This is a genomic window from Bordetella tumulicola, from assembly GCF_965138755.1.
Lineage (GTDB): Bacteria > Pseudomonadota > Gammaproteobacteria > Burkholderiales > Burkholderiaceae_B > Bordetella_A > Bordetella_A tumulicola.
Map to the genome: position 1 here is coordinate 19600 of NZ_CBCSFP010000007.1, position 99552 is coordinate 119151.

The following is a 99552-nucleotide window of genomic DNA, read 5'->3' on the forward strand; positions in this document are numbered from 1 at the left end:
GCCCCGCTGCGCGGGGCTGCCCGTNTCTCAAAAGGCCAGCGTAGCCACTGAGCCCACGGCACAAACGCCTCCGATGTGAACCTGAACTGACCCTGTGCGAGTTCGTCTTGAAATGGCCAGAACAATCCAAAGTGGCAGTCAGAGTCGAGTTTTGAATGGTCCTTTTTGGAACCACGTCACTCTGCACCGAGAACATTGAAATAGGTACCTCATTTTTGGTGTGTAGTGCAACCTGGATCGCGCACTTGTTAAACCGCCCTGTCGATATCATCCAAGGAAGTCATAATGGGACAAGCTCCTGAACGCAAAATACCCGCAGCCAAGGCCATGATTGTTGCGCCTCAACCGGAGGCAGTCTCCGCGGGGGCCGAGATTCTTCGGGCCGGCGGATCGGCGCTGGATGCTGTCATTGCGTGCGCCATGGTACAGGGGGTGGTCGACCCGTTGATGTGTGGCATTGGTGGGTTCGGTATGCTGCACATCTATGATCCCGCGACAGGGACTCGCAAAGTCTACGAGGGCTTTGGCGGCTGCCCGGTTGAGAGCCGTGCGGATATGTGGCAAGACATTGTCTTGGGCGAGACCACCGACGGGTTTGGATTCATCGTCAAAGATTTTTTGAATGAAGCGGGCGCACAGTCGGTCACCGCGCCGGGCATCCTCAAGGCGCTCTCGGCAGCTCACGCGCAATTTGGCAGCATGTCCTGGGGGGATCTGTTCAACTCGGCGATTCGCGTCGCCCGCGATGGCTGGATTGTGCGCCCGCACGTCTATACCGTCTTCACGCAAAACGAGCAGAAGTACGGACGCATGAACTACGGAGAGAAACTGGCTCTCACTCCGGACGGTCGCCGCATCTATCTAGAGCCCGACGGTTCATACAAGAAGCTCGGATCCACTATTTTCAATCCAGATCTGGCGACGACGCTGCAGACGCTGGCCCAAGAAGGCGCGAACAGTTTCTACACGGGCTCGCTTGCCGCCCACATCATCGACGACGTACGCGGTCAAGGCGGCCTGCTCTCGAGCGCTGATCTCGCGCAATTCCGTCTACGCACGGCCGACCCGTTGTCCGTCAACTATCGTGGCTGGCGCGTCGATATGCCGGCGCCGCCGGGAGGCGGCGTGCTGGTCGGACAAATCCTGAGGATTGCCGAACAGTTTGATTTACCCGCACTGGGCCACAACTCGCCCGATTACATCCGTGTACTCGCCGAGATCATGAAAATCGCCCTGCGTGATAAAGAGCAGTTCATCGGTGATCCCGACTACGCGGACAATCCGGTCGAACGCCTACTGTCCGATGCCTATTGCCAGGAACAAGCCGCGCGCATCCGGGCCGGTGAAAAGGCCAATGTCGAACGCCGCAGTCCGGGAGAGTCCAAGCACACCACGCACGTCAGTGCGATCGATGCCAACGGCATGATCGTGTCGTTGACGCATACCCTGGGCAACCCATCAGGCTTCATCGTAAAAGATGCGGGTTTTATGATGAACGGCGCCATGAGCACGTTCGACCCCACGCCGGGCACACCGAACTCTATCGAGCCCGGCAAACGCCGCTATTCTTCCATGGCCCCCAGCATCATCTACGACGGCGAGCAACCCGTATTCACGCTGGGCGCCCCCGGGGCCTCCTGGATCGGGCCCGCCGTCGCGCAGGTCATTCTCAACGTGCTGGAATGGGGCATGGGCATCCAGGAGGCCATCATCGCGCCGCGCGTGGTGGCCACCAGCAACGCCATCGATATTTCCAACCGCATTCCACAGCCCGTCCAACAGGCCGTGGAACAACTCGGCTACGAAGTCCGCCGCAGCTATCTAAGCTACGCCTTTGCGGGCGTACATGGCATCACCCGTTTTGACGGCAAACTGGAAGGCGGCGCCGACCCACAGCGTGATGGCTATGCGGAGGGGGTAGCCTAGCGTTGAATCCGGGAGGCCTAGAGTGTTCAGCGCTGTATGCATGCCGCGGCTGTGCGTTTCCGTCGTGGGCTCAGTGGCTGCACTGGCCTTTTGAGAGACGGGCAGCCCCGCGCAGCGGGGCCGAGGCCCCTGGTTGGGCCGAGCCGTTTCGATTAGGCCAGTGCAGCCACTGAGCCCACGGCAGAAACGCCTCCGACGAGACACCTTCACGCATTCGCTCGTAGTCTGCGCAATAGGCCGGGCAAAAACAGTACGGCAAACGCCAACACGATCAGCGTGGCCGACAACGGAGATGACACCAGGACGAGCGGATTGCCTTCGCCTATGGACAGCGCCCGGCGCAGTTGCGTCTCGGCCAGTGGCCCCAGGATCAGGCCAATCAATACCGGCGCGATGGGGAAGTCATAGACGCGCATCACATAGCCCACCAGACCGATCACGAACATCAGCAGTAGGTCCATCCAGGATGTGCCCACGCCCCAGATCCCCACCAACGCGAACACCAATATGCCGGCATATAAATAAGGGCGAGGGATCAGCAGCAACCGGACCCACAATCCCACCAAGGGTAGATTCAACACCAGCAACATCAGATTGCCGATATACAACGAGGCAATCAAGCCCCACACCAGATCGGCACTGTTCACGAATAAGAATGGCCCGGGCTGTAAGCCATAGCTCTGAAACGCCGCCAGCAACACGGCGGCCGTGGCCGATGTCGGGAGTCCCAGCGTCAACAAGGGCACCAGGATGCCCGCAGCCGCCGCATTGTTCGCCGCTTCGGGACCTGCTACACCCTCGATGGCGCCTTTGCCGAACTCCTCTTTGTGGCGGCTCAGCCGGCGCTCTATGGTGTACGAAAGAAATGTCGGAATCTCGGAGCCGCCTGCCGGCAACGCACCGATCGGGAAACCCAGGCACGTACCTCGCAGCCAAGGCTTCCAGGATCGACGCCAATCTTGCCGTGTCATCCAGCGCCCGCCCGCCAGGGGGTTGACGGCTGGCGGAGCGTGACGATAGCGACTCGCCACGTAAAGGATTTCTCCGATGGCAAACAGCGACACCAGTACAACCGTAATGTCGATGCCATCCAATAAGGCCGGCGAGCCAAATGCCAGACGCGCCTGTCCCGTGGGACCATCGATTCCCACCACACCCATGGCCAACCCCAGGAACAGCGCGATAAAGCCGCGCACCCGCGATGTCCCCATTACCACCGAGACCGACGTAAACGCCAACAACATCAAGGCAAAATAATCCGCCGGTCCAAACACGAATGCCAGTTCCGCAATCGCCGGCGCTAAAAACGTCAACGCCAATGTCGCGATCGTGCCGGCCACAAACGACCCGATCGCCGCCGTTGCCAAGGCAGCCGCGCCGCGCCCGGCCCGGGCCATCTTGTTGCCCTCCAGCGCGGTCATCATCGATCCGCTTTCGCCAGGCGTGTTCAACAAGATCGACGTCGTCGAGCCGCCATACATTGCGCCGTACAGCACACCGGCAAACATGATGAACGCGGCGGTCGGCGCCAGCTTGACCGTGACCGGCAGCAACAGCGCAATCGTCAGGGCCGGCCCGATACCGGGTAACACGCCGATAGCCGTTCCCAGCAACGATCCCACGAAGGCCCACATCAAGTGGGTCGGTTGCAAAGCGACCCCAAAGCCGACCATCAACGAATCAAAGGCATCCATCTCACCACCCCGCCAGCGGCAGTGCACCGCCCAACGTCACGCCCAGCCACGAAAACCCCATCCAGCAGATCACCCCCAGCACCAGGCCGATGACAGCGTCCAGCACCAGGCGACGCGACCCAAAGGCGTGAGTCACCAAGGTAAATGCCAGCATGGCGGTCAGAGGGAAACCCAGGGATTGCATCGTCAATAGGGGAACCCCTGCGCCCGCCGCCGCAAAGGCCAATGCCTGGCGAGAGGGCTTGGCCCCCGCCTCGGCGCTCTCTGCCTCTTGAGGTTCGAACGAATCACCGCGCGCGATCTGTGCCATCAACGCCAAGCCGAGCAGGATCAACACCAAGCCGACCAGCATGACAAATGCCCCAGGACCCACACCGCCATAACCCGACGCATCCGGTAGCGCGTATCCCTGTTGCAGCCAGATCGCCCCAATGACGATCACGGCCAGACCCAGCCACCATGGGCGGCGTTGCAGCGTTGCGGACATAGATGTCTCTCGTGTCGGAGGGAGGGATTACTTGGTCAGACCGAGATCCTTCAGCACCTGCGCCTGACGGACTTTTTCTTGCTCCAGAAACTTGGCGAAATCGTCACCCGCCAAATAGGCGTCGTCCCACCCCTGCTTCTTCAGGGTTTCCTCCCATTGGGGCGAAGCATGCATTTTCTGGAACCGGTCCAGCCACATCTGACGGCCCTGTTGACTCATGCCCGGCGCCCCCACAATACCGCGCCAGTTGCCAATTACCACGTCCACACCGGATTCTTTCAACGTCGGCGCATCCACCCCCGGCAGACGCTTTTCGGACGTCACCGCAATAATGCGCAATCGCTTTTGATCGGCATAGGGTTTGAACTCCGACAGTCCCGACAAGGCCAGCTTCAATTGTCCGCTCACCAGCAGCGGCACCAATTCGGCGCCGCTTGGATAGGGGATGTAATTCAGCTTGCGCGGATCCACCCCGGCGGACTTGGCGATCAGCCCGGCCGCCACTTGATCGACGCCGCCGACCGAGCCGCCGCCTATCGCCAATGCGCCGGGATTGGTTTTCATGGCCTTGATCACATCGGCCACCGTCTTGATGGGAGAATCCATCGGCACCGCAAGCACATCAGCATCATCGGTCAGACGCACCAAGGGGGTGACCTGGTCGAGCGAAACCGGCGACTTGTTCAGGATAATGCCGCCCACCAGAATCGCCCCCATCGACATGATGGCGTTGTCATCGTTCTTGCTTGTATTGATGAACTCGGCCAGACCGATCGTGCCGCCCGCCCCACCCTTGTTGGTGACCTGTGCACCGTCAGTGAAAATGCCGGCCTCCTGCATGACCCGCAGCGGCACGCGCGCCGCGGCATCATACCCGCCGCCTGGGCCACCCGGCGCCATCACCTTCGCCGGCTCGGCGCTCACCGCCCACGGCAACGCGACAACCACTAATGAAGCCAAAACCCGTTTGAAGCCCAGCATAAGATGTCTCCTTTCGGCTCGACACGCCATGCGTATCGGCCATTGCCTGTTTATTGATAGTCGGCTCAGCAGACTTTGATACTAGACAACTTTCCGGCGGAACGCCATGCCTCTATTTTCGATGGCATTCAGCCACATGACAGTTCAGAACTGGCGCGCATCGCGCAATGTCACCGGAAACGATCGCTCTGCCACGGCGCATTGACGATGTCGCGCGCGTGAAAAGGGTCCATTAATCACCCTGAGGATCAAAACCAAGCTGCTTCATTGCCTTGCCCACCGCCTGCGGCGCATAGGCGTCCCAGGGTTTGTTGCCCTGATCGAGACGCGTGTGGATATTGGTGACTTGCCAGTGGGCGCCGCTCTTGATCGAATTTATCTCATCCCAGTGCAGCGGCACCGAAACGCCCAAGCCGGGTCGGGCGCGGGCGGACCAGGCGGACACCGTCGTCGCCCCAAAGCCATTGCGCAAATAATCGACGAAAATTTTTCCCACACGATTGCGTGGCCCGCTCTTGGAGACGAATAGTTGTGGCAACGTCCGAGCCAGGTGCTGCACAATCGCCTGTGAGAAGCGCCTGATGGCTTCCCATCCATAGTGTTTTCTCAAAGGGACAACGATATGCAACCCCTTGCCGCCGCTGGTCTTGGCAAACGATGCCAGGCCCAGCTCTGACAGGAAAACGCGTACCAGCTCCGCCGCTTTTTGCATGCTCTTCCACGGCGTCCCCTCGCCGGGATCCAGATCGAACGTCATGCGATCCGGTTTATCAATCGCCGTTTTTACCGCGTTCCAAGTGTGAAACTCGATCACGTTCATCTGTGCGGCAGAAATCACCGCATCCCGTGTCGGAACCTCAATCAATGGCGGGTGATCCGGGTCGAGCTTTCGATCCAGAGTATTTACGCCCGGGATCTTGCCCTCCAGGTGCTTTTGGAAGAAAAGTTCGCCGTCAATGCCCGCGGGCGCGCGCACCAGCGATACTGGGCGCGCCTTCAAGTGTTCGACCAGCAATGGGGAAACCAGGTCGTAATAACGCACCATATCCAGCTTGGTCAGGCCAGTCGATGGGTCGATGATCCGCTCTGGATGCGTAACGCGAAGCGACTGCTTGACTTTCGATCGGGTAGACGGATTGGCGCTAATCCGAGCAGGCGCGTCCGACACGACCGCTTTGGCAGGTGTTGGCTTCTCCCGCGTAATCGCCTTGGGCGCCTTGTCGCGGCGCAACCCCCGGAAGACGGCGTTGCGAACACGCCCCGTGCTTGTCCATTCGGCAAACGAGACCTCGGCGACGAGACGCGATTGCACCCAATGCGCCACGCGATCCATGCCGGTCGACGTCGCGAAAGGCCGCTTCGATGTGGCGTGCGCGTCGAGCTTGTCTTTCAAATCTACCAGCGTTTTGTTGTCAAAGCCGGTGCCTACGTTACCCGCATAACGCAGCCTGCCCTGTTCGTCGTTCACCGCTAATAGCAGCGAACCAAAACCGTGTCGCGAGCCTTTTGGGTCGGTGTACCCGGCGATGATGAACTCTTGTCGCTTGGCGCACTTCAGTTTGATCCACGTGCCTGTGCGGCGCGTCACATAGGGCGAGCCGCGACGTTTGCCAATCACCCCTTCCAGCCCCATCTGGCAGGCAGAGGCGATCAGATTTCGGGGGGCAGCGTCAAAAACCTCGCTAAAGCGCAGACCCGACGGTGGGTGATCGCCAAGTAACTGACGCAGGCATTCGCGCCGAACTTCCAGCGGCTCACGCCGCAAGTCACGCCCGCCCAGATACGGCGCGTCGAACAAGTAGTAAACGATATCGGCCGTGCGGCTGGCATCAAAGGCGTTCTGCAACGCCTGAAAACTCGGCACGCCAGCGTCGCTCAATACGACAATCTCGCCGTCCAGCCAACCCGAAGAAAGCTTCAGTTTACGAATCGCCGTCGCCAGCTTCTCCAACTTATGCGTCCAATCGTGCCCATTACGTGTGAATAACCGTACTGAGTCAGCTTCTACGCGAGCCAGCACGCGGTAACCATCGAATTTGATCTCGAATAGCCAGTCCGCGGGATCGGAGGGAACGCCATCAACCAACGTCGCCAACTGTGGTGCAAGCGTTGCGGGCAGCTCCGCATTCTTTCCCGGCAAGCTCGCGTCGACCGGTCCTGCGCTGGTCGCCTTGGTTGTCTTAGTTGCCTTGGTCGCCTTGGTCGCCTTGGTCGCCTTCGTTGCTTTCGTTTCCTTCGTTGCTTTCGTTGCCTTGCTGACTCCGTTGACGGCGTTGCGCAGCGGCACAACACTATCCGGTGCCTCATCAACCACGTTGAACTCTGCGGCCGATCGCGCGAACTCGTCCTTCTCCTTGACGAGCAGCCACGGAGGCTGCTTCTCGCCCCGCCCTCTCATCCGGATCAGCGCCCACCGTCCTTTAAGCTTGACGCCATTGAGCTCAAACTTGAGCACACCGTCGCGATAGCCCTTGCGCGCACTCTGGGTCGGCGCCCAGTAACCTTCGTCCCAGATAATGACTTTGCCCGCGCCGTAGTGCCCGGCGGGAATCTCGCCCTCGAATTCGTTGTAAGCAATGGGATGGTCTTCGACCGGCACCGCCATGCGCTTGTCCTTGGGGTCGTAACTGGGCCCCTTGGGCACGGCCCAGCTTTTCATGACACCGTCGAGCTCAAGCCGCAGATCGTAGTGCAGGCGGCTCGCCCAATGCTTCTGAATAACAAATGCGGGAGCGGGCGCATTGGGCGTGCCGCCACCGGCGGGCTCGTTGGTCAGGGCAAAATTGCGCTTTTTCTTGTAGAGCGCCAGAGAGTCAGCCATGCTCGAACCTCCATAGACATTCAGGCCGAGCGACGTCCGGCCTTTTTCGCGGGGGTGGTCTTCGACGTCTTGCCAGTGGATGCTTTCTTGGCGGGTGCTTTTCTAGCCGGCGCGCTCTTCTTTGACGCGCGCTTGGCCGAACGTAAAGCCGTCACAGAGGCAGGAGATCTTTGGGTTGACGCTGACGAACCGGACTTTTTGCCACCGTCCAGGCTGCGTTTAAGCAGCGCGGTGAGATCCAACACGTCAGCTCCCTTCGGCGAATCAGTCTCTCGTTCAACTTTGACGACGTCGGCGACCTCACCCGCCCCGGTCTTGGTTTCGATTAACCTGTGGATCTCGTCGGCAAAGGAGTTGCGAAAAGCGTCCGCATCCCATTTGGACGTCATGTCCTCAATGAGCGCCATCGCCATTTTCATCTCCGATTCCTTGATGCCGGCGGCCTTGCCATCCAGCGGTGGGAGGTTGAGTTGCTCAAAGGAGCGGATCTCGCCCCCCCAGCGCAACAGGTTCAGAATCAACGCGCGGCCACACGGAATCAGGACGGCCAGATGCTGTTTGGTCTGAATCACGACTTTGGCCACACCCACCTTGTTGCTCTTGCGCAGCGCCTCGCGCAATAGCGCGTAGACTTTCTCTCCCCTGTTCAGCGGCGCCGTATAGTAGGGACGCTCCAGGTAGACGAAAGGAATCTCATCGGCATCGAGAAAAGCTTCGATCTCGATAGTCTGGGTGATCTTCGGGTAGGCGACGGCGATCTCTTCTGGCGAAAGAACGACGTAGCGGCCATCCTCGACCTCCACGCCCTTCACGATGTCCGAGGCAGCGATTTCCTTGCCCGTGACCTTGTTGATGCGCTTATAGCCGACGGGCTCCATCGAGCGCTTGTCGAGCCAATCGAAGTCAATGCCAGAGCTCACGGTCGCGGAGTACAGGCCCACAGGAATGTGGACCAGGCCAAAACTGATCGCCCCTTTCCACAAGGTCCGCGTAGAGGTGGGCACCTTGCTCTTGTCCTTTGCCATAGGCGGCTCCTGTCGCGATGAGATGCACTTTCTAACGTTGTAATCCCACCGGGACACACCAGGTGCACCAGTCCGTAACGATTCGTGGCCACTCTTTCCCCACGGTCTATATATCTTTTCGTTATATACAAAGCGCATATTGGTGTTTCACGCCACGTTAGTGAGTGCCTAGAATGGGTTCTGTAAGCTGACTTATAGATCTCTGTGAGCTGCTCACAGCCTCTTTTCTACGTGGCGGCCATGACGTTTTTCCCTGTTTTTTCCGCACCTGCACATGAAGCGAACGCCACCTTGAACTGTGGTGAGGACGCCTATGTACGCCTGCGGCGCGACATCCTCTCGTGCCGTTTGCCGCCTGGCGCGTTCGTCACAGAGCCTGAACTCATGGACAGGTACGCCATACGTAAAAACAGCATACGTATTGCATTGGTTCGATTGGCCCAAGAGGGATTTGTCAGATCACGGCCTCGCAAGGGCTATCAAATCGCCCCGATCACGCTGCGTGACGTCGAAGAAGTGTTCACGTTACGGATACAGCTCGAGCCCCTGGCCGCGCGCCTGGCAGTGGATCGCATTGATATCGCGCAATTGCGCGAACTCGAAGCGGCCTGTCGTGTACAGCATCCCGTCATGCAATTGAACGATCAAATCGACGCATTCATGGACGCAAACAAAGCCTTTCACCTGGCCATCTCGGCAGCCTGCGGCAACGAGCGCCTGCATCGCACGCTGGCGTCCCTGCTGGACGAAATGTCGCGCCTCGTGGCATTGGGATTTGGCGTTCAGAAAACCAAACCTGAAATCAAGCACGACCACAACGCCATGATCGCCGCCTTCGAAGAGAAAGACGCCAAGCGTGCCGAGCTCATCGCGCGCCGGCATATCGAAACCTTTCAGGCGATGACCATGGAGAAACTCTACGCCAGCCTGGCCGAAACCGGTGCAGCGATTCCTATTAGTGGACCAGGGAGCTGGCGATGAATGCACGGCCCGAGATCCTGATGACAAACGACGCCCCCCTCAGTGCGGCTCCCACCGTGCTGCAAGTGACCGACATGGTCAAGTTCTACGGCAAACTTCAGGCCCTGCGTGATGTCTCGTTCGACGTACGCCGCGGCGAAGTCGTCGCCCTGCTTGGCGCTTCGGGTTGTGGCAAAAGCACGTTGCTCAATATCGCGGCCGGCCTGGATTCATTCGATGGCGGCAGCCTCGAGATCGAGGGCCAGCCCGCTGCGCAATTCAAGCAGTGGCACAAACTGGCCTATATGTTCCAGGAGGACCGCCTACTGCCATGGCGCACCGTCCGTGAAAACGTCGAACTCGGTCTGGAAACACAGGCACTTTCCCGCCGTGCGCGCCATCAACGCGCCGAGCATGTTCTGCAAACCGTCGGACTGGGCGATTTCGCACAATCGTGGCCGCATCAGCTCTCCGGCGGCATGCGCAGCCGGGTCGCGCTGGCACGCAGCCTGGTAGTCGAGCCCTCGATTCTGCTCATGGATGAGCCGTTCTCCAAGCTCGACCCCTATACCCGCAGCCAAATGCATCAGGAGCTGCTGCGACTCCAGGTCGCTAGCGGCGCCACCATTCTGTTTGTGACGCACGACGTCGAAGAAGCCGTGGTGCTGGCAGACCGGATCGTACTGCTGGAGCCTCGCCCTGGCCGCGTCAAGCAGATTGTGGAGGTGCCGCTCGATCGTCCGCGTCTACCCACGGATCCGGATACCGCCGAACTCACTCGCCAACTCCGTTTGAAGGTGACGCCATGAGCCAAGCCACCACGCCCTCCGTCTGGACATTGCTGGCACAACGTCTCTTTCTGGCGGCGCTATTCATCGCTCTATGGGCGCTCGCGGCATCACGTATGCCGGCATTTGTGCTGCCTGGCCCCGCGAAGGTCGGGGACGCCATGCTCACTTTGTTCGGTACAGCGACCTTTTTACACGACGTCGGCATGACGATGTATCGCGTCGTCATGGGTTTTCTCCTGGCCACGCTGGTAGGCACGCCGCTGGGTCTCGCACTGGGCTCCAATCGCACGCTGGCGCAGTTCTTTGAACCACTGCTCTCCGTGACCAATACCGTCTCGTCGGCGATCTGGGCCGTGTTCGCCATCATCTGGTTTGGCATCTCCAACGCGACGACCATCTTTGTCGTGTTCATGACCGCGATGCCGCTGATCCTGACCAACGTATGGCAGGGCTCGAAGAACGTCGATAAACAGCATATTGATCTCGCCCGCAGTTTCCGCATGTCTCGCACGCAGATCCTGCGCAAGATCTATCTGCCCTCCATCTTGCCGTACTTTTTCTCCGGCGCCCGACTGGCCTTTGGATTTGGCTGGCGAGTATCGCTGGTCGCCGAGACGCTGGGCTCTTCGGACGGCATTGGATACCGACTGCGGCAGGCAGCCGATCTGGTGCAAACCGATCAGGTGTTCGCCTGGACACTGACGTTGGTCTTGCTAATGCTAGCCCTCGAAGGGGGGCTCTTGAAACCGATGGAACGTCGCCTGTTCCGCTGGAAACCGATTTAGAACTCAAAGGAGTTTTCGCATGGACTGGAAAAAACTATTCTCCGCGGCACTGGTAACAACAGCCGCCCTCGCATCAACCAACGCGCTGGCCGCCGACAAAATCCGCATCGGCTACTGGAGCAGCGGCGTCAGCCTGGGCTATGGCTCCGTGCTGGAAGGCACCGACTTCCTGAAGGACCAAAATCTCGACGTCGAATTCATTCGCTTTCCCGATGTGAATGCGCCACTGCGCGCGCTGGCATCGAACTCGATTGACCTGGCCTTCGGGGCGCCTGCCGCCGGCGTATTCAGCAGCGCGGTCGAAGGCGTGCCCATCAAAGTCTTTGCCGCGACCCAACCCGCCGATGTGCAGTTCGTCGTCCCAGAAGGCTCGCCCATCACCTCGATCGAACAGCTACGAGGCAAAAAAATCGGTATGTCCCCGGCCGGCAGCTCTGTCTCTGCCATCGCCTCCGCGGTGTTGGTTGGGAACTATGACATCAAGGCCACCGATTTCTCGCTGGTCGGGGGCAACGAATCGCGTTTGGCGCAATTCTTGGCGCAAAAGCAAGTCGACGGCGCTGCATTGCGCTCCGTCACGATCGCCCAGTTGTCTGACCTGAAAGTCACTTCGCTAGGCTCGTTTGCCGATGAGTGGAAAAAGCTGACGAAAAGCGATTCCGTGCCGTATATCGGCATCGGTGCCGCCCGTACCGAATTCATTGAAAAACACCCCGATGTCGTTGCCCGCGTATTGGCTGGCCTGCGCAATACCCTGGCCTGGGGCGAAGCAAACCCTGAAGAAGTCGCGAGCATCCTGCAAAAGTCCGCGAACCTGCCGCAAGACTACGCGCGTGTGTATGCGGCCCAATGGTCCAACATGAACCGCGTGGCATTCGAGCCCGCGGACATCGCCACGTTAAAGCGCGAGCACAAAGTCTTTACCGACAGCGGCGTGATCAAGGGCGAACTCAAAGACGACCTGTTCGTGACCGGTCCGTACGAACAATCCAAATCCATCAAGTAACCCAGCAAAGGAATATCGATGAGCAAAACCATGAAAGCACTACTGTTGAGCGAGCACGGCGACCTGGACCAACTGAAGGTCGTTACCGACAAACCCGCGCCGACTGCCACCCCCGGTCACGTGGTGATTCGCGTGGGCGCCTCCTCGTTTAACTACCACGACGTCTTCACGGTACGCGGCATGCCTGGCATCAAGGTTCCGCTGCCGGTCGTGATCGGCCTGGACATGGCAGGTCAAATCACCGAAGTCGGCGAAGGCGTGTCCGACTGGAAGGTGGGCGACCGCGTGTTGGTCAACCCCCTGAATCGCGGCAAAGGCCTGATGGGCGAAATGCTTGACGGCGGCATGGCCGAATACTGCCTGGTTTCCGAACCGCAATTGATCGCCCTGCCCGAGAAAGTCAGCTACGAAGATGCGGCCGCCCTGCCCGTCGCGTACGGCACGGCACACCGCATGCTGATCACGCATAACACCGTCAAGGCCGGTGATCGCGTCCTCATTCTGGGTGCCAGTGGTGGTGTGGGCACGGCTTGCGTCATTTTGGCCAAGCTGCTCGGCGCAGAAGTCATTGCTTGCGCCGGTAGCGACGCCAAGGGCGAACAACTGCGCAAAATCGGCGCCGATCACGTCATCAACTACCGCGAGACCGACTTCTCGAAGTGGGCGATCGCGCAATACGGCAAACCTCAACGCCGCAACAACGAAGGCGGTGTCGACGTCGTCATCAACTTCACCGGTGGCGATACCTGGGTGCCGTCGCTGAAGTGCCTCAAGCGCGGAGGCACGCTGTTGGTATGCGGCGCCACGGCAGGCCATGACCCCAAAGAAGACTTGCGTTATGTGTGGAGCTTCGAGCTGAACATCAAGGGCTCGAACAGCTTCTACGACGACAACCTGAAAGCCCTGCTGGACATGGTCGCCGACGGCAGCATCAAGCCCGTCATCGACCGCGTGGTACCGCTCGAGCAGGCCGCCGAAGGCCTGGCCCTGATCCGCGACCGCGAAGTCCTGGGCAAAGTCATCGTCACGCCCTGAGCCCCCACACCTTCTCCACTATTTTTCGAGTAAACACACATGAGCGAAACCACACTCCCCACCAAGGAAGATATCCAGGCCCGCCTGCGTCGCGGCCCGTACCATGAATGGCTGGGCATCGAAGTCCTGTCCGTGGCCGAAGGGGAAATCGAACTCTCGGCCAAATGGCGCGAAGAATGGGTGGTCAATGTCGAGGGTGGCTACACCCACGGCGGCATTCTGGCGGCACTGGTCGACCTGACGGCCGACTGGGCCCTGGTGTCACAAACCGGGCGCGGCGTACCGACCATCGACCTGCGTGTCGACTACCATCGCGCCGCCCTGCGCGGCGATCTGCGGGCCAAGGGCAAAGTCATCAAGTTCGGCTCCCAGGTCTCGATCGCGGAAGCCTACGTGTATGACGCCGACGGCAAGCTGCTGGCCAGCGGTCGCGGCGCCTATTCGACGCCCAAGCCCAAGGCTTGACGACTCGGCGCGCCCGACCCAACGGCCGGGCGCGCCTCATCACGCTGAATTTCAATCTTTCTTCCTGCTGTCACGCAGTCCATATCATGACTACTCTGAAGAACCTGGGCGATTTGATAGATCCGCACGCCAATCCACAGCAAATCGCACTGATTGGACTGGATAGCGACGCGGGTTCGTCCGGGACTGCGCAGCAATACACCTATGCCCAGGTCGATGACCTCGCACGCGGCGTCGCCCAGGCGCTACGAGCTCAGGGCTTTCAGCCAGGTGACCGCATTGCCATCCTGGCCGCAAATTCAGTGCCCTACATCGCCACGGTGCTGGGCATCATGCGCGCGGGTCTGGTCGCCGTGCCGGTCAACTTCAAGTTCCCGCCCGTGCTCATCGACTATGTGCTGAAAGATAGCGGCGCACGGCTCGTCCTGCATGATCAAGCGCGCACCGCGGCGATCCCCGACGACATCCCTCGCGTCGCGCTGGATACACCGGACTTTGACGCCTGGCGTCGCGCAGGCGAGGCCCCATCTTACGTGCCCGATGAAGACGATACCGCCATCATCCTCTATACGTCGGGCTCCACCGGCAAACCCAAGGGCGTCCTGCTGTCTCATGCCGGCCAATGGTGGACGGTACAGACTCGCCGGAAAGCCACATCACTGGCCGCCGACCGCGCCCTGATCGCTGCACCGCTTTATCACATGAATGCCCTGGCCCTGGCACTGCTCTCATTGGCCAGCCACGCCACAACAGTCTTGTTGCCGCAGTTCACCGCCACCGCCTACATCGACGCCATCAGCACCTACCGCTGCACCTGGTTGACGGCGGTCCCTCCCATGATTGCCATGATGCTGCGCGAGCGCGATCTGCTGGCGCGCACCGATCTCTCCTCGGTCAAGGTCATTCGCATGGGATCGGCGCCGGTCAGCGCAAGCCTGTTGACGCAGATTCACGCCATGTTCCCCGCCGCGCGCGTTATCAATGCCTATGGCACCACCGAGGGTGGCCCGGTCGCCTTTGGTCCACACCCGCAAGGCCTGCCCACACCGTCGATGTCGGTCGGCTACCCGCACCCCTTGGTATCCATACAACTGATGCCGGGACCGGACGACGGCCCGGATCAGGGCATTCTGACCTTGCGCAGCCCCGGCTTGATGCAGGGATACCACCAGCGTCCGGATTTGACGTTGCCCTTCACGGCAGACGGCCACTACATCACCGGCGACGTTTTTCGTCGTGACGCGGACGGCTTTTACTTCTTTGTCGGCCGGCGCGACGACATGTTCGTCAGCGGTGGCGAGAACATCTATCCCGGCGAGGTCGAAAAAATGCTCGAACAGCATCCCGCTGTTCAACAAGCAGCCGTGGTACCTGTCGATGATGACATCAAGGGAACCAAGCCGGTGGCGTTCGTTATACTTCGCGAAGGCCAAGAAGTGGACACCGAGCAGATCAAGCAATATGCGCTGGCAAATGCCCCCGCCTATCAGCACCCGCGCCAAGTCTGGTTCGTTGACGCCCTGCCCCTGGCATCCACCAATAAGATCGATCGCCATCAATTATTGGCCGAAGCCGCCAAACGCTTGAGCGAAGACACCCAACACGCAAACTGACCTCTCTCTGTATCGCCACCACGCCCCCACTGGGACGTCGACCCCACATTGACACAAAAGGACTCACTATGCGCTTTACGCTGCTCAGTCTCACGACCGCGGTATGCGCGATCGCCCCACTCGCGCCTGCCCATGCACTAGACGAAGTCACCGTCGCGCTCGCGGTGCCGCTCGCGGTCCATGACGGCGCGACCTACGCCGCCGCAGACGAACTGGGTTTCTTCAAAGACGAAAATCTCGACGTCAAAACCATCGTATTTCAAGGCGCGGGCGCGCTCCTGCCGCAAGTCGCCGCCAAACGGGTCACGTTCGGTTATCCGACCTCAGAGCCCGTCATCTCCAGCTATTTCAGCGGAAAAGACGTGCTGCCGCTACGCTATTTTTATAATGGCGTTCCCGTCAATACGATGGAGTTTGCCGTACTGGCTGACTCATCGATCAAGACGATCGAAGACCTGAAAGGCAAGCAAATCGGCGTGGGCGCACTGACCTGGGGCACGATCCCGGGCGGCCGCGCCGCCCTGCGTACGGCCGGCCTGACGCCGGGCAAGGACGTCGAGTATGTCGCGGTCGGCGCGCTGGCATCGGGCTTTCAGGCCCTGAAAACGAAACGTGTCGACGCGCTGAACTTCAACAGCAGTTGGAACGATATGCTCGAGATGTCGGGCACCAAGATCCACCGCGTCGCGTACCCCAAGGTCTTTGGTGAAACGGCCGGCAACGGCTTCATCACGCATACCGACAATTTCCGCGATCACCCCGACCTGCTGGTGCGCTTTGCGCGAGCCTACACCAAGGGCCAGATCGCCTGCCAGGCGAACCCCGAATACTGCGTCCACGCCTTCTGGCGCGCCAACCCGCAGGCCAAACCGTCGGGCAACGTTGACGAGGCCCGTGCACTGGCCGACGCCACCACGCTGCTGTCGCGCCGCCTGGATCGTGTGCTGAACCACGTCGATGGCCAGCCTCGCGTCCCCGGCCAATACGATCTCAAGGCCATTCAACAAGGCATTGAGACCATGGCAAAAGCCGGCGAGTATCCCTCCGCTGACGTACCCATCGAAAATATTTTCTCGAACGAACTGATCACGCAGATCAATGACTTCGACGCTGAAGCGGTGCGCCAGCAAGCCCGGAGCGCAAAATGAATCATCCCCACATTGTGGTCAGCCCCGCCGACGCGGCGGTGGATGTCCGCAGGCAAATTCAACTGACCGGCTTTGAGCCGGGTCCGGTGCGTGTCACCGCGACATTGACGCATCCCGATGGCAGTACCTGGCGCAGCACGGCCGACTTTGTGGCGGGTGCGGACGGTATCGTAGACCTCGATGCGCAAGTCCCCACGCAAGGCGACTGGGCCGTTGCTGACGCCATGGCGACCGTCTGGTCGCTCGTACGTCAGACCCTGCCCTCGAACCCCGCGCGCTCCGAAGAAACCGACACTCTGACGGTGCATCTGGCCGCCCAGAACGATCAGGGTCAACAGGCCCAGGCACAACTCATACAGCGTTTTATCGTCGAGGGTGTCACCCGTCGCGAAATCTCGGAATCGGGACTTGTCGGTACCGTGTTCGAACCTGCCCAACCCGGCCCCCATCCTGCCATCATTGTCATGAATGGCTCGGGCGGCGGCATCCCTCGGCAGCGGGCGGCACTGTACGCGGCCCGGGGTTACACCGCCTTCGCATTGGGATACTTCAAAGCGCCGGGCCTGCCCAATAGCATCGGAAACATGCCGCTGGAATATTTCCAGCAAGCCCTGAGCTGGGTACATCAGCACCTGCAACCTGCACATGGATTCGTCGCCATTACCGGTCAATCGCGCGGCGGCGAACTCTCACTGTTGCTGGCGTCGCGCTTGCCGGATCAGATCAGTGCCACCATCGCCTATGTCCCCAGCTTTGTGATCCACGGCACCTTGCGTGCCGGCGAGCCGGGCCAAGCACCGGACTCGCCAGTCTGGACATGGCAAGGCAAACCCCTGGCCAATGTCTGGCAGAACAACCCTCAAGCCGACTGGACAGCCTTTGACCAGCGTCCGGTAAACGACCAACCCGTCAGGCAGGAGCCCGCATTTCATACCCCGATGCGCAATCCTGACGCAGTGGCCGCGGCGCGTATTCCGATCGAACAGATTCAAGGGCCGGTCATGCTGGTATCGGGTACTGACGATGGTTTCTGGCCATCCTCCTGGTACAGCGAACAGATCGAAAAAATGTTGCGCGAACACGGACACGCCTGGCCGGTCGAACACGTGCGTGGCGAAGGCGCGGGCCACGCGATTGGCCTGCCCAACTTGCCGACGACCCTGATTGCCAAGCCGCATCCGGTCGCCCAAGTCGTATTGACCGGCGGTGGCACGCCCGAGGCCAATGCGCGCGCCAATACGACATCGTGGTCTCGCGTCCAAACGTTCCTGGCCGCCGCCGTGCGTGCACACGCGGAGTCACGTACTCAGGCCGACACGGGCACACCCGGCCAGGTGTCCTCATGAGCGCCAATCTGAGCCTCAATGGCGTGGGGCTTACTTATCCCACGCGCAACGGCGTCATCGAGGCTTTGCAAGGGATCGACCTGCAGATCGAAGCCGGTGAATTCGTCGCCGTACTGGGGCCGTCCGGCTGCGGCAAATCCACGCTTTTAAAGCTGGCCGCCGGCTTGCTGCCGGCCACCGAAGGCGAACTGCGCCTGGGCGACGAACGCATCCTGCGACCGAGTCGCCGCGCGGGCGTCGTTTTTCAAAAACCGAATCTGCTGCCCTGGAAAACCGTACTGGACAACGTGCTCTTGCCCGCCACGACGCTCCGACTCCCCATGGCCCCGGCGCGTCAGCGCGCACAAGCGCTACTGGAATTAGTGGGCCTCTCGGGCTTTGCCAAAAACTACCCCTACGAGCTATCCGGCGGTATGCAGCAGCGCGTCGGCATCGCCCGGATGCTGCTATCCGATCCCGACTTGCTGCTGATGGACGAGCCTTTTGCGGCCCTGGATGCCCTCAGCCGCGAAGCGCTGACGCTGGAACTGCAACGCATCTGGAGCACCCAGCAAAAATCCGTGCTGTTCATTACGCACAGCATTCCGGAGGCCGTTTTCCTGGCGGATCGCATCCTGGTGATGTCCCCTCGTCCGGGACGCATTATTGAAGACTATTGCCCAGACCTGCCGCGGCCACGCACACTGGAAACCCTGAACGACGCGGACTTCACCGCAGCCTGCCATCACTTGCGACGCCATTTCACTCATGCTCAAGCGACTTGATTTCACCGCGTTCCTGTACCCGCTCATCAGTCTGGCTGTCTTGGTGCTGGTGTGGCATCTGGCGATACAGATCTTCGTCATTCCGGATTATCTGCTACCACCGCCGTCGGCCGTATTCTCCGCGCTATACAATGGTCTGGTGTCGGGCGAGCTTTGGCCGCACATCGCCACCACCCTTGGGGAAACCCTCAGCGGCTACGTCATCGGCTGCGGCCTGGCCGTGCTGATGGGTGCCCTGCTGGCAGAATCACGCACCTTTGAGCGATTTCTGTATCCCCTGCTCATCGGCCTGCAAGCCATGCCCAAAGTCGCGCTGGGTCCAATTATTCTGGTGTGGTTCGGATTCGGCATGGCCTCCAAAGTGGTATTGGTCGCGCTGGTCTGCTTCTTCCCGTTATTTGTCAACACGGTCAACGGGATCAAGCGCACCGATCCCGAGTTGCTGGACGCCTGCCGCGCCTTTTCAGCATCGCGCCTGTACTTGTTGCTGCACGTCAAGCTGCCCGCCGCATCCGGAGAAATTTTCTCCGGCTTGCAGATCGGTGTGTCGCTGGCACTGATCGGCGCAGTGGTCGGAGAATTCCTCTCCGCGCAACAAGGCCTGGGATATCTGATCGCCTCGGCGTCAGTCAGCATGAGTCTATCGACCATGTTCTCGGGTGTGTTGTTGTTGGCCGTGATCGGTCTCACGGGTTCGCTGATCATGCGGGCAATACACCGCCGCGTCGTGTTCTGGGAAGCCCGATCCCACAACTCGGGTCGATAGTCGACATCGAGTGCGCCGGTGTCGGGGCCTGCCGGCTAACAAGCCGCTCGCCTGCCGACCCCATAAAACATTTAGTTGGAACCGATTCTGTGGCGTGAGTTACTCACGCCACAGAATCGTCGAGCATCCCCTGACAGCCTGAAAATCGCTCGGCGACAGCAACATGATCGCCACTCTTTCAAGGCTCGTTTCACATGCTCCCCTTTCCCTTTGCCGCGATCCTCCCCCACAGTGCGCACGTTAGCGCGGTTGCCGCGGCACCGGTCGTCGCGCCATCGTCCACCATCGGCGTCGGCGCAATCGTGCTCGACGCCGTCATCACCAACGATGTCGACGCGCTTCGGACACTCCTGCAGGCGTTTCCCGCTTATGCCAATGCCGTCGATGACGACGGGATCACCGTATTGATGGTCGCCGCGCAACGTGGCCGGGTGGAAATCATCGAAATCCTGTGCCGAGCCCACGCATCGGTGAACGCCCAAAGCCAAGACGGGATGTCGGCATTTCTATTCGCGGCCGCGCACGACCAAGTCGACGCCATGGAAACGTTGTTGGATTATGGTCCAGAGGTCGAGGCGACCACCGCGACCGGCAATAACGCGCTGACGATCGCCGCCGAACGCAACCAGATGTCAGCCGCCGTTTTTCTGCTCGAACTAGACATGCCGGTAAACGCCGCCAATCACGAGGGAGACACCGCGATGCATCTCGCCGCGCACAACGACCATCCGGACATGATGGACATACTGCTTCAGTTCGGTGCCGATATCAATCAGACCAATCATCAGGGGCGCACCTCGGCCATGCACGCGGCCGCAAACGATTGCGCCCGGGCGCTCTCCTGGCTGGCGGCCGAGCGGGCCGACCTCGACGTCCAGGACGTCGACGGGCTTACCGCATTGCGGCATGCCGTCAACAATGATCACGATCTGGTTGCCTATCTCTTGTTGATTGCCCACGTCGATCCCAATATCGCAGACCATCACGGACACACGCCCATCATGCAGGCGACGCGGCAAGGCAACCTGCATACACTAGAAAACCTGACGCAGTATCGCGCGAACGTCAACGCGTCAGACGCGGCGGGCAGGACTGCCCTGATAATCGCTGCGGAAAATGGCAATCTGCCTATCGTGCGACGTCTCGTTGCGGCGGGGGCGAACTTGAACGCCATCCTGGACCGTTCTCACCAATCCGCCATGGACTTGGCCCGCAGAAATGGTCATACGGCGGTCTCCCTATTCTTGAAACGCGTCGGCGCGACGGAGTCTCCCTCGAGAGACCCCGATCGTGATTGAGCTTGAAACCAATGTCATGGTAGGGTTTTGTTTCATTGCGCACCGAGACAGTAGAGATCAACGGGGAAAACAGACTACCCTGTCTTAAGCGTCATTCGATCTCAGTGCCTTTGACTCCACCCCCATAAGGAGCCGTTCATGGCTATCACCGTTGCCGATTATCTCGCCACCACTCTCGCGAACGCAGGCGTCCAGCGCATATGGGGGGTGACGGGAGACAGCCTGAATGGTCTCAATGACAGCTTGCGACGACTCAATCGAATTGAATGGATGCATGTCCGCCACGAGGAGACCGCCGCTTTTGCCGCGGGCGCGGAGGCTGCGATCACCGGTTCGCTAGCGGTATGCGCCGGCAGTTGCGGCCCCGGGAACTTGCACCTGATCAATGGCCTGTTTGACTGCAAGCGCAATCACGTCCCCGTATTGGCCATCGCTGCGCACATTCCGTCATCAGAAATCGGCCTGGGTTATTTTCAGGAAACCCATCCTCAAGAGCTATTTCGCGAATGCGCGGATTTTGTGGAGCTTGTCTCCAGTCCCGCGCAATTGCCCGGCGTGCTGAATCGTGCCCTGAATACCGCCATTGGCAAGCAGGGCGTCGCCGTTCTCGTGATCCCCGGAGACGTGGCACTGGCGGATTCACCCCTCGAGGCAGCATTGCAGCCAGCGCTGCCTGTGGCGCCGCATATCGTGCCACCCGCGGCCGACATTCAGCGCCTTGCCTCGCTATTGAATGGCGACAAAGCAATCACCATTCTCGCGGGCAGTGGTTGCGCGGGCCATCACGATGCCGTGGTGGCGTTAGCCGAACGACTCAAAGCGCCGGTGGTACATGCGCTGCGCGGCAAGGAACATGTGGAATGGGACAACCCCTATGACGTTGGCATGACCGGCCTGATCGGCTTTTCCTCTGGCTATCACGCCATGGAAAACGCGGACGTGCTGCTCATGCTGGGCACCGATTTCCCCTATAGAAATTTTTATCCTGAAAAAGCGCAAATCATTCAGATCGACCGCGATCCCGCGGCACTTGGCCGGCGGGCGATGTTGACAATGGGCCTTGTCGGGGATGTCGGAGATACGATCGCGGCGTTGATGTTTTTACTAGAGGAACGACAGGAACGTACGTTTCTGGATGCGGCCGTTGACCACTACAAAAAAGCCCGTAAAGCACTGGATGATCTGGCGAGCCCGTCACCCGTGGGGCGTCCGATCCATCCGCAATATCTCGCACGGCGCATCAGCGATTTAGCGGCGGAGGACGCGATATTCACGGCGGATGTCGGCACGCCGACGGTCTGGGCGGCACGTTACCTTGGCATGAATGGAAAGCGTCGCCTCCTGGGTTCGTTCAATCACGGGTCAATGGCTAACGCCATGCTGCAGGCGATTGGCGCGCAAGCCGCCGCCCCTGCGCGACAAGTTGTCTCGCTTTCCGGTGACGGCGGGTTCACCATGATGATGGGGGACTTCATTACCCTGTCTCAGTTGAACCTGCCCGTGAAGATTGTCGTGTTCAACAACGGTTCGCTCGGCTTCGTGGCGATGGAGATGAAAGCAGGAGGCTATCTCGACACGGGCACCGATCTCGAGAACCCGGATTTCGCGGCCATGGCGCAGGCAATGGGCATCAAGGGCATCCGAGTCGAAGCCTCGGCCGATCTGGATGGCGCACTTCGCGAGGCGTTCGCGCATCCGGGACCCGCCCTGGTCGACGTCGTGACCGCGAAACAGGAATTAGTAATGCCACCCAAAATCAAAGCCGATCAGGCCAAGGGCTTCAGCCTCTATATGCTGAAGGCCATTATCAGTGGCCGTGGTGACGAAGTGGTCGAATTGGCAAAGACCAACTTTCTTCGATCATGAGGCCGGCGTTGTGTAAGCACCTGGCATGCGCCGCGTCACCGATACGCCTGAACCTGGCTGGCCCGCCCCTTACCCCGCTTTGTCAGCCACGTCCTTGGGAACAGCCGCTTCATTCATGAAGCGGGCCATGCGCACGTCCAGGTCGGTCACGCCGCCAGCCGAATGCGTGGTCAACACCACATCAACGCGGTTGTATACGTTGAACCATTCCGGATGATGATCGAGCTTCTCGGCCTGCATGGCCACGCGCGTCATAAAGCCAAAAGCGGCGTTGAAGTCCTTGAACTGGAAGCTTCTCTGTATAGCATCTCGTTCGGCGTGCGCTTGCCAACCGGGCAGTCCAGGCAGCACAGCCTGTGCACCAAGGCGCGGCAAAGAGGGCTTGTTCATAATAAGTCTCCTAAAAAACACGACCACTGAGGCGCGCGAGAAAGACGGCAATGTGCGGACTGAAGTGATCCAGGACCTACCGTTTGCAGCCCTCAGTGGCGGGACGCTGGCGGTTTAGTCCGCCGACCGGCGCAGCAGGGCACGGCGCACGCATTCGATCGTCCAGATCCACATAGCCGTGCCAACGACCTCCGAAATGAGTCCCGCCGACCCCATATCCCACGGAAGCGGCGCGACGCCCAACAACGGAAGCACGATGCCATGCGCCCCCACCGTGGCGACCAGCCATCCGAATGGTACCCCCCACCAGACGCCAGCCTTTGGGCACCGTTCCACCAGCCAGACATACGCCAGCGCGATGACGATCGAGAACAGGATATGGAACCCGTTGCCGCCCCAATTCACCACAGTTTGATTAAAGACATAGTTCATTGTCGCCGCATCAAAGCCCATCATGTCGAGCAGACCAATCGGCGGCGGCACCGCGGTGGGCAACCGGGGAGGAAGCACGGTTTCCACCCCGGACTTGACCATTGCGGAAATAATACCGGCGACGATGCCCACGCCGACCAGTGTGCCTAGCGCGTTCTTGCGTGGGTGAAACATGTCAGATGCCTGCACGATAATTTCCTCTAAGAAAGAGCCCGGGCTATTGGCCCAACACAAAGACCTCCGTGTTTTCAGAGCATAACCTGCTCATGTAATCTGACAGAGACTTTGTCGTCGCCTCTTTGCCGTTTGGCGTACCGCAGCTTCCCACGTCATCCGGTTATTCAATTCGCACTTTTAAAGTGCTGGCAAAGCCAAGCCCCCGAAAACTGAAGCCGCCAGGGGCTGATCAGCCTGATGTGCGGCCGTCGTCAATACCAGTTGCATCCTGTCGATGGGGAAATAACAGACAGTGGTCCGGGCGGTAAGCGGGTATCAATGCCAGCGGCGCGAACTTCGGGTTAGCCTGTATTGACCCATGGCAATCCGGTCCCTAGAATTTAATTCATGACTTACCTGCGCGCAGCATCGCGCTCAGGCAGCGGCAATAATTGCCGCTTACACATTTAGGTTGGCTATAGAAGCCCTCGACTTTCACGCTTACGCGTGGTCGAGGGCTTTTTTGTTTTTGGAGATCGAATGGACACCTATCCCGCCGGGCACGATGCCGGCATGCCCGCGTATCCCGACACGCTCATTGCCTGCGTGCAGATGCACCCCACCATAGGCGACGTAGCCGCTAACCTGGCGCGTTCCACCACGCTCATCGAAGACGCCGCTGCCCGCGGCGCCAAGCTGGTCGTGCTGCCTGAACTGGCCAATACCGGCTACATGTTCGCCAGCCGCGACGAAGCCTATGCCCTGGCCGAGCCCGTGCCGTCGGGCCCGTCGTCGCAAGCCTGGATCGCACTGGCCAAACGCCTAGGCATCTTCCTGGTGGCGGGCATTACCGAACGCGACGATGACAAACTGTACAACTCAGCCATTGTCGCCGGTCCGCAAGGCTATCTTGGCACCTATCGCAAACTGCACCTGTGGGGCGATGAAAACCTGTTTTTCGAAGTAGGAAACCTGGGCCTGNCGGTGTTCGACACCGGCATCGGCAAGCTGGCCGTGGCTATTTGCTACGACGGCTGGTTCCCCGAAGTGTTCCGTCTGCAGGCCATGCAAGGCGCGGACATCGTGGCCGTGCCCACCAACTGGGTGCCCATGCCTGGGCAAACGCTGGAAGGTCCCGCCATGGCGCATTCGTTGACCATCGCGGCGGCGCACAGCAATGGCCTGACCATCGCCTGCGCGGATCGTGTCGGCGTGGAACGCGGACAACCATTTGTAGGCCGCAGTCTGATCGCGGGATCGCAAGGATGGGTCGTGGCTGGCCCCGCTAGCCACGATCAGGAAGAAATCCTGATCGCCGCCGTGAACCTACGGAAAATACGGTATAGCCGGCAATTAAACGCCTTCAACCACGTGCTGCGCGACCGCCGTGCCGACGTGTACGACCCCATGCTGGGCAGCGACTACACGCGTTCGGCACGCTAATCGCGATCGCGCCCACCGGCAACCAGCAACTGCAACATCGCATCGTAGTCTCCGTACCACCTTCAATGCAAAACCAAACGGCGCACCGCCCCCAAGGAGAAACCTCATGAAATCCGTATCACGTTTATTGCGTGCCGGCGCCACGGCCGCCGCCCTGGCCGCGGCGTATGCCGCCATGATCCCCGCCGCCCAGGCTGCCGACCCCATACGCATAGGCGTCCCGGTCGGACTGTCGGGCGCCAACAGCGTCGTGGCACCCGCGGTCGTGCAATCGTCGCAACTAGCCGTAGATGAAATCAACGCAGCCGGCGGCATATTGGGTCGCAAGGTCGAACTGGAAATCGCCGACGACGGTTCGGGCGCCATCGGTGCGCAAAAAGCGTACGACACGCTGGTGTTTCAGAAAAAAGTCGACGCCATCATCTCCATGGAAACGAGCGCGGCCCGTAACGCCGCGCTGCCCATCGTGAACCGCGGCAAGGTGCCGTATATCTACACGTCGTTCTACGAGGGCCGTTCGTGCAACCGGTGGATGCACGTCAATGGGTGGGTGCCGGAACAGCAGGTCGCACCCATCGTCGACCACTTCATGAAGGAACAAAAAGCCAAGACGTTCTTCCTGGTGGGAAGCGACTATGCATTTGGCCGCGGCATGCTGGGCTTCACGCGCCAATACATCGAAAAACAAGGCGGCAAGGTCGTAGGCGAAGAATACCTGCCTATGGACGGCAGCGACTGGACCACAGTAATTTCCAAAATACGGTCGGCCAAGCCCGACGCGCTGATCAGTTCCACCGCCGGCGGCGGCCCGAATGTCAGCCTGGCCAAACAGGTCAAGGGCGCAGGCCTGACCATGCCGTATGGCAACCTGGCCATCGACGAAGGCACGGCCAAGACCATGGGCGAAACGGCGAACGGCATGTACATGTCGGCATCGTACCTAACCAGCATCGACAGCGCCGCGAACAAGAAATACCTGGACGGCCTGAAAGCGAAGTTCGGCAGCGACACCAAGACCGCCAATGAATTGTCAGAACCGCAATACGAAGGTTTTTTCCTGTACAAGGCCGCCGTTGAAAAAGCCGGCAGCCTGGACGGGAAAAAAGTCGTCGATGCATTGAGCCAGGTGTCCTTCGACGGCCCGCGCGGTCCGGTACAAATGGACAAGCAACGCCACGCCGCGCTGTCGATGCGCCTGGGTCAGGTGCAGGCCGACGGATCGATCAAGATCCTGCAGACGTTCGACAAGGTCGACCCGGGCGCGCAGTGCCCGAATCTGAAGTAAGCACGGCTAGTCATAGCGCGGCTTGCGGCGGGGCCGGCCAGGCGCACCATGCGCCACCGGTTACCTGCCGTGCAATGGCACGCGCGGGAGAACACTATGGGTATGTTGCTGGATATTCTTAGCACCGCGGCGATGCTGTATATCGTCACCGCCGGGCTGATGATGATTTTCGGAGTCATGAAGATCGTCAATTTCGCCCACGGCGCCATCATCACGCTGGGCAGCTACGCCAGCTTCGTGGTGACGCGCTTGGGGCTAGATCCCTGGATCAGCTTGCCATTCGCGCTGGTCGTGGGCGTGGTCACAGGCATGCTAGTTGAATGGCTGATCGTGCGGCCGCTCTACAAGCGCCCGCTGGATGCCATCCTGGCCACGTGGGGTCTGGGTATCGTCATAGGCCAGGCCATCACCATCAGCTTTGGCCGTGAAGTCCAGTTCGTGGATTCGCCGGTCCAGGGGGCGCTGTCGGTGCTGGGCACCGAATATTCCGCGTACCGCTTGCTGCTGATCCCGATCGCAGTGGCGCTGTGCCTGCTGATGACGGCGTTGCTGAGCGGTACGCGCTTTGGCGTAAAGACCCGCGCCGTCATCATGAACGAAGACCTGGCCAAAGGGCTGGGCATCCATTCAGGACGCATCCGCTTCATGACCTTCAGTCTGGGCGCGGGCCTGGGCGCGCTGGCGGGCGCGTTGATCACCCCGCTGTCCAGTGTGGACCCAAACATGGGACTGCCTTGGTTGATCAGCGCATTCATGCTGGTCATGGTATCGGGCCATTCCATGGCCAGCCTGCTGTTGACCTGCGTGGTGTTTGGCGCCGTCCAGGTCGTAGTCAGCACCGTCGTCAGTCCCATCCTGGGCGGCGTCACGATTGCCGTGCTGGCCGCATTGACGCTGCGTATACGACCCCAAGGATTCGCCCATGACTGACCGCGCCTATTCCGATCCGGCTGCACGAAACCACGGCGCCGACTCAGCCGCGCATGCCGGCTTGCGTGCCACCTCCGGGGACGCCACCCCCGACACTGCGGCTCGTCGCACCCGTCGCGCCAGCGAATTGGGCTGGCTGGCCGCGATCTGCCTAATCCTGACCGTTGCCGGCCCGTGGCTGTTCGACACGTACTTGCTGAACATCTTGATCAAGGCCTTGTTCTTTGCAATCGCGGCCGTCACCGTTGATTTGCTGTGGGGCTATACCGGTTACCTGACCTTTGGTCAGTCCGCGTTTTTTGGCGTGGGCGCATATGCCGCGGGGTTGGTGTTTACGCATTTGGGATTCTCGCCCGGCATGGCCTGGCTGGCATTCGCGGCCGCGCTGGGTGCCGCGGCGATTGTCGCGGCCGTCACTGGATGGCTGTCGTTCTATCGCGGTGCATCGCCTTTTTTCGCCACGGTCATTTCGCTGGTGCTACCCATCGTGCTGACACAACTGGCGTTGTCGGGCGGCACGTTCACCGGATCGTCATCGGGCTTGACCGGCTACGAAACGTTCGACCTGTCGCTGGAAGCCTGGTATGTGATCGCCGCGCTGTCCTTGTCCGTCATTGCCTTGCTGGCCTGGGTCGCGGTGCGCAGCGACGGTGGCCGTTTGCTGGTGGCGTTGCGCGACAACGAATCGCGCTGCGCCTACCTGGGCATGAACACCGCGTCGATTCGCATTGCGCTGCTGGTCGTGTGCGGCACGGTGGCCAGCGCGGCGGGCTTTGGGTACGGCGCATTCAGCGGCGTGGTCGCGCCCGAACTGGCTGGTTTCGTATTTGGCACCGAACTGATCATCTGGGTAGCGCTAGGCGGGCGCGGCACGATCTGGGGGCCGGTCATCGGCACCATAGCCATCAACGTGGCCGCATCGTATTTAAGCGGCAGCATGCCATTTGTGTGGCAACTGATCCTGGGCGTGGCATTCATTGCCGTGATCCTGCTGTTGCCACGCGGGCTGCTGCCCTTGTTGCTGGCGCTACTGGGCCGCCGCACGGCCGCCGCGCCCGCCCCAGACCTGCGTTCGCGGGCAGTGACCGTCAGTGCTGGCATGCCAGGCGCATCGGCATTAACGGGGATGTCGGCATCCGCGGTGCAACCGGCCAGCCGCGTGGCCCTGTCGTCGACCAGCGCCACTGCCTCGGCCCTGACGATGCACGGCGTGGCCAAGCACTTTGGCAGCCTGAAGGTGCTGGAAGGCATAGACCTGCAGGCCGACGGCGGCGAGCTACTGGGTCTGATCGGTCCGAACGGCGCTGGCAAGACCACGTTGATGCGCTGCATCAGCGACGGCCAGGAACGTTCGGCAGGCACCATCCAATTGTGCGGCCACGACATTGCGCACCATGCCCCCGATCGATGCGTGCGATTCGGCCTGGGCCGCAAGTTCCAGAACGCCAATGTGTTCGATACATTGACGGTGGCGGAAAGCCTACGCATAGCGTCCACGCTGCGCGCAGCGCCATCGTGGCTAAAACGCGCGCCGCACCTGGCATTGCCGGACTACGCGCTGGAAGTCCTGCGCACCACCGGACTGGACCGCAAGCTGGACACCATCACGCACGACTTGTCCCACGGCGAGCAGCAGGCGCTGGAACTGGCCATGGTGCTGGCGCTGGAACCGCGCGTCATCCTGCTGGACGAGCCCACCGCGGGCCTGACCAAGACCGAACGCACGCAGATCGGGCAAGTACTGTCGTCGCTGGCCCATACCTATGGATTGTGCTGCCTGCTGGTAGAACACGACCTGGATTTCGTGCAGGAGGTCGCCACGCGTATCGTGGTGCTACACCAGGGCCGCATCGTCATGCAAGGCAGCTTCAAAGACGTGGTGGAATCGGAGCTTGTGCGCACCATCTACGCCGGCACGGCGCAAACCGCCATGGGCACGGACGCCGAAAACCTGCAACGCCAGGCGGGGCAACACAGTGCGCCGGATGCGAGCACCCCATCCGCGTCCGCGCTCATCCGCCCACAAGGAGCCTGACGCAATGATCACGTCCACCTACACCCTGAGCATCGACCGCGTCGCCAGCGGCTACAAGTCTTCTATCGTGCTACAGGACATTTCGCTATCCATCCAGGCTGGTGAATCCGTAGCCTTGCTGGGCAAAAACGGCATGGGCAAAAGCACCTTGCTGAAAACCATCATGGGCTACCTGCCCAAAAAACGCGGCAGCGTGCACCTGGCCGACCGCGACGCCACCCGCATGCCGCCTTACCAGATCGCGCGTTGCGGCGTGGCGTATGCCGCGCAGGAACAACCGCTGTTCCAGGACTTGAGCATTCGCGACAACCTGCGGTTAGGATTGGCCAACGACGGCCAGTTTGACGAACGCTTCGACAGCGTGACCGAAGTTTTTCCCGTATTTCGCTCGCGTTTGCGGCAACACGCAGGCACCTTGTCGGGCGGCGAACAGAAAATGCTGCTGGTGGCGCGCGCGCTGATGATGCGACCCACCTTGCTATTGCTGGACGAAATTACTGAAGGGCTGCAGCCTTCGGTCATAGACCGACTGGCGCAGGCCCTGTTGTGGGAACGCGAACGCCGTGGCACCACCATGCTGATCGTCGAACAGAACGTAGCGTTCGCGCTGAAAGTCGCTGACCGGTACTTGATGTTGAAGCAAGGCAGCATCGTCGACCAGGGCCATGTGCACGAGCCCGACGCGGCGACGCGCATCTTTGAGCATTTAAAGGTGTAACGCGCGCAGCGCATCTGGATGACCATGCATCTAGGTGTGGGCCTTGCTGTGAATCTGCCTATGCATCCGTCCGAGCGCGCTTTCACGCAGCAACGCGCGGGCGCGGTATGCTGCGGGAACATGCGCGTCGCCTTGTTTTTCCGTGGAACGAATAATCATGACGTCCTCTACCCCTACCGCCCCCGACAGCCCAGGCTGGCGCGTGGGCGTACTGTATTCGCGCACCGGCGTATCCGGTATTACCGAATCGCAGCATTTTTTCGGCACCGTGTTGGCCATCGAAGAAATCAATGCGCTGGGCGGCGTGTTGGGGCGCATGCTGGATCCGGTGGCGTACGACCCGCGCAGTGACGCCGACGAATACCGGCGCCTGGCCGGCCGCTTGTTGCTGGACGATGAAATCAACGTGATTTTCGGCGCCTGCACGTCGCATTGCCGCAAGGCCATGCTACCGGTGGTCGAGCGCACCAACGCGCTGCTGTGGTATGCGTCGGTGTACGAAGGTTTCGAGTATTCACCCAACGTCATTTACACCGGCGCATCACCTAATCAAAGCAGCATGCAACTGGCCGCGTACCTGATGCAGCATTGCGGCAAGCGCATATTCCTGGTGGGTGCGGACTACATTTATCCCCGCGAAACCAACCGCATTCTGCGCGAAGCCGTCGAAGACCATGGCGGCGAAATCCTGGATGAAATTTACCTGCCACTGGGCTGTGCGGATAGCGACATTCACGACGTGATCCGCGATATCCAGGCCATAGATCCCGATGTGGTGTTTTCCACGCAAATCGGCAGCGACGCGCTGCGCTTCTACCGCCGCTTCCACGAGGTGGGCCTGCACGCACGGAACATCCCGATCGCCAGCCTGACCATGACGGAATCGGAAGTCCGCGAAATCGGCGCCGATGTCTGCATCGGCCACATCACGGCTGCGCCCTACTTCAACACGCTGCAGAATCCGCGCAACGATCACTTCCTGCAGCGCTGGCACGCACGATTCGGCGACCGCCCGGCCAGCGTATATTCCGAGGCCTCGTACAATCAGGTTCATTTGTTCGCGCGAGCATTGCAGCGTGTAGGCAGCCTGGACACACGCAAACTGGTGCAGGCCACGCATGACGTATCGCTGGATTCGCCCGAAGGTCCACTGTCCATCCTGGCCGAAAACAATCATTGCGTGTTGACGCCGCGCATAGGCGTGTGCGGACCCAATGGCCGTTTCGATGTGGTGTGGCAAAGCGCCGAACCCGTCAAGCCGGATCCCTACCTGACCACGTTCGGTCTGGACGAATTCTGGCTGAGGTAAGCATGGACCCTAGTCTTCGCCGCCTATATGAAGATCTGCGCAGCGTGGCCGTCGCCGTGGTGTACCCGCCCGGCGAAGACCGCGACCTGCTGATCGATCAGCTTCAGCGTATCGGCTGCCGCATCCATTTGTACTGGCCGTTCCCGGAGCATCCGCCCGCTGGCGCCGACGTCGTGTTCTTCCAGGTGTCGCAGGTGCTGCAGAACAGTTCCGCCTGGTGCGCCAGCGAGGTTGACGCCACGCTGATCGCACTGTCCGAATACGAAACGCCCACGACATTGAAACTGTTGCTAAAGACCAATGCCCACGGCGTACTGACACGCCCGTTCCGGTCGGCTGGGATCCTGAGCACACTGGTACTGGCGCGATCGGCCAAACAGTTCCAGAACCGCCAGCAAAATAAGATCGACAAACTCGAAGGCACCATCAAGTCACGGCGCGTCATCGAAAAAGCCATTCGCGTGTTGATGGATCACCAGCATCTGGGCGAACGCGAATCTTACGAACACATGCGGACCCGCGCCACGAAACTGCGTGTCAGCGTAGCCGAGGTGGCCGCCATGATCCTGGAAGCCAGCGAAGCCATGGAGAAACTGGGCCTGGGCGGCGCGAAGCCCAAGCCCCCGCGGTGATGTGCAGAGGCATGCGTCAGCTTGGCTGATTCCCATTCGGCGTACAGATAGCCAAAAGTTGTGGGTAATTGCAAGGTTTGCCGGCTGCTTACTTTAATTCGACGACGTTCTAGTTCGTAAGGACTGCTGATCCATACCCAGCAAGCACTGAATGACAGCTGTCCTGAACTGACCGACCACCATTCCGTACCAATCATCCTCCTCGACAAAAAAGCATCGGCGGAGCTCCTCCCGGACTTCATTCCGGAGGGCAGAATCCTCCGGTTCCTGGTTCATGTAGCACCAATGATCTGCGCGAAGCGCCTCGAGCATTCGCATTAGCGGTACCGTGCCGAATTCGAGTGCGATAGTCGCGCCCTGAGCCTGGGAACATTCCTCGCTCAACGCCCGCAGCATAGGCCCATTGATTTCGAACATGACCGAATCTGTACGAACCGGCGATATGACGTCCGCCCCCCACCAAGCGCTGGCAACTTCAAATTCCTGTGCTTTACCAATGAACACCTTTTCGCAGTTTCCTCTTGGGCCGAGTCCTGTATGAAGGTCTATCCAAGCAATCTGCTGCGCGGCCTTGGCACGGGTCCGAAGGAAATGACGAATGACAGAATTTGACCAGCTTGGGGACGTGCCTCCAAAAAAGAGTCCGTTCGGCACATCGTATTGCCCTCGGAAGAGAGTTTGGCCGTAATTGTCCTCCCCGATTTCGGCAATCCGACGCGATAACTGCGCGGCGTTTTTCTCGTCGGCAGGCCACGTTGTCGGCAGCAGCATGCTGGCAAGCTCCTGATACGCGTCGTTTTCAGGTAGGGTGCCGTTGAACGATAGGAAGTTTCGATTAACGTCAATATTGTCTTCATTGACACGACGGCCATAAGAAAACCCGTGCGGATTCACTGCGTGGATGATCGCAATAGCGACGCCCAGATCCTTCGCACGATCCAGCAACGAGTCGTCTTTAAGCAATGCAATCTGACACCCGGATCCGCAAAATCCTTCTACCCCATGTATTCCGGAGCTGACGATCAGCAGTCTATCGGCGTCTTCAGGACCTATCCACACAATGTCGGTGGCCAGTGCCTCATCGTGTAGCCCTCGCCTTGCAGGCAACACATTCTCAGTATGGCTCAGCTGGCGGTCACGCGCCGCAAGCAGAAACTTGTCTCTCGCCTCTTGATAGGTTGCCGAAAAACAATCAGGAATATGGATATCCAGCATCAGGCCCTCCTGAGAATGCTATCGGTAGACAAGCCCGCATTTCCAAGCGACAACTCAGTCTCATCAAGATTTTCACCAGTGCGGTCCCTGATCCAGAACAGAACAGCTGACGAGATCATAGTGATCACTAGTAGGTACCAGGCTGGTGCAAGCTTGTTGCCGGTTTCATGCACAAGCCAGGTGAGAACAAATGGTGAAAATCCACTGAAAACAGCGACGACGGTGCTGTACACCACCGACAGTCCGGTCGCACGAACGTGGCGAGGAAAAATTTCAGTCAACATGACTAACAGTGCCGGAAACTGTGACGTCAGAAAGACGCTAAGAACACCCACCAGCAGGTACAACTTCGGTGGTGAAGGCTCGGCAAGCAACCATAGAAACGCCGGAAACAACAATCCCAAAAGACACACTCGTGACCAGAAGATCATCGGTTTTCTCCCCCATCGATCAGCGAGGCGACCTGAGAGCGGCGCGACAATGAAATTGACGACACCAAACACGACACCGGCCCATACGCCTACGTGAACAGGAAGTTTCAACTCCCTGGCTGCGAATGTGGGGAGATAAAAAGCAATGATGTAAATACCTACGGTGCAAGAGACAAACAGCAGGCTCGCCTGAATCAACTCGCGCCAATAATCTGCAAATAGAATCCGTACCTTGGCCCGACGCTCAGAGCTATCGGCTCTTGGCCCGTTGTCGACATGCGTCTCGTGTAGCTGCCGGCGGATATACATGCCGACTGGCGCGATCACCATGCCTAGCACAAATGGCGCCCGCCAACCCCAACTATCTAGCGCGTCTGGCGGTAAATAAGAAATAATTGAGCTAGCGACAAATGCCCCGAGCATTACGCCCAGGCCTTGGCTGGCGACCTGCCAGCTCGCCATGAATGCCCGATCATTTCGTCCCGAATACTCGACCAGCAACGTAGTAGATGCACCGACCTCTCCGCCGGCTGAAAACCCCTGGATCAGCCGAGCTGTGACAATGACGAGCGGCGCAAGAACGCCAATCTGCGCAGGCGTTGGCGCAAACGCAATCATTGCGCACCCCAGGGCCATCAGGCTAATCGTCAGTCCCATGGCTTTCTTACGGCCATGTTTGTCAGCGTAACTACCAATCACAATACCGCCAAGCGGCCTTGCCAAGAATCCCACGCCAAATCCGGCAATTGCCAGCAGAATTTGTGCATAGGGGCTCAGCGATGGAAAGAAGACGCGTCCAATAGCGCTCGTCATGAACCCGTAAACCGTGAAGTCGTAGAACTCTAGCGCGTTACCAACGGTGATAGCTGTTATTGCTCGCCGTTTGCTCAACGGCTTACCCACAGTACTGGCTGTCTCGCCCATTTTTTTCCCCGAGGAGTTAGTTGTGGGCCATCCTAAACCTCGATCACACAGACGAAAAGACAAGCAGCGGTTGGCAGCGATAAGCAGTGCTTCTCACTTCTGAAGGCGATTGGCGTAAAACCGTAGGCAATCTAGAAAGTTCTGAGCAGCCGGTGTAAGAAAAGCATGCTTCCTGGTTACCACGCAAACCTCCAGGGGTGCCAACGCTTGCGTGAGGGGTAACTCGACCAGACCATAATGGGGGAACTCGCTTGCCACCATCGTTTTGACGAAAACGCCAATGAGGTCGGAGCTTCCCACCAGTCGCAGGCCCATTGCGGTCGATGTACAAGTCACAATCTGACTGGGCAGCCTGAGGTAACCGCCAGAAAATAGTTGCTTGAAAAGTGCTGGGCCACTTTCGTTATCGTAGGGCAAGAGCCACTCGGCTGCGGGGACATCTTCGTCGCTAAATGCCTCAAGGATTGGGTGCCCGACACGGACTGCTGCAATCATCGAGGTTTCATAGAGAACACTGACATCCCAATCAGGCAAAGTGCCAGGAAGAACCTGCGAAATGATGAATTCGATTTCACCGCTCATCAGCTTGGGCAATGAGGATGGGATTGAAGCTTCATTCAACTTCAGTTCGACGTGCGGATAATTTTTCCTGAAATGCGCGAACGCCGGGGGCAGTACGTCCAAGGCGGCCGCTGTTGAAATCGCAATCGACACCACACCCTTCGAACCGTCGCGAATTTGCTCCAGCTCATTACCCGCACGCTCGATGTCCAGGCAAATAATCCTTGCACGCTTTTCGAGCGCTTCGCCGAATATCGTGGGTATCACACCGGAGGCGCCACGGTGAAAGAGCTGTACGCCCAGGAAGGCCTCGAGTTCTTTAATCGCTTGCGTAACGGCAGGTTGCGTCAAATTCAGCGCGCGAGCGGCTCCTCTGACGCTGCGGTGATCGAACACGGCCAGAAACGCACGTAGCTGATGGGTTTTCATCTGTCACCTCGACGTTGCATGCGGGGTACTTTCGCCTCGCCGCATGCATGATATATCGGCTTGCCCTGACTGCCCCTAGGAGTAATTCGATCGCCCTAAATATGGCCTTAATTGCATATTCCTTAGAAAGCATATAGCATGCAGGGCATATTGGCGCTTGCCTGGTATTTCCGGCAACTCTCCATGCCCGATCACCAAGCAAATCACGCATATGCCCAAAAAAACGAAAAAGGTCATTATCACGATGGCCGACAACAGACCCAAGCGCGGCAACGGCAGTAAATCCCCAACTGACATCCAGGCCGTCAAAGTCAGCACGCTCAAAGATCTGCGTAAAGCCACACAGCACACGCAGGACGACCTGGCCGCCGCAATGGGCGTGGGTCAAGGCACGATTTCCCGCATCGAAAAGCGCCACGACATGCTGGTCTCCACCCTGCAGCACTATGTGCAAAGCCTGGGCGGGACGCTGCAGATCCTGGCTACGTTCCCCAACCGTGCGCCGCTGCTCGTCGAGAGCCTCGGCAAGAAAATCTCCAAACCCTCTAAGGATACAAACAACAAACCGGCCGAGTCGAAGCACTCGCCGGGCACCTGATACGCAATGCACACATTACCCACGCCCTATTACTTGATCGACAAATCCGCGCTGCTGCGCAACATGGCAGTGATGGACACTGTGCGAGAACTCTCGGGCGCCAAGATTTTGCTGGCGCTCAAGTGTTTTGCGACATGGTCGGTGTTCGACCTGATACGCCCACACATGGACGGCACCACGTCGTCATCCCTATACGAAGCCAAGCTCGGTTCTCAGAAATTCGGCGGCGAGACCCATGCGTACAGCGTCGCGTTCGCCGATCACGAAATTGAAGAGGTCGTCGCCCATTGCGACAAGATCATCTTCAACTCCATCGCCCAGTTCGAACGGTACGCCTCACACGCTCAAGGCAAACCCGTGGGGTTGAGGCTGAATCCCGGCGTGAGCGTCGCGGGCTTCGATCTGGCCGATCCGGCCCGCCCCTTCAGCCGCCTGGGTGAGCGCGATCCCGATCGCATTCTGGCGATCATCGACCGGCTCGACGGCGTCATGATTCACAACAATTGCGAAAACGACGATCTCGAGCGTTTCGATGAGCTGCTCACCCAGGTCGAACAGCGTTACGGCCAGGTGCTACAGCGCCTGAAATGGGTCAGCCTGGGCGGCGGCATCAGCTTTACCGCGCCCGGCTATCCGGTTGCGCAGTTCAGCAAGCGCCTGCGCGACTTCGCACGCAAGCATGATGTGCAGGTTTATCTCGAACCCGGTGAGGCGGCAGTACGCCACAGCGCCACACTGGAAGTGAGCGTGTTGGACCTCGGCCACAACGGCAAGCACCTGGCTGTCGTCGACGCGTCCACCGAAGCCCATATGCTCGATCTCCTGATCTATCGTGAAACCGCGGCCTTGGGCTCCGATGAGGGTGACCATCAGTACATGATCTGCGGCAAGACCTGCCTTGCCGGCGATATATTCGGCGAAGGCCGTTTTGCCTCGCCGTTGCAGGTCGGTGATCGAATCTCGATCGGCGATGCCGCGGGTTACACCATGGTGAAGAAAAACTGGTTCAACGGCGTCAACATGCCATCGATTGTCCTGAAAGAAAGCGATGGCTCCATGCGCGTAATACGCGAATTTTCCTTTAGCGATTACGTCGACAGTCTGTCCTGACAGTCCATAATCAAGAAACGGGGGGATAGCCCAATGAAGCGCAATGTTCTTATTATCGGCGCCGGCGGCGTGGCTCACGTGGCAGCGCATAAATGCGCGCAGAACAATATTCTGCTCGGCGATATCCATATCGCGTCGCGCACACTGAGCAAATGCCACGCGATCATCGCATCTATCAAGGCAAAGGGCAGCCAGCGAGGCCCGGGGTTGCTAAAGGCGCATGAGCTCGATGCCATGGACGTGGCCGCCACCAAGGCGCTGATCCGTTCCACCGGCGCGCAAATCGTCATCAACGTAGGTTCGCCTTTCCTGAACATGTCGGTCATGACGGCATGCATCGAAACCGGCGCCGCTTATCTGGACACCGCCATCCATGAGGACCCATCACAGGTGTGCGAAGCGCCACCTTGGTACGGAAACTATGAATGGAAGCGCCGCGATGCTTGCCTCAAGGCCGGCGTGACCGCCATCTTGGGGGTAGGGTTCGACCCCGGCGTTGTCAATGCTTACGGTCGCTTTGCCATGGACGCCTATTTCGATAAGGTCGATTCGATCGACATCATCGATATCAACGCCGGCAACCATAACCGCTACTTCGCCACCAACTTTGATCCCGAAATCAACTTCCGCGAGTTCACTTCCACGGTCTGGTCCTGGGAAGACAGCCAATGGAAAGCCAACGCCATGTTCGAGCGCAAGCACGATTGGGATCTTCCGGTCGTCGGCAAGCGTACCGCCTACCTGACCGGACACGACGAACTCCATTCGATGTCCAAAAACCTGGGCGTGCCCAATATCCGCTTCTGGATGGGTTTCGGCGAGCACTATATCAACGTGTTCAACGTGCTCAACAACCTGGGCCTGTTGTCCGAGAAGCCCGTGCGCACTGCCGAAGGGCTGGAAGTCGTACCGCTCAAGGTAGTCAAGGCAGTATTGCCCGATCCCTCGTCGCTTGCGCCGACCTATACCGGTAAAACCTGCATCGGCGACCTGGTCAAGGGAACGAAGAACGGCCAACCTCGAGAAGTGTTCGTCTATAACGTGTGCGATCACAAGGAGAGCTACAAGGAAGTCGGTAGCCAGGCCATTTCCTACACCGCCGGCGTGCCGGTCGTCGCGGCGGCCATGCTGATCGCCGATGGCGTTTGGGATGTCGGCCAGATGGTCAACGTAGAAGAGCTCGATCCCAAACCGTTCATCGGACTCATGAACCGCATCGGACTGGTCAGCCGCGTACGCGACGCTGCAGGCGAGCGCGTCCTGGACCCCTATGCAGAAGCGCCGGCAAAGTCTCGCTCGTCCACGCCGGTTGCAGAAACAACGCGTTGAACGAGTTTCGGCGTCTTATCATTGTAAAAAAGGACTTAGCGATTGCTCGCTAAGTCCTTGATATTTCTAGTGAACAGCCGGTAACTCGAACACTCGACCTACGGCTCAAGCATCCGTCTTGCCGCAAAGCGTGCTGCCGGCCTCTAGGCGAGGATCATCAGCGGGACACGCCGAGAGCAGACCTCCGATCACCGCCCTCGCGCCGCACCGCGCCCGATGGTCTTGCGATCATGAGCGGATTTGGCGTTCTTGATTCCCCCGCTGTTGCCTTGCCCGGGCCAGCGGGCTTGTTGCTTCAGGGCAGGCGTCGCGCCTTCCGGCTTCGCTTTCTCGGGTGCCTTGTCTTTCTTATCCATTTCAATCTCACGGTAATACGGTCAGAGCGAAATCGCTCATATCAACCAGCATAGGCCATATTCGCGAACAATGCCCGTCTTGTCTTGCTGGACCAGAGCCACATCGCTGTTCCCACGCTGAGATTGCCATGTTTCTAGCAGCCACCCCAACTAGGCCACGAGAAGCATAGGAGAAAAAAACGGCGTTGATAGGAGCGCGCCGACAGCGGTATGGGTTATGTTTGTAGTGGCTGGTGCTAGTGTAAAACGCAATTTCAATCTAAGTGGATCTCATGAGTCGCCGAACAGATACTGATTTTTTTCAACTGCTCACGGACAGCTATCTGCGCATCGTTGGGAAGCCATTGGTCCCCCCCGATGTACCTGCATATGCCGCGATGGAATGGATCTATCATCATGCGCCCTTCGGTCTATTGGCGCACGATACCAGCGAGGATCCTCGCTTCGTCTATGGAAACCGGCAAGCGCAATTGATCTTTGGATATAACTGGGAGGAGCTTATAGCATTACCTTCCAGACTTTCGGCCGCTGCACCGGAACGCATCGAACGGGAGAAATTCCTTCGCCAGGTCGAGAAGGATGGTTATGTATCCGACTATCGCGGCGAACGGATTACCAAAGAGGGGCGAAGATTCTGGATATCTGATGTGACCGTGTGGCAACTCGTCGACGAGGATCATGTATTGCATGGACAGGCTGCACTCATTCCGTACATTGGCTCGGCACAGTTGCAACGTACCTAGGTGGTCGGATCAGTGAGCTTCCGAAGAGAGTGCGAATGATACCGGGTGTCAGGCTCGCACCACGGTGCCTGACCTATCTAAGAATGCTGCGCGAGCATGTCCTCAAGCAACCGGGCGCCTTCCGAGCCGCGCTTGCAGATACTCCACAATCGGTCGAACAATTGCACGTGCAGGTCCACGGCTTCGGGATTGGACGTGATACTTGCCACGCCTACATGCAGGTTCGGCAGCTCCGCAATGCGGAATGGGCTTGTACCCAGCAGCACCTCGTTGCCTTTATAAAAAAGCTGGAACGCCACATTGGGGACGATATCCTCGACCAGGCCGATCTGTACGCCCACCGGCTCGGCCTTCATCATGTTGGCCAGATGTTGCACCTCGCGTCTCGCTGCCATGCGGCGTTTGGCAACAACGTCTTCGGGCAAGCCCAGGCGCCCGACCAATCCCAGCGTGACCAGCCGACGCAGTTCTTCAAGCGAAGTCAGGCAGGTAATGGATGGCTTGCGTTCGCGCGCCTGTTTGCGCCGTTCGCTCAACGTACGCAGCAGGGCGCGTTGCTCGTTTTGCCGATCGGCGCGCTGCTCGGTATCAGACACCGATTCCTGCAGCATGATTGCAAGGTCGTGGTCGTAGGACTCGGTCGTCAATAGATACGACAATGGGCTGAACAGGGCCACGATGTGGCTCGCATTCTCTTCCAGTTGCTGCATGCGCGCCTGATAACTGGCTGCATTCGAATGGTATTCAGCCCCTACGCCTAATAGCGATGCCAGACTGGTTCCCAAGATGGCGGCAATGCTCTCGAGCACGTCGACCTTGATGATATCGCCCTGTTCGATGCGATATAGCGCCGCGCGCGATACGCCCAGCCTCGACGCCAACTGGTCGGCGTTGTATCCGGCGCCGAGCCTGTAGGCGCGCACCCGCGCACCTATCTCGGCAAGATTGAATCCCATACCCATGTGTTGTGTGTCCACCCGCTAAACCATTGCTCTTCGAGGAGTTCGGACCAGAGACAGTGTATCAAAAAAAAGACGGTGCACGATGCTTTTTTCGCCATCGGAGTCCTGCAGTCTCGTCATCTTTAATAGATGATTACAGGGATTCAGCCGGCATGATCGATCTTTCGACGCGGGTTTTCACCTATTATCGCAGTGTCAATGTTATTCAATAATTAGATCACGTATAAAAATTGAGACAACAGTCGTGCACATTAAAACGCCGCCAGGCATTGACCACTCGCCGCGCTGGAAGCAACGACCCTCGGGCTCTAACTGGGGGGATTTCGGCGCCGATGACCAAGCCGGGCGCATGAATCTGGTCACCAGCGAAAAAGTCCTGCAGGGCCTGGCGGAAGTTCGCGAGGGCAGGACTTTCTGCTTGAGCCTGCCGCTGGACTTTCCCGGCGGCAATGCACTGAACGAGAAACGCCATCCTCCCGTGCTGCGTCCTACGCTGCGCAATGGCCATCCCAACATGAATTACCGCATGCGGGACGAACACAGCCATCTTACGGATGTTCTGTGTGACGACCTGGCGATCCTGCATTTGCAATATTCAACGCAATGGGACTCGCTTGCCCATATCGGCCAGTTGTTCGACGCCAACGGTGACGGCATTCCTGAGCCCGTCTTCTACAACGGCTATCGCGCCGGCATCGACATCATCGGCCCGAACGCGGCAGCCGATGCCGGCCTGCCGCCGACCGCAACCGCGCCATCCACGTCGGCGGCCCGCGCGCTGGGTATCGAAAACATGGCTGAGCGCTGTGTGCAGGGACGCGCCGTCATGATCGATCTACGGGCGCACCTGGGCGAACAGCGCACAAGCGTGGGCTATGACGCGCTGATGCGCATCATCGATCACGACAGGCTCGAGATCGAAAGCGGCGACATGGTGTGCCTGCACACCGGCTTTGCCGATGCATTGCTGGCGCAGAACAGGCAACCCAGCGCCGCAGTGCTGAACGGCATCGGCGCAGAACTGGATGGCCGAGACGCCGGGTTGCTGAACTGGATCACCGACAGCGGGCTGGCCGCGCTGATTTCCGACAACGCCGCCGTCGAAGCGCTGCCCGCCGGCCATACCGACGGCTGCTGCGCTGCGCTGCCCTTGCATGAGCACTGCCTGTTCAAGTTGGGCATCCACCTGGGCGAACTGTGGCATCTGACCCCACTGGCAACCCACCTGCGCCGCCAGGGCCGCTACCGGTTCCTGCTGACCGCGCCGCCTCTGCGCCTGCCCGGTGCAGTAGGCTCACCGACGACACCCGTCGCAACGGTGTAACGCCATGGATTACAGCTTCGATTATTCCAGCGTACTGGAGTACTGGCCGCAATTTCTGCATGGCGCATGGCTGAGCATCCAGCTCTCTTTCGGGGCAACCATTCTCGGATTTGCCCTCGGGTCCGTGTGTGCGGCGGCAAGCAACAGCCAATCCCACTGGCTCAAACGCATCGTCAGCATCTACGTCGAGGTCATCCGCAACACGCCATTGCTAGTGCAGCTGTTTCTGACTTATTTCGGTTTGTCGAGTATCGGCCTGCCCCTGTCCGCCACGGTGGCGGCCATGGCCACCCTAGTCATCAACGTTGGCGCCTACACCACCGAAATCATGCGGGCAGGCATGGATTCCGTCAGCCCCGGTCAGATCGAGGCTGCGGAATGCCTGGGCATGTCGCGCCTGCAGACCTACTGGCATGTGATCCTGCGTCCCGCCATGGAGCGCGTTTATCCGGCCCTGACCAGCCAGTTCGTACTGATGATGCTGGCAACGTCGATCACGTCCCAGATTTCGGCCGAAGAACTCACGGCGGTTGCCAACCTGGTGCAGTCGATGACGTATAGGGCTTTCGAGACCTACATGGTGACCGCCGTCATATACCTGTGCCTGGCGCAATTGATGCGGGCCGGCTTCGCGCTGTTGGGGCTGATGCTGTTTCCGCGCCGGCGCAAGCTGGGCACGCCGATCTGAGGGCATGGATATGGGCAACACGAGCTTCAATCTGGCTTATCTAGGGTACATGCTGCAAGGCGCGGCATGGACGGTCGGGCTGTCCGCGATGGGATTCCTCGGCGGCGGGATCCTGGGGGGCATCATCGCGCTGGCGCGCATTTCGCGGCGTACACCGGTGCGCTGGGCGGCCAGCTTGTATATCCAGCTCATCCAGGGCATTCCGCTGCTGATCTTGATGTTCTTGTTCTATTTCGGCCTGGGACTGATGGGTTACAACGTACCACCGCTAGCCGCCGCCGGCGGTGCCATGTCAGTCTACGCCAGCGCCTATCTGGGTGATATCTGGCGCGGCTGCCTGCAAGCGGTGCCGCGCTCGCAATGGGAAGCCGCCGAATGCCTGGGACTGTCTCCAGCGCAGCGCATGGTGTGTGTCATCGTGCCCCAAGCGATGCGGCTGGCTACGCCCAGTACCGTAGGTTTTCTGGTGCAGATAGTGAAAAACACGTCACTGGCTTCAGTGGTGGGCTTCGTCGAGTTGGTACGAGCCGGCCAGATGGTCAACAACACCCTCTACGAGCCCTTCATGGTGTTCAGCCTGATGGCAGTTCTTTATTTTGCCCTGTGCTATCCGCTGTCGCGATGGAGCCATGCACTCGAACGGCGCCTGAAAACCGGCCGCCGCGCGCGTGCGACGGCCTGAGGAAACACGATATGACAACCATCGTCAAAGTAGAGAACATTCACAAATGCTTCGACCAGACTCCGGTACTGAAAGGGGTTTCATTCGAAGTCGCCAAGGGCCAGGTAGTGGCCATTATCGGCAAGAGCGGCTCGGGCAAAAGCACCGCGCTACGCTGCATCGACAGACTGGAATCGATCGACAGCGGTGCCATTACGGTATGCGGCCACCAGTTGCACGACAGCAAGCTCAATCTGAAAACGCTACGTCGCGATGTCGGCATCGTGTTCCAGAGCTACAACCTGTTCCCGCACCTGACGGTCGAACAGAATGTGTCGCTGGCGTTGAAACTCGTGCGCAAGCTTTCCCGCACCGACGCGGCAGTCATCGCCGCCCGCGTGTTGGCTCAAGTCGGCATGGCGGACAAAGCACACAGCTATCCGGAACAGCTTTCTGGCGGGCAGCAACAGCGGGCAGCCATCGCCCGATCGCTCGCCATGGAACCGCAATTGATGCTGTTCGACGAAGTCACTTCAGCACTTGATCCGGAACTGACGGGCGAAGTCCTGCAAGTGATGGAATCACTGGCGCGAGGGGGCATGACCATGATCCTGGTGACCCATGAAATGGGTTTCGCCGAAAAGGTTGCCGACCAGATCATCTATATGCACGAAGGCAAGGTCCACGAAACCGGCGACGCTTCTATTCTGCGTGCGCCGCAAACCCAGGAATTGCGTAAGTTCGTCGGCAGCGGGCTATAGGCGCCGCAGGCTGTCGGACGCGCACGGCTGCACCCGTTACACCCCATACCCATACCCATACATCAGGGAGACAAAACATGTATCAACGTATCGCCAAACGCGCTGTCCAATACGGACTGGCCCTGGGCCTGACGGCCCTGGCCGCGTCAGCGGCGCACGCCGACCTTCTGGCCGACATCCAGAAAGCCAAGAAGATCCGCGTTGCCATCGAGCTCTCGCTACCGCCCTACGGAATGATGGACAGCGAATTAAAGCCCACGGGTTCCGATGTCGAGACCGCGAAGCTGCTGGCCGCCGACCTGGGTGTGCAGCTCGAGATCGTGCCCGTCACCGGGCCGACCCGTATTCCATATCTGCAGACCAACAAAGCCGATGTCGCGATCGCTACCCTATCCATCAGTCCGGCACGCGCGAAAGTGATCGACTTTTCAGTGCCCTATTCTGCGGTACAGATCGTTGTCGCGGCCCCCAAGAGCATGCCGATCAAGGATTTTGCCGATCTCAAGGGCAAATCGATCGCCATCACACGAGGCAATGTCCAGGAGGCGGAACTGATGAAGCGCGCGGTGGGCGCCCAGATCGTTCGCTACGACGACGATGCGACGCTTGTCACCGCGGGCATCACCGGCCAAGCCACCATCGTCTCGACGGCCACGACGCTGCTGCGGGAGATTCAGGAGAAAAATCCCAGTGCCAACCTGGAGACCAAATTCGTGGTGAAGAACTTCGATTTGGGCATCGGCATGCGCAAAGGCGAGCCGGCGTTGCTGGACTGGGTGAACCGGTGGGTAACAGAGAATCGCGCCAATGGAAAGCTCAACGCGATTTTTAAAAAATACAATGACGTCGATCTGCCCGCTGCCAACCAGCCATGATCCACGAACTGCGCATCTATCACTGCGCCCAGGGCCGGCTGCCGGCCCTGCATGCGCGCTTCCAGGACGCCACGCTACCCCTGTGGCAAAAACACGGTGTTCAGGCAATAGGATTCTGGACAACCGTGGTCGGCCCCACCAACCAGGCCTTGACCTTCATGCTGCGCTGGGAAAGCCTTGCCGAGCGCGAGCGCATCTGGAACGCTTTCTCGACCGATCCGCAGTGGTTGCAGGCGCGCGAGCGCTACGAAGCCGAAGGGCCGATCGTGGCCCGCATTGAAAACCAATTGCTCGAACCCACCGTGTACTCGCCGCTGCGCTGACCCGCGGCAACTGACCTGTCCTTCCGGCACCCTTACATGCCCCGCCCTACACCCATCATTCTGCTCCATCCCGATGACGACGTCGCCATCGCCCGCCACCAATTGGTGGCGGGCATGGAATTACCCGCCGCGGATCTCCGGGTTGCCGGGCTGGTTCCGCCTGGCCACAAGATTGCCGTCCGGCCGCTGCCTCAGGGCAGTTCAGTCAAGCGATATAACCAAGTCATCGGCGTGGCTACGCGGAACATCGCCGCCGGCCAGCACGTGCACGTCCACAACTTGGCGATGACCGGACACGGACACGCCGCCATGCCGGCACACCCCCCTGCCCCGATCGTGCCCTATGCGCAGCCCGCGCAGTTCATGGGAATCGTGCGGTCTGACGGACGTGTCGCGACGCGCAACTACATCGGCGTGCTCACCTCGGTGAACTGCTCCGCTACGGTGGCCCGCGCGATCGCGGATCGTTTCCGGCGCGAAATCTATCCGGACGAACTAGCACCCTTCTCCAACGTAGATGGCGTGGTCGCGCTGACCCACGCACAAGGCTGCGCGGTGGATGCCGAGGGAGACGGACTTGCGGTACTGCGCCGCACGCTGGCAGGCTATGCCCGCCAGGCCAATTTCGCCGCGGTCCTTATCGTCGGACTGGGGTGTGAAACCAATCAAATCGCCGGCCTGATGGCAGACTACGACCTGGCCGAAGGACCGGCCCTGCATACGTACACGATCCAGCAAATGGGCGGTACGGCAAAGGCCGTCGACACCGGCATCGCCAGGGTTCGGCAACTGCTGCCCGGCGCCAACCAGGCCACGCGCGAACTCGTTTCCGCCAGTCATCTGGTGGTCGGCCTGCAATGCGGCGGTTCGGACGGCTATTCTGGCATTACCGCCAACCCGGCACTGGGCATGGCCGTGGACACGCTGGTGCGCCATGGCGGCGCGGCGATTCTGTCAGAAACGCCGGAAATCTATGGTGCGGAGCACTTGCTTACGCAGCGGGCCGCCAGCCCTGAAGTCGCAGGAAAACTGCTGGAACGCATTGCATGGTGGGAAGCACACTGTGCGCGATACGGCGCCAACCTGAACAACAACCCCTCGGCCGGCAACAAGGCCGGCGGGCTGACCACTATTCTCGAAAAATCGCTGGGCGCGGTGGCCAAGGGAGGCACCGTGCCGCTAATGCAGGTCTACCAATACGCCGAATCTGTCACGGCCAAGGGCCTGGTTTTCATGGACACCCCCGGATACGATCCCGTGTCGGCCACGGGCCAGGTGGCCGGCGGCGCCAACCTGATCTGTTTCACCACCGGCCGGGGCTCCGCCTACGGCTGCGCGCCTGTACCATCGCTGAAACTGTCGACCAATACCGATCTGTGGCGCCGGCAGCAGGACGACATCGACTTCAACTGCGGCGAAGTGTTGGACGGCACAATGACGCTGGCGCAAGCTGGCGCACACATTTTCCAGGCCATGCTGGACACGGCATCGGGCCGGAAGACCCGAAGCGAGCAACACGGCTACGGCCAGAACGAATTCGTACCCTGGCAGTTGGGAGTAACGACATAGTTATGTTTCGGCCGGCTTGAGTTTGCGCGCAAACGCCCCCGGCGCGAAATCATCTACCGCTATGGCGCTTCATCCGACATGGAAATTTCGGATGCATGTCGGACACGACGGGCGCGCGCATTGCTCTCACGGTCAAACTAGGGGGGCAGCCCCTGCGTCATCAGACTCCGCAGCTGTCAGACGCTGAATCGATGTCTGCATATGCTGCAGCGCCGCCCGGCGGGCGCCCTCCACATCCCGGCGCGCGATGGCGTCCGCAATCGCTGCGTGCTCGGCCTTGACCTGCTGAAAGAAGTCCTCGCGCCGCGCTTCGTGTGTACGTGTGATCGTGATCACGTCACGCAGCACATGCCCGATGAATTCCAATAGTGACGTCAACAACGGATTCTGTGCCGCGTCGGCGATCGCCGCGTGAAACGCCATATCCTCGGCCACACCATCGCAGCCATCGGCCACCGCATCGTCGATACGCCGCAGCGCCCGCTGTATACGTGCGACCTGAGCGTCGTTGCAGCGGGCGGCAGCCAGCGCCGCCATTTCACTCTCCAGACCGCAGCGTACTTCCTGCACGGCTCGCGCCTCGATCTGCCCGCCCAGCGCATCAATGCGAAAGGTATTACGCTTTGGGTTCAGCACAATCGTGCCGCTGCCCTGGCGCGTTTCGACCAGGCCTTCGGACTTCAGACGCGAGATGGCCTCCCGCACCACGGTCCGGCTGACGCCAAACTGCTCGGCGAACTGTGGCTCAGTCGGCAGTCGCGTATTGACGGGATAGGCGCCACCACGGACGAGTCGCATTAATTCCGCGGTCACCCGGTCGGCCAATGTGCCGCCCGCAGGTTTGTTGGCCTCTCCCACTGAGCGCTCACTCATACCCTGGCTCCTGACGATATCAGCCACTATATCAGCCACTAAACCAGCGGGCCGGACCGGTGACCAACACCGGGAAAAGCACTAGTAGGAGCAAGATGATCAGCTCGGCGATCAGGAACGGCCACACGCCCCGCATCACATGATCGACGCGCTGCCTGGTCACCCCTGCCACGACGCTGAGCACGGTGCCCACGGGCGGCGTGATGAGGCTGATGGACATATTAATAATGAACAGAACGCCAAAGTATACGGGATCGATACCCGCCTGTCGCACAATAGGCATCAGCACCGGTGTAAGGATCAGGATGGTCGGCGTCATGTCCATCGCCGTACCCACCACGATCACCAGCAACATGATAGCCAGTAAGAGAAGCGTCGGGTTATCGAGGAACGGTTCCATCAGGTCCGTGATGGCCCCTGGCAAATCCGCCACGGTCACCAACCAGCCGGCGATCGAGGCTGCTGCCACCAGCAGCATCACCACCGACGTCGTACGTGCGGCCGCCATGAACACGGCATATAGCTGTGCGAGCTTCAACTCGCGATAGATCACTGTGGAGACGAACAATGCGTAGACAGCTGCCACCACGGCGGCTTCGGTAGGCGTGAACACACCAAAACGCAAACCGACTATGATGATCACGGGCAGCATCAGGGCCCAGCTCGCCTGCACCGTTGCGCGCCAGAGATCGCGTGCGCTGGCGCGAGATCCGATGGACAGATTGTCCTTGCGCACGCACAGCCACCATGTCACCCACAGCGCCGCCGCGATATAGATACCTGGCATAATGCCCGCGAGAAACAACTTGGTGATCGAGACGTTTGCCGCGACCCCGAAAATAACAAAGCCGATGCTAGGCGGAATCACCGGCCCGATAATGCCCGAGGCCGCGACCAGACCCGCCGATCGCGCCTTGGAGTGACCAGCCTTGATCATCATTGGCACCAGCAGCGCAGACAACGCCGCTGCATCGGCTACCGCCGAGCCCGACAGCGCCGAGAGGATGCAAGCCGCCACGATTGCTACATAACCCAGTCCGCCCTTGACGTGCCCAACGAATACCATGGCCACATCGACGATGCGTCGCGACAGGCCACCTACGTTCATCACCTCGCCAGCCAGCATGAAAAAGGGAATTGCCAGCAGGGGAAAATTATCCGCACCCGCGATGAAATTCTGCGCAATGATCTGCGCATCAAAGATGTCTAGATGCCACATCAGCGCCACAGAGGACACCAGCAGCGCAAATGCGATCGGCATGCCCAGCGCCATCGCGCCCAGCAATGCCCCGACGAATATCAATACGGTCATAGCTGTTTCCTTTCAGCGCGCGCGAGCTCACGCTGCAGGTTATCCAGCTCGGCTTTTTCTTCGGACTCCGTCACCATGACCAGATCCTCGTCACGCATGCGCCCAGACAGCAACCGATACATATCCCACAGCACCAGCGCGCCTGCAGAGATGCTGAAAACAATCCCCACCATGTAGACGATGGCCATCGACCATCCCGTCGCAGGCGCCTCGACGTGCAGGTTGATCAAGGTCTGCTCCCAACTGCCGGACATAAACAACCAGAGCGTGACCAGCATGAGCAATTGACTCACAATCAGGCACAGTTTCTGCCCCACCACCGGCAGGCGGCGAACCAGAACCTCCACTCCTAAGTGTTGACGTTCGCGCAGGGCCACGATGGCGCCCAGGAACACTAACCAGACGAACAGCCAGCGTGACACTTCCTCCGAGCTAGTGATCCCCGAATTCAAGCCATACCGCAGCACGACATTGCCGAACACCAGAACCACCATCCCCACCAGGCATAACACCATCATCAAGCCCAGCATCCGAAAATAACCGTCTATCAGCCTTTTCATGCGTGCTCCTTCAAGCGGGCGTGTGCTGCGTCGCCGAGGGCGTATCACCCACGCGTGCCATATGGGCACGCACAACCGACACATAGTCCTCGTCCGCGACAAAGCCCAATGCACGCGCCCGAACCGCATCGAAATCGTTAGGCCATGACGCCACGATCCGTTCCACCGCGGGATCATGTTCGTAGCGGATCAACTTCGTGATTTCTTCGCCAGCCGCGATGCGCAGCGCATCGATCATGGCCCCTACCGACACCGACAAACCTGGCAGATTCACCGTCCGGTCATTACCCAGTAGCTCGCCATCGAGCGTGAGTGCATGCAAGAGGTTGTCGATCGCGCGATCGGGCGATTGCAACCACATCCGCATTTCGGGTGAAACGGGACATATGGCTTGTATGCCGGCCAGCGGCTCGCGAATGATCCCGCTCGCAAAACTGGAGGCCGCTTTATTCGGCGCGCCGGGCCGCACCGAAATCGTCGGTACCCGTAGCGTGATACCGTCGATGAAGCCTTTACGCGTGTAATCGCCAACCAGCAGCTCGCCAATGACCTTCTGCACGCCGTAGGAACTCTGGGGCAGCGCCCGAGTATCGTCCTGCACCCGCTCGGGCAACTTGCCGCCAAATGCGGCAACCGAACTTGTGAATACGAATCGGGGCTTTGTGCCCAGCGCGCGCACATGCTCAAGCAACGCGCGCGTTGCATCGATATTGACGCGCGTGCCGAGATCAAAATCCGCCTCGGCCTGACCGCTGACGACAGCGGCCAAATGAACAACAGCCTTGGTGTCCGCCGCGATGGCACGTGTGAGCGTCTCGCGGTCACCCACGTCGGCCACCATGCTTTGAACACGGGGGTCCACCACAGGACACGGCACCAGATCGATAGTGACGATACGGGTGACTGGTTGGCCGGCCAGGCCGTTATTCAGCAGGCGGCGTACCAGCATCGATGCCAGGAAACCACCTCCGCCGGTAATGGCGATCTGCATATTGTGACTCCGATGCTTAATTGGAAGTACCGCGAACTTCGTTGATCTCGGCCATCATTTCGGCACCGAGATCACCGCCCAAATCCTTAGAGAATTTGTCGATGACGGGCTGGAGCTTTTCGCGCATACGATTGGACTCTTGCTCCGACAACTGATTGACCTCCATACCGCGCTCCTTCAGCTCCGCCAAAAAGCGCGCTTCGCTTTCGCGCGACACCTTGCGCTGGTATTCGGAAGCTTCCATAGCGGTTTCTTTCAGCAGCGTCTGCTCGTCAGCCGTGAGTTTGTCCCACACACGCTTGCTGACCACCACCACATACGGGGTATAGGTGTGACGGGTAAGGCTCAAGTACTTCTGAACCTCGTTGAACTTAGACGTATTGGTCGTTCCCAGCGGGTTTTCCTGACCGTCCACCGCGCGCGACTCCAGCGCGGTGTACACCTCGGGGAACGGCATCGGCACCGCGTTTGCGCCCAGCGTGTTGAAGGTCTCGATATACACCGGGTTCTGCAACACGCGAATCTTCAGGCCTTGCATGTCTTCAAACTTGGTGATGGGGCTACGGCTGTTGGTGATGCTGCGGAAACCGTTTTCCATCCAGCCCACGACGACCATGCCGTTAGCATTCATCTTCTCGGCAATGGCGTCCCCTACTTTGCCGGCCAGCACAGCGTCGACCTCTTCGGCCGTATTGAACGTGAACGGCAGATCCAGCAGGCCGATCTCACGTACGACGCTCGCGATCGGCGACGAGGTGATGATACCGAGCTCCTGCACACCGCCCTGCACGGCCGAGGTCATCTGCGCATCGCCGCCGATGCTGCCGTTACCATGGATACGCACCTTGATCTTGCCGTCACTACGTTCGGCCAACAACTCCTGCCAGCGCTTGGCACCCAGTGCCGCCGGGTGATCGTCTGCGATCACGTGGCCCAATTTGAAGTTGCGCTGCTTATAGTCAGGCGAGTCGGCGGCGATCGCGCCCGCGGCAAAGCAAGCCGCAACCAGGCCCAGGCTGTAGCGGCTCAGCCGCTGGCGAGAAATGGTGAAATTCATTTGTGGTCTCCTAAGTGCTTATGTTTGGTGATGCCAAGGGTGCTACGTGGTGAAACAGGGTCTGTGGCCCGGCTCAGGCGGCGATGCCCAGTCGGCGCAAATCAGCAAGCCAGCCCAGGCTTTCTGCCGAGGTGCCTGTGGGCTTGTACTCGGCGCCGACATAACCTTGCCAACCCAGGTTGTTAAGCTCGCGCAGCACCTCGACGTAGTTCAACTCGCCCTTGTCCGGCTCACCGCGCACAGGGACCCCGGCGATCTGTACATGACCAATCTTGTCGAAGTGACGGCGCATTCGCGTGATCACATCGCCTTCCTCTACTTGAATGTGATAGCAATCGAACATGATCCGCAGATCACCCAAGCCCTGGCGTTCGATGATATCGGCGGCCTGATCCACGCTATGCAGGAAATACCCAGGCCGATCGCGTCCATTCAGTGGTTCGATCACTAGCATCGAACCACTGCCCTCTGCCCAACGCAACGCACGTTCAAGATTGCGGTGGTAACAGCGACGTGCATCGAGTGCTGGCACATCGCCGGCCAGGCCGGCCATCACGTGGATCGCGGGATTTCCAACGGCTTGAGCGAATGCCAACGTATCGCGCACGGATTTTTCAAACGCGGCCTCATAGCTGGGCAGCGCCGCCAGGCCCCACTGACCGGACCCGCCCCATGGTGTGTTGATGCCGATCATTTTCAGTTGATGTTCGTCGAGCAACGCACGGACCTCGGCCGCCGATGCGTCCTCGTAGGGAAACCAGCACTCCACTGCATCAAAGCCCGCATTCTTTGCTGCGGCAAATCGTTTCACGAAAGGCAGTTCAGTAAAGAGAATCGAAAGGTTGGCGGAAAATTTCAGCATGATGTCCTGACAAGGGAAGATTTGGATGGGATATAGCGCGTTTACCAGCGCACACCAAACGCGGTGCGCAGCTCGTCGATCTGTTGTTCCGTCAACGTGTCGGCACCCGTCATCAGCCACAGGCGCGCCGTTTCTTCCAGCTCTTCGAGCACAGCCATCGCGGCTGCGGGAGATTCGTGCCAGACGTTAGGACCTAACCGGTCCAACATGACGGCACGCAATGGCGCGCCGGCGCGCTGCCCTGCGGCGATGGCGTCGACCACCAGATCGCCGACCTGCGCGTCACCCGGGCGGCAATACGGAATCAGCGGCACATGACCGACCTTCATCACAAAGTACGGTGTGATCGGCGGCACGACATCCGAATCCTGCCACACGCCTTTCAATGTCAGCGCCACCAAATGCGTGCTGTGCGTATGGATCACGCAACGGGCAGCAGGCTCGGCAGCATAGATCCGACGATGCAACACAATAGTCTTGCTGGGACGCGCACCTGCCGGCACACTGCCGGCCGCATCGACACGCACGAGGTCCGCCGGCGTCAGACGACCCAAGCACGCATCTGTGGGCGTGATTAACACACTACCGTCCTCGAGCAGCGCACTAATGTTGCCTGCAGTCGCATGCACATAGCCGCGCTCGAATAACGATCGGCCTACGAAACATATCTCCTCGAGCAATGCAGCCTCGCTCATACGGACGCCTCGTCGTTCAACATCTCAAATGCCTTGATAAAGAAATCATCGCTGCCGAAATTGCCGGACTTCAGCGCCAGATGCATGCCGTCTTCGGATGCCGCCGGGCTGTGCGCATAGCACCACGGCACGCCTGGGTCGATCTGTGGACCGATCTGCATGCGATCGATACCGAGCGCCTGTACGCAAGCACCCGACGTCTCACCGCCCGCGACGATCAACTGCCGCACACCACATTGCACGAGACCTTGCGCCGCGGCGCCCAATGTCCGCTCGACCAGCTCGCCCGCTACCTGCGCCCCCAGCCGCGCCTGCACAGCCTTGACTGATTCGACGTCAGCCGTCGAATACACCATCACGCGCTCGCCTTTAGCCAATCGCAGTTGCGTCCACGCCAATACCTCTGCGACGGGGTCCTTTGCCTGCGCGAGTTGCACAGGGTCCAGTGCCAAAGCAGCACCACCCGCATCGATAAAAGCGCGTATCTGACGCTGCGTGGCAGCCGAACAGCTGCCAGCAAGAATCGCTTGTGCCCCACCGGGTATTGGCAATCGCTGAGCGCTGGCATTAGGTGCAAACCCCCACTGCGCGGGTAGCCCCATCGCCAATCCGGACCCGGCAGTCACCAACGCCATGTCGGCAGTCGCGGCGCCCAATGCCAATAAATCCTCATTGTCGATCGCATCAACAATGGCGATCGACACACCCTCTTGCTCGATCTGTCCGAACCGCTGCTTGATTGCATCAGGTCCTTGACGCACAACACGATGGTCCACCAATCCCACACGCCGCTCACATTGCGCCTGCAGCACCCGCACGAGGTTGGCATCCGTCATAGGCGTCAGTGGATGATGGCGCATGCTGGATTCGCTGAGCAGCACGTCACCCACAAACAGATGCCCCTTGAACACCGAGCGTCCGTTATTGGGAAATGCTGGCGTCGCGATCGTGAACGTGGTGCCCAACGCGTTCATCAACGCCTCCGTTACGGGCCCGATATTGCCCTTGGAAGTGCTGTCGAATGTGGAGCAGTACTTGAAGTAAATCTGTGCCGATGGATTCAGCCTGCGCAACCATTCGCTCGCCTGCACCGACTCTGCAACAGCCTGGGCGCCGGGGGTAGTACGGGACTTCAGCGCTACCACCACGGCGTCGGCATCGATATCTGCCGCGTCCTTCGGCACGCCGATTGTTTGCACGACACGCATACCCGCACGGACCAGATTGTTGGCCACGTCCGTCGCACCCGTGAAGTCGTCTGCGATACACCCAAGTCGCATTATGTCCCCTATTATTGGATATTTGCGATAGTGATATTACGTATTCGTATGATGTTTTAGAAACTAGGGCAAACCCTAGCCCTGCGGCCCTCGGCGAATGCCGCGGCGAACAGAACGCAGAAATGCAAAACGCCAACCCCGAAGGGTTGGCGTATGGGTCAGGTTGGTTCCTAAGTATTCACCACAATCTCGAGCAGAAACCAGATCAGCTGAATTCGCGCAAAGATCAAGACAACCCGCCCTGCCCCTCCATATCGGTATTCAGGTTATCGCCATCGCCTTTGTAGTCCTCGTGATTGTCCTCATCCAGACCGAAGGTTGAGGAGAACTGCCCGCGTTCCTCGGCTTTCTTGCCGCTCTCACTATCCCAATAACTCAGGAAGTGATCCACTTCCTCATCGCGGTAATCGAAGATGCTGATGCCGTCCGGTGCATCCCGCTGGCCATAGCTGGCCATATAGCTATCCAGGAAGCGGAATTTGTCCAACCCGTCCTCGGTTAAGAGACCCTGATCGTTCAACTGGGTCATGAACTCCTGCATGTCTGCACGGTAACTGTCGATCTGGTTGGTCTTCTTGATGTCGTTGATGATGTCGGGAATGACCGTCGCGATGGATAACACCGCGGAGACAAGGAAGGATGGCGCCGCAGCGACCTTGACGAACTGCAGGCTCTTGAGCAGACCCAGTGAAGACGCGACGCCGCCCGCCAGACCAAAGCCGCCAGCAGCGACCTGAAGCGCACCCTTGGCCGTCGTGGTATCGTCGCCGGACGCCAGCCCCTTCTTGATGGTCAGCGCCCCAATGGCGATGTCCGCCGCCCCCACAAACGTATCGGCGCCAGCACTGGCCACCAGGAGATATGCCGAGGCCCCCTTGTGCAATCCACTGGCCGGGCTACCGTCCGGCCCCTTGACGCCGGGCCGGGTCTGAATCCCCTCCTCAACCGCCTTGATGATTTTATTGCCTTCCTTCTCGTCGATCTCGAACTCACCCATCCGGTTTTCGTAGGTTTCTCGGTTCGTCGAACTCGACAACGCGTTATCCACCGCGTCGTAGAAACCAGCGTAGTTGTTGTGTGCTCCGGCGGGCGTGGTTGCAGAGGGGCTTCTCAGCAGATCGTCCAGCGTCTTGTCCAAACCCAGCAACGACCGCGCCGGCTGCTTTTTCATTGCGTCGATTTCGGCCTGAGTCTTTACTTCGCGCGTTTCGTCCTCAAGCGGGTTCGGCCCGTCTCCCTCTCTCGGCGCATCGCTGGCAACGTATTTCTTGTCGATCGACTCGTTAAACTCGATGACGCCTTTGTTGTGCTCACCGATGATATGGTTACCCAGATCGGCGAAGTGCTTGCCGGCACCGACGAAGCTGACAAAATCCTTGGCGATAGCCAGCCGTTCTTCAGGCGTGTCGGCCAGTGTTCCACCCTTTCCTGCCAGCTGATAAATTCCCGAGGCCAGTGAAACCATGCCGCCCAGTGAGCCGATGACGCCAGCCTTGGTCATGGTTTCGAAGAAGGCGCGCCCACCACCCTCCTCAAGGCCCTTGTATTTGCCGCTGCCGATGATTTTCTCGACATCCTTTGTCGTCACTTCGCCGGTATGCGAATATTTCGCGCCGAGCTCGGCCATTGCCTGCGCAAATTCTTTACTGGTCTTTTTGTCGCCCAGCATGCTTTCTAAGAATTTCTGTGCTTCGGCTGCGCGGCGCCCCAGATCAAGCCCTGCCTTCTTGATCAGCGTCAACAGCATCTTGCCCACATCAGAACCGGCAAGGGTCAGGTTTTCTTCGCTGATCTTGCTTGGATCAGCCATCAGCGCGTCTAGCTCCATCGTCATGCTGTCGATCTGCATGTTCTGGGCAAACTTGGCCGCGGCTTCTGGGTCGGCTGCCAAAAGTGACGTATACGTCGAGGAGATGTCATCCTCGGCCACTTGCTTCATCTTGGGATCCTTGCTGAGCTCCTGGATGTACTTCGCATACTCCGAGCTCTCTGCCATCTCCTTCAGTTCTTGGACAACCTTGTCGCCACCTTCGACCTTACCGAGCGCAGTCTTGCGGGCTGCAGTAATGTCCTTGGTCACCGCCTCGGACTTCATCAGTTCCGCGATCTGTTCATCGACCTTGGCACTGTCGATGATGCCTTCCATGTCGCTGCCCGTGACAGCGCGGGTCGTGACACCCTCGCTAATGTTCAGCGTATACATCTGCGCGCCATTATCAACAAACGCGCCAGCCTTCATCGCGTTGTAGAGCTTCGCACGGTCATCATCGGCCTTGATCGAGCCGTCCTCGATGCCGGTTTTCCAATCGGACATGACCTGCTGCCAGGCGGATTCGGTCACCGTCAGGTTCTTGCCGTCGGCGCCTTTGTCCGAGGTCATCAGCTGTGTGACGTCCTGCTTGTCCATCGGCGGCAGGCCGGCTTCCTCGCGTGCTTTATTGACGGCGTCGATGCGTTCCTTTTCGGCCGCGTCCTCATGCTTGGGAGTGATTTCGTCGGGCATCTCGCCCTTCAATGCGTCAAAACCGTATTTACCGAAATCCTGCAGCCGGGCAGCCTCGGTATTGGTCTTGGCTCGGCCTTCAGGATCAAAGCCGTTGATCTTGCCATCGCTGGTCCCGCCAGTCGAGTTCCCTGTGGCATCATAAGTCTCGATATGCTTCAGAACCTGCTCGGCGCGGAAGGCGGCATCGGCGTCATTCTCGAAATCGCCAACCTGTTCCTTCAGCATGTCCTTGACACCGGACTGGTTACCCAGATCCTTCAGCAACGGATTGTTTTCGATAATGTCCTTGGCGCTGCGCTTGTCCGTTTCGGGACGCTCCCAATGGATGCCGAGAGCTTCGGCCTTGGCGCGCGCGTCCTTGTCATCGGCAGCGTTTCCGCTGTCACGAATCTTGCCCTTCAGGCTTTCGAAACCATATTTGCCAAAGTCTTGCAGACGCCCAGCCTCGGTGCCATGATCCGCCTCGCCACTCTTACGGAATCCGTTGATTTCGCCGTTCCCAACGTCCCTGCTGGCAACGCGATTTCCATCCTCATCGTATTGCTCGATGTGTTCTAGCACCTGCGCAGCACGGTGCGCCGCATCAGGATCGTTTTCGAAATCTCCGACCCGCTCTTTCAGCATCTCCTTGACGTGACTTTGATTGCCAAGGTTCTTCAGCAACGGGTTCTTATCGATGATGTCCTTGGCGGTTCTATCGTCACCCTCTGGCAGTTCCCATTCGATACCCAGGGCCTCAGCCTGCTCTCGAGCCTTGGGATCCTCGGATGCGCTTTCGATATGTTGCAGCTCACCCTTGAGGTTGGCGAAACCGTATTTACCGAAATCCTGCAGCCGCCCGGCCTCGGTCCCGTTATAAGCCTCGTTGTCCTTGGAGAATCCGTTTATCTCGCCATTGCCGATGTCGTCGCCAACCAGGCGCTTTCCGTCACCACCGAAGCGCTCGATATGTTCCAGCACCTGCACGGCGCGGTAGGTCGCGTCGGCATCCACGCCGATCTTGCCGTTCACACGCTTTTCTAACGACTCGCGCACGCCCGCTTGATTGCCAAGGTTCTTCAGCAGCTCGCTGTCGTCCAGAATTTCCTTCGCTGTACGCTTATCGTCTTCGGGACGCTCCCAACGGATACCGGCTTCCTTTGCCTGCTCCTTCGCCTCGTCCCAGGCTTTGGTGTTGTTAGGATCGACCGATTTGGGATCAACGGGGGCAGACGCGACTTTCGACATGAGAACGTTCCTGGGCAATAAGGGGTTAACGTAGCTTGCTGAAAAAACTAAACCATCTCGATGACACAGCCGTGACGCATCGACTCGGCCGTCTTCTGCTAGCAAGTCTTTTCTGCCGCATACATCACGGCAGGACAGCGTCGCCGCCCTGCTTGCGGCCGCACTCTGAGATCAGTTACTGCGGGCGCTGCTTGCTGGCATCCAGCGAGGCCTTCTTCTCGGTCGTGACCTTGGTCACCTCGGCGGACATCGCGATGGCGCGATCAAAAGCGTCGCTCATTTTGGCCAAGGCCTCTTCCGCGGTACCCGTCATGCCGCCCTCAGCCGCCCACTCGAAGTTCCAGACTCCCGACAAACCATCGGTACCGGCCACGTCATGGGTTTCCACGGCGGTAAAGATGGCCTCGTGACGAACCATATAGGCGGCAGCCGACTGCACATCCTTGGGCACGTCACCGCTCTTGTTATCGGCCAAGTCTTTCAATTCCTGGATATTGATTGCTGACTTGCCCTTACCTTTCAGATAATCGACCAAAATCTGACTGGACTTGGCCGAATCAAGATACTGGTCGAATTGCGACGAAGGCTGGTTCTGCGAGGGCTGGACGACACCCGCGTTTGGCATGGCTACTGACATTTGAACTCTCCACACAAAGTTTTAAAAAATTCGGCCAGTCGATATGGCCCTCGGAAATATGTCCTTGATGGCGCAACCAGAAAAGGCCGGGAATTGAAATGAATATCCTGCGAAAAAAATCTAGTACAACTGGTTTCCGCCGGGGAACCCATCGGGCATGACATTGCCTTGATCAAGCATCTCGCGATAGAAATTCACCTTTTCTACATAATTCTTCGTACCGAATCCTGTCGTGGAAATGGAAGCATCGGTCATATCAACGGAAAGAGGGCCCGAGTTATATGCGCGCAGTGCAAAATCCCAATCGCCGAACTGGTCGTGCATTTCTTTGAGATACATTGCGCCCGCCATGATATTGGAGCGCGCATCGGAACTGTCGCCTGTGATCAAGTCCGGATTCTTCGCCTTCATATCGGCAAACGTTTCCGGATTCAGTTGCATCAAACCGGAATCCGTCATTCCGTTTTCCCCGTTGACCGAACCGGCCGACACGACTCCTTTCGACTCGTCCCAGATCACTGCCGCAAGTAGATTCGGCGCAATACCCGTCGCCTCCGAGGCCGCAAGAATCTCATCCCGGAAAGGCTCCAATTGCGGATTCAAATTCGAGCTCAACGCCTTGCTGTCGCCAGAACCTTCCTTGGTAGGCGGTTGCGCCTGATCTGCGGCACCGTCGCCACGAGGGGCGGTTACGCCGGGCTGTTCCACCGCGTTGTTTTCCTGCGGAATCTCTGACGGAGAAACACCGGCATCGGGTACCTCTATGCCCATCGCCTGCATCGTCGTACGTGCTACTTCCAACTCAGCCTCGAAATGCTTGCGCAGCGCGTCGTCTGTCGCCGCATTGAGACGTTCTGTACGGTCAGCGTGGAAAGCCTGCCATCCGCCAATGGAATCCGTTCCTGCCTGCATATCACTCTCCCGATGAAGCGAGGGATCTCGATACCGTCACGCCATACTCAAGTTAAACCATCGAGTTGAAATAGCAATACGACGTTTGTTGCCTTGAGCCTGACGTGCGCCTTGATCCGTAAACAGTCGAAGCGTGGCGTTTCCTATAGCCACCAAACCCCTACCGCATTACCAGCAAATTAGCGTACCCGCATGACGCCACTATGACGCATGTAGTGGTCCAATCAAGCTTCATCATGGCTATACAGATACTGCGGTAGCCATGTTTTTATATGACGCGAAAGCCGTCGTCCGCGTGCACCTGTCATGCACACGTCATTGAAAAGTCATTCAATGCATGGTTGGTTTATGCATGGAATACATAGTATGGGAATACAGATGCTCCGCCTCTTTGCTGCGATACCAGCCGTAGTGCTGATTACAGGCTGCGCCGGCCATCTGTTTGCTGATAAAGCAGAAAACCGCCTGACCACACTGGCGGCGGAACTCGACCAGAAAGGGGACACGACATCCGCCATCGCACTGTACGAACGCGCCGCGATGGCGATGCCAAACAATCCCGATATCCTGCTTGCGTTGGGCCGCGCGTATTTGCGCAATAACGATCCCCAATCGGCCACCACCGCCTTCCAGCAGGTCTACCGGCTGCAAGAAGGTGCCCCCCGAGCCCTGCTTGGACTAGGCCAAGCGGCGCTCATGGAGGGCAGAGTCAAGCGTGCCAGTGATCTCATTGCGCAGGCGGCGCCTGCGCTAAATACGTTCGGCGCCTACAACTTGCTGGGCATCAGCCGCACCTTGAACGGAGAAATGGATGCCGCCATGTCCGCGTTCCAGAGCGCGCAGCGGCTTGCGCCAGCCAATCTGGAAATCAAGACCAACGAGGCATTAGCCTACGCGCTGTCCGGGCAACCGGCGATCGCCATCGAGCAAGTATCGGCAGTCACCACATCACCATTGGCCGAAATACACCATACGCGGCGGGCGATTCTCATTCTGATGCTGGCCGGAGACGACAAGCAGGCCATCGCCTTGACACACGAACTCCCAAAATCCGAACGTGCTTCGCTGATAAGTCGTGCCGAACACATCCGTGACTTGCCTACTGTTGCGGAAAAGGCGGCCGCCATCGGGATCACGGCCTCACTGAGGACTCCCGTCCCGGCTAGCAGCATATCCCCGCCATCATCCAAAGACTCACCCGCTGCACAGTGACCCCATCCGCCTTGAGCATGACTCCGTTTGCGACGACAATGCCGGGCATTCACCGTGCTAGTTCGAAACGCCGGATTCAGTGCTCTGTTGATCCGGTGGGCCATCTTGTATACCCCCCAAGTAACGTTCCACGGCGGCGGCGGCCGGCGCCACAAAAGCCGGCCCCATTTCGCGCCCCTGCAGCAGATCTCTTTTGTCGGCGACCATACCCAATAAATTCAGGGCATTAGCGCAACCAGGCGGTAAAAACCCGCCTGGCCGCATACCCACATCTGACAAACATGCACGGGGAAGATAGCCAATATCACCCCCGGGGCCAACCACGCCCACATACCTCGGCGAATAACTCGTTTCAGACATTGTCGTGCAGCCAAGCATGCTGCTCAGCGCAGCAGCGCAAATGATGTTCCGGACACCCGTCTTCATCACATTTCTCTCAGAATACATAAAAGCCGAAATCCAGCGCGTTGCGCCGGACTGCGGCGGTGCTACCGGCGGCCAGAATGGCGGGGTTCTCGCTGTCCGGATCCAGCGGCGTCGCACTGGCCTGGTTGGAAACCGGACGCACCAGATAGGGCGTAATCAGAATCACCAATTCGGTCTCATTGCGTTGGAAACGCTTGGATCGGAACAGATTGCCCAGGATAGGGATGTCACCGAGTAAAGGCATTTGATCAGCATCCGTGGAGCTATCGCGCTGGAACAGGCCCGCAATCGCAAAGGTCTGCCCGCTGGCGACTTCAACCTGCGTGTCCGCTCTTCGCACCCGGAATTCCGGCACCCTTACTCCAGCGATCTCCACGATCGCCGTCCCGGCCAGTGTACTGACCTCGGGTTTGACCTGCAGCGATATTCTATTGTTGGGCAGCAGGGTCGGCGTGAACTCCAGCGACACCCCATAGGATTTATATTCAATGCCGACCATATCGCTGGTAACGGGCACCGGCACCGGAATTTCACCACCAGCCAGGAAGCTCGCCGAACGCCCCGTCACGGTGGTGATGTTCGGCTCTGCGAGGATTTCCAGCACCCCGTTGCTCTGCAAAGCATCCAGGATAAGATCGACATTGGCGCTGCTCGAACTGAATCCGCCGGTCGCCGTGTTGGTAGCACCAGTACTCCCGGACAGCGGGCCGCCCGTGATCAGCCCGAAAGTGAACGACCCGGAATTGATCAATGCCTGCCAATTCACGCCGTAGCTCAGTAGTTCTCGGCGCGAGACTTCGGCAAAGCGCACCCGCAAATTGATCTGTTGCAAATTCGCTTGCGTCATCATGTTCACCGCCTCGACGCCTTCGGACGCGTGCCCATCAAGTAGGGCATTCTGCCCTACGCCTTCGTCCAAATCATCGACTTCGCCTCTGGCGACGATGCGGTGGCCGCGGACATTTTCCCGTACATTTCCTGCCAGCCCGACACCGACCTGCACTCTCGCATTCGCGACCACGTTGTGCTGCGCATCCAGGGCCGTCACGCGCGTGGTGCCGACGTTCTTGCCAAACAGATACGCTGAGGTGGTGCTGACCATTTCTACATCCGCAATATTTTCGTTCGCGACCATCACTGAGCTGACAGGACGATCGAAACGAATGATCAGCCCATCGTCCTTGCCAACCGTCCAACCAGTCTGCGCCGCGATCACCGTCGCGACGGGCGCCATCGACCCACTAATAAATACCAGCACGACCAGCAGCAGCCGAACGGCCGCCAGCCAGCGTTTTCCAAACACCGAATTCGCTTGCTCGCTTGTTTTTTTTCTACTGTTCGGAAACGCCATGAAGTCTTCCCTATGCCAATAAATAGTTCACGCTGACGCTCACGCAGCCGCCTTTCCTGCTTCGTTCAGCGACTGCGTGTCCAAGGCCTCCAGGCGTCCATTCAGGCCCAGCATGCCGAGGGGGTGCGACACATAACCGCTTGCCAACTCGGTATACGACATGACGGGAATGGTCACTCCATGCCTGGACAGGTGGTGGTACATGTACCGACGCATATCCGCAGCAATCATCAATACCGCCCTGGATGTGCGCCCCGCCACACTCGGCACCGCCTGCAAGCCGTCGATTAGACGGGCGCTCAGGCCTACCGATAGCGTGCTGCCACGCCCTTCCTTGGACGAAAGTTCCCGACGGATTTCTTGTTCCAGGTCCCGCGAAAAAACGTAGACGGCGATCGTGCGATGCGCATCCGCATATTGATGGCAGATGTGGCGAGACAAGGCAGCCCGGATGCTTTCAACCTGCGCAGGCAAGGAATTGCCTTCCCCCATCCTCGCCAGCACCTCCAAAACTGCCCTGAGGTTCCCAATGCACACCCGCTCTTCCAGCAGACGTCTGAATATCTCTGCCATCCGCTGCAAAGGCACGGCGTGCAAAGCCTGGCGAACCAACTCCGGAAAGCCCTGCTCCAATTCCCCCAGCAATTGCCGAGTCTCTTGTATGCCGAGGAACTCTGGCGCATGCTGAAGCTGGATGGCCAACAGATACTCCGCCAGCGCCTCTTCCGGTGTCAGGCACACGCCACCGAGTTTCTCGATTTCCTGTATGTGCTGACGTGGCACCCAAACAGCGGGCTGGCCTTCGAAACTGACGGTTTCCTGCGGTTCGACTCCCAACACTTCCAGCATCGACAGATTGCCATGGGCAAACACGCATCCCGGGTGCAATGCTCCGCCTGCCACTGGCACCCCATCCAGGTAAATACTGAACAGGGGGTCAGCCAGTAAATCATTGAGCTTGAAGCCGATTGGCTGGAACGGTATCCCCAAGGCAATTTCGGCACGAATTCGGGCATCTTCGAGCGCCAACTGTACTAGCTGCAGATTGAGCACTGCAGCCAGCTCCGGGCCGACACGCAGCGTCACGCGCCCCGACGGGGGATCAACCCAATCAGACAACATATGGGCTGCGCTGACTTGAACGGCACCGGCATCGCCCTGCCCTTCCTCCGCCGCCTCACCGTCATCCACCCCGACAGCAGCGGTCTCACGCCGACGGGCCGCGTACGCCGCGCCCCCCAACAAGAGGGCGATAACAAGAAACGTATGCATGGGAAAGCCAGGCACCAGCGACAAAAGCACAAGCACGCCCGCACACAAGGCCATGACCTTCGATTGCGCACCCAATTGACCGATGATTTCCGCACCCAAGTCGACGTTCTGGCCGGAGTTGACACGCGTTACGACAATCCCGGCAGCTACCGCGGTCATCAACGCGGGAAGTTGCGCAATCAGACCGTCCCCCACCGACAGCAGTGAGTAGGTATGCACCGCGTCCGAGAACGACAGGCCGTGGCGAACAGTGCCGATAATGATGCCGCCCATCAGGTTGACACAAAGAATAATGAGACTAGCAATTGCGTCGCCCTTGACGAACTTCATGGCGCCATCCATGGCGCCAAACAGCTGGCTCTCACGCTCCAGGTTCTGACGACGCAGCTTGGCCTCTTCCTTGTTGATATCACCGTTGCGCAGGTCCGCATCGATACTCATCTGCTTACCCGGCATGGCGTCGAGGCTGAAGCGCGCACCCACTTCAGCGACGCGCTCCGCGCCTTTGGTGATCACGATGAATTGCGCCGCCGTGATGATGAGAAAAATCACCAGACCAACGACCACATCACCAGCAATGACGTACTCGCCAAACGCAGCCACGATCTCGCCGGCATCCGCATCGCGGAGAATGAGGCGCGTGGTGGTGATGGACAACGACAGGCGAAACAGGGTGCTCAACAGGATGATGGGAGGCAACGCGGAAAAGTCGGCTGCCCGAGAACTGTAAAATGCCACGATCAAGACCAGCACCGTAAACGCGATGCTGAAACTGACCATGACATCTACCAGAAAGACCGGGATGGGGATGATCATCATCACCACCACCAGCAGCAGGAAGGACGCGACGACGATGTCGCTGCGGCCCGCCGCCATCCGGACGATACGATTCAACAAGCCTTTCACGCCTTCGCCTCCGGCCCGCTATCGTACCGTGCCAGCAATTCCGTGGCCGTGTCCAATTGGCCCAGCGCCAGGTGCGCGTTGATTCGCAGCAAGGCCAAGTCGGACGCCGACACGCCCAATGCCTCCATTTTGTTGGTCACGGTGAGTGCACGTGTGCCGTCGCCCGCCATAGCGAACAACTCGGCCAAGCCATGCAATACATCGATATCGACGGGGTGCATGTGATGGGCAACCAATTGATACACCAGGCCCCGGCGCACATGCCCATTGAGTGCAAGCAACCGCGCCCGGCGGCACAGCCATTCCGTACTAAGGCTATCCCAGTCTTCCATCCGGTTCGGCCTCCGGTGCGTCTTCCTCGAGTTCTTCTTCGTCGGCCAGATCGGCACCCAGCACCCGCAAATGATGATCCATGTCTTCGGACAGCAACGATGCCGCCGCACGGCGCACGTCAGCAGGCAGATCAAGCGCCGGCAGCACGCTATCGAGTAGATGCTGCAAAATCGTGACGTTTCCCACCGTGTCCGATAATTGATCGTCGATAGGCGGCGCGGCGTTTGCCTGCTCGGTTCGGTCAACAAGCCGACGACGGCTGCTCGAGGCCCGCCTGAGCGCCGGTTCGGGCCGCTTTTCCTGAGAAGAAAAAGGCGAAGCCTCGGCCAATCGCCGCAGCCCCTGCATCTCGCGCGCGCGCCAGAGATCAACATCCGATCGAGTGATCCGCATTATTCCGGTATCCCCTCACAGCCCGAAAATATGCTCTTGTCCACCGCGAACCAGAACTATTTGCCTTTTGTCTATGCTCTTCAACATCCAGCCTTCATTAAGCATGGTTCCCTGGTAATGGCGCTCGCCTTCGACGTCGACGATATAGGGGCGCTTTCCCAACCAAACGGCCGTAATGGCGACTTTGGGGACCTCCACATCAACCATCTTTGATCTGAGTAAATAACGCGATCCATAACGCAGATCGAACCATTCCTGCACGGCCTGCCATCGCGCTTTGCTGTGGTCGGGCAGTACACCTCGAACTTCGGCCACGCTGCCATCAACCTGGACCGCCATGTCCTGCAAGCCCGCTACCTGCAAGCGCGACTGCAACGCCCGACGGACTTCTTGCGCCGTGGGCGCCGGCAAACGAACATGAGCGGTATCGGGCTTCGTGCCGGCCTGGGCATTCTTTGCCGCGCCCGATTCTGGCAATAGCAGGTAGCCCCCCATTGCCCCCAGGCAAACCAGCCCCAATAGCCAAGCATTGGCGTACAGGCCACGCCGCCAGGGCAAGCGCGCCAACCGGTCATGCCGCCCCACCCCGCTCACGTCATCCTCAATCCGCAACTGCACGCTTCCTATGGAAAAGCGGCACGGCAGACGGCTTTCTGCGATATGCCCCATTGGCAGTTTGCGCAAACCGTCTATCAGTACCGATTCCGCATACGATTCCAGCCTGACGCAGCCGTTGCTGACCTCAACTGTCATATGGCACGGAGCAACTCCTTCATCCCGTACGACGAGATCGCCATCGAGATCGGCCCCAAGGCGATATTTGACATTTTCATGGATGCGCGTCCTGGCTCCTGCATGCATGCCGCTTGCTATATGCAATGCAAGTGATTCGCGGCGCTCATCCATACAATCGACACCATCCGGAATCGATACCGGCCAGCAGACATATCATTACTAAATTGGGCATGGCGGATACATAAAAAACAGAAAAGGGCCGGAATCGTTCCCGGCCCTGCCACCGATAAAGGCTATTAGTTAGGACGTTGCTTGCTAGCGTCCAGTTCCGCCTTTTTTTCCGTGGTGATTTCGGTAACCTTGGCTGACATCTCGATCGCGCGATCGAAAGCCGCTTCCATTTTTGCCAAGCCGGCTTCGGCGCCGCCACCGGTATTGGTAGGAGAAACGTTGCTCATAATTGACTCCAAAAAAAAATATGAAATTGAACACTCGAAGAATAGAGGGCTCATCAGATACCCCTGCGAGCAAATCCATTCTGCTTGGATGAAATGACCACGGCATTACATTTTCATAGCATTACAAACATACAGGCGATTGCAAAAACATGGCCGCCACGTAGCCTGGGCGCGCCATCGTCATATCAGGCCCACTTTGACAAGGACTTCCGCCACTCGGCCAAAATGGCGTTCCGGCAGCGGCTCCCCCAGAGAGCATTGGCGCGCCACCTCGCCAGCGAGGCTCGGGTCGTACACGTATGGCGCGCTCTTTTCATGGCGCTGCGCCCATGCCTGGGCCGCCTTGTCCGGAGGGACCACATGCACCACCACAGGCACCTTGGTTTCGCCACGGATATACCGTATACCGACGATCCAGCCCTTCTCGCTCCCGATCATTACAGAGGCCATATGCTCGCCCCGGGCAGATGAGCCTGCCTGCGTGGCCATGCGCTGCCGGTGTCTTTCCTTGCGGATTTCCGGCGCTCCATCCATATCCTTGCGTTCCCGTTTCACTTCGCTATGCGACATGCGCATATCGCGCGCGAACAGCCATTTCTGAAGCAGCAGATCAAGTATCCCGGTACCCAAAAATGCCAAAATCGCGGTAATTGCAATGGGAATGAATAAATGGTTGAACGATGCCAGCAGACAATCGGCGCCACAGGACGGGGCGCCGAACAGAAAAGGCAGGCTTTTTTTATACGCCATGAAAAATGCCACGCTCAATGCCGCCACTTTCAACAGCGCCTTTAGAAACTCCACGACGTTTCTCAGACTGAATAATCGTTTGAATCCACTGATCGGGTCGACTCTCTTGATATCCGGTTTGATAGGTTCTGTCGAAAAGACGATTCCCTTGCTAATAAGGACGTTTCCGATGAAGACAACAAGCACGATAAGCACAAACAGCGGAAAAGTCGTAGACATCAACGCATCCAACGCCTCTACCACGACGGCCCCCCAGACTTCTGAGAACTTCATATCTGGCGCCCCCAGTATCAGGGCCACTCTGTCGAACAAATCAATCGCCCGGACAGCCATGGTCTGCGCTGACAAGCCCAGATAGACCGTAGATGCCAGCACAACCAGCGCAGTAATCATGTCCTGGCTTTTCGCCATCTGCCCCTTTTGCCTGGCGTCCCGCAGTTTCTTGTCTGAGCCTGGTTCGGTCTTTTCTTCGCTCGATTCATTGCTCATTTTGTACCTCCGGCACCCATGCTTATCACCTTACCGGCGCATCGTGCCTACCCAATCGGACACGCCTTGGGCCGACGCCACCAGACTCGCCATATCCGGCAACAGCACCGCCATGTAAAGGACGAGCAATATGGCAAACAGCAAGTTCTTCACGGGCAGAGACAAATCAAAAACGTGCAAGCTGGGCGCCATGCGCGACAGATATGCCATCATCAGGTCGGAAACCAGAATGGCTATCATCAAGGGGGCAATCATCATGACCGCCAGTCTCAGTACGTTATCCAGCAAACCCAGCATTGCTAGCCCCAAGCCATCCATGACGGGGAAAAACCCGCCGACCGGCCAGATGGAGTAACTGGTGTACAACCCCTGCAGCATGAAGAACAGCCCGTCTGCCAGGAAAAACATGGCCACCATGATGACGCCCAGCAAGGTAGCAGTCACGCCAGACTCCGTGGCGGATAACGGGTCGACCAACTGCGCCATCGTCGAGCCCCGCTGCAGATCGATCAATTCGCCCGCCGCCTCGGCGGCCCAGATAGGCACGCCATAGACTGCGCCCAGCACCATGCCCACCAGCATCTCTATCACCAACGCACCTATCAGGCGATGACCGGCATGGGAATAACCGTCAATGACTTCCGGCAGCAACATGGGCACCGCCGGCGCCGCGAATACCAACGCGATCATAGTGCGAAGCATGCCGGTAATGCCCAGGCGGTTGAACACCGGAGAAATCATCACCAGCCCCAGGCAACGCGCCATGGCCAGCGACGTGGCCATGATCGCCGGATACGCGGCACCCAGCCATAACAACGCCCCGCGCCACCATAAATCCGCCGAAGCGCCCGCTACCGTGTCCATAAGGGAAACCCGGTCAGCAACTGATCTGCCAGCTCTGACACCTGCCCCGCTAGCAATGGCAGGCCGAAGATCAGCGAGAACAGCACCGCCACCAGTTTCACCGCCTGCGGCAGGGTTTGATCCTGGATCTGCGTCAGGGCCTGCAGCAACCCCACACCCAGACCAATGACGATCGCAATCAACAAAGCCGGCGCCGAGATGATCAGGACCGTCATCAATGCCTTGTTCATCAGTGAAATAATCAGCGACTGATCCATCTCCGTTCAACCTCCATAGCTGACGATCAATCCATGCATCAGACGCGACCATCCGTCCACGATAACGAACAGAAATATTTTCAGTGGAACGGAGATCAGGGCGGGCGACACCATCATCATGCCCATGGCCATCAGTATGTTGGACACGATCAAATCAATGACCAGAAACGGGATGTACAACAGAAAGCCAATTTCGAACGCCCTGGCCAGTTCGGAACCGACGAAGGCGGGCACCAACACAACCAGGTCGTCGTCGCGCAAATTCTGACGCGCCTGTTCAGACCATAACCCCTCGGTCGCGTTCAGGAAGAACTCCCTTTCTTCGGTCGAGGCATATCTGGCGAGGTGTGTCTGCAAGGGTCCGCGCACGCGGCTAGCGATATCGGTCAAGTCTTCCATGGAATTAAGCTGTATCTGCACCCCCTGGAACTGATGGCTGATCTCGCCGATCAGAGGTGCGGTGACGTAGCAGGCCAGGATAAGAGCAATACCGTAGAGCACCAGGTTCGGCGGCGTCTGCTGCACACCCAGTGCATTGCGGATCAGAAACAGCACAACAGAAATTTTCAAGAACCCTGTCATCGTCACGATGAACAGCGGCAGTAGCCCTACCGTTGCCACCAATAGGATGATGACGCCCAGATTCGGCTGATACTCAGCCATTTGAATCTGCCAGCCTCGTTACCCGGACACCGAGCACATCGTCTAACCGTACTAACTCTCCTTGCCCGATCTTCTGCCCATTCACCATCAGGTCTACCGCCTGGTCAGCCCGCCGGCTCATCGGCAGCACCGACCCCGGTTTGAGGGCCTTCAGATCCGCCATGCTCATGGCAAGGCGGCCGACTTCACACACTACCGGCACGGTCAATTGATCCAACATCACGGACGGAACTGCTTCCGTTTCGACATTGATTTCTTCCACGGAAACCTCTCTTCGTTCATCGATATACCAAGCGCTGCCGATGACATAACCGCCATCCTGCTCGCGAACATCAGCCAGCAGGGAGGGCGCTACAGCCAAATGCAGCCCATCCAACGGCCGGCTCAACAGCACGACATCCCCCGGCCGCAAGGAACTCAACTGCACCAGGCTCAGCATCTGCCGCCCGGCCTGAAGCGCCGCCAGGATAGGCACACGCTGCCAGACTTCCTCTTGAGCCTGCTCGCGCGGCAGGCGGCTCACTGTGGCGTCGGGCAAATCCAGCCATATCAAGGCGCCCTGCGACTCGTCGGCGCCGTCAGGAAACAAGGCCACACGGCGAAGACCGACGGCGGCATTCCGGTGCCCGTCCTTGGGCGACAGCACGAAGTCATGGCCGCACACGGCCTTCAAACGTGACAGCACATTGGCCATCGCCCAGGACAGTAGAAAGACCCGCAGCGGCGGCGCGATCTCGGGCCACGGCGTTTGGCGCGGGCGGGACACGCCGGCCCGCAGGCATGCGCCATCCAGCCATTTGGCGTCGGCAAACAAGCGACCGTACGCGCCATCCACCTCAAGCGCCACGCAGCACGCATCGGCCGGTGGAGTCTGCTGCACCTCGCGCAAATTGAATGTGATCGACTCGTCAAATAGACTGAATACCAGCGGCGACAATGCCACGCCGCCTTGCAACGCGGCCGGGTCGCATATGGGTAGCTCTTGCCAGAGCGGCACCACCGGAATGGCAACATCAACGGCCATGGCGCGCCCCCTGCAGTTCGTCGGCCAAGAACTCCTCGCGCAACGCATTACGTCTGGACTGCCGACGGCCATGCCAGGCCGCCAACTCGTTGCAGGCCTCCAGCTTGCGCGCACATTGCGCGTGATTCGCCGTAAGGTGATCGAGCTCCGCTTGCACCTCCGCCAACTTGCCTTTCAGGTTCTGTAACGAAACCTCCATCTGCACTACTTGCCACGCATCGTCACTATCCTGATCGTGAGCATGCATGATTTTCCGGCTATCGAAAGGTTCACTGAACAGCTCCTGCCAACGCTCATGCTTTCGTTGCTGTATCGAAACCATCGTTTCCTCGGAACGATGGCTCTCGTCCAGGAACTCCTGCTCGACGCGTTCGCACTGCCTGGCCTGAAGACTCTTCAAATACAGCAGCCGCTCCTCGCGCCGGAGACGAATTTCCTTCACAGTAAGGATTTTCTTCAGTTCCGTACTCACGCCATCAACTCCATCAAGCGGCTGCGCGTCTCGGAAAAACTGGATACCGTTTTCATGTCCTGGCACAGGAAGCTCTCTATCGCCTCGTGGCGCTGGATCGCGACGTCGGTCTGTGCATCCGTGCCGGCAGCGTATTCGCCCAGCCGGATAAGCAATTCCACTTGCGCATAGCGCGCCATCAAGTCGCGCACCTGCGCGGCCGCATTGCCGTGCCGGTTCTGTACGACCTTGTGCATCAGACGGCTTCGGCTGCGCAGGATGTCGATCGCCGGAAACCGGTTCCTGCGCGCCAACTGAGCATCAAGCACGATGTGCCCGTCGACGATAGAGGTGACCTCCTCTGCGACGGGATCGGCTTCGCCGTCACTTTCAACCAGCACCGTGTAAATGCCGGTGATGCTGCCGCGCACGCCCGGACCGGCACGCTCGAGCAGTTCCGGCAATGCTGCAAACAACGAAGGCGGAAATCCCCGACGTGTGGGCGGTTCGCCCACGGCCAGACCAATTTCGCGACGCGCGCGCGCATACCGCGTCACACTATCGACCATCAACAGGACGTGCTTGCCGGTATCCCGGAAATACTCCGCCACGCAAGTGGCCGTCTCGGCCGCCTTAACCCGTTCCAGGGCCGATTTATCCGAAGTCGCCACGACGGTAACCGTGCGAGCGCGGGTGTCCTGGCTCATTGCATCTTCCAGCCATTCCCGGACTTCACGGCCCCGTTCGCCGATCAGCGCCAGCACGATGACATCGGTCTGCGCGCCCGCCAACATAGAGGCAAGCAGCGAAGACTTGCCTGCGCCGGCCTCACCCAGGATGGCCACCCGCTGACCTCGGCCCACGGTCAAGAGCCCATCGATGGCCCGGATGCCCAATGGAAAAGGCTCGCTGATGCGTTGGCGCTCTATCGCCGCCGGCGCTGTGCCATGAACAGAGCGCAGGACCATCTCGCCTACGCGGTGCGGCGCCCGCGGATCCAGGTTGTGTCCGAACGCATCGATGGCCGTGCCCAGCAGCGACTGGCCCACCGCAATGGAGAACCCCCGCGACGTCCGGTACACAGGGCAACCGGCGCTGATGCCGTTTGCCTTGGCCATCGGCGCCAACCAGGCCAGCTCATCCGCGAAACCCACAACTTCCGCGGGAACCGGTGCATATTCGGGCATGCTCGGCTCGATACTGCAGAATTCACCCAGCGTTGCCCCAGGTAGCCAGGCTCGGATGGTCAGCCCACGTATTTCCTGGACTTTTCCTTGCCTGGGACGGGTGTCGACCCCTTGCATGGCGGCATGAATGTGATGCAGGGGGTCCGCGTCATCCCGTGTCAGTCCTACCATTACTTATTCTCCTCGCCGGCGCGAGGTAGTGCCTTGAGAATACGCTCCCATTGGGCGTGCGGCGTCAACTCGATGATGCCCGCCGGCGTTTCCAGAAAGCATTGCGATTCCTGTAAGGAATCATCTGCACGCAGCACGACCGCACGGGCCAGATGGTGCATGGCCTCTTCGCCGAGAATCGCGGCCATCCCCGGCGCCACCCTCAAGGTGAACCTGCCGGACTCTCTCAATTCGCCGATAGCCTTACGCGCGGCAAACATGACGAGGTCCTGATCAGGTATGCCATCGAGGATTTTTCTGAGCGCGGTATCGATCACCCGTACCAGATGCGGTTCCAACTCGGTCTTATACGACTCCCGCTCGGCCGAAATCCGTAGCGCCAATTCCGCCGCCTCGTCCATCGCGGCACGCTGGCCGCTTTCATAGCCCTCGTGCCAGGCTTGTTCGCGCAAGGTCTCCGCTTGCGCAAGGGCTTCGCTTCGTATCGTGTCCGCTTCTTGCCTGGCCTGTTCGAGAAAGCGTTCGCCCTCGCGCCATGCGGCCAAACTTTCGGCACGCACGATCAAGGCATCTTCTCGAACCGCTGGAACATTCGCACTCATGAAGACTCTCGCAGATTACGATTCAGGACCTCGACGAGCGCCACAGCCGATTTCTCATCGACATGCCAGATACCATCCACGCCCGCCCCATCCAAACTCAGCGGCTGCTTCAAATGCACCCATGCCGCCAGGTCCTCGTCCAGCAACGAGACCTTGGTATCCAGCACAGCAAAACCCACATCGCAGATCCCGGATATCCACTCTTGGGCGGTATCCGGCCGGCGTCGAACCTGCGCGGCCGAGGCCGTATCGTCAGCCAGATCCTGGCCCAACTCCACCCATCGCCACCACGACGCGCCAAAATACGTTTCCAGCGATCTGAGCACAGGCGCCCGCAATTCGCGCGCCAACGCCTGCGACCAGAACATCAGGCCGCAGGCACCGGCTGCCCGTTCCCAGCCCGCCACGTCCAGAGCCGCCAAACCGGCTTCCTCGGGCGCGACGGCCAACTCCGCCAACGGCTTTACGCCCAGTGTTTGGCGCAGCAAATCGACGAGCGACGACCTGAACGGCTCCACCGCGAAGACCTGCCGTAGCAGCGATTCATCCTGGATCTGGATGGGCGCCAAACACCGCGTCAAATTTGCCACGTGCACACCCGGCAACGGGTTTTTTTGAAATCGTTCCCACTCGCCGGTAGGCGTCGTCGTCTTCGCCATGATCACGACGCTTGGCGATAGATACGCGTCCCTCTGGCAGACCGGGTCATGAACCACCATGTCCCGCCGCCAGCCACGATGGCTGCCAAGAGCCAGATCAGCAGCGACCACTGGGCGAGCCTGCCGACGCTATGCTCAGGCACGGGCACCCCCAGCCAACTAGCCATCTTGGGCTCGGCTGCGATTTCCTCGACGGACACCGCCACTGGAATCACCGACACCCGCTCGTAGTCCAGCCCGGAAATGCTCCCCGCCACCAGCGACTTGATCTTCGGAATCAAGGGCTCGACATCTACGCTCGCCTCATAGCGAACAAATACGGCGGCGGACGCCGGACGCGTCTCCTTACTCCGCAAATCCGTATCCGGCAAGTCCACATGCACCCGGGCGGTACGGATGCCGTCTACCTGAGCCACAGTATTGGAGAGCTCCTGGCTCATGGCATAGACCAGTTGCGCCCGTTCCTGAATAGGCGAAGCCACCAGACCGTTGCCTTTGAAGACATCCCCCAGGGAATCGAAATGGGCCTGGGGTAGGCCGGCGGCCTCTAGCACCTGCACGGCCGATGCAAAGCGCTCTTCATCGACCATCACGGTCAGACTGCCGTCCTTGGTGCTTTCCCGCCTGGCTTCGATGCCATGCTTCATCAGTACGGAAATCATCTGATTGGCTTGCCGCTCATTCAGGCCCGAATACAGCTCCGTTTTGCAAGCCTGCAAAATCAAGACGCACATGACCAAGGCAACCGTGCGCAAAGTGCGCCAACCGATCAAATCGAACACGAGTCATTGGCCTCGAATCAGAGTATTAGCGGCGCCGGAAACCTGGGTTGCGCTGCGGACGACAACCTGGGTCTCGATGGAATAATCGAACATGCGATTCAGAGCATCCAGCGCGGTCATCACCCTCTGATCTGTCTCCTGACCCGTATTCGCGGCCTCGGTTTTTGGCATGGCGTACACGCGGTCGTGACTACCCGCCACGTGCTCCACCCGCGACGAGGCTAGGCTGGCTCGTTCCAGATACCCATCGAGATACTTAGCCACCACCTGGCCGATCTCACCAACACTTGAAAGATGTCGGTCACGTGCCTGCAGGGCCATGACTTCGAACAAGTCCTGCGACGCAGGATGCGCGCCGCCCTGATGCACGGAAACGTCCAGGGCGACGCCAGAAGCGCTCGGCAAATCCATTATCTGCTCTCTTTTACCTTACCCCAAACCGAGAGATCACTCATCGGACTGGGCTTCGCTGAGCATCTCGTTCATACGGGGCATAATGATGGTCTGGGCCAGCGCCACCACGCCCGTCAGCATCGCTTCGTCCAGCCGTGCCTGATCTTCTGAAGAATTTGCTTGGGCATTCTGAACGGCGACGTCGAACGAGGCTTCCGCTGGCGCATTAGGTACCGCTGCGGAATCAACTGGCATCACTGACATATTCTTGCTCCTGAAAACGTTGCATGACAAAACACACCCGGCCTCACCTGGAGACCATGACTCGCTGGCGACCGGCCTTGCCCCGATACACCGTAATCTCCGCTACGCCCTGGCTGTGGCTAAGGGCCAGGCCAGGACTACTGGTCACGCGCCGACTATTCACTACGGCTGCAATAAGTTCACGAAAGGATGTCGGCCCCGTCACAACTAGCGCTGGCGACCGGTCATCCAATACGATGTTGATACCCGCCCCTTGCCTCGACCATTCGCTCGCCAACGCCTGGCGTTGTTCCGCCTTCATCGACGGCACTGGCAGCAGCTCCGTGCTGTTTTCTTTCCGGGTACTGACAAACAGCGTATTTCTATCCATATACCAGACCAAATCGTGGGCGTCGGCCAAGCTACGCAGAAACGCATCAGCGCTATCGACATGTCGCATACCACGCACCACACCGCCGACATTCGGCGACACCTTCGTTTCGATGCCCAGATTGCGCCCGAACTCGCTCAGTACGATCCGCAAGTCCTGCTCGATCACCAGATACGGATAAGGTTGATTCAACATGCCGATCTGAGTCACAGCATGGGCAGACGCACAACCCAGCCCGATGCTCAGCACAGCACCAAGCAGCGCCATGCGAACACCGAAAAAGCGGAATATGCCTGCCCTTTGCATCGCACGACTCCTACACCCAACGGCGTCCATTATTGAATTCAATAGTGACAAGCACATTGCATGCAGACGGCCGATAGTAAATATTTCAACCCATTGATTTCGAAACTCGCCATCTACGTCGGCCGAAATCTGCGTAACGACGACGTGGTCGCCACGTTAACTCAGGTATGTTCCATGCACGGTACTCTCCACGTTGGTATGGCGGAGAACCGCAAGAAGCTCATTTTCAAAGCGCTCTGAATGACGGTGCTCTGGCAGTATTCGAGCGCAGCTTGAAGACCGCCGAGCGATGGGCCTTCACAAGAAGAGAAGATTTATCGACTCGAATCGAACAAAACAACAGACGAGACTTTAGTCATGCTTGCAAGGCCATTGGCATTGAGGATTTTCACTGGCATGACCTCCGCCATACTTGGGCGAGTTGGCACGTCCAGCGCGGGACACCACTGATGATTCTTAAGGAGTTCGGGGGCTGGGAGACCATTGCAATGGTGCAAAAGCATGCACACCTTGCCCCGAGTCACATTGCGCCTCGCGCCCGAACAGTGAACGTCCTTGAGACAGCTGGTCAAGGAAGAGGAAAAGTTGACCAGCGGATTTTTCAGTCAGGATTTGGTCAAGACTCAAGCACAAAAACAAANCGCCACTCCGAAGAAGTGGCGTAAGTGTTTGATAACAATAGAATTCTGGTGGGCTGTGAGTGGCTCGAACACTCGACCTACGGATTAAGAGTCCCAATAATCCGTATTTTGTGAGATTTCACGACACCGCATGAGACGAATAATTCTATTTAAAATCAATTAGTTATTGTGAATTCTTGTTTTTTATGGTCTCATTTAATGGTACGAAATCTTCGGATTTTTCGGACACAGTTCGGACACGGAAGGTGCTGATGAGGTGACCAGGAGGCCGCCACTAGCGTTCCGCTCGGACCTGGAGACCATCCCTATGCCTGTTCTGACCTACCGCGCTATCGAGGCTCACAAGCCCAAAAACAAGTCGTACAAGATCACGCTAGATCGTGGCGTGCAACTCCGTATCGCACCCGACGGCTTGCGTACCGTCCTGATCCGCTACACCGTGCGCGGCATGGAGGAAGAGCGTCAATACACGCTGCCCCGGGAGTACGGGGACGGCCCTGCCCAGATCAAGCTGGCCGACGCCTGCGCCGAGGGGCAACGCATCCGTGCTCTGGCCCGCGCCGGCATCGACTGGCCCGCCGAGGAAGAAGCCCGGCGGCGCGCCGAGGCTGAAACCCAGACACAGTCGGCGGCCTCGAACGCCCTGACGTTGGCCGAAGGCATCCGCGAGTACGTCGAGAAAAAGCGCCGGGCCAAAGATGGCTTGTCGCTCAAGGCGCGCACCAAGGCGGAATATGTGGCCATGATCGAGCCGGGCAAGGTCGCCAAGAACGGCAGAAAATTCGCCGACGGCGAACTTATGCCTCTGGCCGAGAAACTCATGCCCGAGATCACTGCGAAGGACATCTGGGACGTCTATAACAACCTGCTGAAACGGGCCAAGCGCCGGGCGGACTACGCCATGCAGGTCTTGCGCGCGGTCTTGCGCTGGCACGGAGTCAACGTTCCCAATAGCCCTCTGAGCCAGGAAACTGCAGGGCGGGACCGGATCGTGATTGCCGGGCCCCGTGGCAATCCAACACCGATTCCCGCGGAAAAGCTCGGCGCCTGGTGGCTGGCGGCCTGCGCGTCCCCGCGTCGCGTGGCGGCGAACTACTACCGCTTCCAATTGCTCACGGGCTGCCGTGGTATCGAGATCCACGGCGAGAAGAAATACGATTACGAACCGATCCTGGTGCGCGATGTGGACCTCAGGGCCGGCCGCGTGCTGCTACGAGACACCAAGAACCGGACCGACCATGTGTTGCTGCTATCGCGGCAGGCGCTGGCGATCGCCGAGGAAGCTTGCAAAGGGCGCAAGCCCGATGACCGATTGTTCCCCATCGTTGATGCCCGCAAGACGTTGGCTTGGATCAACAAGCAGGTGGGTACGACCGTGCAGGGGCATGACATGCGTGCGACCTTTACGACCGTGGCCGAAGAGCTGGTGTCCGGCGGCGTACTCAAGCGGATGATCAACCACGCCGCCAACAATGACGTGACCCTAGGCCACTATGTCGGCAAGGGTGAGGCGCAGTTGCGAGCCGGCTGGCAAACCGTCGCGGACTTCATCGAGAATACCGCTGCGGAGGAAGCGGCGCGCCGTGCCGCACCATCGGGGGGCACTTCCTTGCCCGCCGGGGAAACTAGCGCACTCCAGGAATCGGCTCTGGTCGCAGCATGACGAACGGCTTACAGGTTCAGATAGTCCCGCGCCCGGAAAGTCTCGACACGGCGACAGCACGATGAAGTGGATTCGCTATTTGCGGCAAGGCTTCATCGAGGTCGCGGGTACGCGCTACGACCTCACGCACATGCGCGGGCCCACCTTCGAGCTGGCCATCGCGGCGACCCCGCGCTACCCAGCCTTGACGCTGCGTATCGAGGTGGAATTCACCTCGCATTGCGTGTCGTTCGGCTCGAAGGAAGACGAAATCCTCGACTTCGACGTCCTGGGCCACGACCGCCGGATTCTCGACCATCGGGACATGCCACGCGTGTTCTGCTTCGACCGCTACCGCTGGTCGCAGTCCCTGCCCGAACTGATGCGCACGCTCGATGGGCACTACTGCAATTTCACCGGATACGGGAACTGGCTGGTCATTCGTGCCATCGACGACCGGGGCCAAGAGGTGGATTACGAAATCTACTTTCAGCTACGCCGGCATGGCGGGGATACCCTGCGCATGGTGGTCGAAAGCGCCTATGTCCGTGCATACGGCACGCCCGGACCAGGCGTACCCCATGAGCGCAAGGGCCGTGTACGTTTCCATGTCATGGCCGCCAAGGTGTTCCGAGGGGAACCGCTGCGCGACCCCGGCCATCACCGCCGATAGCGCCGCTGCAGGGCTGAAAAAGGCGAGGCCCCGTAGAACGGGGCCTCATATGTCGCGGGAGCTCTTGATACCAGCACGGCTGGACCCTGTTGCCAGGGGGCAGATAGACGCCTTTTCAGGCCCCGATACATCTATCTGCCAGTAGCTTACTCAATTTTGAGCAATGGGTCAACCGCCCGCTTTCCGCCACCAAATGACTCAATCGCCCGCACGAAGGGCATGCAAAACCCTGGATGTACGTAGGATAATGTTGCACCTGTAAACGATACAAGTGCCGACAGTCCCCGAACCCTACTCTTATTCTAGGCGATCCCGCATGGCTACCACTAAAAACTCTAATCCAAGCACGCCACCTCCCGTGGCCAAGCCAAGCGGCACTCGTCCACCGGGGAGAATTACGATCAAAGGCGGGGTCCCCACCTCCCACATGCCACCAGTACCGCCGAAGACAGGCGGCGGATCGGGCAAGTAACAACCGTGAGTTCCCAAAGCTCCAGCGGTGGACCTGCCACGCCGCCCCAAAATTCGTACACCCCCTCAGAGGCGGCGCAGACGCTATATAAAGCGTTCCTAGATGATGCAAAAAAGCGGCAGCTATCGAGTTCCGAGAACTTCGACAAATCCATCTTGACGTATTCGAGTGGCGGACTGGCCCTGTCGCTAGCTTTCCTCAAGGATTTCATCCCTATCCGTACAGCGACAATGCCATATCTGCTGTACGGTTCCTGGGCGCTGTTCGTGCTTTCCACGGCGCTGACTACTGTATCGTTCTTGGTCAGCTATAAGGCACAGACGCTGTCTATCCAGTACGCAGAAAAGTATTATCTGGAGGGGAATGAATGCTACTTGAACAGACAATCCTGGTGCGATCGATGCACGAAGTGGTTCAACCTCATCTCTGGAGCGGCGTTTATTTTGGCGCTGGTCTTCACCTCGATCTTTGTCGCAATTAATCTAAATAAGGCGAATGCTATGGCTGGAACAAAGAGTTTTGCTCAGGATGGATTGCCGAGCGCGATGATGCAAAAAATGACTGGTGGCTCGGCAGAAGCTCCGTTGACCAAAGGCCTGCCAGCCGGCACCATGGCGCCAGTCCCGCCGGCCGCGCAGAGCACCACGACTGCCCCCGCCGCGCCTCAAAGTACGTCGGGCAGCGGCAATACCCCGTCTGCCCAAGGCAGCCAATCGTCCAAGTAGCGCAGCTGACGATACGTGCCGCCGGAGAGCTGAGCATGGCGAAACAAGATCCCATTGCCCGCAGCATGGCGATCGTGGATAAGGCACTGCGCGCAGCCTTTCCTGACGATTTTGACAAGCGCTGCATGTACGCAGCGTTTGGGTTACGTTCGCTTTTGCAGGAAACCGGTTTGAGCCCCGAGATTGTTGGGGGAGAGTTTCTGTGCCTGGCGCTTTCTCCTGATGGTAAAAGGGCAACGCTTCAAGGATTTGGAAAACCCAACTCCCAAGAGCCCTCACACTATTGGGTAGAACTTGGAAAAACCCTGATCGACGTCGGGCCGCATTATCTTCCGCGAAATTCCAGCCATCCGTCGGTTCCGATACCGTTCGTTCGATGGTCCCTGGCTGCCCCGTTGCCGCGCTTTCTGCGCTATCGGGCAGTCATCCGTTACGACCCGCACGTCACGCTTGTTTCTGACGCGGAGATTTTGAGTAGGATGGACGATTTCCTGGCTCGCTGCCAACAGGAAAATCAGGCAGCTACCGGCGAGGTCAAATTGCCGACTTGGCAGCTCAAGGATATGGCTTCATTGCAATATGCCGCGCAGCGAGGAGACCCCTGGGCGCGGGGCACATCTATGTTTCTTCGGCACTCGGCAACGACTCAACTTCCTTTCTAGCAGCGTTTGGCTACACAGCCGGCAAGGCCGCGTGCTCCTGCGGATCAGCGCTGTCGAGGTCATCAACCACCGATCGATTTTTGAGGTGCCCTACACGACAGGGCGCGCTTTTTGGCGAAAGCGGTTCTAATATTCAATCGATGATTCAATAAACGGTGTACTATTGAATCATGAAAGAAGATCAAGCCATATCTGCCCTCGGAGCGCTAGCCCATACGCAGCGCCTACGAGCATTTCGCGCCCTCGTGGTCGCTGGGCCTGCGGGTCTGACACCTAGCGTGCTGGCGGACCAACTCGGCGTTGCGCGCAACGCGCTGTCCTTTCATTTGAAAGAGCTATCTCATGCCGGTTTGGTGACCATTGAACAACAAGGGCGCAATTTGATTTACCGAGCCGACTTCGCGCATATGAACGGCCTACTTGGCTACCTGACAGAGCACTGTTGCCAGGGCGGCGTGTGTGAACTCACCGAATCCTCCACGTGTACAACCTGCTGACCGGGGTTTCTTTTCATGACCGACAAGACGTATAACGCGCTGTTCATCTGCACTGGCAATTCCGCGCGTTCCATTCTGGCCGAGGGCTTGCTCAATGGTTTAGGCGGCGGGCGCTTCCATGCTTATTCCGCAGGTAGTCACCCAAAGGGTGCTGTGCATCCGCTCGCGCTCGCCGCGCTGGAGCGGCTGCGTCTACCGGCGACAGGCTACCGTAGCAAGAGCTGGGATGAGTTCACTCAGCCCGATGCGCCGCAGTTCGATTTCATCTTCACCGTTTGCGACAACGCGGCGGGCGAAGTTTGTCCCATCTGGCCAGGCAAGCCCATGTCCGCGCACTGGGGTGTGCCCGATCCGGCCGCCGTTGAAGGCACCGAGGAGCATCAGCTCAAGGCCTTTTTGGACACCGCGGTTGTCTTAAAGCGACGCATCGAACTTCTCCTGAATCTGCCGCTGCAACGCCTCGATGCTATGTCGCTCCAAAAAGAGCTGCATGGCATCGGCAAGCAATAAGGAGCACCTGATGACGGTACAAAGCAACGCCATCTGCCCAGTGCAGGCGATGCCGTCGATGAGCGTCTTTGAGCGCTATCTGACGGTATGGGTGCTGTTGTGCATCGTGGCCGGCATCGCGTTCGGCCAGTTCGCACCCGACGTGTTCCGGGCGATCGGCCGTATGGAATTTGCGCAGGTCAACCTCCCCGTGGGGTTGTTGATCTGGGTCATGGTCATACCGATGTTGGTCAAGGTGGACTTCGGCGCGCTTGGCCAGGTCAAGGAACACTGGCGCGGCATTGGCGTGACCTTGTTCGTTAACTGGGCGGTCAAGCCGTTTTCGATGGCCTTTCTGGCCTGGCTTTTCATACGAAATGTCTTTGCCGACTGGCTGCCGGCCGATCAACTCGACAGCTATGTTGCCGGCCTGATTCTGCTGGCAGCGGCACCTTGCACAGCGATGGTCTTCGTCTGGAGCCGCCTGACCGGCGGCGATCCTGTGTTCACGCTGTCGCAGGTGGCCTTGAACGACACCATCATGGTGTTCGCCTTCGCCCCGGTGGTTGGTCTGCTGCTGGGCATTTCTTCAATCACCGTGCCGTGGGACACTTTGCTCACGTCAGTGGTGCTGTACATCGTGATCCCGGTCGTCATTGCTCAAGCGTGGCGCCGCATATTGCTGCGCCAGGGACAAGGCGCATTTGATCGGGCCATGGAGCGCATGGGACCGTTGTCCATCGCTGCGCTGTTGCTCACCCTGGTGTTGCTGTTCGCCTTCCAGGGCCAAGCCATTCTGCAGCAACCGCTGGTGATCGCCATGCTGGCGGTGCCCATCCTGATCCAGGTGTTGTTCAATTCCGGATTGGCGTATTGGCTCAATCGCCGGGCTGGCGAAAAGCACAGCATTGCCTGCCCCTCAGCTTTGATTGGCGCATCCAACTTTTTCGAGCTGGCGGTGGCAGCCGCCATCAGCTTGTTTGGCTTTCACTCCGGCGCAGCACTCGCCACCGTGGTAGGCGTACTCATCGAGGTGCCGATCATGCTGCTGGTCGTTCAGGTGGTGAATCGCTCGCGCGGCTGGTATGAACGCACCTGACCCAAAACTATCTTTCATCCGCGAGGCCATGGCATGAACCACGTCACGATCTATCACAACCCCGACTGCGGCACATCGCGCAATACGCTGGCGCTGATTCGCAATAGCGGCGAGGAACCTGTCGTTGTCGAATACCTGAAAACGCCGCCGAGCCGTGAAACGCAGGTGGCCTTGATTGCCGCCGCCGGGCTAACGGTGCGTGAAGCGCTACGCGTCAAGGGCACGCCCTATGACGAGCTGGGGCTGAATGATTCGAAGTGGACAGATGATCAACTGATCGATTTCATGCAACAGCATCCCATCCTCATGAACCGGCCATTCGTGGTGACGCCCTTGGGCACGAAGCTTTGCCGGCCGTCGGAAGCGGTATTGGATATCCTGCCGCAACTGCAACAAGGCAGCTTCACGAAAGAGGATGGCCAGGCCGTGGTGAATGCGGGGGGGCAGCGTGTCTGAACATCGGCTCGACCTGCCCAATGTGGATGCCTCATTGTTCGAGACTCCAGATTGTGCGCGCCTGCTGGCACCGGCTCAACGATCGACCCATGCGCCGCGCATTCTGATGCTCTACGGATCCCTGCGCGAACGTTCGTACAGTCGGCTGCTGACGCGCGAAGCGGCCCGCATGTTGGAAGCATTGGGCGCCGAGGTCCGGACATTCGACCCCGCAGGTCTGCCGTTGCCAGACAGCGTTCCTGAGACCGATCCGAAGGTTCAGGAACTCCGTTCGCTCGCACAATGGGCCGAAGGCATGGTGTGGACATCGCCGGAGCGACACGGCGCAATGACGGGGATCATGAAGGCACAAATCGACTGGATTCCCCTTTCGATGGGCGCAGTGCGGCCCACTCAGGGCAAGACTCTCGCCGTGATGGAAGTCTCCGGTGGCTCGCAGTCCTTCAATGCCGTCAATCAGATGCGGATCCTTGGCCGCTGGATGCGGATGGTTACCATCCCCAACCAGTCCTCGCTGCCCAAGGCGTTCTTGGAATTCGATGACGCTGGGCGCATGAAGCCGTCCAGCTATTACGACCGCGTCGTTGACGTGATGGAAGAACTCGTCAAGTTCACGCTGCTGACGCGCGATGCCAGCGCCTATTTGGTGGATCGATATAGCGAGCGCAAGGAAAGCGCGGAGCAATTGTCCAGGCGCGTCAATCAACGGGCTATCTAACATGCGCCTTGCGAATCGCACGGGCGTGATTGCCGCACTGGGCACGACCCAGACGCTAGCGTGGGCGTCTTCATACTACCTGCCTGCCATGCTGGCCGAGCCCATGGCGCGGGACTTGGCTGTGACAACGCCCACCATTTTCGCAGCGTTCTCCTTCGCTTTGTTGATCTCCGCATTGCTGGGGCCTTACTCGGGCAGAGCCATTGACCGGTGGGGTGGAAGGCCGGTGCTGATGGCGACCAACGTGATCTTTGCTGCCGGCCTGGGTTGGCTCGGCAGTGCCGACACCCTCGTCGGACTTTTCGCGGCCTGGCTGATCTTGGGCATCGGCATGGGGAGCGGACTCTACGAAGCGGCATTCGCATCGTTGGTTCGTCTGTATGGCCACGAATCACGCAACGCGATTGCTGGCATTACACTCATCGCGGGGTTTGCCAGCACGGTGGGGTGGCCGCTATCCACTTTTCTAGAAGTGCACATAGGTTGGCGAGGCGCGTGCTATATCTGGGCCATGCTGCACCTCGTGCTGGCGTTGCCGCTGAATGCTTTGCTGCCTTCGGCCGCACTGCCTCGTAGCGAGAAGTCCGTGGCACCCATCGAGACTGTGCAGCCTGCCTCGCGCTCCAGCTCATTGCGAGCGTCGATACTGCTCGCCGTGGTGTTCGCTGTGACGTGGTTCATCAGCACGGCGATGGCGGCTCATTTGCCGCACTTATTGACAGCCGGCGGGGTGACACTTGCTGCAGCCGTCGCCGCCGGTGCGCTCGTAGGGCCGGCTCAGGTTGGCGCACGGCTGCTGGAGTTCGGTATCCTTCGCCGTGTACACCCTTTGTTTTCGGCGCGCCTGGCAAGCCTCATGCATCCGCTGGGCGCGGCAGTCTTTGCGGTACTGGGCGCGCCCGCCGCTGCGGCCTTCGTTATTTTTCATGGGGCAGGCAACGGCATTTTGACCATCGCCAAGGGTACGCTGCCATTGGCACTGTTCGGGCCACAAGGCTATGGCGAGCGACAAGGACTGTTGATGATTCCCGCTCGCATCACGCAGGCGTTGGCGCCTTGGCTCTTCGGGCTTTGCCTGAACCGGTGGGGAATCGGAGCACTGTGGTTATCCAGCGGACTGGGCCTCATTGCGTTCGCTGCACTTCTGCTTCTTCGTGGCACATCGGACGTTCGTCATACGGCAGCGATTGCCAAGGCTGGGCACTGATTGTCCTAACGGGCGCTGTTCAAACGAAAGCCAAAATGGCATCGACGTATTTCTGCGAATCACTCACCCCGTTTTAAACGAGCAGTTCGAGCGACTAATACGTCACGCCAGTTCAATTCGAGTTCTTTCTTGTCTTTACCACCAGTCAACGTCGTCTCTAGCCAGTCTGCAAAAGCCATGTCATTGCCGGGCTGCCGAAGGTTTTGGACTGGCACGAGATGCACCGTACAGAGCGATGGCGAATCAAGGTGACCGCAGGGAGTCTGGGCTGGCGGCAGCAGTGGCATTTCAGCAACCGGATCGCTAAACGCAGCCAGCAGAGACTGTATTTTGACCGTGCGTCCGTCTAGAAGATCATGCAAACACCGACACCGGTCTGAAGCAAGTATCCGGACATCGGTATATCCAGCATCATGCGCCCGGCGAAGAACCTCAAAATTATGACGGAGCGAAATCGCTGTTTCCACGACGCTCGGATGTAGCAATCCGACGAGTACGTCCTTAGCGTCTGTTCAACGTGGAAGTCACTCCCGACCAAGCTTGCGTCTTCGTGGAGCTTGGCGTGATCGATCAGCTTCAGACTATGGTGGCGCCGGCATCGGACTGATGCGCTCGGTTCGCCGTCCCTGCAAGGGCGGCGAACCTTTTATTTGGCCAGCACCTTGTGGCAGTCGTTTTGGGCGCATGGATACCTCGCTGGATCCTATGCCAAGACATGGCGCTAAACCGAGAGGTGGGTAATGTCCATAGCCCCTGTTTAGCCAGTTAGTCCGCTTGTCCGTTATGCGGCTTTTTAGACGATTCCGCTTGAAACTGAAGCAGTCAGCGCGAGCCGGTCAACGACGATGACTCGCCGCAGCGGTGCGGAATTTTAGCTATTCAGCGCTGCTGGGTGAACTTCTGGTCATTCGCATAAACATGCGCAGAGGGCGAGACGCTGAAGAAAACGTTGACCTTCCCATGTTGGAAGGCTTCATGCTATGTCGGAACATATTCGATCGTAGAATTGCATATGCTGTATTGCGGTATCTGGGCCATAAGGCTAGTAACACGCGGAAAGGTGTCCCTACCAAAGGCGGAGCGGCGGCCATCCTCCCTCGTGCTTAAGGCAAAGGTTTGTAAGATGGGGGATCTGGCAAGGTCAAAACGGCCGGGCAGATCCTTTTAACATGACGCACCCTGCATAACAGCTATCGCCATGATCTGCATTGACTCCTGATACTTAAGTAAGGCGAGCGGAGAAATTTATGCGAATACTGGTCATCGAAGACGAGCGAAAACTCGCCGACTATCTGCAAAAGGGACTTAGTCAACAGAACTACGTGGTAGATGTTGCTCGCGACGGGCAAGATGGCAGGCACGCGGCTCTTGAAGGAAACTACGATTTGGTGGTTCTTGACGTGATGCTTCCCGACATAGACGGGTTTGGCATTCTCGCTGATTTGCGTCAACGCAAAGACACGCCAGTTTTGATGCTGACTGCGAGGGACAAGGTCGAAGATAGAGTTCGCGGCTTGGAAGGTGGGGCCGATGACTATCTCGTCAAGCCCTTTGCATTTTCAGAGCTACTCGCCCGAATCCATGCGCTGCTTCGGCGCGGTCGAGTACAGGAATCCACCCTGCTAACGCTCGGCGATTTGGAGCTCGACTTGGCACGCCGCAAGGCCAGCCGTGCGGGCACACGCCTAGACCTTACGGCGAAAGAGTTCACCTTGCTCGCGCTGATGCTGCGACGCCGCGGCGAGGTGTTATCCCGAACCATGCTTGCTGAGCAAGTGTGGGACATGAACTTCGATGGCGATACAAATGTCATCGAGGTTGCTGTTCGTCGCCTACGGGCGAAAATCGATGACTCCTTCGACACGAAACTTTTGCATACCGTCCGTGGTATGGGGTATGTCCTGGAGCTACGCGATCAATGAAACGTTGGCGCATTGCTTCCATTGAGTTACGCCTCACTTTATTACTGGGCATCATTGCACTCGTGGTATCGAGTGTCGCTGGATACACGCTATTTTTGGCGCTAAAGCGAGAAGTGCAAAGCCAGGAAATGACCGAAGTGGCGGGAAAGCTTGAGCTAATCGAACACTTGGTTAGCATGCAGACAACACCGCACCGGTTGGAAGGACTACGTGAGACCTTGGACCCTATCCTCGTGGGTCACGCGAACTTGAAAGTCTGGATTCTTGGGAAAGCCGGCGAGGTTCTGTACGGGGAGGAGCGTCCGCAGTCCTTAACTGCCGTATCCGGCGATGAAGTTCTTCTTGAAACGCGTGAAGGTTGGAATATGCGCGGCTTACGCGTACGACTCGACGGTGTTGCGTTTTCCGAAGCAGAGCTGATAGTTGCCGCAGACGTAAGGCCAAGCGCGCGGTTCCTATACGTTTTTGCGACGGCATTGTTGTTCATCTGTACGGTATGGATCGGCGCCACCGTGGTCCTGTCCGCTTGGGCAGTGCGTCGCTCATTAGCACCTATTCGGCGCCTATCCGCGCAGGCAGCCTGTATTCAGCCAGATAACTTGGCCGTACGTCTCCCGGAGGCAGAAATCGACCGGGAATTGAGGGAATTCACTCACACCTTCAACAGCATGTTGAGTCGGGTGCAGACCGCCTATCAGCAGATGGAAGGATTTAATGCGGATGTAGCACACGAGCTGCGCACACCTCTGGCTACGCTGATAAATGGAACGGAGGTTGTGCTGTCATCCTCTCATTCGATGCAGGATCTACGGGATCTTTTAGGGTCCAATCTTGAGGAGCTCGGAGGTCTTAAGGCGCTGATCAACGATATGCTCTTTCTTGCGCGAGCCGACGGCGGGGAATTGGCGCGTGACCTGCAGCAAGTTCATATTGACCAGGAAGTTGCACGCGTGGTGGAGTTCTACGAAGCGCGCCTGGAAGACGCCGGGGTATCGGTACAAACCTATGGTGACAGCATTGTCGTGGCCAACCCACGTTTGTTGAGGCGTGCCATTGCAAATTTGATGTCCAACGCGATAAAGGCCACGCCCCGCGGCCAATTCATAGAGATTCACTGTGTCGCTCGGGACGACGAAGTAGAGATTCGAGTACGAAATCCTGGCACTCCTATTGCTGCCGACGCGCTGCCACGTATCTTCGATCGTTTTTACCGCACAGATGACTCCCGAAGCAGGCGCGCTGAGGGACACGGGCTGGGGCTGGCGATTGTGCGAGCCATCGCCCTGATGCACGGCGGACACGCGTTCGCAGTAGCGGACAGCCAAGGATCGGAAGTGGGCTTCACCGTAGCCACTTCCTCCAACATTACAGAAAAGTAATCTTTCCGACAGCTTGTGGTGGGGGGCTGATCACTACAGTGGAGAGTGATCGGGTAGCCCGTGCTCCCCCGGACTCTAGCCCGATCATTATTGATGGATTAGACAGCCCCATGCAGACCAAAACCTCGCGGCGCACCTTCGTCAGAACTCTTGCCGTCACCGGAGTGATGGGTGGCCTAGGCCTATGGCGTACGCCGGTTTGGGCGGTAAACGACACTCGCCTTCCCCAAGTATTGACCGGTACAGAGTTCGACCTATCTATCGAAGAGACCCCGATTAACGTCACTGGTAATGCGCGTACTGCCATGACTATCAATGGCGGGCTGCCCGGCCCTTTACTTCGATGGCGCGAAGGCGACACGATCACTCTGCGCGTTCGGAACAAGCTCAAGGAAACTACGTCGATCCATTGGCACGGCATTTTGCTTCCGGCCAATATGGACGGAGTTCCGGGGTTGAGCTTCCATGGCATCGCTCCGGATGGAATGTATGTCTATCAGTTCAAGGTGAGGCAGAACGGAACTTACTGGTATCACAGTCATTCCGGGCTTCAGGAGCAATCCGGCGTCTATGGACCGCTCGTGATCGACGCCAAAGACCCTGAACCCTTCACTTACGACCGTGATTACGTTGTCATGCTGTCCGATTGGACGGATGAGGATCCCGAAGATGTCATGAGGAAACTCAAGAAACAGTCTGACTACTACAACTTTCATAAGCGCACAGTTGGCGATTTCATCAGCGACGTGAAAACAAAGGGCTGGGCCGCGACGGTTGCGGATCGCAAGATGTGGGCCGAGATGAAGATGAATCCCACCGATCTCGCCGACGTCAGTGGCTACACCTATACCTACCTCTTGAATGGTCACGCACCTGACGGCGGGTGGACGGGCATTTTCCGACCTGGCGAGCGCATACGTTTGCGTTTCATCAACGGCTCTGCGATGAGCTATTTCGACGTACGCATCCCAGGGTTGAAATTGACGGTAGTGGCGGCTGATGGCCAATACGTCAATCCGGTTTCGGTCGATGAGTTCCGAATCGCTGTTGCGGAAACCTACGACGTTATCGTCGAGCCCGCGAGCGAGCAGGCGTACACCGTCTTTGCTCAGTCCATGGACCGTACGGGATTTGCGATGGGTACTCTGGCTGTCCGGGAAGGCTTGAAGGCACCTGTTCCTGCAATTGACCCCCGACCCCTCGTCACGATGGACGATATGGGAATGGGAGGAATGGACCATGGAAGCATGTCCGGAATGGACNNGGGCCAGATGNANGGCATGGATCATAGCCAGATGAAGGGTATGGACTCGGGCCAGATGCAGGGCATGGATCATAGCCAGATGAAGGGTATGGACGGCATGCAGTCTCATCCGGCTTCTGAGAACAACAATCCTCTCGTCGACATGCAAACAATGAGTCCCACTCCGAAGTTGGACGATCCTGGGCTCGGCTTGCGAAATAACGGGCGCCGCGTGTTGACCTATTCGGACCTTCGAAGCACGTTCGAAGACCCTGATGGGCGCGAACCCAGTCGCGCCATTGAGCTACACCTCACGGGGCACATGGAGAAGTTCGCATGGTCATTCGACGGAATTAAGTTCTCGGACTCCAAGCCCGTGCGCCTTAAATACGGAGAGAGGGTACGAATTGTTTTGGTGAACGACACCATGATGACTCACCCCATCCACCTGCATGGAATGTGGAGCGATCTTGAGGACGAAAATGGCAACTTCATGGTGCGCAAACACACTATTGACATGCCCCCCGGTTCAAAGCGTAGTTACCGTGTCACCGCCGATGCTTTAGGCCGTTGGGCATATCACTGCCATCTTCTGTTCCACATGGAAATGGGCATGTTCCGCGAAGTGCGCGTGGAAGAGTGAGGAATCGGACATGACTCTATCAATTCGTCAGAAGGCCCTGATTGCCGCAATTGCAACGATTGGGCTGGGGTTGGTGCAAACGCCGGCTGCTTTCGCCCAGTCCAGCCAAAGCGCTTCGGAAACATCAACAATGCCAGGTATGGATCACGCCACAATGCCGGGCTCGGATCGTTCGCCAGTGCCGACTATGGGGTTGCGCGCGCCGGCGGAAAGCCGGACACCTATCCCCGCACTAACGGATGCCGACCGACAAGCAGCCTTCTTGGATTCGGACGGGCATACGGTCCACGACAAGACTATCAATTCCTTCTTTCTGGTCGACCAATTGGAGTGGCAAGACGGTCGTGAAGGCGGATCTTTGAATTGGGATGTCAAGGGCTGGATAGGTGGCGATATCGACCGGTTGTGGATTCGCTCGGAAGGCGAACGCAGCAATGGCAAACTCGGTGAATCGGAGATTCAAGCACTTTGGGGGCATGCTGTAAGTCCCTGGTGGGATGTGGTCGGCGGGATTCGCCACGATTTCAAGCCGGGGTCATCGCAAAATTGGGCCGCGTTTGGCATACAAGGATTAGCGCTCTACAACTTCGAGGCAGAAGCCACTGCATTCGTCGGTGAGAATGGTCAGACCGCGGCGCGACTGAAGGGCGAGTACGACATACTCATTACGAACCGGCTTATTCTGCAGCCCACTGCAGAGATCAACTTCCATGGCAAGAACGACCGAGGGAGGAGCGTAGGCTCCGGTCTTTCAACCACGGAGGTTGGATTGAGGCTCAGATATGAAATCCGCCGCGAATTCGCGCCATACATCGGCGTGACGTGGAACCGCGCCTATGGAAACACTGCCGATTACGCACGTGCGGACGGTGAAGCCCGAAATGAAGCGCGATTTTTGGTGGGTGTTCGCATGTGGTTCTAGTGGTCGCGGACCCACCTTGTTCCTCGGCATATCCATAATTGATACCAGGGCCGATCGTGCCTGAACTTGCAAATCACATCATTAGCATTAAGGAAACATATGTCTACTTTTCGTACGTCGCTCAGCATTGCAGCCTTGGCCGGTGGGCTCTTTTTCAGTGCGTTGGCACAAGCTCATCCCAAACTCATATCGTCCGACCCGCAAGCCAATGCTGAGACAGTCTCACCAACAAAAATAGAGTTGCACTTCTCTGAGACTCTCGTCACCCAGTTCTCTGGCGCTAAGTTGGTAATGACAGGGATGCCCGGCATGACGCATTCGCCTATGTCGGTCGACGCTAATGTTTCGGGTGGCACAGACGGTAAGACTATGATCATCACCCCGGCCAAACCTCTCGTGACTGGTACTTATCGAGTCGAGTGGCGTGCCGTTTCATCGGATACTCACCCTGTAACGGGCAGTCTTTCATTCAGCGTGAAGTAGCCCAATGACCGATTGGCTCAATGTGGGGGTGCGCTTCGCGCTGTACGTCGATCTGATGCTGCTTTTCGGCTTGCCGCTCTTTGCTCTTTACAACTTCAGGCATGAGCAACGCCTGGCAAAGGAAGCACTCAGGTTTGATTCGCTTATGGTCGGACTAGCGAGTCTCGGTTTACTGCTATCCGTTTGCAGTATGGTTTTGCTTGCCAAATCGATGAGCGGCGCCTCACATTTTATTGAGCTTAAGCAGCATATATTCGGCATGATGATTACAGGCACCGATGCCGGCTTGGCGTGTGCAGTACGGATCGGGGCGCTGTTTCTCTCCATACTTTGTTTGGCACTCATGAGGCGTTGGCGGCTCGCTAGTTTGGGCTTGACCGTTGGTCTTTCGGCGATTGCCCTCGCTACGCTCGCCTGGAGCGGGCACGGTGCCATGGATGAGGGGACGCGCCGGTACGTTCATTTCACTGCTGACATTCTTCATTTGCTTGCCGCAGCGGGATGGATAGGAGCGCTGGCCGCGTTCGCGTTACTGTTACGCCCATCTAAACGTGACTCCTACAATCAGATGCGGCTGCTGAGCCACGGACTGTCAGGATTTGCGGTAATTGGAACGATCATTGTCATCATTCTTGCGATAACGGGGATCGTAAATTATTTACTCATCGTGGGTCCTACCCTCGCAGGCATCGTGTCCAGCTTTTATGGTGTGCTGCTGCTAATTAAGCTCGGTTTGTTCGCTGCAATGCTCGGACTAGCGGCCGCGAACCGCTTTCATCTAAGTCCTTTGCTGGAGCGGGCGATAGCCCACGGCGATCATGGATCAGCAGTAGCGTCCTTACGAAAAAGCTTAATTTTCGAAGCTAGCGCCGCGGTTTTGATTCTGGCGGTGGTCGCTTGGCTCGGAACTCTGAGTCCATCTGGGTCGATGTGAGCCGGCGTATTGCCGGCTCGCTTACCACACGATAACCCGGTGGATCGCATTGCGCGGTAGACGGTGTCCCGGCGGTTGCATCATCACTAACCGTTCAAAGAATTTTTGAAAGCGTGAATGACTACAATGAATACCACACATCCGCAGGCACTCCGAAGAGCGCTATTAACGGCGCTCATACTGTCTCCTATTGGGGCCTTGGCACAGACGGCAACAACAGTCGAAGTCTGGAAAACACCGGATTGCGGTTGCTGTAAAGACTGGGTCAAGTATCTTCGGAGCAACGGATTCCGCGTTGTCGCCCATGACGTTAGTGATACTTCCTCCTTCCGTCGCCGAAACGGCATCCCAGACGAGTACGGCTCGTGCCATTCTGCCCTAGTAGAAGAGTACGCACTGGAGGGGCATGTGCCTGCCAAGGAGATCAAGCGTTTGCTGCGCGAACGTCCTGTCGCGGTGGGACTTACCGTTCCGAGCATGCCGCTCGGATCGCCCGGAATGGATGGTCCCGAATATGAAGGCCGAAAATTTCCTTATGACGTTTTCCTCATCGCACGAGGAGGGAAAGCCAGCGTCTACCAAACGTATCGTTAGCCCGGCAGGCTGGGCAAGCCGGTCATGAGTAGATGTGTCGGTCATGTTCTTTCTCAGGCCATAGGGTAGGGACTGCGACTTTTCTCAGACCTTGACATTCCAAAGATGGCAAGGTTTATCGTGCGGGAACGCATCGTTTGTGGAGGCCAGTATGGAAGAAAAGCTCAAGGAATCGTCCGACGCCGCCGGTCGTCCCTATCTTGAAGGCGAAAAGCCAGCAGACCATGATTCTCAAGGTCATGCTCCGCACCAACATGCTGCCGCTATGGCCGGCCATAGCGAGCTTTGCCACGGGCACGGTACAGGCCGCCAAAGTGCGAACGCGAAAAAAACGGCTACGCCGGATGCTGAATACACTTGTCCCATGCATCCCCAAATCCGGCAGATCGGCCCAGGGAGTTGCCCGATTTGTGGAATGGCACTTGAGCCCGTAACGGCGTCTCTGAACGATGAGCAGCAAGGCCATGAACTGCACGATTTCACGCGGCGGTTCTGGGTCGGTCTGGTGCTTACCATGCCGGTGTTCGCGCTTGAAATGGGCGGGCATCTAGTCAATATTCACGGCATCATTGCACCTCAGGTGTCCAATTGGATACAACTCTTGCTTGCTACGCCTGTCGTGCTGTGGGCGGGATGGCCCTTCTTTGAGCGAGCCTGGAAATCTCTGGTCTTTCGCAGCCTGAATATGTTTACGCTCATTGCGCTGGGGACAGGTGTGGCGTGGCTCTACAGTGTTTTTGCCACCGTGGCCCCGCAGTGGTTTCCGGAAAATTTTCGGCCGCAAGGTGCTGTGGCGGTGTACTTCGAGGCGGCAGCGGTTATTACAGTGCTCGTACTGTTGGGGCAACTTCTAGAGTTACGGGCGCGCGAACGTACGTCTGGAGCCATCAAGGCGTTGTTGAATCTAGCGCCAAAAACGGCCGTCAAAGTCAATGCGGACGGCACGGACGAGACCGTCGAGCTGGACACGGTCCAGGTAGGAGAAAAGCTGCGGGTGCGACCCGGCGAGAAGGTGCCGGTCGATGGCGAGGTCATCGAGGGACGCTGCACCATCGACGAATCCATGGTCACGGGCGAACCTATTCCCGTTGCGAAGTCTCCCGGTTCACCCGTCACCGCCGGCACCTTGAACCAGACCGGTAGCTTTGTCATGCGTGCCGACCGCGTAGGCGCTGACACTCTCCTGGCGCAGATTGTGCAAATGGTGGCATCGGCGCAACGCAGCCGCGCACCGATTCAACGGCTCGCCGATCAGGTGGCCGCCTGGTTCGTACCCGTTGTCATCCTCGTCTCGCTCGTTGCCTTTGGCGCCTGGCTGCTTTGGGGGCCGGCGCCGGCTTTCTCGTACGCGCTGATTGCAATGGTTGCCGTGCTGATTATTGCGTGTCCCTGTGCATTAGGACTCGCCACCCCCATGTCTATCATGGTTGGTGTAGGACGCGCCGCGCAACACGGCGTGCTGATCCGTGATGCCGAGGTATTGGAGCAGATGCAAAAGGTGGATCTGGTCATTGTCGACAAAACTGGCACGCTAACCGAGGGACGGCCCAAGGTGACCGAGATTCAAGCAGCGAGCGCAATAGACGGAAAAACCCTCCTCCAGCTCTTGGCCAGCGTCGAGCGTGCGAGCGAACATCCCTTGGCCGCAGCCATCGTCGCAGCCGCGCAAGAGCAGAACTTGGCGCTATTGCCCGTGACGGATTTCGATTCCCCGGTGGGTAAAGGCGTAATGGGCACTGTCGAGGGACGCCGTGTGGTCTGTGGTAGCGCGAGGTTCCTGACGGAACAAGGCGTTGCCGTGCCGTCGACAGAGGCCGGCGAAGCGGTTCGCGCCAAAGGCGCCACTGTCATTCACGTGGGCATCGATGCTGCCTACGCCGGCTTCGTGGGCATCGCGGATCCGATCAAAGCCTCCACACCGCAAGCGATACAGGCGCTACACGACGCAGGCATCAAGGTCGTCATGCTTACGGGCGATAGCAAAACCACCGCGCAGGCCGTGGCGCAGCAACTGGGCATTGATGAGGCAATCGGGGAGGTCTTGCCTGAAGACAAAAGTGCAGCGGTCAAGCGCTATCAAGCGGAAGGCCGGATCGTGGCCATGGCTGGCGACGGCGTTAACGATGCGCCGGCGCTCGCCGCGGCGGACGTAGGCATCGCCATGGGAACCGGAACAGACGTTGCGATGGAAAGCGCGGGTGTGACGCTGCTCAAAGGCGATCTTATGGGCATCGTGCGGGCGCGACGCGCGTCTCAAGCAACCATGCGAAACATCAAACAGAACTTATTCTTCGCTTTTGTCTATAACGCAGCAGGCATCCCCGTCGCAGCAGGTGTTCTCTATCCGATATTCGGCATTCTTCTGTCGCCTGTGATTGCAGCGGCGGCAATGGCCCTGTCGTCCGTAAGTGTCATCGGCAATGCGTTGCGGCTTCGCACGGCTCGTATCGATTCTTAGTATGTCCGCGTCCCGAAGCTTGGAAGATCGGCGGCATGGTCATTCGGTTTAAGCGCTTGATTCTGTGGTCGAACGAAAGATCCCGCACGATGCGAAGCGAATTACTTCGCTGTGTGTCTCCCGGCCTAGCCGGGTCGCGGTCCTCCAGGTTCGCTAGCCGCTCATCCCTGATGGGACGGGCACAGCCCGCCTTGCGCATCCCTGACACCTGCGCGCTCTCGCTTGCCAACCACCTGCACCGTCTGCCGTTGTAAGAGGGGCGGCCTTGCTTTCCTTTCATGGTCTCACACCGTTCTCGCTGTCAAGGACTGCGCGAAGCGCTAGCGGCCGCAACGTGGCCGTCTTCGATCCCTGACTGCTTGCGCTGCGGCGTGAGCCCTCCGGTTCCAGGCAATTCCGCCTGATTCCGATCCGGAGGCTGTCATGGACCAATATTCCCTTTTCACCGATGTCGATCTCACGCGCACGGGAGCGCTGCTGTTGCGCGATTCGGCCGGCGAAGTACGCCCGGCTAGCCGCAAGGAAATCCTGCGAGTGGCGCGCGAACTGGTGACGATCAACGAACTGTGTGGCAAGGATTTGAGCAGTCCGACCAAGACGAAGGACTTTCTCCGGCTGCGCTTGGCTTCTCTGGAACATGAGGTCTGCGGGCTGCTCTTGCTCGATAGCCGAAACCATCTGATCACCTACCTGGAGCCGTTTCGTGGCACGCTGACGCAAGCCTCGATCTATCCACGAGAAATCGTCAAGCTGGTGATCCAGCACAACGCCGCATCGGTGATGCTGGTCCATAACCATCCGTCGGGCAATCCCGAGCCGAGCATGGCGGATCGGCACATGACGCAGATCATCAAGCAAGCCCTGGCACTGATCGATGTGCATTTGCTGGACCATTTCATCGTCGCGGGTTCCAAGATTGTCTCGATGTCCGAGCTGGGACAGATATAACCGGCGCGATGCGGGAGGCAACAGGCCTCCCTTTTTTTGCGTCATCGAATGATACGCACCAGGTTGATGACATCCCCCATTCATTGGCCGGATGCTCCGGCGAACAACTACTGGTTTTGACTCTCCGGCGTCCAGACGAAAAGCCCTGGGGTGAACGCCTGCGCGCGCCGGGTGGCGCTTGCCTGGCATGTCCGGGACGCTTATTCCGTCAAGGGCCGCGGCTGGCCCCCGTGTCCTCGCCTACGGCTGCGGGCCGCGCCATGGCCAGTCGCTTCCTCCCTTGACGGCGCGCCCCTGCCATGCCGCGTGGTGTTCATGGGACGAAGGGCCACCCCGGCCCTTCGTGCCCATGTGGGCATGCAACCCAAGGAGCAGCATCATGAACATCACCACTGTTATTTCGACCGCCACCGATACCCCCATCCAGGCAGTGGCCGACGACAAAGCCCTGCACACCACCGCGCAGCAGCAGGCGCAAGCCGTGCTGGACAAGGCACAGGCCTTCGCCCAGGAACCCGGGACCCTGCCCGATACGGCATCATTCCAAGCAGAACAAGACAGCCAGGAACCCGCCGAACTGCGATTCATTCCCCTGTCGCGGCTACGCATCTCCAAGAGCAACGTCCGCAAGACCAGCACCGTCCCGGTGGACGCGCTGGCCGAAAGCATTGTGCGCGTGGGCCTACTGCAAAACCTGATCGTCATCGCGCTGCCCGATGGTCTGTATGGCGTGGTCGGCGGCAAGCGGCGGCTGGCCGCTCTGCGCTTGCTGGCGCATCAAAAGCGGATCGGCAAAGACCAGAGCATTCCCTGCCTCGTCGTGCCCGACGGCAGCGCTGTGATCGTCAGCTTGACCGAGAACGTGCAGCGCGAAGCGATGCATCCCGCCGACCAGTTCGAGGCATTCATGGCGCTGGTGATCGAAGGGCGTCCGGTAGAGGATATCGCGGCAGATTTCAGCGTGACCCCGCTGGTGGTGTTGCGGCGCTTGAAGCTCGCCAGCGTATCACCGCGCCTGTTGGCCGACTACCGGGCAGGCAATGTCACGCTCGACCAGCTCATGGCCCTGGCAATCACGGAAGACCATAAGACGCAGGAAGCCGCGTTCTACGACGCGCCACAGCATGAGCGCGAAGCCTACGCCTTGCGTCGGCGCATCACCCACAGCGAGGTCGACGCCTCGCGCAACGTGCTGGCCCGATTCGTCGGCATAGAAGCCTACGAGGCAGTAGGCGGCGGTATCCGGCGCGACCTGTTTGCGGAGGACGGTCAGGGCGTCTACCTGACCGATGCGGGCCTACTGCATCGGCTGGCGACGGCCAAGCTCGATGCGTTCGCCGCCGATATCCGGACCGAAGGCTGGAAATGGGTCGATGCCATCCCCGCCATTGGCTATAGCGAACTGGCTGCGTTTCGGCGGGCGCAGCAGACCGAGCGCCAACTCCGTGCGCGGGAAGCCAAGCGGCTCGCCAAGCTCCAAGCCGCCCAAGCACGTATCGAGGAAGCGCTACACGCCGCCGAAGACGCCGAGGATGAAGCCGCAGCCACCAAGCTCTACGAGCAAGGCGACCGGGTGGGCGAGGCACTGGACGCGCTCTTTGCGTCCCTGCTGGTCTACACGCCTGAAACGATGGCGGCATCCGGGGCGATTGTGACGGTGGACCGCGACGGTGAACTGGCCGTGCATCGCGGACTGCTGCGCCCGGAGGACATCAAGGCGGCAGCCCAGACTGCAAAGACACCGCCCACCGAGGGTGAAGGCAACGGAAGCGAAAGTAGCAATACGGATGACAACCCCGCGCCGGGCAAAACCCTGTCGGATCGGCTGGCCCGCAACCTGAGTGCGCATCGCACGGCCGCACTGCAAGCTGAACTTGCACGCAAGCCGGACGTGGCACTCGTCGCGCTCACGCATCGGTTGGCGCTGTCGGTGTACTACCACGATAGCCGGGCCAGCCTGCTGCAACTGTCCGTTCATCCGCAAGACGGCCTCGAACGTCATGCCCCTGAACTGGCCCAGGGTAAGGCCGCAGCGGACTTCGACGCGCTGCGTTCGGTGTGGCGCGACCGTCTGCCCGCCCAGGCGGACGAACTCTTCGATGCGCTGCGACAACTCAAACGCGCCGACTTGCTGGCGCTGCTGGCGGTTTGCACCGCCAGCATGATCGATGCCGTCACCAGCAACGAGCACGACACCCGCGCCGACACGCTGGCTCGCGCCGTGGCGCTAGACATGACTGTGTACTGGAAACCCAGCGCCGAGGGGTATTTCAACCACGTTTCCAAGGCGCAGATCCTGGCCGGATTCAAGGCGTTCAAACCGGGCGAGATCAGCCGCGTGAGCGGGTACAAGAAGGCGCTGATGGCAGGAGAGGCCGGGCAACACGCCACGGCCAGCGGGTGGTTGCCTGCGATGCTGCAAACCCCGGCCTAAGCCGATAGCGCGGCTCAACGCGGTGGGGAAACCTGTCGCGTCGCCCGCCGTTCGCTGCCCTTGGATTTTGGGTAGCGGGCGGCGGGCGTTTTGCGTGGCCTATCGAGGTCCGCAC

Annotated in this window: 97 protein-coding genes and 3 pseudogenes; 57 read left to right on the top strand and 43 right to left on the bottom strand. The window is 58.9% G+C overall.

Annotated elements, in window-relative coordinates; translation table 11 throughout:
* The first annotated feature begins 285 nt into the window (after window positions 1–285).
* Window positions 286–1926 (top strand): gamma-glutamyltransferase family protein, encoded by a 1641-nt coding sequence (locus tag ACNAZS_RS17210; protein ID WP_415791504.1) that lies wholly within the window; start codon window positions 286–288, stop codon window positions 1924–1926.
* Between the two features lie 206 nt (window positions 1927–2132).
* On the opposite strand, the gene ACNAZS_RS17215 is transcribed toward ACNAZS_RS17210, so the two are convergent.
* The 5 genes from ACNAZS_RS17215 to ku all read right to left on the bottom strand — a co-directional run bounded on the left by ACNAZS_RS17215 (window position 2133) and on the right by ku (window position 8934).
* Window positions 2133–3620: a tripartite tricarboxylate transporter permease gene (locus ACNAZS_RS17215; protein ID WP_415791506.1), complete on the bottom strand. Its 1488-nt coding sequence runs from the start codon at window positions 3618–3620 to the stop codon at window positions 2133–2135.
* Between the two features lies 1 nt (window position 3621).
* Window positions 3622–4107 (bottom strand): tripartite tricarboxylate transporter TctB family protein, encoded by a 486-nt coding sequence (locus tag ACNAZS_RS17220; RefSeq protein ID WP_415791508.1) that lies wholly within the window; start codon window positions 4105–4107, stop codon window positions 3622–3624.
* 27 nt (window positions 4108–4134) lie between these two features.
* On the bottom strand, window positions 4135–5088 hold the full coding sequence (locus ACNAZS_RS17225; protein WP_415791510.1) for a Bug family tripartite tricarboxylate transporter substrate binding protein: 954 nt from the start codon (window positions 5086–5088) through the stop codon (window positions 4135–4137).
* Window positions 5089–5320: 232 nt separating this feature from the next.
* Entirely contained in the window at window positions 5321–7909 is a 2589-nt protein-coding gene (gene ligD / locus ACNAZS_RS17230; RefSeq protein WP_415791512.1) for a DNA ligase D, read from the bottom strand.
* Window positions 7910–7929: 20 nt separating this feature from the next.
* A complete protein-coding gene (gene ku, locus ACNAZS_RS17235; protein WP_415791514.1) occupies window positions 7930–8934 on the bottom strand; it encodes a non-homologous end joining protein Ku in 1005 nt (334 codons plus the stop codon).
* Between the two features lie 240 nt (window positions 8935–9174).
* Between ku and ACNAZS_RS17240 the strand changes: the two genes are divergently transcribed.
* The 13 genes from ACNAZS_RS17240 (at window position 9175) to poxB (ending at window position 22777) form a co-directional block, all read left to right on the top strand.
* Window positions 9175–9915, top strand: a complete 741-nt coding sequence (locus tag ACNAZS_RS17240) for a GntR family transcriptional regulator (RefSeq protein ID WP_415791516.1) — start codon at window positions 9175–9177, stop codon at window positions 9913–9915.
* 20 nt (window positions 9916–9935) lie between these two features.
* Window positions 9936–10703 (top strand): ABC transporter ATP-binding protein, encoded by a 768-nt coding sequence (locus ACNAZS_RS17245; protein ID WP_415791518.1) that lies wholly within the window; start codon window positions 9936–9938, stop codon window positions 10701–10703.
* Window positions 10700–11470, top strand: coding sequence for an ABC transporter permease (locus ACNAZS_RS17250; RefSeq protein WP_415791519.1), 771 nt, complete (start codon window positions 10700–10702; stop codon window positions 11468–11470). Before ACNAZS_RS17245 ends, ACNAZS_RS17250 begins: the two co-directional genes overlap by 4 nt.
* Before the next feature lie 19 nt (window positions 11471–11489).
* On the top strand, window positions 11490–12476 hold the full coding sequence (locus ACNAZS_RS17255; protein ID WP_415791521.1) for an ABC transporter substrate-binding protein: 987 nt from the start codon (window positions 11490–11492) through the stop codon (window positions 12474–12476).
* Between the two features lie 30 nt (window positions 12477–12506).
* A complete protein-coding gene (locus ACNAZS_RS17260; protein WP_415791939.1) occupies window positions 12507–13511 on the top strand; it encodes a zinc-binding dehydrogenase in 1005 nt (334 codons plus the stop codon).
* A gap of 39 nt (window positions 13512–13550) precedes the next feature.
* The gene (locus ACNAZS_RS17265) at window positions 13551–13976 is read left to right on the top strand and encodes a PaaI family thioesterase (protein WP_415791523.1); all 426 of its coding nucleotides are present in this window, start codon (window positions 13551–13553) and stop codon (window positions 13974–13976) included.
* Window positions 13977–14062: 86 nt separating this feature from the next.
* Entirely contained in the window at window positions 14063–15589 is a 1527-nt protein-coding gene (locus ACNAZS_RS17270; protein ID WP_415791525.1) for a class I adenylate-forming enzyme family protein, read from the top strand.
* A gap of 68 nt (window positions 15590–15657) precedes the next feature.
* Window positions 15658–16737, top strand: a complete 1080-nt coding sequence (locus ACNAZS_RS17275) for an ABC transporter substrate-binding protein (RefSeq protein ID WP_415791527.1) — start codon at window positions 15658–15660, stop codon at window positions 16735–16737.
* A complete protein-coding gene (locus tag ACNAZS_RS17280; RefSeq protein WP_415791529.1) occupies window positions 16734–18083 on the top strand; it encodes an acyl-CoA thioesterase/bile acid-CoA:amino acid N-acyltransferase family protein in 1350 nt (449 codons plus the stop codon). Before ACNAZS_RS17275 ends, ACNAZS_RS17280 begins: the two co-directional genes overlap by 4 nt.
* Window positions 18080–18847, top strand: coding sequence for an ABC transporter ATP-binding protein (locus ACNAZS_RS17285; RefSeq protein WP_415791531.1), 768 nt, complete (start codon window positions 18080–18082; stop codon window positions 18845–18847). The genes ACNAZS_RS17280 and ACNAZS_RS17285 overlap by 4 nt, the downstream gene beginning before the upstream one ends.
* A complete protein-coding gene (locus tag ACNAZS_RS17290; protein ID WP_415791533.1) occupies window positions 18831–19613 on the top strand; it encodes an ABC transporter permease in 783 nt (260 codons plus the stop codon). Before ACNAZS_RS17285 ends, ACNAZS_RS17290 begins: the two co-directional genes overlap by 17 nt.
* A gap of 194 nt (window positions 19614–19807) precedes the next feature.
* A complete protein-coding gene (locus tag ACNAZS_RS17295) occupies window positions 19808–20911 on the top strand; it encodes an ankyrin repeat domain-containing protein (RefSeq protein WP_415791535.1) in 1104 nt (367 codons plus the stop codon).
* Window positions 20912–21049: 138 nt separating this feature from the next.
* On the top strand, window positions 21050–22777 hold the full coding sequence (gene poxB, locus ACNAZS_RS17300; protein ID WP_415791537.1) for a ubiquinone-dependent pyruvate dehydrogenase: 1728 nt from the start codon (window positions 21050–21052) through the stop codon (window positions 22775–22777).
* 69 nt (window positions 22778–22846) lie between these two features.
* Here poxB and ACNAZS_RS17305 read toward each other — a convergent pair whose 3' ends face one another.
* A complete protein-coding gene (locus ACNAZS_RS17305; protein ID WP_415791539.1) occupies window positions 22847–23167 on the bottom strand; it encodes a 4a-hydroxytetrahydrobiopterin dehydratase in 321 nt (106 codons plus the stop codon).
* Window positions 23168–23281: 114 nt separating this feature from the next.
* Window positions 23282–23788: a DUF1440 domain-containing protein gene (locus ACNAZS_RS17310; RefSeq protein ID WP_415791541.1), complete on the bottom strand. Its 507-nt coding sequence runs from the start codon at window positions 23786–23788 to the stop codon at window positions 23282–23284.
* Window positions 23789–24295: 507 nt separating this feature from the next.
* On the opposite strand from ACNAZS_RS17310, the gene ACNAZS_RS17315 reads away from it, so the two are divergent.
* The 8 genes and pseudogenes from ACNAZS_RS17315 to ACNAZS_RS17350 all read left to right on the top strand — a co-directional run.
* On the top strand, window positions 24296–24736 hold a 441-nt coding region (locus tag ACNAZS_RS17315), incomplete at its 3' end, for a nitrilase-related carbon-nitrogen hydrolase (RefSeq protein WP_415791543.1).
* 1 nt (window position 24737) lies between these two features.
* Window positions 24738–25198: pseudogene (locus ACNAZS_RS17320) on the top strand (nitrilase-related carbon-nitrogen hydrolase); the annotation flags it as partial.
* A 106-nt stretch (window positions 25199–25304) separates the two neighbouring features.
* A complete protein-coding gene (locus ACNAZS_RS17325) occupies window positions 25305–26483 on the top strand; it encodes a substrate-binding protein (protein ID WP_415791545.1) in 1179 nt (392 codons plus the stop codon).
* A 96-nt stretch (window positions 26484–26579) separates the two neighbouring features.
* Window positions 26580–27413 carry a branched-chain amino acid ABC transporter permease gene (locus tag ACNAZS_RS17330; protein WP_415791547.1) on the top strand — a complete coding sequence of 278 codons (834 nt, stop codon included), beginning with the start codon at window positions 26580–26582 and terminating at the stop codon, window positions 27411–27413.
* A complete protein-coding gene (locus tag ACNAZS_RS17335) occupies window positions 27406–29448 on the top strand; it encodes an ABC transporter permease subunit (protein ID WP_415791549.1) in 2043 nt (680 codons plus the stop codon). Before ACNAZS_RS17330 ends, ACNAZS_RS17335 begins: the two co-directional genes overlap by 8 nt.
* A 4-nt stretch (window positions 29449–29452) precedes the next feature.
* On the top strand, window positions 29453–30166 hold the full coding sequence (locus tag ACNAZS_RS17340; RefSeq protein ID WP_415791551.1) for a branched-chain amino acid ABC transporter ATP-binding protein: 714 nt from the start codon (window positions 29453–29455) through the stop codon (window positions 30164–30166).
* 157 nt (window positions 30167–30323) lie between these two features.
* On the top strand, window positions 30324–31475 hold the full coding sequence (locus tag ACNAZS_RS17345) for a transporter substrate-binding domain-containing protein (protein WP_415791553.1): 1152 nt from the start codon (window positions 30324–30326) through the stop codon (window positions 31473–31475).
* A gap of 2 nt (window positions 31476–31477) precedes the next feature.
* Complete coding sequence (locus tag ACNAZS_RS17350) at window positions 31478–32107, top strand: ANTAR domain-containing response regulator (RefSeq protein WP_415791555.1); 630 nt, start codon at window positions 31478–31480, stop codon at window positions 32105–32107.
* A gap of 93 nt (window positions 32108–32200) precedes the next feature.
* Here the strand turns inward: ACNAZS_RS17350 and ACNAZS_RS17355 are convergent, their stop codons facing one another.
* The 3 genes from ACNAZS_RS17355 to ACNAZS_RS17365 all read right to left on the bottom strand — a co-directional run bounded on the left by ACNAZS_RS17355 (window position 32201) and on the right by ACNAZS_RS17365 (window position 35667).
* On the bottom strand, window positions 32201–33322 hold the full coding sequence (locus ACNAZS_RS17355; protein ID WP_415791557.1) for a M14 family metallopeptidase: 1122 nt from the start codon (window positions 33320–33322) through the stop codon (window positions 32201–32203).
* Window positions 33322–34677, bottom strand: a complete 1356-nt coding sequence (locus ACNAZS_RS17360; protein ID WP_415791559.1) for an MFS transporter — start codon at window positions 34675–34677, stop codon at window positions 33322–33324. The genes ACNAZS_RS17355 and ACNAZS_RS17360 overlap by 1 nt, the downstream gene beginning before the upstream one ends.
* A gap of 93 nt (window positions 34678–34770) precedes the next feature.
* Entirely contained in the window at window positions 34771–35667 is an 897-nt protein-coding gene (locus tag ACNAZS_RS17365) for a LysR family transcriptional regulator (RefSeq protein ID WP_415791561.1), read from the bottom strand.
* Between the two features lie 211 nt (window positions 35668–35878).
* Here ACNAZS_RS17365 and ACNAZS_RS17370 point away from each other — a divergent pair, with 211 nt between their 5' ends.
* Genes ACNAZS_RS17370 through ACNAZS_RS17380 form a run of 3 tightly spaced genes read left to right on the top strand, consistent with a single transcriptional unit; the run spans window position 35879 to window position 38704 of the window.
* Window positions 35879–36265 carry a helix-turn-helix domain-containing protein gene (locus tag ACNAZS_RS17370; RefSeq protein WP_415791563.1) on the top strand — a complete coding sequence of 129 codons (387 nt, stop codon included), beginning with the start codon at window positions 35879–35881 and terminating at the stop codon, window positions 36263–36265.
* A 6-nt stretch (window positions 36266–36271) separates the two neighbouring features.
* Window positions 36272–37375 carry a carboxynorspermidine decarboxylase gene (locus ACNAZS_RS17375; protein ID WP_415791565.1) on the top strand — a complete coding sequence of 368 codons (1104 nt, stop codon included), beginning with the start codon at window positions 36272–36274 and terminating at the stop codon, window positions 37373–37375.
* Between the two features lie 33 nt (window positions 37376–37408).
* Window positions 37409–38704 (top strand): saccharopine dehydrogenase family protein, encoded by a 1296-nt coding sequence (locus tag ACNAZS_RS17380; protein WP_415791567.1) that lies wholly within the window; start codon window positions 37409–37411, stop codon window positions 38702–38704.
* A 188-nt stretch (window positions 38705–38892) separates the two neighbouring features.
* Here the strand turns inward: ACNAZS_RS17380 and ACNAZS_RS17385 are convergent, their stop codons facing one another.
* A complete protein-coding gene (locus ACNAZS_RS17385; RefSeq protein WP_415791569.1) occupies window positions 38893–39060 on the bottom strand; it encodes a hypothetical protein in 168 nt (55 codons plus the stop codon).
* 272 nt (window positions 39061–39332) lie between these two features.
* Between ACNAZS_RS17385 and ACNAZS_RS17390 the strand changes: the two genes are divergently transcribed.
* Window positions 39333–39803, top strand: a complete 471-nt coding sequence (locus ACNAZS_RS17390; RefSeq protein WP_415791571.1) for an MEKHLA domain-containing protein — start codon at window positions 39333–39335, stop codon at window positions 39801–39803.
* Between the two features lie 77 nt (window positions 39804–39880).
* Here the strand turns inward: ACNAZS_RS17390 and ACNAZS_RS17395 are convergent, their stop codons facing one another.
* Entirely contained in the window at window positions 39881–40759 is an 879-nt protein-coding gene (locus ACNAZS_RS17395; RefSeq protein WP_415791573.1) for a helix-turn-helix domain-containing protein, read from the bottom strand.
* A 274-nt stretch (window positions 40760–41033) separates the two neighbouring features.
* Between ACNAZS_RS17395 and ACNAZS_RS17400 the strand changes: the two genes are divergently transcribed.
* The 7 genes from ACNAZS_RS17400 to ACNAZS_RS17430 all read left to right on the top strand — a co-directional run bounded on the left by ACNAZS_RS17400 (window position 41034) and on the right by ACNAZS_RS17430 (window position 46966).
* Window positions 41034–42089, top strand: a complete 1056-nt coding sequence (locus ACNAZS_RS17400; protein WP_415791940.1) for a cyclase family protein — start codon at window positions 41034–41036, stop codon at window positions 42087–42089.
* Between the two features lie 4 nt (window positions 42090–42093).
* Entirely contained in the window at window positions 42094–42777 is a 684-nt protein-coding gene (locus ACNAZS_RS17405) for an amino acid ABC transporter permease (protein ID WP_415791575.1), read from the top strand.
* A 10-nt stretch (window positions 42778–42787) separates the two neighbouring features.
* Window positions 42788–43459 (top strand): amino acid ABC transporter permease, encoded by a 672-nt coding sequence (locus ACNAZS_RS17410; protein ID WP_415791577.1) that lies wholly within the window; start codon window positions 42788–42790, stop codon window positions 43457–43459.
* 11 nt (window positions 43460–43470) lie between these two features.
* Entirely contained in the window at window positions 43471–44199 is a 729-nt protein-coding gene (locus ACNAZS_RS17415) for an amino acid ABC transporter ATP-binding protein (protein ID WP_415791579.1), read from the top strand.
* Window positions 44200–44276: 77 nt separating this feature from the next.
* On the top strand, window positions 44277–45074 hold the full coding sequence (locus tag ACNAZS_RS17420; RefSeq protein WP_415791581.1) for a transporter substrate-binding domain-containing protein: 798 nt from the start codon (window positions 44277–44279) through the stop codon (window positions 45072–45074).
* Window positions 45071–45397, top strand: coding sequence for an NIPSNAP family protein (locus ACNAZS_RS17425; protein ID WP_415791583.1), 327 nt, complete (start codon window positions 45071–45073; stop codon window positions 45395–45397). The genes ACNAZS_RS17420 and ACNAZS_RS17425 overlap by 4 nt, the downstream gene beginning before the upstream one ends.
* Window positions 45398–45433: 36 nt before the next feature.
* Window positions 45434–46966, top strand: a complete 1533-nt coding sequence (locus ACNAZS_RS17430; protein WP_415791585.1) for a UxaA family hydrolase — start codon at window positions 45434–45436, stop codon at window positions 46964–46966.
* Between the two features lie 132 nt (window positions 46967–47098).
* On the opposite strand, the gene ACNAZS_RS17435 is transcribed toward ACNAZS_RS17430, so the two are convergent.
* The 11 genes from ACNAZS_RS17435 to ACNAZS_RS17485 form a co-directional block, all read right to left on the bottom strand.
* Complete coding sequence (locus ACNAZS_RS17435; RefSeq protein ID WP_415791587.1) at window positions 47099–47839, bottom strand: FadR/GntR family transcriptional regulator; 741 nt, start codon at window positions 47837–47839, stop codon at window positions 47099–47101.
* Between the two features lie 31 nt (window positions 47840–47870).
* Entirely contained in the window at window positions 47871–49151 is a 1281-nt protein-coding gene (locus ACNAZS_RS17440; RefSeq protein WP_415791589.1) for a TRAP transporter large permease subunit, read from the bottom strand.
* Complete coding sequence (locus tag ACNAZS_RS17445) at window positions 49148–49711, bottom strand: TRAP transporter small permease (protein WP_415791591.1); 564 nt, start codon at window positions 49709–49711, stop codon at window positions 49148–49150. The genes ACNAZS_RS17440 and ACNAZS_RS17445 overlap by 4 nt, the downstream gene beginning before the upstream one ends.
* A 10-nt stretch (window positions 49712–49721) precedes the next feature.
* Window positions 49722–50702, bottom strand: a complete 981-nt coding sequence (gene denD / locus ACNAZS_RS17450; protein WP_415791593.1) for a D-erythronate dehydrogenase — start codon at window positions 50700–50702, stop codon at window positions 49722–49724.
* Between the two features lie 16 nt (window positions 50703–50718).
* Entirely contained in the window at window positions 50719–51759 is a 1041-nt protein-coding gene (locus tag ACNAZS_RS17455) for a TRAP transporter substrate-binding protein (RefSeq protein ID WP_415791595.1), read from the bottom strand.
* A 73-nt stretch (window positions 51760–51832) separates the two neighbouring features.
* Window positions 51833–52621, bottom strand: a complete 789-nt coding sequence (locus ACNAZS_RS17460) for a hydroxypyruvate isomerase family protein (protein WP_415791597.1) — start codon at window positions 52619–52621, stop codon at window positions 51833–51835.
* A gap of 41 nt (window positions 52622–52662) precedes the next feature.
* Window positions 52663–53316, bottom strand: a complete 654-nt coding sequence (locus ACNAZS_RS17465; RefSeq protein ID WP_415791599.1) for a class II aldolase/adducin family protein — start codon at window positions 53314–53316, stop codon at window positions 52663–52665.
* Window positions 53313–54596, bottom strand: a complete 1284-nt coding sequence (gene otnK, locus ACNAZS_RS17470; RefSeq protein WP_415791601.1) for a 3-oxo-tetronate kinase — start codon at window positions 54594–54596, stop codon at window positions 53313–53315. Before otnK ends, ACNAZS_RS17465 begins: the two co-directional genes overlap by 4 nt.
* 226 nt (window positions 54597–54822) lie before the next feature.
* Entirely contained in the window at window positions 54823–58329 is a 3507-nt protein-coding gene (locus tag ACNAZS_RS17475) for a hypothetical protein (RefSeq protein ID WP_415791603.1), read from the bottom strand.
* Window positions 58330–58504: 175 nt separating this feature from the next.
* Window positions 58505–58966: a hypothetical protein gene (locus ACNAZS_RS17480; RefSeq protein ID WP_415791605.1), complete on the bottom strand. Its 462-nt coding sequence runs from the start codon at window positions 58964–58966 to the stop codon at window positions 58505–58507.
* Between the two features lie 120 nt (window positions 58967–59086).
* Window positions 59087–59878, bottom strand: coding sequence for a transglycosylase SLT domain-containing protein (locus tag ACNAZS_RS17485; RefSeq protein ID WP_415791607.1), 792 nt, complete (start codon window positions 59876–59878; stop codon window positions 59087–59089).
* 378 nt (window positions 59879–60256) lie between these two features.
* Here ACNAZS_RS17485 and ACNAZS_RS17490 point away from each other — a divergent pair, with 378 nt between their 5' ends.
* Window positions 60257–61090, top strand: coding sequence for a tetratricopeptide repeat protein (locus ACNAZS_RS17490; protein WP_415791609.1), 834 nt, complete (start codon window positions 60257–60259; stop codon window positions 61088–61090).
* Window positions 61091–61526: 436 nt separating this feature from the next.
* Here the strand turns inward: ACNAZS_RS17490 and ACNAZS_RS17495 are convergent, their stop codons facing one another.
* The 19 genes from ACNAZS_RS17495 to ACNAZS_RS17585 form a co-directional block, all read right to left on the bottom strand.
* Window positions 61527–62867 carry a type II and III secretion system protein family protein gene (locus tag ACNAZS_RS17495; protein WP_415791611.1) on the bottom strand — a complete coding sequence of 447 codons (1341 nt, stop codon included), beginning with the start codon at window positions 62865–62867 and terminating at the stop codon, window positions 61527–61529.
* Between the two features lie 39 nt (window positions 62868–62906).
* The gene (locus ACNAZS_RS17500) at window positions 62907–65045 is read right to left on the bottom strand and encodes an FHIPEP family type III secretion protein (protein ID WP_415791613.1); all 2139 of its coding nucleotides are present in this window, start codon (window positions 65043–65045) and stop codon (window positions 62907–62909) included.
* Window positions 65042–65377: a hypothetical protein gene (locus ACNAZS_RS17505; RefSeq protein WP_415791615.1), complete on the bottom strand. Its 336-nt coding sequence runs from the start codon at window positions 65375–65377 to the stop codon at window positions 65042–65044. Before ACNAZS_RS17505 ends, ACNAZS_RS17500 begins: the two co-directional genes overlap by 4 nt.
* Window positions 65361–65771 carry a hypothetical protein gene (locus ACNAZS_RS17510; RefSeq protein WP_415791617.1) on the bottom strand — a complete coding sequence of 137 codons (411 nt, stop codon included), beginning with the start codon at window positions 65769–65771 and terminating at the stop codon, window positions 65361–65363. Before ACNAZS_RS17510 ends, ACNAZS_RS17505 begins: the two co-directional genes overlap by 17 nt.
* A gap of 15 nt (window positions 65772–65786) precedes the next feature.
* On the bottom strand, window positions 65787–66677 hold the full coding sequence (locus tag ACNAZS_RS17515; protein WP_415791619.1) for a SctD/MshK family protein: 891 nt from the start codon (window positions 66675–66677) through the stop codon (window positions 65787–65789).
* Window positions 66678–66802: 125 nt separating this feature from the next.
* Complete coding sequence (locus ACNAZS_RS17520) at window positions 66803–66964, bottom strand: hypothetical protein (protein ID WP_415791621.1); 162 nt, start codon at window positions 66962–66964, stop codon at window positions 66803–66805.
* A 180-nt stretch (window positions 66965–67144) separates the two neighbouring features.
* On the bottom strand, window positions 67145–68203 hold the full coding sequence (locus tag ACNAZS_RS17525) for an EscU/YscU/HrcU family type III secretion system export apparatus switch protein (RefSeq protein ID WP_415791623.1): 1059 nt from the start codon (window positions 68201–68203) through the stop codon (window positions 67145–67147).
* 30 nt (window positions 68204–68233) lie between these two features.
* Window positions 68234–69067: a type III secretion system export apparatus subunit SctT gene (sctT, locus tag ACNAZS_RS17530; protein ID WP_415791625.1), complete on the bottom strand. Its 834-nt coding sequence runs from the start codon at window positions 69065–69067 to the stop codon at window positions 68234–68236.
* Window positions 69055–69324, bottom strand: a complete 270-nt coding sequence (locus ACNAZS_RS17535; RefSeq protein ID WP_415791627.1) for an EscS/YscS/HrcS family type III secretion system export apparatus protein — start codon at window positions 69322–69324, stop codon at window positions 69055–69057. Before ACNAZS_RS17535 ends, sctT begins: the two co-directional genes overlap by 13 nt.
* Before the next feature lie 6 nt (window positions 69325–69330).
* Entirely contained in the window at window positions 69331–69987 is a 657-nt protein-coding gene (sctR, locus tag ACNAZS_RS17540; protein ID WP_415791629.1) for a type III secretion system export apparatus subunit SctR, read from the bottom strand.
* The gene (sctQ, locus tag ACNAZS_RS17545; RefSeq protein ID WP_415791631.1) at window positions 69980–71011 is read right to left on the bottom strand and encodes a type III secretion system cytoplasmic ring protein SctQ; all 1032 of its coding nucleotides are present in this window, start codon (window positions 71009–71011) and stop codon (window positions 69980–69982) included. The genes sctR and sctQ overlap by 8 nt, the downstream gene beginning before the upstream one ends.
* Window positions 71001–71483 (bottom strand): hypothetical protein, encoded by a 483-nt coding sequence (locus tag ACNAZS_RS17550; protein ID WP_415791633.1) that lies wholly within the window; start codon window positions 71481–71483, stop codon window positions 71001–71003. Before ACNAZS_RS17550 ends, sctQ begins: the two co-directional genes overlap by 11 nt.
* Window positions 71480–72820, bottom strand: a complete 1341-nt coding sequence (locus ACNAZS_RS17555) for a FliI/YscN family ATPase (protein ID WP_415791635.1) — start codon at window positions 72818–72820, stop codon at window positions 71480–71482. The genes ACNAZS_RS17550 and ACNAZS_RS17555 overlap by 4 nt, the downstream gene beginning before the upstream one ends.
* Window positions 72820–73422 carry a type III secretion system stator protein SctL gene (gene sctL / locus ACNAZS_RS17560; RefSeq protein ID WP_415791637.1) on the bottom strand — a complete coding sequence of 201 codons (603 nt, stop codon included), beginning with the start codon at window positions 73420–73422 and terminating at the stop codon, window positions 72820–72822. Before sctL ends, ACNAZS_RS17555 begins: the two co-directional genes overlap by 1 nt.
* Window positions 73419–74081 (bottom strand): hypothetical protein, encoded by a 663-nt coding sequence (locus ACNAZS_RS17565; protein WP_415791639.1) that lies wholly within the window; start codon window positions 74079–74081, stop codon window positions 73419–73421. The genes sctL and ACNAZS_RS17565 overlap by 4 nt, the downstream gene beginning before the upstream one ends.
* A 2-nt stretch (window positions 74082–74083) precedes the next feature.
* Window positions 74084–74863: a type III secretion system inner membrane ring lipoprotein SctJ gene (sctJ, locus tag ACNAZS_RS17570; RefSeq protein ID WP_415791641.1), complete on the bottom strand. Its 780-nt coding sequence runs from the start codon at window positions 74861–74863 to the stop codon at window positions 74084–74086.
* 3 nt (window positions 74864–74866) lie between these two features.
* Window positions 74867–75274, bottom strand: coding sequence for a hypothetical protein (locus tag ACNAZS_RS17575; protein ID WP_415791643.1), 408 nt, complete (start codon window positions 75272–75274; stop codon window positions 74867–74869).
* Window positions 75275–75310: 36 nt separating this feature from the next.
* The gene (locus tag ACNAZS_RS17580; RefSeq protein WP_415791645.1) at window positions 75311–75520 is read right to left on the bottom strand and encodes a hypothetical protein; all 210 of its coding nucleotides are present in this window, start codon (window positions 75518–75520) and stop codon (window positions 75311–75313) included.
* Window positions 75521–75563: 43 nt separating this feature from the next.
* Window positions 75564–76196: a hypothetical protein gene (locus tag ACNAZS_RS17585; RefSeq protein WP_415791647.1), complete on the bottom strand. Its 633-nt coding sequence runs from the start codon at window positions 76194–76196 to the stop codon at window positions 75564–75566.
* A 60-nt stretch (window positions 76197–76256) separates the two neighbouring features.
* On the opposite strand from ACNAZS_RS17585, the gene ACNAZS_RS17590 reads away from it, so the two are divergent.
* The 12 genes and pseudogenes from ACNAZS_RS17590 to ACNAZS_RS17645 all read left to right on the top strand — a co-directional run bounded on the left by ACNAZS_RS17590 (window position 76257) and on the right by ACNAZS_RS17645 (window position 85477).
* Window positions 76257–76436, top strand: coding sequence for a hypothetical protein (locus ACNAZS_RS17590; RefSeq protein WP_415791945.1), 180 nt, complete (start codon window positions 76257–76259; stop codon window positions 76434–76436).
* Window positions 76433–76726 (top strand): annotated as a pseudogene (locus ACNAZS_RS17595) (tyrosine-type recombinase/integrase); the annotation flags it as partial. The gene ACNAZS_RS17590 and the pseudogene ACNAZS_RS17595, both read left to right, overlap by 4 nt.
* A 418-nt stretch (window positions 76727–77144) precedes the next feature.
* The gene (locus ACNAZS_RS17600) at window positions 77145–78500 is read left to right on the top strand and encodes a tyrosine-type recombinase/integrase (protein ID WP_415791649.1); all 1356 of its coding nucleotides are present in this window, start codon (window positions 77145–77147) and stop codon (window positions 78498–78500) included.
* 61 nt (window positions 78501–78561) lie between these two features.
* Complete coding sequence (locus tag ACNAZS_RS17605) at window positions 78562–79152, top strand: hypothetical protein (protein ID WP_415791651.1); 591 nt, start codon at window positions 78562–78564, stop codon at window positions 79150–79152.
* A 477-nt stretch (window positions 79153–79629) separates the two neighbouring features.
* Window positions 79630–80349 (top strand): hypothetical protein, encoded by a 720-nt coding sequence (locus ACNAZS_RS17610; protein ID WP_415791653.1) that lies wholly within the window; start codon window positions 79630–79632, stop codon window positions 80347–80349.
* A gap of 35 nt (window positions 80350–80384) precedes the next feature.
* Window positions 80385–81011: a hypothetical protein gene (locus ACNAZS_RS17615; protein ID WP_415791655.1), complete on the top strand. Its 627-nt coding sequence runs from the start codon at window positions 80385–80387 to the stop codon at window positions 81009–81011.
* 170 nt (window positions 81012–81181) lie between these two features.
* Window positions 81182–81508 (top strand): ArsR/SmtB family transcription factor, encoded by a 327-nt coding sequence (locus ACNAZS_RS17620; RefSeq protein WP_415791657.1) that lies wholly within the window; start codon window positions 81182–81184, stop codon window positions 81506–81508.
* 15 nt (window positions 81509–81523) lie between these two features.
* Window positions 81524–82018, top strand: a complete 495-nt coding sequence (locus tag ACNAZS_RS17625) for an arsenate reductase ArsC (RefSeq protein ID WP_415791659.1) — start codon at window positions 81524–81526, stop codon at window positions 82016–82018.
* 10 nt (window positions 82019–82028) lie between these two features.
* Window positions 82029–83096 (top strand): ACR3 family arsenite efflux transporter, encoded by a 1068-nt coding sequence (gene arsB, locus ACNAZS_RS17630; protein WP_415791661.1) that lies wholly within the window; start codon window positions 82029–82031, stop codon window positions 83094–83096.
* 33 nt (window positions 83097–83129) lie between these two features.
* Window positions 83130–83552 carry an arsenate reductase (glutaredoxin) gene (gene arsC, locus ACNAZS_RS17635; RefSeq protein WP_415791663.1) on the top strand — a complete coding sequence of 141 codons (423 nt, stop codon included), beginning with the start codon at window positions 83130–83132 and terminating at the stop codon, window positions 83550–83552.
* Complete coding sequence (arsH, locus tag ACNAZS_RS17640) at window positions 83530–84270, top strand: arsenical resistance protein ArsH (RefSeq protein WP_415791665.1); 741 nt, start codon at window positions 83530–83532, stop codon at window positions 84268–84270. The genes arsC and arsH overlap by 23 nt, the downstream gene beginning before the upstream one ends.
* Before the next feature lies 1 nt (window position 84271).
* Complete coding sequence (locus ACNAZS_RS17645; protein WP_415791667.1) at window positions 84272–85477, top strand: MFS transporter; 1206 nt, start codon at window positions 84272–84274, stop codon at window positions 85475–85477.
* Window positions 85478–85536: 59 nt separating this feature from the next.
* Here the strand turns inward: ACNAZS_RS17645 and ACNAZS_RS17650 are convergent, their stop codons facing one another.
* Window positions 85537–85839 (bottom strand): hypothetical protein, encoded by a 303-nt coding sequence (locus ACNAZS_RS17650; RefSeq protein WP_415791669.1) that lies wholly within the window; start codon window positions 85837–85839, stop codon window positions 85537–85539.
* An 885-nt stretch (window positions 85840–86724) separates the two neighbouring features.
* Here ACNAZS_RS17650 and ACNAZS_RS17655 point away from each other — a divergent pair.
* The 11 genes and pseudogenes from ACNAZS_RS17655 (at window position 86725) to ACNAZS_RS17705 (ending at window position 99437) form a co-directional block, all read left to right on the top strand.
* A complete protein-coding gene (locus ACNAZS_RS17655; RefSeq protein WP_415791671.1) occupies window positions 86725–87399 on the top strand; it encodes a heavy metal response regulator transcription factor in 675 nt (224 codons plus the stop codon).
* Window positions 87396–88778, top strand: coding sequence for a heavy metal sensor histidine kinase (locus ACNAZS_RS17660; RefSeq protein WP_415791673.1), 1383 nt, complete (start codon window positions 87396–87398; stop codon window positions 88776–88778). Before ACNAZS_RS17655 ends, ACNAZS_RS17660 begins: the two co-directional genes overlap by 4 nt.
* A gap of 110 nt (window positions 88779–88888) precedes the next feature.
* The coding region (locus tag ACNAZS_RS17665) for a copper resistance system multicopper oxidase (protein ID WP_415791675.1) at window positions 88889–90040 on the top strand (1152 nt) is incomplete at its 3' end.
* A 15-nt stretch (window positions 90041–90055) separates the two neighbouring features.
* Window positions 90056–90664, top strand: a pseudogene (locus tag ACNAZS_RS17670) (multicopper oxidase domain-containing protein); the annotation flags it as partial.
* Window positions 90665–90674: 10 nt separating this feature from the next.
* Window positions 90675–91586 carry a copper resistance protein B gene (locus ACNAZS_RS17675; protein WP_415791677.1) on the top strand — a complete coding sequence of 304 codons (912 nt, stop codon included), beginning with the start codon at window positions 90675–90677 and terminating at the stop codon, window positions 91584–91586.
* A 99-nt stretch (window positions 91587–91685) separates the two neighbouring features.
* The gene (copC, locus tag ACNAZS_RS17680) at window positions 91686–92069 is read left to right on the top strand and encodes a copper homeostasis periplasmic binding protein CopC (RefSeq protein ID WP_415791679.1); all 384 of its coding nucleotides are present in this window, start codon (window positions 91686–91688) and stop codon (window positions 92067–92069) included.
* A 4-nt stretch (window positions 92070–92073) separates the two neighbouring features.
* Window positions 92074–93003, top strand: a complete 930-nt coding sequence (gene copD / locus ACNAZS_RS17685) for a copper homeostasis membrane protein CopD (protein WP_415791681.1) — start codon at window positions 92074–92076, stop codon at window positions 93001–93003.
* Window positions 93004–93120: 117 nt separating this feature from the next.
* The gene (locus ACNAZS_RS17690) at window positions 93121–93597 is read left to right on the top strand and encodes a DUF411 domain-containing protein (protein ID WP_415791683.1); all 477 of its coding nucleotides are present in this window, start codon (window positions 93121–93123) and stop codon (window positions 93595–93597) included.
* Between the two features lie 265 nt (window positions 93598–93862).
* A complete protein-coding gene (locus tag ACNAZS_RS17695; RefSeq protein ID WP_415791941.1) occupies window positions 93863–96055 on the top strand; it encodes a copper-transporting P-type ATPase in 2193 nt (730 codons plus the stop codon).
* A 423-nt stretch (window positions 96056–96478) separates the two neighbouring features.
* On the top strand, window positions 96479–97003 hold the full coding sequence (locus ACNAZS_RS17700) for a JAB domain-containing protein (protein WP_415791685.1): 525 nt from the start codon (window positions 96479–96481) through the stop codon (window positions 97001–97003).
* 379 nt (window positions 97004–97382) lie between these two features.
* The gene (locus ACNAZS_RS17705; protein ID WP_415791687.1) at window positions 97383–99437 is read left to right on the top strand and encodes a ParB/RepB/Spo0J family partition protein; all 2055 of its coding nucleotides are present in this window, start codon (window positions 97383–97385) and stop codon (window positions 99435–99437) included.
* Window positions 99438–99552 lie beyond the last annotated feature (115 nt).

Excerpts from the sequence above, each read along its gene's own strand:
- otnK (WP_415791601.1), bottom strand. The coding sequence starts at position 54,596 with ATGCGACTTGGGTGTATCGCAGACGACTTCACGGGTGCGACGGACGTG.
- ACNAZS_RS17395 (WP_415791573.1), bottom strand. The coding sequence starts at position 40,759 with ATGGGATTCAATCTTGCCGAGATAGGTGCGCGGGTGCGCGCCTACAGG.
- ACNAZS_RS17345 (WP_415791553.1), top strand. The coding sequence starts at position 30,324 with ATGACGTCCTCTACCCCTACCGCCCCCGACAGCCCAGGCTGGCGCGTG.
- sctL (WP_415791637.1), bottom strand. The coding sequence starts at position 73,422 with ATGAGTGCGAATGTTCCAGCGGTTCGAGAAGATGCCTTGATCGTGCGT.
- ACNAZS_RS17410 (WP_415791577.1), top strand. The coding sequence starts at position 42,788 with ATGGGCAACACGAGCTTCAATCTGGCTTATCTAGGGTACATGCTGCAA.
- ACNAZS_RS17380 (WP_415791567.1), top strand. The coding sequence starts at position 37,409 with ATGAAGCGCAATGTTCTTATTATCGGCGCCGGCGGCGTGGCTCACGTG.
- copC (WP_415791679.1), top strand. The coding sequence starts at position 91,686 with ATGTCTACTTTTCGTACGTCGCTCAGCATTGCAGCCTTGGCCGGTGGG.
- ACNAZS_RS17270 (WP_415791525.1), top strand. The coding sequence starts at position 14,063 with ATGACTACTCTGAAGAACCTGGGCGATTTGATAGATCCGCACGCCAAT.
- ACNAZS_RS17495 (WP_415791611.1), bottom strand. The coding sequence starts at position 62,867 with ATGGCGTTTCCGAACAGTAGAAAAAAAACAAGCGAGCAAGCGAATTCG.
- ACNAZS_RS17460 (WP_415791597.1), bottom strand. The coding sequence starts at position 52,621 with ATGCTGAAATTTTCCGCCAACCTTTCGATTCTCTTTACTGAACTGCCT.
- ACNAZS_RS17405 (WP_415791575.1), top strand. The coding sequence starts at position 42,094 with ATGGATTACAGCTTCGATTATTCCAGCGTACTGGAGTACTGGCCGCAA.
- denD (WP_415791593.1), bottom strand. The coding sequence starts at position 50,702 with ATGCAGATCGCCATTACCGGCGGAGGTGGTTTCCTGGCATCGATGCTG.
- ACNAZS_RS17215 (WP_415791506.1), bottom strand. The coding sequence starts at position 3,620 with ATGGATGCCTTTGATTCGTTGATGGTCGGCTTTGGGGTCGCTTTGCAA.
- ACNAZS_RS17220 (WP_415791508.1), bottom strand. The coding sequence starts at position 4,107 with ATGTCCGCAACGCTGCAACGCCGCCCATGGTGGCTGGGTCTGGCCGTG.
- ACNAZS_RS17225 (WP_415791510.1), bottom strand. The coding sequence starts at position 5,088 with ATGCTGGGCTTCAAACGGGTTTTGGCTTCATTAGTGGTTGTCGCGTTG.
- sctR (WP_415791629.1), bottom strand. The coding sequence starts at position 69,987 with ATGGCTGAGTATCAGCCGAATCTGGGCGTCATCATCCTATTGGTGGCA.
- ACNAZS_RS17620 (WP_415791657.1), top strand. The coding sequence starts at position 81,182 with ATGAAAGAAGATCAAGCCATATCTGCCCTCGGAGCGCTAGCCCATACG.
- ACNAZS_RS17655 (WP_415791671.1), top strand. The coding sequence starts at position 86,725 with ATGCGAATACTGGTCATCGAAGACGAGCGAAAACTCGCCGACTATCTG.
- ACNAZS_RS17480 (WP_415791605.1), bottom strand. The coding sequence starts at position 58,966 with ATGTCAGTAGCCATGCCAAACGCGGGTGTCGTCCAGCCCTCGCAGAAC.
- ACNAZS_RS17375 (WP_415791565.1), top strand. The coding sequence starts at position 36,272 with ATGCACACATTACCCACGCCCTATTACTTGATCGACAAATCCGCGCTG.
- ACNAZS_RS17260 (WP_415791939.1), top strand. The coding sequence starts at position 12,507 with ATGAAAGCACTACTGTTGAGCGAGCACGGCGACCTGGACCAACTGAAG.
- ACNAZS_RS17690 (WP_415791683.1), top strand. The coding sequence starts at position 93,121 with ATGACTACAATGAATACCACACATCCGCAGGCACTCCGAAGAGCGCTA.
- ku (WP_415791514.1), bottom strand. The coding sequence starts at position 8,934 with ATGGCAAAGGACAAGAGCAAGGTGCCCACCTCTACGCGGACCTTGTGG.
- ACNAZS_RS17265 (WP_415791523.1), top strand. The coding sequence starts at position 13,551 with ATGAGCGAAACCACACTCCCCACCAAGGAAGATATCCAGGCCCGCCTG.
- ACNAZS_RS17605 (WP_415791651.1), top strand. The coding sequence starts at position 78,562 with ATGAAGTGGATTCGCTATTTGCGGCAAGGCTTCATCGAGGTCGCGGGT.
- ACNAZS_RS17445 (WP_415791591.1), bottom strand. The coding sequence starts at position 49,711 with ATGAAAAGGCTGATAGACGGTTATTTTCGGATGCTGGGCTTGATGATG.
- ACNAZS_RS17525 (WP_415791623.1), bottom strand. The coding sequence starts at position 68,203 with ATGAGCAATGAATCGAGCGAAGAAAAGACCGAACCAGGCTCAGACAAG.
- ACNAZS_RS17580 (WP_415791645.1), bottom strand. The coding sequence starts at position 75,520 with ATGTCAGTGATGCCAGTTGATTCCGCAGCGGTACCTAATGCGCCAGCG.
- ACNAZS_RS17675 (WP_415791677.1), top strand. The coding sequence starts at position 90,675 with ATGACTCTATCAATTCGTCAGAAGGCCCTGATTGCCGCAATTGCAACG.
- ACNAZS_RS17565 (WP_415791639.1), bottom strand. The coding sequence starts at position 74,081 with ATGGCGAAGACGACGACGCCTACCGGCGAGTGGGAACGATTTCAAAAA.
- ACNAZS_RS17645 (WP_415791667.1), top strand. The coding sequence starts at position 84,272 with ATGCGCCTTGCGAATCGCACGGGCGTGATTGCCGCACTGGGCACGACC.
- ACNAZS_RS17370 (WP_415791563.1), top strand. The coding sequence starts at position 35,879 with ATGCCCAAAAAAACGAAAAAGGTCATTATCACGATGGCCGACAACAGA.
- copD (WP_415791681.1), top strand. The coding sequence starts at position 92,074 with ATGACCGATTGGCTCAATGTGGGGGTGCGCTTCGCGCTGTACGTCGAT.
- ACNAZS_RS17335 (WP_415791549.1), top strand. The coding sequence starts at position 27,406 with ATGACTGACCGCGCCTATTCCGATCCGGCTGCACGAAACCACGGCGCC.
- ACNAZS_RS17515 (WP_415791619.1), bottom strand. The coding sequence starts at position 66,677 with ATGGATGAGCGCCGCGAATCACTTGCATTGCATATAGCAAGCGGCATG.
- ACNAZS_RS17510 (WP_415791617.1), bottom strand. The coding sequence starts at position 65,771 with ATGCGGATCACTCGATCGGATGTTGATCTCTGGCGCGCGCGCGAGATG.
- ACNAZS_RS17420 (WP_415791581.1), top strand. The coding sequence starts at position 44,277 with ATGTATCAACGTATCGCCAAACGCGCTGTCCAATACGGACTGGCCCTG.
- sctQ (WP_415791631.1), bottom strand. The coding sequence starts at position 71,011 with ATGGCCGTTGATGTTGCCATTCCGGTGGTGCCGCTCTGGCAAGAGCTA.
- ACNAZS_RS17390 (WP_415791571.1), top strand. The coding sequence starts at position 39,333 with ATGAGTCGCCGAACAGATACTGATTTTTTTCAACTGCTCACGGACAGC.
- ACNAZS_RS17285 (WP_415791531.1), top strand. The coding sequence starts at position 18,080 with ATGAGCGCCAATCTGAGCCTCAATGGCGTGGGGCTTACTTATCCCACG.
- ACNAZS_RS17275 (WP_415791527.1), top strand. The coding sequence starts at position 15,658 with ATGCGCTTTACGCTGCTCAGTCTCACGACCGCGGTATGCGCGATCGCC.
- ACNAZS_RS17625 (WP_415791659.1), top strand. The coding sequence starts at position 81,524 with ATGACCGACAAGACGTATAACGCGCTGTTCATCTGCACTGGCAATTCC.
- ACNAZS_RS17485 (WP_415791607.1), bottom strand. The coding sequence starts at position 59,878 with ATGCAGGCAGGAACGGATTCCATTGGCGGATGGCAGGCTTTCCACGCT.
- ACNAZS_RS17340 (WP_415791551.1), top strand. The coding sequence starts at position 29,453 with ATGATCACGTCCACCTACACCCTGAGCATCGACCGCGTCGCCAGCGGC.
- ACNAZS_RS17415 (WP_415791579.1), top strand. The coding sequence starts at position 43,471 with ATGACAACCATCGTCAAAGTAGAGAACATTCACAAATGCTTCGACCAG.
- ACNAZS_RS17280 (WP_415791529.1), top strand. The coding sequence starts at position 16,734 with ATGAATCATCCCCACATTGTGGTCAGCCCCGCCGACGCGGCGGTGGAT.
- ACNAZS_RS17520 (WP_415791621.1), bottom strand. The coding sequence starts at position 66,964 with ATGAGCAACGTTTCTCCTACCAATACCGGTGGCGGCGCCGAAGCCGGC.
- ACNAZS_RS17250 (WP_415791519.1), top strand. The coding sequence starts at position 10,700 with ATGAGCCAAGCCACCACGCCCTCCGTCTGGACATTGCTGGCACAACGT.
- ACNAZS_RS17700 (WP_415791685.1), top strand. The coding sequence starts at position 96,479 with ATGGACCAATATTCCCTTTTCACCGATGTCGATCTCACGCGCACGGGA.
- ACNAZS_RS17290 (WP_415791533.1), top strand. The coding sequence starts at position 18,831 with ATGCTCAAGCGACTTGATTTCACCGCGTTCCTGTACCCGCTCATCAGT.
- ACNAZS_RS17385 (WP_415791569.1), bottom strand. The coding sequence starts at position 39,060 with ATGGATAAGAAAGACAAGGCACCCGAGAAAGCGAAGCCGGAAGGCGCG.
- ACNAZS_RS17425 (WP_415791583.1), top strand. The coding sequence starts at position 45,071 with ATGATCCACGAACTGCGCATCTATCACTGCGCCCAGGGCCGGCTGCCG.
- ACNAZS_RS17255 (WP_415791521.1), top strand. The coding sequence starts at position 11,490 with ATGGACTGGAAAAAACTATTCTCCGCGGCACTGGTAACAACAGCCGCC.
- ACNAZS_RS17705 (WP_415791687.1), top strand. The coding sequence starts at position 97,383 with ATGAACATCACCACTGTTATTTCGACCGCCACCGATACCCCCATCCAG.
- ACNAZS_RS17490 (WP_415791609.1), top strand. The coding sequence starts at position 60,257 with ATGCTCCGCCTCTTTGCTGCGATACCAGCCGTAGTGCTGATTACAGGC.
- sctT (WP_415791625.1), bottom strand. The coding sequence starts at position 69,067 with ATGGACACGGTAGCGGGCGCTTCGGCGGATTTATGGTGGCGCGGGGCG.
- ACNAZS_RS17325 (WP_415791545.1), top strand. The coding sequence starts at position 25,305 with ATGAAATCCGTATCACGTTTATTGCGTGCCGGCGCCACGGCCGCCGCC.
- ACNAZS_RS17590 (WP_415791945.1), top strand. The coding sequence starts at position 76,257 with ATGCAGACGGCCGATAGTAAATATTTCAACCCATTGATTTCGAAACTC.
- ACNAZS_RS17440 (WP_415791589.1), bottom strand. The coding sequence starts at position 49,151 with ATGACCGTATTGATATTCGTCGGGGCATTGCTGGGCGCGATGGCGCTG.
- poxB (WP_415791537.1), top strand. The coding sequence starts at position 21,050 with ATGGCTATCACCGTTGCCGATTATCTCGCCACCACTCTCGCGAACGCA.
- ACNAZS_RS17305 (WP_415791539.1), bottom strand. The coding sequence starts at position 23,167 with ATGAACAAGCCCTCTTTGCCGCGCCTTGGTGCACAGGCTGTGCTGCCT.
- ACNAZS_RS17555 (WP_415791635.1), bottom strand. The coding sequence starts at position 72,820 with ATGGTAGGACTGACACGGGATGACGCGGACCCCCTGCATCACATTCAT.
- ACNAZS_RS17295 (WP_415791535.1), top strand. The coding sequence starts at position 19,808 with ATGCTCCCCTTTCCCTTTGCCGCGATCCTCCCCCACAGTGCGCACGTT.
- ACNAZS_RS17695 (WP_415791941.1), top strand. The coding sequence starts at position 93,863 with ATGGCCGGCCATAGCGAGCTTTGCCACGGGCACGGTACAGGCCGCCAA.
- ACNAZS_RS17210 (WP_415791504.1), top strand. The coding sequence starts at position 286 with ATGGGACAAGCTCCTGAACGCAAAATACCCGCAGCCAAGGCCATGATT.
- ACNAZS_RS17455 (WP_415791595.1), bottom strand. The coding sequence starts at position 51,759 with ATGAATTTCACCATTTCTCGCCAGCGGCTGAGCCGCTACAGCCTGGGC.
- arsB (WP_415791661.1), top strand. The coding sequence starts at position 82,029 with ATGACGGTACAAAGCAACGCCATCTGCCCAGTGCAGGCGATGCCGTCG.
- ACNAZS_RS17355 (WP_415791557.1), bottom strand. The coding sequence starts at position 33,322 with ATGCTGGATATCCATATTCCTGATTGTTTTTCGGCAACCTATCAAGAG.
- ACNAZS_RS17465 (WP_415791599.1), bottom strand. The coding sequence starts at position 53,316 with ATGAGCGAGGCTGCATTGCTCGAGGAGATATGTTTCGTAGGCCGATCG.
- ACNAZS_RS17435 (WP_415791587.1), bottom strand. The coding sequence starts at position 47,839 with ATGAGTGAGCGCTCAGTGGGAGAGGCCAACAAACCTGCGGGCGGCACA.
- ACNAZS_RS17330 (WP_415791547.1), top strand. The coding sequence starts at position 26,580 with ATGGGTATGTTGCTGGATATTCTTAGCACCGCGGCGATGCTGTATATC.
- ACNAZS_RS17245 (WP_415791518.1), top strand. The coding sequence starts at position 9,936 with ATGACAAACGACGCCCCCCTCAGTGCGGCTCCCACCGTGCTGCAAGTG.
- ACNAZS_RS17615 (WP_415791655.1), top strand. The coding sequence starts at position 80,385 with ATGGCGAAACAAGATCCCATTGCCCGCAGCATGGCGATCGTGGATAAG.
- ACNAZS_RS17505 (WP_415791615.1), bottom strand. The coding sequence starts at position 65,377 with ATGGAAGACTGGGATAGCCTTAGTACGGAATGGCTGTGCCGCCGGGCG.
- ACNAZS_RS17430 (WP_415791585.1), top strand. The coding sequence starts at position 45,434 with ATGCCCCGCCCTACACCCATCATTCTGCTCCATCCCGATGACGACGTC.
- ACNAZS_RS17600 (WP_415791649.1), top strand. The coding sequence starts at position 77,145 with ATGCCTGTTCTGACCTACCGCGCTATCGAGGCTCACAAGCCCAAAAAC.
- ACNAZS_RS17365 (WP_415791561.1), bottom strand. The coding sequence starts at position 35,667 with ATGAAAACCCATCAGCTACGTGCGTTTCTGGCCGTGTTCGATCACCGC.
- ACNAZS_RS17475 (WP_415791603.1), bottom strand. The coding sequence starts at position 58,329 with ATGTCGAAAGTCGCGTCTGCCCCCGTTGATCCCAAATCGGTCGATCCT.
- ACNAZS_RS17240 (WP_415791516.1), top strand. The coding sequence starts at position 9,175 with ATGACGTTTTTCCCTGTTTTTTCCGCACCTGCACATGAAGCGAACGCC.
- ACNAZS_RS17350 (WP_415791555.1), top strand. The coding sequence starts at position 31,478 with ATGGACCCTAGTCTTCGCCGCCTATATGAAGATCTGCGCAGCGTGGCC.
- ACNAZS_RS17585 (WP_415791647.1), bottom strand. The coding sequence starts at position 76,196 with ATGCAAAGGGCAGGCATATTCCGCTTTTTCGGTGTTCGCATGGCGCTG.
- ACNAZS_RS17660 (WP_415791673.1), top strand. The coding sequence starts at position 87,396 with ATGAAACGTTGGCGCATTGCTTCCATTGAGTTACGCCTCACTTTATTA.
- arsC (WP_415791663.1), top strand. The coding sequence starts at position 83,130 with ATGAACCACGTCACGATCTATCACAACCCCGACTGCGGCACATCGCGC.
- arsH (WP_415791665.1), top strand. The coding sequence starts at position 83,530 with ATGCGGGGGGGCAGCGTGTCTGAACATCGGCTCGACCTGCCCAATGTG.
- ligD (WP_415791512.1), bottom strand. The coding sequence starts at position 7,909 with ATGGCTGACTCTCTGGCGCTCTACAAGAAAAAGCGCAATTTTGCCCTG.
- ACNAZS_RS17360 (WP_415791559.1), bottom strand. The coding sequence starts at position 34,677 with ATGGGCGAGACAGCCAGTACTGTGGGTAAGCCGTTGAGCAAACGGCGA.
- ACNAZS_RS17535 (WP_415791627.1), bottom strand. The coding sequence starts at position 69,324 with ATGGATCAGTCGCTGATTATTTCACTGATGAACAAGGCATTGATGACG.
- ACNAZS_RS17575 (WP_415791643.1), bottom strand. The coding sequence starts at position 75,274 with ATGGATTTGCCGAGCGCTTCTGGCGTCGCCCTGGACGTTTCCGTGCAT.